At 61.8% G+C, this 87,724-nt stretch carries 57 protein-coding genes and 1 pseudogene; 40 read left to right on the top strand and 18 right to left on the bottom strand.

Annotated features, from left to right (window positions below; translation table 11 throughout):
* Positions 1-383 precede the first annotated feature (383 nt).
* From G9Q84_RS26270 to G9Q84_RS26225, 10 genes are read left to right on the top strand one after another with little or no spacing between them, the layout of a single operon-like run.
* A complete protein-coding gene (locus G9Q84_RS26270; RefSeq protein ID WP_032885396.1) occupies positions 384-977 on the top strand; it encodes a transposase in 594 nt (197 codons plus the stop codon).
* A 59-nt stretch (positions 978-1,036) separates the two neighbouring features.
* Entirely contained in the window at positions 1,037-2,620 is a 1,584-nt protein-coding gene (locus G9Q84_RS26265) for a ShlB/FhaC/HecB family hemolysin secretion/activation protein (RefSeq protein WP_095185993.1), read from the top strand.
* A 24-nt stretch (positions 2,621-2,644) separates the two neighbouring features.
* Entirely contained in the window at positions 2,645-4,444 is a 1,800-nt protein-coding gene (locus G9Q84_RS26260; RefSeq protein WP_099601618.1) for a DUF2341 domain-containing protein, read from the top strand.
* An 11-nt stretch (positions 4,445-4,455) separates the two neighbouring features.
* Positions 4,456-4,881, top strand: a complete 426-nt coding sequence (locus G9Q84_RS26255; protein WP_016980095.1) for an ExbD/TolR family protein — start codon at positions 4,456-4,458, stop codon at positions 4,879-4,881.
* A gap of 3 nt (positions 4,882-4,884) precedes the next feature.
* On the top strand, positions 4,885-5,589 hold the full coding sequence (locus tag G9Q84_RS26250) for an energy transducer TonB family protein (protein ID WP_032885393.1): 705 nt from the start codon (positions 4,885-4,887) through the stop codon (positions 5,587-5,589).
* A gap of 42 nt (positions 5,590-5,631) precedes the next feature.
* Positions 5,632-7,332: a putative porin gene (locus tag G9Q84_RS26245; protein WP_032885392.1), complete on the top strand. Its 1,701-nt coding sequence runs from the start codon at positions 5,632-5,634 to the stop codon at positions 7,330-7,332.
* Positions 7,333-7,350: 18 nt separating this feature from the next.
* Positions 7,351-7,977, top strand: coding sequence for a DNA repair protein (locus G9Q84_RS26240; protein WP_181640167.1), 627 nt, complete (start codon positions 7,351-7,353; stop codon positions 7,975-7,977).
* 20 nt (positions 7,978-7,997) lie between these two features.
* Positions 7,998-8,459, top strand: a complete 462-nt coding sequence (locus G9Q84_RS26235; protein ID WP_181644324.1) for a YbjN domain-containing protein — start codon at positions 7,998-8,000, stop codon at positions 8,457-8,459.
* Positions 8,456-9,397 (top strand): peptidylprolyl isomerase, encoded by a 942-nt coding sequence (locus tag G9Q84_RS26230; RefSeq protein WP_181644323.1) that lies wholly within the window; start codon positions 8,456-8,458, stop codon positions 9,395-9,397. Before G9Q84_RS26235 ends, G9Q84_RS26230 begins: the two co-directional genes overlap by 4 nt.
* Positions 9,398-9,448: 51 nt before the next feature.
* On the top strand, positions 9,449-10,426 hold the full coding sequence (locus G9Q84_RS26225; RefSeq protein ID WP_099601613.1) for a LysR family transcriptional regulator: 978 nt from the start codon (positions 9,449-9,451) through the stop codon (positions 10,424-10,426).
* Between the two features lie 51 nt (positions 10,427-10,477).
* On the opposite strand, the gene G9Q84_RS26220 is transcribed toward G9Q84_RS26225, so the two are convergent.
* Positions 10,478-11,344, bottom strand: coding sequence for a LysR family transcriptional regulator (locus tag G9Q84_RS26220; protein WP_032885387.1), 867 nt, complete (start codon positions 11,342-11,344; stop codon positions 10,478-10,480).
* A 93-nt stretch (positions 11,345-11,437) separates the two neighbouring features.
* On the opposite strand from G9Q84_RS26220, the gene G9Q84_RS26215 reads away from it, so the two are divergent.
* The 4 genes from G9Q84_RS26215 to G9Q84_RS26200 are packed head-to-tail and all read left to right on the top strand — an operon-like array spanning position 11,438 to position 14,121.
* On the top strand, positions 11,438-11,983 hold the full coding sequence (locus G9Q84_RS26215; protein WP_032885386.1) for a DUF4865 family protein: 546 nt from the start codon (positions 11,438-11,440) through the stop codon (positions 11,981-11,983).
* A gap of 51 nt (positions 11,984-12,034) precedes the next feature.
* Positions 12,035-12,625, top strand: a complete 591-nt coding sequence (locus tag G9Q84_RS26210; protein WP_032885417.1) for a histidine phosphatase family protein — start codon at positions 12,035-12,037, stop codon at positions 12,623-12,625.
* 9 nt (positions 12,626-12,634) lie between these two features.
* A complete protein-coding gene (gene cobF / locus G9Q84_RS26205) occupies positions 12,635-13,390 on the top strand; it encodes a precorrin-6A synthase (deacetylating) (RefSeq protein ID WP_122681451.1) in 756 nt (251 codons plus the stop codon).
* Between the two features lie 11 nt (positions 13,391-13,401).
* Positions 13,402-14,121: an alpha/beta hydrolase gene (locus G9Q84_RS26200; protein WP_099601610.1), complete on the top strand. Its 720-nt coding sequence runs from the start codon at positions 13,402-13,404 to the stop codon at positions 14,119-14,121.
* Between the two features lie 147 nt (positions 14,122-14,268).
* Here G9Q84_RS26200 and G9Q84_RS26195 read toward each other — a convergent pair whose 3' ends face one another.
* The 3 genes from G9Q84_RS26195 to G9Q84_RS26185 form a co-directional block, all read right to left on the bottom strand.
* Entirely contained in the window at positions 14,269-14,823 is a 555-nt protein-coding gene (locus tag G9Q84_RS26195) for a DcrB/PsbP domain-containing protein (protein WP_122752791.1), read from the bottom strand.
* A gap of 72 nt (positions 14,824-14,895) precedes the next feature.
* Positions 14,896-16,704, bottom strand: coding sequence for a monovalent cation:proton antiporter-2 (CPA2) family protein (locus tag G9Q84_RS26190; RefSeq protein WP_032885382.1), 1,809 nt, complete (start codon positions 16,702-16,704; stop codon positions 14,896-14,898).
* Positions 16,705-16,811: 107 nt separating this feature from the next.
* Positions 16,812-17,726: an EamA family transporter gene (locus G9Q84_RS26185; protein WP_181644322.1), complete on the bottom strand. Its 915-nt coding sequence runs from the start codon at positions 17,724-17,726 to the stop codon at positions 16,812-16,814.
* 103 nt (positions 17,727-17,829) lie between these two features.
* Here G9Q84_RS26185 and G9Q84_RS26180 point away from each other — a divergent pair, with 103 nt between their 5' ends.
* The 3 genes from G9Q84_RS26180 (at position 17,830) to G9Q84_RS26170 (ending at position 21,620) form a co-directional block, all read left to right on the top strand.
* Positions 17,830-18,612 (top strand): AraC family transcriptional regulator, encoded by a 783-nt coding sequence (locus tag G9Q84_RS26180; protein ID WP_032885362.1) that lies wholly within the window; start codon positions 17,830-17,832, stop codon positions 18,610-18,612.
* A 94-nt stretch (positions 18,613-18,706) separates the two neighbouring features.
* On the top strand, positions 18,707-20,260 hold the full coding sequence (locus tag G9Q84_RS26175) for a DUF726 domain-containing protein (protein ID WP_181644321.1): 1,554 nt from the start codon (positions 18,707-18,709) through the stop codon (positions 20,258-20,260).
* Between the two features lie 40 nt (positions 20,261-20,300).
* Entirely contained in the window at positions 20,301-21,620 is a 1,320-nt protein-coding gene (locus tag G9Q84_RS26170; protein WP_181644320.1) for an Nramp family divalent metal transporter, read from the top strand.
* Position 21,621: 1 nt separating this feature from the next.
* Here G9Q84_RS26170 and G9Q84_RS26165 read toward each other — a convergent pair whose 3' ends face one another.
* Positions 21,622-22,554: a LysR family transcriptional regulator gene (locus G9Q84_RS26165; protein WP_181644319.1), complete on the bottom strand. Its 933-nt coding sequence runs from the start codon at positions 22,552-22,554 to the stop codon at positions 21,622-21,624.
* A 118-nt stretch (positions 22,555-22,672) separates the two neighbouring features.
* Between G9Q84_RS26165 and G9Q84_RS26160 the strand changes: the two genes are divergently transcribed.
* The 3 genes from G9Q84_RS26160 (at position 22,673) to G9Q84_RS26150 (ending at position 23,878) form a co-directional block, all read left to right on the top strand.
* On the top strand, positions 22,673-23,161 hold the full coding sequence (locus tag G9Q84_RS26160; protein WP_032885359.1) for a DMT family transporter: 489 nt from the start codon (positions 22,673-22,675) through the stop codon (positions 23,159-23,161).
* Between the two features lie 4 nt (positions 23,162-23,165).
* The gene (locus G9Q84_RS26155; protein WP_032885358.1) at positions 23,166-23,618 is read left to right on the top strand and encodes a DMT family transporter; all 453 of its coding nucleotides are present in this window, start codon (positions 23,166-23,168) and stop codon (positions 23,616-23,618) included.
* A gap of 89 nt (positions 23,619-23,707) precedes the next feature.
* Positions 23,708-23,878 carry a metallothionein gene (locus tag G9Q84_RS26150; protein ID WP_081797628.1) on the top strand — a complete coding sequence of 57 codons (171 nt, stop codon included), beginning with the start codon at positions 23,708-23,710 and terminating at the stop codon, positions 23,876-23,878.
* A gap of 52 nt (positions 23,879-23,930) precedes the next feature.
* On the opposite strand, the gene G9Q84_RS26145 is transcribed toward G9Q84_RS26150, so the two are convergent.
* Both G9Q84_RS26145 and G9Q84_RS26140 read right to left on the bottom strand, forming a co-directional pair.
* Positions 23,931-24,203: a hypothetical protein gene (locus G9Q84_RS26145; protein WP_032885357.1), complete on the bottom strand. Its 273-nt coding sequence runs from the start codon at positions 24,201-24,203 to the stop codon at positions 23,931-23,933.
* Positions 24,204-24,219: 16 nt separating this feature from the next.
* Positions 24,220-24,462 carry a DUF6555 family protein gene (locus G9Q84_RS26140; protein WP_032885356.1) on the bottom strand — a complete coding sequence of 81 codons (243 nt, stop codon included), beginning with the start codon at positions 24,460-24,462 and terminating at the stop codon, positions 24,220-24,222.
* Positions 24,463-24,578: 116 nt separating this feature from the next.
* On the opposite strand from G9Q84_RS26140, the gene G9Q84_RS26135 reads away from it, so the two are divergent.
* The 3 genes from G9Q84_RS26135 (at position 24,579) to G9Q84_RS26125 (ending at position 26,596) form a co-directional block, all read left to right on the top strand.
* On the top strand, positions 24,579-25,343 hold the full coding sequence (locus tag G9Q84_RS26135) for an AraC family transcriptional regulator (protein ID WP_095185980.1): 765 nt from the start codon (positions 24,579-24,581) through the stop codon (positions 25,341-25,343).
* Between the two features lie 88 nt (positions 25,344-25,431).
* The gene (locus tag G9Q84_RS26130) at positions 25,432-25,605 is read left to right on the top strand and encodes a DUF1427 family protein (RefSeq protein ID WP_081797626.1); all 174 of its coding nucleotides are present in this window, start codon (positions 25,432-25,434) and stop codon (positions 25,603-25,605) included.
* Positions 25,606-25,636: 31 nt separating this feature from the next.
* Entirely contained in the window at positions 25,637-26,596 is a 960-nt protein-coding gene (locus tag G9Q84_RS26125; protein WP_032885354.1) for a quinone oxidoreductase family protein, read from the top strand.
* A gap of 67 nt (positions 26,597-26,663) precedes the next feature.
* Here G9Q84_RS26125 and G9Q84_RS26120 read toward each other — a convergent pair whose 3' ends face one another.
* From G9Q84_RS26120 to G9Q84_RS26110, 3 genes are all read right to left on the bottom strand, one after another.
* Entirely contained in the window at positions 26,664-27,692 is a 1,029-nt protein-coding gene (locus G9Q84_RS26120; RefSeq protein WP_181644318.1) for a purine-nucleoside phosphorylase, read from the bottom strand.
* A 14-nt stretch (positions 27,693-27,706) separates the two neighbouring features.
* Complete coding sequence (locus tag G9Q84_RS26115; RefSeq protein ID WP_032885352.1) at positions 27,707-28,654, bottom strand: nucleoside-specific channel-forming protein Tsx; 948 nt, start codon at positions 28,652-28,654, stop codon at positions 27,707-27,709.
* A 155-nt stretch (positions 28,655-28,809) separates the two neighbouring features.
* Entirely contained in the window at positions 28,810-29,748 is a 939-nt protein-coding gene (locus G9Q84_RS26110) for an AraC family transcriptional regulator (RefSeq protein ID WP_181644317.1), read from the bottom strand.
* 253 nt (positions 29,749-30,001) lie between these two features.
* On the opposite strand from G9Q84_RS26110, the gene G9Q84_RS26105 reads away from it, so the two are divergent.
* Together G9Q84_RS26105 and G9Q84_RS26100 are read left to right on the top strand one after the other, a co-directional pair.
* Positions 30,002-31,267 (top strand): ABC transporter substrate-binding protein, encoded by a 1,266-nt coding sequence (locus G9Q84_RS26105; protein WP_371854025.1) that lies wholly within the window; start codon positions 30,002-30,004, stop codon positions 31,265-31,267.
* A gap of 18 nt (positions 31,268-31,285) precedes the next feature.
* On the top strand, positions 31,286-32,059 hold the full coding sequence (locus tag G9Q84_RS26100) for an L-iditol 2-dehydrogenase (protein WP_032885349.1): 774 nt from the start codon (positions 31,286-31,288) through the stop codon (positions 32,057-32,059).
* A 140-nt stretch (positions 32,060-32,199) separates the two neighbouring features.
* On the opposite strand, the gene G9Q84_RS26095 is transcribed toward G9Q84_RS26100, so the two are convergent.
* Positions 32,200-32,892 (bottom strand): NUDIX hydrolase, encoded by a 693-nt coding sequence (locus G9Q84_RS26095; protein WP_099601598.1) that lies wholly within the window; start codon positions 32,890-32,892, stop codon positions 32,200-32,202.
* Positions 32,893-33,039: 147 nt separating this feature from the next.
* On the opposite strand from G9Q84_RS26095, the gene G9Q84_RS26090 reads away from it, so the two are divergent.
* The 5 genes from G9Q84_RS26090 to G9Q84_RS26070 all read left to right on the top strand — a co-directional run bounded on the left by G9Q84_RS26090 (position 33,040) and on the right by G9Q84_RS26070 (position 38,451).
* Positions 33,040-33,687 (top strand): nicotinamidase, encoded by a 648-nt coding sequence (locus G9Q84_RS26090; RefSeq protein ID WP_181644316.1) that lies wholly within the window; start codon positions 33,040-33,042, stop codon positions 33,685-33,687.
* A gap of 11 nt (positions 33,688-33,698) precedes the next feature.
* The gene (pncB, locus tag G9Q84_RS26085) at positions 33,699-34,916 is read left to right on the top strand and encodes a nicotinate phosphoribosyltransferase (protein WP_032885346.1); all 1,218 of its coding nucleotides are present in this window, start codon (positions 33,699-33,701) and stop codon (positions 34,914-34,916) included.
* Position 34,917: 1 nt separating this feature from the next.
* The gene (gene nadE, locus G9Q84_RS26080) at positions 34,918-35,724 is read left to right on the top strand and encodes an ammonia-dependent NAD(+) synthetase (protein ID WP_181644315.1); all 807 of its coding nucleotides are present in this window, start codon (positions 34,918-34,920) and stop codon (positions 35,722-35,724) included.
* A gap of 158 nt (positions 35,725-35,882) precedes the next feature.
* A complete protein-coding gene (locus G9Q84_RS26075; RefSeq protein WP_032885342.1) occupies positions 35,883-37,238 on the top strand; it encodes an MATE family efflux transporter in 1,356 nt (451 codons plus the stop codon).
* 40 nt (positions 37,239-37,278) lie between these two features.
* The gene (locus G9Q84_RS26070; protein ID WP_032885341.1) at positions 37,279-38,451 is read left to right on the top strand and encodes an MFS transporter; all 1,173 of its coding nucleotides are present in this window, start codon (positions 37,279-37,281) and stop codon (positions 38,449-38,451) included.
* Positions 38,452-38,493: 42 nt separating this feature from the next.
* On the opposite strand, the pseudogene G9Q84_RS26065 reads toward G9Q84_RS26070, so the two are convergent.
* Positions 38,494-38,601 (bottom strand): annotated as a pseudogene (locus G9Q84_RS26065) (type II toxin-antitoxin system HicB family antitoxin); the annotation flags it as partial.
* A 248-nt stretch (positions 38,602-38,849) separates the two neighbouring features.
* Between G9Q84_RS26065 and G9Q84_RS26060 the strand changes: the two are divergent.
* Together G9Q84_RS26060 and G9Q84_RS26055 are read left to right on the top strand one after the other, a co-directional pair.
* Entirely contained in the window at positions 38,850-49,052 is a 10,203-nt protein-coding gene (locus G9Q84_RS26060) for a non-ribosomal peptide synthetase (protein WP_181644314.1), read from the top strand.
* A complete protein-coding gene (locus tag G9Q84_RS26055; protein ID WP_181644313.1) occupies positions 49,049-52,228 on the top strand; it encodes a non-ribosomal peptide synthetase in 3,180 nt (1,059 codons plus the stop codon). Before G9Q84_RS26060 ends, G9Q84_RS26055 begins: the two co-directional genes overlap by 4 nt.
* 62 nt (positions 52,229-52,290) lie before the next feature.
* On the opposite strand, the gene G9Q84_RS26050 is transcribed toward G9Q84_RS26055, so the two are convergent.
* The 3 genes from G9Q84_RS26050 to G9Q84_RS26040 form a co-directional block, all read right to left on the bottom strand.
* Entirely contained in the window at positions 52,291-53,244 is a 954-nt protein-coding gene (locus tag G9Q84_RS26050; RefSeq protein ID WP_181644312.1) for an alpha/beta hydrolase, read from the bottom strand.
* Between the two features lie 60 nt (positions 53,245-53,304).
* On the bottom strand, positions 53,305-68,196 hold the full coding sequence (locus G9Q84_RS26045; protein WP_181644311.1) for a non-ribosomal peptide synthase/polyketide synthase: 14,892 nt from the start codon (positions 68,194-68,196) through the stop codon (positions 53,305-53,307).
* Between the two features lie 131 nt (positions 68,197-68,327).
* On the bottom strand, positions 68,328-69,977 hold the full coding sequence (locus G9Q84_RS26040; protein WP_032885338.1) for a cyclic peptide export ABC transporter: 1,650 nt from the start codon (positions 69,975-69,977) through the stop codon (positions 68,328-68,330).
* A gap of 431 nt (positions 69,978-70,408) precedes the next feature.
* Here G9Q84_RS26040 and G9Q84_RS26035 point away from each other — a divergent pair, with 431 nt between their 5' ends.
* Entirely contained in the window at positions 70,409-72,901 is a 2,493-nt protein-coding gene (locus G9Q84_RS26035) for a TonB-dependent siderophore receptor (RefSeq protein WP_181644310.1), read from the top strand.
* A 99-nt stretch (positions 72,902-73,000) separates the two neighbouring features.
* Here G9Q84_RS26035 and pvdO read toward each other — a convergent pair whose 3' ends face one another.
* The 3 genes from pvdO to pvdM are packed head-to-tail and all read right to left on the bottom strand — an operon-like array spanning position 73,001 to position 76,536.
* Positions 73,001-73,873 carry a dihydropyoverdine dehydrogenase gene (gene pvdO, locus G9Q84_RS26030; RefSeq protein ID WP_181644309.1) on the bottom strand — a complete coding sequence of 291 codons (873 nt, stop codon included), beginning with the start codon at positions 73,871-73,873 and terminating at the stop codon, positions 73,001-73,003.
* Between the two features lie 32 nt (positions 73,874-73,905).
* Positions 73,906-75,174 (bottom strand): pyoverdine-tailoring periplasmic protein PvdN, encoded by a 1,269-nt coding sequence (gene pvdN / locus G9Q84_RS26025; RefSeq protein ID WP_181644308.1) that lies wholly within the window; start codon positions 75,172-75,174, stop codon positions 73,906-73,908.
* A gap of 18 nt (positions 75,175-75,192) precedes the next feature.
* Positions 75,193-76,536 (bottom strand): pyoverdine-tailoring dipeptidase-like protein PvdM, encoded by a 1,344-nt coding sequence (gene pvdM, locus G9Q84_RS26020; RefSeq protein WP_181644307.1) that lies wholly within the window; start codon positions 76,534-76,536, stop codon positions 75,193-75,195.
* A 143-nt stretch (positions 76,537-76,679) separates the two neighbouring features.
* Between pvdM and pvdP the strand changes: the two genes are divergently transcribed.
* From pvdP to G9Q84_RS25985, 7 genes are all read left to right on the top strand, one after another.
* Positions 76,680-78,308: a pyoverdine maturation tyrosinase PvdP gene (pvdP, locus tag G9Q84_RS26015; RefSeq protein WP_181644306.1), complete on the top strand. Its 1,629-nt coding sequence runs from the start codon at positions 76,680-76,682 to the stop codon at positions 78,306-78,308.
* 416 nt (positions 78,309-78,724) lie between these two features.
* A complete protein-coding gene (locus G9Q84_RS26010; protein ID WP_032885332.1) occupies positions 78,725-80,419 on the top strand; it encodes a ShlB/FhaC/HecB family hemolysin secretion/activation protein in 1,695 nt (564 codons plus the stop codon).
* Between the two features lie 18 nt (positions 80,420-80,437).
* A complete protein-coding gene (locus tag G9Q84_RS26005; protein ID WP_181644305.1) occupies positions 80,438-81,979 on the top strand; it encodes a filamentous hemagglutinin N-terminal domain-containing protein in 1,542 nt (513 codons plus the stop codon).
* 39 nt (positions 81,980-82,018) lie between these two features.
* Positions 82,019-86,413 carry a DUF637 domain-containing protein gene (locus G9Q84_RS26000; RefSeq protein ID WP_181644304.1) on the top strand — a complete coding sequence of 1,465 codons (4,395 nt, stop codon included), beginning with the start codon at positions 82,019-82,021 and terminating at the stop codon, positions 86,411-86,413.
* 4 nt (positions 86,414-86,417) lie between these two features.
* Positions 86,418-86,735: a hypothetical protein gene (locus tag G9Q84_RS25995; protein ID WP_181644303.1), complete on the top strand. Its 318-nt coding sequence runs from the start codon at positions 86,418-86,420 to the stop codon at positions 86,733-86,735.
* 202 nt (positions 86,736-86,937) lie between these two features.
* The gene (locus tag G9Q84_RS25990; RefSeq protein ID WP_181644302.1) at positions 86,938-87,177 is read left to right on the top strand and encodes a hypothetical protein; all 240 of its coding nucleotides are present in this window, start codon (positions 86,938-86,940) and stop codon (positions 87,175-87,177) included.
* Positions 87,158-87,433, top strand: coding sequence for a hypothetical protein (locus G9Q84_RS25985; protein ID WP_181644301.1), 276 nt, complete (start codon positions 87,158-87,160; stop codon positions 87,431-87,433). The genes G9Q84_RS25990 and G9Q84_RS25985 overlap by 20 nt, the downstream gene beginning before the upstream one ends.
* Positions 87,434-87,724: the final 291 nt, after the last annotated feature.

The following is an 87,724-nucleotide window of genomic DNA, read 5'->3' as shown; positions in this document are numbered from 1 at the left end:
TCCGTGGGTAACCCGGCAGGACGCCGGGTTAGCCGCGCTGGGCCATGGATGGCCCATCGCGGCGGCCCACGGATTCAAGCCGGAGTGCGGGCACACCGAGCCTAGGCGAGGTGCCGAGTGTTGGGGCGAGAGCCTTTTGCTTACTTTTGGGCTCTTCCAAAAGTGAGTCGCTGTAAGAGCGAAACCCTAAGCGGCCGTTACCCAAATAACGGATATGTACTCCCCCCCCCACTCCCCCAAAAAAACCCAAAAAATGAAGCTTTCATGACAAAAGTTCGGTAGCCAACCCTTGCCCCCGTCTCTCCTGTGTAACGCGCTCAAGAACACCACGAAGGTGTTCTTAAAGCCGCCAGCAGGACGCCAGGAGTGGGGCAATGGGATCTATGGAACGTTATTCAAAAGTCGGCATGCAGGAGCTCGACCAGCGCCTGTCAAAGATCGTCGAAGCCGCGCGCAAGAAGCCGGTGTCGGTCTATCGCTATGGCGCACCCTGGGTATGGATCGTCTCCCAGGACGATTGGCAGGGCGCCGTGAAGGAAGTCTCCAGCTACATCCCCGCAGGCCATTCCCTGGTGCTACTGCGCCCGCAGATCGACGACGTCCTCGACCAGCACCGCGACTGGCTGGTGGCCGAGCCCTCGATGTTGATCGCACCGCAGACCGTGCTGCAGATCCTGCTGCTGCAACTGCTGTACTCGGTGCCCAGCGAACAGCAACTGCACGAACAGCTCAACTACAACCTGCTGTTCCGCTGGTTCGTCGGCCTGGACCTGAACCAGAAGGTCTGGAGCATTCACGTACTCACTCGCGATATCGCCACGCTGCTCAACAACCCTCGGGCGGTACAGCTCATCCAGAAAATCATCGGTGACGTGTTTTGTGGCGCCTTGCTGCACATGCCGGAGTTCTCGCTGAACTTCGCCTTGTTGCACACCTGGCTGGCACGCCACGGCAACACCTCGATCGCCAGCAATTGAGCCGGCCGAACGCCGTGCCAGTGGCGGCGGCGAACACTTATAGAACGTCAGGGGGCGGTGTGGAGCATCTGTTCAAATCAACGCTGGTGCTGTGCTGCTTGGCGCTGGGGGCCATGGCCCAACCCGCGCTGGCGGAGGACGCAGCGCCGGCACGCAAAGTGGACGTCAACGAGTACTTCGTGCGTGGCAATACCGTGCTTGATGCGGCCACCATCGAGGAGGCGGTGTACCCGTTCCTGGGCCCGCAAAAGACCCTCGACGATATCGAAGGCGCCCGGGACGCCTTGCAGAAGATCTACCAGGCGCGCGGTTACCAGTCGGTGTTTGTCGAGTTGCCGGAGCAGAAGGTCGATGACGGCATCGTCTATCTGCAAGTCAGCGAAACCAAGGTCGGCCGGGTGCGTGTGGTCGGCGCCAAGCATTACTCGCCGGTGGAAATCCGCGAGCAAGTGCCGGGCCTGGAGGAGGGCGCGGTGCCGGATTTTTCCACGGTGCAAACCCAGTTGGCCGGGCTCAATCGCAGCGCCGGGCGCCAGGTTACGCCGCTGGTGCGCGAAGGCCAGCGCCCCGGCACCATGGATGTGGATTTGCAGGTGGAAGACCAGAACCCCTGGCACGCCAGTATCGGCCTGAACAACGATTACAGCGCCGACACCGAGAAGCTGCGCTCGGTCGCGACACTGGGTTACGACAACCTGTGGCAACTGGGCCACAGCATCTCCCTGACCTACTTCACCGCACCCCAGGACACCGACAACGCCAAGGTCTGGTCGGGCTCCTACAGCGCGCCGCTGGATGAGCGCTGGACTTTGCAGTTCTCCGGTTACCAGTCCGACAGCAATATCGCCACCATCGGCGGCAGCAACGTACTCGGTAAGGGCCATTCCTATGGGGTGTCGGCGATTTACAACCTGCCGGCCGCCGGCAATTGGGCCAATTCCTTCTCGTTCGGTATCGACTTCAAAGACTTCGACGAGCAGATGAGATTCGGTTCCAGCAGCGATCAGGTGCCGCTCAAGTACGCGCCGTTCACCCTCGGCTACAACGGCTATCGCTACACCGAACAGTCCCAGTTGGGGTTGGGCCTGAACCTGGTGGTCGGCACCCGTGCGTTCTTTGGCTACGGCAGCGACGCCGAAGAGTTCGATTACAAACGCTACAAGGCCAGCGCCAGTTTTGCCGTGCTCAAGGGCGACCTGAATTACAGCTACACCTTCGCCAACGATTGGCAGTCGGCGTCCAAGGCCGGCTTCCAATTGGCCTCGGGGCCGCTGGTGTCCAACGAGCAGTATTCCGCCGGCGGCGCCACTTCGGTGCGCGGCTACCTGGCGGCCGAACGCACCGGCGACGAAGGCTTGCTGCTGTCCCAGGAGCTGCGCACGCCGTCCCTGGCCAAGTTCCTCGGCAGTTATGTGCAGGAGTGGCGCTTTTATGCGTTCGCCGAAGGCGCGCGCCTGCGTCTGCACGACCCGCTGCCCGAGCAAGAAGACGAATACAGCCTGGCCAGTGTCGGCCTGGGCACCCGCGCCAGTTTGAGCAAATGGTTGTCCGGCAGTCTGGATTGGGGCTACCCGCTGCTCGATGGACCGAACACCCAGAAACAGGATTCGCGACTGCACTTCAGTGTGCAGGCGACGTTCTGACTTTTTCTTCCGGAGACTTCACCCATGCAACGCCTATTTCTGAGCCTGATGATCTGCCTGGGCTTCGCGCTCCCGGCCACCGCCCACGCCTGGTGGCAGGACGATTGGCACTACCGCAAACAGATTTCGGTAGACACCACCGCCCAAGGCGCCGCGATCAATCAGGCCTTGGGCCGTACCGCACTGCTGGTGCGCTTGCACACCGGCAATTTCACCTTTGACGGGGTCAAGGACGACGGCGCCGACCTGCGCTTTGTGAGTGCCGATGACAAGACCGTGCTCAATCACCAGATCGAGAGCTTTGATCCGTTGATGGGCATGGCGCTCATTTGGGTCGACGTGCCCAAGGTCGAAGGCGGCCAGCGCCAGGACATTTGGATGTACTACGGCAACCAGAAGGCCCCGGCCACCGCCAACGGCCAGCTGACGTTTGACCCTAATTACACCGCGCTCTATCACTTTGACGGCGCCAATGCCACGCCGCCACGGGACACCACGGCCTATGCCAACACGGCGCTGAACGCCACCGGCGCGAGCATCGACGGCGTAATCGGCCGCGCCTTGCAGTTCGGCGGCCAGCCGCTGTTGCTGCCGGCCAGCCCGTCGCTGCAACACGCCGCCGGTGGGGCGTTCACCGTCAGCGCCTGGTTGCGTCTGGACCAGGCCAGTGGCGAACAAATCGTCCTGGCGCGTCGCGACGGTGCCCACAGCCTGTTGCTGGGCTTGAATCAAGGTATGCCGTTTGTGGAAATCGACGGCCAGCGCGCTGTCTCGACGCAGCCGTTGAACCCCGGCCAATGGCAGCACTTGGCGTTCACCGCCGAGGGTGAAAAAGTCGCGCTGTATGTGAATGGTCGCGAAACCGCCACGCTCGCCGTCGCATTGCCGGCCTTCAATTCCCAATTCGCCATCGGTGCCGACCTGCCGGAAGCGGGCAGTACGCACTTGCCGTTCGCTGGTGCGATGGATGAGCTGCGCTTGTCCAAAGTGGCGCGCCCGGCCGCGCTGTTGCTGGCTGATGCCAGTGCCCAGGGCGCCGAGTCGAAACTGGTGGCTTACGGGGTGGATGAAGAACAGTCGGGCATGGGCTTCGGCAGCCTGGGCTTTTTGCTCAATGCCGTGCCGGTTGATGCCTGGGTCATCATCCTGGTGCTGGTGGCGATGATGTTCCAATCGTGGGTGATCATGCTGCGCAAGAACCGTCAGGTCAGCCGTGTGAGCAGTGCCAACGAGGTGTTCCGCGAGCACTTCGCGCAGATCGGCACCCGCCTGGAAATGTACGCCGACGACGCGCAACTGGGTGAGCGGCTGACCCATTCCTCGCTGTGGCGCCTGTACCTGGTGGCGGTCAAGGAGATCCGCACGCGCCGTGCCCAGGGCGCCGACACCTCATCGGTGTCTGCGGCCACCATCGAAGCCATCCGCTGTTCCATGGACGGCGTGCGCACCCGTGAGAACCAGGCCCTCAGTTCCAAACTCTCGACCTTGTCCAACGCCATTGCCGGCGGCCCGTACATCGGCCTGCTCGGTACGGTGCTGGGGATCATGGTGGTGTTCCTCGGCACGGCCATGGCCGGTGACGTCAACATCAACGCCATCGCCCCCGGTATGGCGGCCGCCTTGCTGGCCACGGCCATGGGCCTGTTCGTCGCGATCCCCGCGCTGTTTGGCTACAACCGCCTGATCACGCGCAACAAGGAAGTCAGCGCCGACATGCGGGTGTTCGTCGACGAGTTCATCACCCGCCTGGCGGAGATGCACGGCGAGAGCCAGCACAGTGAAGCCGCGCACCGTCGCGAACATCACGCATCGGTTCCGGCCTGAGGAGAATCGCCATGGCTTCCGTAAATACCTCCCACGACGATGACGATGATGCCGCTGTCGACAGCATCAACATCACGCCGCTGGTGGACGTGCTGATGGTGGTGTTGGTGATGTTCATCCTCACCGCCACCGCCCAGGTGTCGGGTATCCAGATTCACCTGCCCAAGGCCAGCGCTTCGGTGTCGTTGTCGGAGGCAAAGACCAAGGCCATTTCCGTCAATGACGGCGGCCAGGTGTTCCTCGACGCTTACCCGGTGACCCTCGGCGAGCTGGAAGAGCGCCTGCGCATCGAGAAAGCACTGAACCCGGATTTCCCGGTGATCGTGCGCGGCGACGCCATGGTGCAGTACCAGAAAGTGATCGAAGTGCTCGACCTGCTGCGCCGATTGGAGCTGTCCCAGGTCGGGTTGGTCACCGGCAAACCGAGCCAGGGCTGAGTCATGACTGCACAGATCCCGATCACGCCGTTGCCGGTCAAGAAAACGCCGAAGCTGCGCCCGCTGAAGTGGGGCGCCGGCCTGCTGCTGGCGGCCGTGGCGGCCTGGTTTTTATGGCAATGGGCCAATGACATGAGTGGCGTACGTCGCGAAGCGCCGAAGGTGCCGACGATTATTCCGTTGCCGCCACCGCCGCCGCCACCGCCTGAAAAGCCCAAGGAACCAGAGCCGCAAGTGGAAGAAAAAATCCCTGAGCCGGTCCCTACTCCAGAACCGGAAGAGGTCAAGCCGGCCGAGGAAGCGCCGCCTTCACCGGCCGATGACCTGGCCAACCCGATGCAGATCGATGGCGACGCCCAGTCAGGCAACGACGGTTTCAACATTGGCGCGGGCAAGGGCGGCGGCATGGCGGGTTCCGGTGGTGGTGGACTCGGTGCCGGCACTTATAAGCAGTACTTGGCCGGGGTGTTTCAACGCCTGCTGCGCGAAGACCCAGAGTTACGCAAGAAGGCTTACACGGTGCAAGCGGACTTGTGGCTTGACGCCGAAGGCGCGGTCACCCGTGCGCAGTTGGCCAAGTCCAGCGGCGATGCCGACACCGATGCCCAGGTCCTCGCCGCCTTGCGTGCGCCCCATGCCACGCAACGGGTGCCGGCCTCGGTGACGATGCCGGTACGCCTGTCCCTCAAGGGTCGGCGTCCAGATTGATCGAATGCTTTTTCAATGGTTTTTTACAGGAGTTGCGTACACATGATTTCCCCCGTGAATCGACTGACCCTGGCGGTTGGCATGGTCATCGCGACCCTGGTCGGCCAGGCGGCGGCTGCTCCGGTTGCCCCTTCGGAAAACGTCACCATCAACCTGATCCGCCTGCTGGTGCAGCAGGGCGTGCTGACCCAGGACACCGCCAACGGCCTGATCGCCCAGGCCGAAAAAGAAGCCTTGCAGGCGCGCCAGGCCAATGCGGCGCCGGTGGTTGCCAGCGGCCCGGCCGCAGCGCCTGGGGATGTGCGGGTGCAGTATGTGCCGCAAGCGGTGCGTGATCAGATCCGTGACCAGGTGAAGGCTGAAGTCATGGCCACCGCCAAGCAGGAAAACTGGGCCCAACCCAACACCTTTCCGGATTGGATCTCACGGGTGAGCTTTGATGGCGATATCCGTTTACGCGACGAATCTCGGTATTTTTCGGGCAAGAACGACGACACCATCACCGACTACGCCAAGCTCAACGATTCAGGCCCGTATGACGTCAATCCTGGCACCAATACGCGTTTCCCGCCGTTGCTCAATACCCGCGAGGACCGTGAGAACCTGTTCCGCCTGCGCGCCCGCCTGGGCATGAAAGCGGTGATTTCGCCGGAATGGACCGCCGGCATTCGCCTGGGGACCGGTTCGGACAATAACCCGGTGTCCACCACCCAGACCCTGGGCGGTGGTTTCGGCAAGAAAGACATCTGGCTCGACCAGGGTTACCTGAGCTGGAAAGCCTCCGACGCGGTGACGCTGACCGGCGGGCGTATCGGCAACCCGTTCTATTCCACTGACATGATGTATTCCAACGACCTCAATTTCGACGGCGTGGCGGCGATTTTCAATCACAGCCTCAACAGCGAGTGGGGCCTGTTCGGCACCCTTGGTGCGTTCCCGGTCGAGTACACCTCCGACACTGCCAGCAGCAACGGCGTCGACAAGCAGGACAGCGAGACCAAATGGCTGTTTGGCGGGCAGATCGGCGCGGACTGGAAGATCAGCCGCAGCAACAAACTCAAGCTGGCCGCCGCGTACTACCAATTCCAGGACATCGAAGGCGAACGTTCCAGCCCGTGCTCACCGTGGGCAGGCCAACCCGGTTGCGACACTGATGGCTCGCGGGTGGCGTTTATGCAAAAGGGCAACAGCGTGTTCAACCTGCGCAACATCACGCCTAACCCGGCCACACCCGGCCTCACGCCGGAGCCGCAATACGTCGGCCTGGCGTCCAAGTTCAATGTGCTGGACCTCAACGCGGTCTGGGACAGCGAGTTGCCCAGCGACTTGAAGCTGCGCAGCCAGGGCAACTTCATTCACAACCTGGCCTACGACAAGGGCGAAATGCTCAAGCGCAGCGAAGGCCAGATCGTCAACAACCTCAACAGCGACGGCCAGTTTGAAAGTGGCGGCAATGCCTTGATGGTCTCGTTCACCCTCGGCAGCGCGCTGGAGATGCGCAAGCGTGGCGACTGGAACGTGCTGGCCGGCTACAAATACATCCAACCCGACGCCTTGCCCGACGGCTTCAATGACTCCTCGTTCCACCTGGGCGGCACCAATGCCAAGGGCTATTTCATTGGCGCCAACTACGGCATCGAAAAGAACATCTACGCCAGCGCACGTTGGTTGAGCGCCTCCGAAGTCTACGGCCAGCCATTTGAAGTGGATGTGATGCAACTGGAACTCAACACGCGCTTTTGATGCGCAGGGAGATGCCACATGAACACGCGAATCTGCGGGCTGTTGTTGCTGTTCGTCGCCAGCGGCGCTTGCGCCGAAGGCATGGAGGAACGTCTGCGTACCCAACTGCGCAGCACTACCCAGCAATTGCAGGCGTTGCAAAGCGAGCAGGCCCAGGCCAGTGCCGCGCGCATCGCCGCCGAAACCCAGGCCAAGCAGGCCCAGGCCCAGATCAAGCAGTTGACGGCTGAGCTGGAAAAGACCCGTGGCATGGCCGAGCAACTGGCCGGCCAGCAACAAAGTCTGCACAGCCAGGCGCAAGCCCAGGTGAATGCGAGCAACGAGCAGATTGGCAAGTTCAAGAAGGCCTATGACGAGTTGCTGGTGCTGGCCAAGGGCAAGGAAACCGAGCGTGCGCGGTTGCAAGCGCAATTGAGCGAACGTGACACACAAGTGCAGCAATGTTCAGTCAAGAATCAACAAATGTACGGCGTGGCCCAGCAGTTGCTCGCGGCCTACGAAAAAATCGATGTGGCTGAGGTGATGAGTATTCGCCAGCCGTTCGCCAGCAGCGCGCGGGTCAAGTTCGAGGAACTGGCCCAGGGTTTTGGCGACGATTTGTACAAGAGCCGTTTTGATGCGCCCCAGGCGGGCGTCACCCACTGATCGACAAGGAAGAACAGACCATGAGCGAATTGATCACTAGCGTTAGCGTCCAGAGCCTCACCGAGCTGTTGCAGGAAGCCGGCTACCGGGTCAACCAATCCGAACAGAACGGCATCGTGCAGTTGCTCAGCGCCAGCCAGGGCATCGGCTTTGCCGTGCGTTTCGGCAACCCGGCGGCCGAGCAGGGCAGCTATGTGGACTTCACCTACAGCTGCGCGCTGCGGGTCCAGGGCGAATTGCCCGAAGGCTTGGCCCAGGTGTGGAATGCCTCGCGCCGTTTTGCGCGGTTGTCGGTGCAGGGTGAATTCCTATTGATGGAAATGGACGTGGTGGTGGCCGGCGTTGGCGCCACGCACCTGCGCAGTCAGTTGGAATTGTGGGACCGTCTGTTGCAGGAATTCATTGTCTACCTGCGTGAATACAGCCAGCACGCGGCGCAGTTGCAGGCCGCCGCGGTTGGGGAAGAGGCGCCTGTCCGGTGAAAAAGCCGACACTGATGGTCGGCGCGGGCGCGTTGGCCCTGCTGGTGGTGGCAGTGGCGTTGAGCCTGCGACCGGGCAGCGACCCGGTGGCGGCGCAACAACCGGCGCCGGTGATCAGCCCTGCGTCAACCGGGCCGGCGGTTGCGCGCCTGGGCAACCAGCAGATCGACCTGCCGGAACTGAAAAACGTGCTCGCCAGCCTGCCGGCTGAATCCCGCGAACAATTGCGTGGCAACCGTGGCGCCCTGGAAACCTGGATCCGCTCGCGTCTGGCGCAAAAAGCCGTGCTGGAACAGGCCGACGCCCAAGGCTGGCGCCAGCGCCCGGAGGTGGAGCAACAGACCCGCGCCGCCACCGAGCAGATCGTGTTTCGTGACTACATGTTGTCGGTCAGTAAAGTCCCGGCCGATTACCCCAGCGCCGCTGAATTGCAACAGGCCTACGACAGCGGCAAGGCGCAATGGGTGACGCCGCCGTTGTACCGGGTGAGCCAGATTTTCCTCGCCGTGAATGACCCGCAAACCCTCGATACCGTGCGGCGCCAGGCCCAGGAGTTGAGCCGCAAGGCCCAGGCCGCGCCGGCCGATTTTGCGGCCTTGGCCACGCAGTTTTCCCAGGACCCGGACAGCGCCGCGCGCGGAGGTGATTCGGGGATGCAGCCGTTGCAGCAACTGGTGCCGCAAGTGCGCGAGGCGGTGTCGCGACTCAAGGTCGGCGCGGTGTCGGACGTGGTGCAGAGCCCGGCGGGGTTCCATGTGCTGAAGTTGATCGGCCAACAACCGGCGCGCACCGCCAGCCTCGATGAGCTGCGTGAACGCCTGACCCAGGCCCTGCGTGCCCAGCGTCAAGAGCAAATCGCCAAGGCTTACCTTGAAGGCATGCTCAACACCGCGACCTTGAGCATCGACGGCGCCGAGTTGAACAAAGTATTGGAGTAATACCCGTCCACCCGCATTGGATGCCCAGACCAACAAGACAGGGAGTCTCAAATGGCATTACTGGAACCGTCCGGCCCTCAGGGCACCGCCGCCTATCCCGCGGCCGCCGAGCCGCGCAGCCATTGGCTGGCCCTGGCCCATGAGATTGACCCGGAGGTGGCGCGCTACTTTCTGGTGAGCGCGCGCTGCGGCTGCTTTATGCAGGCGGCGCGCAGCCTGAACATCAAGGCGACGCTGCTGCGCAAGCGCCTGGCGCAACTGGAAGAGCACTTGCGCCACGTGTTGTTCAGTTACCAGGGCAATGGGCTGGTGCTCAGTCGGGACGGCCAGCAATTGCAGGCGCAACTGATCGCTCTGGCCCATGAACGACGCCTGCCGGTGGTGGAACAGCCGCTGATCCGCGTGGCGGTGGCCGAACCGATCCTGCATGACATCCTCGGCCGCGATTTGATCGCCTTACTGCGGCGCAACGCCAGCGTGCGCCTGGAGATCATCTCCATCGACAGCCAACTGTCCCTGCAAGCGGTGGACGTGGATGTGGTGGTGTGGCTGTCGGACAGCGACAGCCCGATGCCCGGCCCGGGCTTTGTCACCGAACCGCCAAGGGCCCTGGCGCGCCTGCAGTACTTGCCGCACATTGCCAAGCGCTACTCGCGGCTGACCACGCGCCCGGACAGCGTGGAAGACCTCGCTGACTACATGCTGGTGCAATGGCAACCCGATGCGCAGGTCGAGGCCTTGCAGCCATGGAACCACGTGGTGGAGCAGCGCCTGGCCGCCGTGGTGCAGGTGCATGCGTATTCGCTGATGCTGGAGATGATCCGCTGCGGCGCCTGCATCGGGTTGCTGCCGCACTACATGAGCAGTTTCGACCGAGGTCTGGTGGCCTTGCCGGGGTTGTTGGCCGAGAGCATGCAGCGCCAGGTGTGGCTGGCGGTGAATGCGCAGGTGGAGGATGCGCAGGCAGTGCGGATGATTGTGGAGTTGATCGTCAGCACCTTCGAAGGCCGCCGCGAGTGGTTTGATTGACTGCACATGTTCAATGAGATGGCCCGTAGCAGAGGAATTGCGGGGCTGGTTTCACCGTTGCAGCACACCACGAAAGGTTGCGCTCAGGGCGCGCAACGTTTCCCTGGAGCGTGCGTCACTGATACGGCTGTAAAGCACCACTTCACTGACGGGCAACGCCGGCAACCCATATTGCTCGCTCACCTCCACCGCGCCAGCGGGTGCCACGCGGTGGGCGAGGGCGGCGACGCCGAGGCCGGCGCTGACTGCCGCACCCACGGCCATCACACCGCCGCCGACGAATACTTCGGTCCAGTCGATGCACGCCGCATCCAGTGCGCGTGTGGCCAAGTGGCGAACGCCGCAGGGCGCGGCCATGGTCGCCATGCGCAGTGGCGTGCCGGCGCTGTGCTGCCAGGTGGGCGCGGCGAACCAGCCAAAGCGTTCCACCACCAAGACTTCGCCGTCCTGGCGGTCGCCCTCGTTGCGCACGATGACCGCGTCCAGCTCGTTGCGATCGAAGGCCGCGACCAGGTCGCGGGAGGAGGCGATGCGCACTTCGAGGATCACCAAAGGGTCATAGGCGGCCAGGCGGCTGAGCCAGGCCGGCAAGTCCGGGCCGGCGACATGGTCGCTGATGCCGATCACCAGGCGACGCGGTGCGTGGGTGCCCATGTCGCCCAGCGCGCGTTCATGGGCGTTGAGCAGCGCACGCGCGGCCACGATGAACTGCTCGCCCTGGGGCGACAGCCGCACATGCCGTGGCGTGCGCTCAAGCAGACGATAGCCGAGGCGCTCTTCAAGGCGCTTGAGCTTAAGGCTGATCGCGGCCTGGGAAGTGTCGAGGGCCTCGGCGGCACGGGTGAAACTGCCGAAATCGGCCACCAGTACGAAGGCGTGCACGGTGTCGATGTCCAGAGGTTTGAGCGCGTCAGTCATATCAAATCCTTATCGCACCTATATTCGGTCATATCTTGTTGAAATCATCGCGGATGCGCAAGCTGATACCTCATCTTGCCTGGGAGCTTCCTGATGTTCGCCAAACAGTATTCACACCGCTTACCCGCCGATTACGACATGAACGTGATTCGCCGACGTGCCACGCAGTTGGGGCCGTTGTGGGATCACGCTGAAGGGTTGCTGTTCAAGGCGTTTATCGCCCAGGAGACTGGCGGCAATGTGTATTCCTCGGTGTACCTGTGGGCCGACCCGTTGCAGGCCGCTGACTTTTTGCTGGGGGAGCGTTTCCAGAAAGTGCTCGACAGCTTCGGTCGTCCGCATATCGAGAGTTGGCTGCCGCTGGATGTACAACGTGGCCCGGCGCAGAACGCGCTGAGTCTGTATCGGGAGGAACGGCCGCTGGCGCCTGGCGTGGACCGCGCGGGCATCTTGGCCGATGAGAAACGACGGAATCAGCAGTTGGCGGATAGCAACGACACGTTCGCGGTGTTCCTCGCGCTGGACGTACAAGCGTGGCGCTTGGTGCGGTTTACGCTGTCGGCCAAAACGTTGGATGCCGAGCACCCAGGCACGGGCTACCAGGTGCTCTATCTGGCACAAGGCGTTGCGCCCCAGTGATAACTGCGCCAGTCTTGGTGGCCTTAATCCTTGTCGTTGAAACAATCCGTGATCCAGGCCACCCGTTTGACACTCATCTGCCATGCCGCCACGCCTCTGCAAAAGCGCGGGCGTTTTCCGGACGACGAGGCGGTGGCGATGGATTGGCATGGCGCGGCGCTGTCCCTCGCCGGGCGTTATAAGAAACCCCGGCGTTTGTTGTGCGGGCCGGAAGTGCGTACACGGCAGACAGCCGGCTTGTTCGGCGATGACGCAGGAATCGAAGACGCCCTGCGTGACGCGGATTTCGGCCAGTGGAAAGGCCAGGCCATCAGCCAACTGAATGGCGATCAGTTAAACACCTGGCTCACTGACAGCACGTGCGCACCCCATGGCGGCGAGTCGGTGGATGACGTTTGCACACGTGTCGCGCAGTGGATGAAATCCCTCGAAACCCAACCCGGCCATGTGGTCGCCATTACGCACCCCTTTGTGATCCGCGCCGCACTGCTGTACGTCATGCAGTTCCCGCTGTCGATGTTCTACCTCATCGACGTCGAAGCGTTGTCGGCCACTGAACTTCGCTTCAACAAGGTCTGGCGCTTGCGCCTGGAAACTCACGCCCAGGCGCGTGAACATGGCAAAATCCACGCCCCGCAATGAGAGCAACCCATGAAACGCATCCTGATCATCGGCATTGGCGCCGGCAACCCTGACTACATCACGATGCAGGCCGTGAAGGCGCTCAACCGCACCGACGTGTTTTTCTTGATGGACAAGGGCCAGAGCAAAGACAAGTTGATCGACCTGCGCCGCGAGATCTGCGAAACCTACATCACCGAGCCTGGCTACCGCTTCGTCGAGGCCGATTGCCCCGAGCGTGTACGCGGTGAGATCGACTACACCACCGCGGTGCAGGACCTCAACCGTGACAAGCAGGCCACCTTCGAGCGCATGATCAATGAGGAAATGGCCGACGGCGAAGTCGGCGCATTCCTGGCCTGGGGCGATCCTGCGCTGTACGACAGCACCATCCGCATTCTGCAGGCGATTTTGGCCAGTGGCCGCTGCACCTTCGAGTTCGACGTGATCCCCGGTATCACCAGCGTGCAGGCCCTGGCCGCCCAGCACAAAGTGCCGTTGAACCGCATCGGCAAGTCCGTTGAGATCACCACCGGGCGACGTTTGGCGGCAGGGCAGGCGAGTGATGCCGACACCCTGGTGGTCATGCTTGACGCCGAAGATTCCTACCGTAGCGTGGCCGATCAGGATATGGACATCTACTGGGGTGCCTACCTCGGCACGCCGGATGAGATCCTCATCAGCGGCAAGGTGAGTGAGGTGGCCGAAGAAATCCAACGGGTGCGCAAGGCCGCGCGCCTGGAAAATGGCTGGATCATGGACACTTATTTGCTACGCAAACCCTGAGGTAACGTCCCATGTTCAAACTGTTTGCCCTGGCGCTGACCCTGCTAGCCGGTGCCGCTCATGCCGACGATACGCTGCACACCGACTTGCCGCTGTCGTACCTGGAGCAAACCCAGGGCGATGCGCGCAACCAACCGCTGGTGATTTTCCTGCACGGCTTTGGCAGTAACGAGGAAGACCTGTTTGGCATCAAGGACGCGCTGCCGTCCACGTGGACTTATTTGTCGGTTCGGGCGCCCATGCCGGTCGATTCGAATGGATTCCGCTGGTTTACCAAGACGCCCGGTGACGGCGATTACGATGGTGTCACGGCCGATCTTCAGCGCAGTGCGGGGCTGATCAAGGACTTCGTCGGCAAAGCCACCGCCAAGTACCACACCCAGAGTGATCGGGTGTTCCTGATTGGTTTCAGCCAGGGCGCGATCATGTCGTATGAGGTGGCGTTGCGTGACCCGCAACTGGTGCGGGGGATTGCGGCGTTGAGTGGCAGCGTGTTGCCGGTGCTCAAGGCTGAGCTGAAACCGGATGAGTCATTGGGCAAGCTGGCGATCTTTATTGGTCACGGCACTTTGGACCAGGCGCTGCCGTATGCGTCGGCGACCCGAGCGAATGAGGTGTTGACGGGCTTGGGGTTGAAGCCGGAGTTTCATGGGTATCCGGGGATGAACCACACCATCAGTGAGGCGGAAGTGCAGGACTTGAAGGTTTGGCTGGAAAAAAGCCTGAGGTAAACGCGGTAAATAAATGTGGGAGCGGGCTTGTCGAATCGTCGCACCGCTGCGATAGCGGGGTGTCAGTCAATAGAGATATCGACGGGTCCACCGTTATCGCAGGCAAGCCAGCTCCCACATTGGTTTTGTGTTGCTTGGGAGATCGGGTTATTTACCGCCGGTAATCTGCTTCACCAACGCTGCATGCCCCTTGGCATCATCCGCCCGTGAAATCGCCTGGATCACCAGCAAGTGATTTCCCGAGCCGCCGAGGAAAGTGGATTGCAGCGTCTTGCCACCACCCTGGGTCGCGGTGCTGTCCACCTGGCGCAAGCCTAGGCCCTTGAAGGTCAGTTTTTTCTCACTTTGCTTTTTGAAGTCGGGCAGGGCGGCGCTCTGGTCCTTGACGAAGCCGGCCACGGCGCCGTCGAGGAATTGTGGGTCGTTGTCCTTGATGCTAACCCCGTCGTTACGCACGGTTTCGGCGACGATCACTACACTTTTCGTGGTCTTGTTGGCGTACATCGTGCCTTGGGTGTCGGCAGTGCCATCTTCAGCCTTACCCGACGGCAGGGTGTCGGCGGTGTAGGCCTTGGGCAGGCTGAAGGTGAACTTGCCGCCCAAGGTGGAGATGGTTTGCACGGTCGGCTTGGCAGCGGCGAATACGCTGCCGGCGGTAAGCGCGAGGGCCAGCAGGGCGGCGGTCTTGGTGAAAGTGGCCATGAAGCGCTCCAGGGATGAACGAAATTGCGCCGTATTCTGTCAGAAAATTCGCAAGATCGTTCATCGCTAGCCTCACACCTTGTCGGACTCTTCCTCAAGTCTGTCCATCTCAAACAGCCGCGCCAGTTCCGTACGGGCTTCCTGGGCGGTCTGCATCACTTTGGCTGCGTCGTCGTACACCGCGTGCTGGGCAGCGAGTACTTGCAGGTCGTGGTTCTTGAACCGGTTGATGCGCGCATCAGCTTGGGCTTGGGTCAACCCCAGGCCTACCAGGGTGCGGCGGCTCATTTCCAGGCTGGAGTAGAACGTCTCGCGAACGGGCGAGGCGTCCAGGTCCACCAGGCGGTGCACATGCTGGCGGTTACGTGCGCGGGCGATGATTTTCATGTGCGGGTAGAGGGTGCGCACCAGCTCGGCGGTCTTGATGTTGATCTCCGGGTCGTCCATGGCGATCACAAAGAACTCGGCCTGGTCGACCTTGGCCGCGTGCAGGATCTCGGGGCGCTGCGGGTCGCCGTAGAACACCGGCATGCCGCCGAAACTGCGGGTCAGTTCGATGGTTTCCACCGAGGTGTCGAGGGCGATGAACGAGATGTTCTGGGCGCGCAGGATCCGCGCCACAATCTGGCCCATACGGCCCATGCCGGCGATGACCACACGCGGCGCATCGCTTTCGATGGCGCGGTACTCCTCGGGCACTTCCACCGGCTTGACCTTGGGCTTGAACAGCTTCGGGCACACCAGCAACAGCAGCGGCGTCACGGCCATGGACAGGGTGATGGTCAGCACCAGGATGTCGTAGAGATGGGGTTCGAACAGGCCCTGGTCGCGGCCGATCTTGAACACCACGAAGGCGAATTCACCGCCGGCAGCCAGTACCACGCCCAGGCGCAGGGCGCTTTCGCGATTGAGGTCGCCCACCATCCGGCCCACGGCGTACAGCAGCGGTAGCTTGAGACCGATCAACAGCAGGGTCAGGCCGATCACTACCAGGGGCGAGCTGAGCAACAGGCTGAGGTTGGCGCCCATGCCCACGCTGATAAAGAACAGTCCCAGCAACAGGCCCTTGAACGGTTCGATCTGGGATTCCAGTTCGTGGCGGTATTCCGAATCCGCCAGCAGCAGGCCGGCGAGGAAGGCGCCGAGGGCCATGGACACGCCCACCAGTTCCATCAGCCAGGCTGTGCCGATCACTACCAGCAGCGCGGTGGCAGTGGACACTTCGCGCAGGCCAGTCTTGGCGACGATGCGAAACACTGGCCGCAGCAGGTAGCGCCCGCCAATGATCACCACAGCGATGCTGCCGAGGATCTGCAGGACGTGTTGCACGCCCTGGGCTTCGGTGGTCGGGTGGTCGCTGCCGGCCAGCAGCGGCACCATGGCGATCAGCGGGATCGCCGCGATGTCCTGGAACAGCAGGATGGCAAACGCCAGCCGGCCGTGGGGCTGGTTGAGCTCCTTGCGCTCGGCCAGGCTTTGCAGGCCAAACGCGGTGGACGACAGCGCCAGGCCCAGGCCCAGCACGATGGCGCTGTTCCAGGCCTGGCCAAATACCCAGAGCGCCACTGCGGCCATGACCAGCCCGGTCAACAGCACCTGGGCGAGGCCGACACCAAACACCGCCTTGCGCATCACCCACAGTCGCTTGGGCGACAGTTCCAGACCAATGATGAACAGCAGCAACACCACTCCCAGCTCCGAAAACTGCGCCACGCTTTGCGGGTTGCCTATCAGGCCCAGCACCGATGGACCAATGATCACACCAGCAAACAGATAGCCCAACACCGCGCCCAATTGCAGGCGCTTGGCCAGGGGCACGGTCAGCACGGCCGCGAGCAGGAACACCACGGCTGCTTGTAACAGGTTGCCTTCATGGGGCATTGCGAACTCCAGGATCTTCAAAACCAGTCATCAGGCGTGTATTAGAGCGCTTTTTACATTTTGAAAATTGTGTTTTTGCTGCGTATCAGGCCGATGTGTCGCGGTTTTTAACGGGCAACGCGCTTCTTGCTGAGGTTTCGCAAGGATAGCCCGGCAGGCGCGAGTGTCGATGGCCGGCGGCACAAGCCCACCGCTAACCCGACGATGATGATTGCAATCGAAATCAGGTTCGGCGTGGAAACGTGCTCACCGATGATCAACATCGAACTGCTGATCCCGAACACGGGAATCAGCAACGACAGCGGCGCCACTGTGGACACGGGGTACAGTTTTAGCAGCGAGTTCCAGCCCCAGTAGGCAAAGTGCGTGGCCAGGTACACCTGGAACAGGATGGACAGTATCGCTGCCAGGTCGAGGCTGGCGTTCAAGCCTTCGAACGGGCTACTGCCGTGCATCCACCAGGCCATGAGGAACAGTGGAATCGGCGGAAACAGGCTGGCCCATACCATGAACGAGAAGACCTCCTTGACCCCGGACTTCTTGATGATGACGTTGCCCACGCTCCAGGCCAGCGCACTCAATACGATCAACATCACCCCAAGGACGGCGTGGTTGCCTTCCTGAGTGGAAATGATGCCCGCCAGGCCGCTGAGCGCCAGCAAGGCGCCGACGATCTGCGCCTTGCGGATGTTCTCCTTGAACAGTAAAAAACCCCAGCCCATGGTGAAGAACACGCTGAGTTGAATGATCAATGAAGCAATACCAGGGCTCACACCGATCTGGATCCCGTAGTTGATTACGCCCCACATGCCCAGCCCGAAGATAAAACCGTAGGCGGCTACGTAGCTGAACTTGACGGCGGGGCGCTTGATGAAGAACACCAGGGGCAGGGCTGCCAAGGCAAAGCGGATGCCGGTGAGCACAAAGGGGTCGACCGAGCGCAGGCCCAATTGGGTGATGGGGAAATTCACTCCCCACACCAGGGTGACGAGCACGGCTAGCGCCAAGTGTTTTTTCAGCATGGAATGTTCCCTAGGTCATGACGCTTCTTTAAGGGCGTTGATGTTAGGGGCAGTTCGATTGGCCCGCTTGCTATGTCAGGTCAACTTTTGACAAGATCGGGCCATGATTCCAGCCTTTGATTTTTCCAGCCCTGACGCCGTGGTGACGCTACGCGAATACCCCAATGGCACTGTTTTCGAGCGGCACACGCATGCGCGTGGGCAGTTCGCCTATGCCTCCACCGGTGCGTTGAAAATGTTCACCGACCTCGGCAATTGGGTGGTGCCGCCGCAGCGGGCGATTTGGGTGCCCGGTGGTGTGCCCCATGAAATGCAGATGCGCGGGGAGGTGGTGATGCTCAATACCTACCTGAACGCCGATGCCGTCCTGCGCGCGGGGTTGCAAGCGCGCTGTCAGGTGTTTGAAGTGTCGCCCTTGCTCAGGCATTTGCTGGAGGCGGCGCTGGCTATCGATCCCTCAATGCCACTCAATGTGAGACATCGCTGCGTGTTGACGCTGTTGATTGATGAGATCGGCGCCATGCCTGAGGTGCCCCTCAGCGCACCATTGCCTGGCGAACCACGGCTGGCGCGGGCCTGTCAGCGTTTCCTGGAGGCGCCCACGCAAAAAATCACCCTCGATGAGATGGCTGAGTGGTCGAACATGAGTCGACGCACGTTCACCCGCCATTTCCAGGAAAGCACGGGGATGACGTTTGTGTCCTGGCGCCAGCAGGTGTGCCTGCTGGAAGCCACTGCGCGGCTCAGCCATGGCGCTTCCATCACCGAGGTGGCGCTCGGGTTGGGTTTCAGCAGCTCCAGTGCGTTCACGTCGGTGTTCCGGCGTAACCTGGGGGATTCTCCGGCGCGCTACCTGGCGAACTCAAAGGCTGGCGCGCAGTTCTGAGGCTTTTGCTGCTGCCACGTCGGTCAGGATTCACCTCCCTTGGGCCTTGCCTTTGTTACTATCGCCCACCCTTGTCACCCGGAGTCACCGCCCAATGCAACACCAGTGGGATGAAATGCACCGCACCCGCAAGCCCACATTCCTACTGTGTGGCGAGCCTCAGGGGGACGTGCTCAATCTCTATGTTCACGGTTATTCGGCGTTTTTCAACCGGCAACAACTGGGCAATTTCAAGGCGCAGTTGGCGGGCATCGAAGGCTCCACCAACCTGATGCTGTTCTGGCCCGCGGGGCACTTCCTGGAAAACCTGTTTGCGCCTTTCAAGGACGTGATCGGCGCGATGCTCGGCGGCGGCAGTGTCGGCGCGGCGACCGTCGGTGTGGGCAAGGCGATTGCCTATTTCCTCGACCACTACAAAAGCGTCGAGGCGCGGGTGGACGAAGTGGCCAAGAGTTTGCTGCCGGAGCTGGCGGGTTACCTGCACGGTGAGTCGCTGAACGTGCGGCGTATCAACCTGATCGGCCATTCCCTGGGCGCGCGGATTCTGGTCAAGAGCCTCCTGGCCAGCCCTGAAACCGCGCGGGAACTGCCGTTGGACAATCTACTGCTGATGGGCGGGGCGATCTGCACGTCGAGCCCGTGGGATGAGGTGTCGGCGCCACTCAAGGGCCGGCTGATCAACTGCCACTCCAGCAAGGATTGGGCGTTGGCCATTAAGCCGGACACCGAGCGCTGCATTGGTCGTTATGCAATCGAGGTGACGCCGGCACTCAAGGCCAAGATCACCAATGTGCACTTGGCTACCTTCGATCACGCCGCCTATTGGCCGCAATTGCAGACGGTGGTGCAGTACACCGACCTGTTGCACGAGCGGCGCGGCATGATCCGCTCCGACCAGCGCAGCAGCGAGGTGCGCTTTGCCGAGGAGGATGTGGAACTGTTCCCAGCCTTGGTGCAGGCGCGGCCGGAGGAGTTGAAATTCCTCGCCGAACTGATGGCGCAAAAGCGCAGTGCATCGATTGATGCCAAGGTGCGCGAGCCGCTCAAACTGGCCATCGAGTTACAGCGCATGGGCGGCGATAGCTTTATGAATCTGGCTCGTGGGCATGGCGTAAGTTATCGCCAGATCGCCGAAGACGTGGCGCAGCGCCTGGGGATCAAGTTTGACGAGTCGCTTGAAACGGTTGCGCTGGCAGAGATCGAAACCCAGGTCGCGCAAAAGCTGATCGAGCAGTACAAGGACAAGCTCAGTAATGCCGACCGGCAGGTCTTCGACGCGGAGCTCAAGGCGGCCGCGCAAAAAGAGCAGGGCCTGTTCAAGCGTTTCGATGTTGGGCGCTCGGCCACCACGGCTTTGAGCGGCACGGCGCTGGCGGGGCTGACCGGGTTTATCCTGCGTCGTGGGGCGGCCTCAGCGATTCCGGTGGTGGGGCAGGCACTGGCGGCCGCGATGCTGCTGGTGAGTGGTGTTCGGGCGTTTTCCGGTCCGGCGTATTCGATTACGACGCTGGCGGTGTTGGTGATCGGTGTGATTCGCCAGCGCATGGAGCGTGAGGCGCTGAACCAGGAGATGGACCTCGTGGTGCAGGTGGTGGAAGCGTTTGACCTGCCACGGGACACGGTGATGCGCACGGTCGCGTCCGACTGATAAGCTGCGCGCTGTCGAGTGTGTTTGCCTGGGATACCGCGTGAAATTCAGCCTGCCTAAAATTGCTACCGCCCCGTTCTGCCCGCCGGAAGTGGCGGGCTCTGTCGCCGTTGATCCCAAGGCGTCGTTCTTCAAGCGTGCCCTCATGTTTGCCGGCCCCGGCCTGTTGATCTCCATTGGCTACATGGACCCGGGCAACTGGGCTACGGCCATCGAGGCCGGTTCGCGCTACGGCTACAGCCTTTTATTTGTGGTGCTGCTGGCCAGCCTGGCGGGGATGGCGGTGCAGTGCCTGTGCTCGCGACTGGGCATCGCCACCGGCAAAGACCTGGCGCAACTATGCCGCGAGCGCTACAGCAAGCGCTCCGCCCGCACCCAATGGGCGTTGGCGGAAATCTCCATCATTGCCACCGACCTGGCCGAAGTGCTCGGCTGCGCCTTGGCGTTTCACCTCCTGCTGGGCGTTTCCCTGACGACCGGTATTGTGATCACGGCCTTTGACACGCTGCTGATCCTTGCCCTGCAAAACCGAGGCTTTCGCCGCTTGGAAGCGATCATGCTGGCGTTGGTGGCGACCATCGGGGTGTGTTTCTTTATCGAGCTGGTGTTGATCAAACCGTATTGGCCGGACGTCTTCAGCGGCTTCACGCCGTCACTGTCGGCCATCAGCGATGCCGCGCCGCTGTACCTGGCCATCGGCATTCTGGGCGCTACGGTGATGCCCCATAATCTCTACCTGCACAGCTCAATCGTGCAGACCCGCCTGATCGGTAAAGACGTGGCCAGCAAACAGGACGCGGTCAAGCTGGCGCGCATTGACACCATCGGCTCCCTGGCCCTGGCCCTGCTGGTCAATGCCGCCATCCTGGTACTCGCCGCCGCCGCATTCCACAAGACCGGCCACACCGACGTGGTGGAAATCCAGGATGCTTACCACCTGCTCGATCCGTTGGTGGGTGGCGCCTTTGCCAGCATCCTGTTCGGCGTTGCCTTGCTGGCGTCCGGGCAAAGCTCGACGTTTACCGGCACCATCGCCGGACAAGTGATCATGGAAGGCTACCTGAACCTGCGCATTCCCTGCTGGCAGCGGCGCCTGATTACCCGGGGGCTGGCGCTGATCCCGGCGTTTCTCGGGGTGTGGCTGATGGGTGACGATGCCATCGGCAAATTGCTGATCCTGAGCCAGGTGGTGCTGAGCCTGCAGCTGCCGTTTGCGCTGTATCCGCTGATTCGCATGACTGGCGACAAGCAACTGATGGGACCGTTTGTGAATAGCCTGCCCACCAGGGTGTTGGTGTGGTTTCTATTTGTGGTGATCAGTGGGGCGAATGCATGGTTGATTGGGCAATGGGTGTTTTGAGTCAGCGATCCCAATAAGGCACCGCCCCAAAACACTCCACAAAGTAATCAATCACGGTCCTCACCTTCAGCGACAAGCGCCGGCTCCCTGGCCACAACGCCGCAATTTGCTGCGGCTCCAGCGTGGTCGCCACTTCGTACTCCGTCAGCACCGCGTGCAACGTGCCGGCGCGCAAGCTTTCGCCGATCAACCAGGATGGAAACACCACCAGCCCCAGGCCTTGTTCGGCGGCGTGGGTGAGGGTGTCGGCGTGGTTGCCAGTGATCGGGCCTTTGACGCTGTAGGGCGTCCAGTCGCCCTGGTCGCGGCGGAAAAACCAGCGTTGTTGGCCGGTGATGCCCTTGTACGCCAGGCATTGGTGGTTGATCAGTTCATCGGGGTGCGAGGGCGTGCCGTGCTTCGTCAGGTAAGCAGGGCTGGCGGCGATGCGAAAGCGCTGGGGCGCGAAGATACGTGCCTGCATGCCGGAGTCGTTGAGCACGCCGATGCGAAATAGCAGGTCGGTGCCATCTTGCAGAGGGTCGACGTAGGTGTCGGTTTGCTGGATATCCAGTTGCAGCTTGGGGTAGCGGCGGCACAACTCGCCCAGCCAGGGCGAGAGGTGACGCTGGCCGAACACCATCGGCGCATTGATACGCACCAGGCCGCTGGGCTCACTTTCCTGTTCCTGCAGGGCCTGGCCGGCGGCTTCCAGTTGTTCGAGCATCAGGCGCGCGTGCCGCCCTAGCAGGCGCCCAGCCTCGGTGGGGCTGACGGCGCGGGTGTGCCGATACAACAACTGTTGCCCCAGGGCCTGCTCCATTAATTGGATCTGCCGCGAGATCGAGGAGGGCGCCAGGCTTTCGCGGCGCGCCACTTCGGAGAAGCTGCCGTGGTCCAGCACTGCGACGAACAGGCGCAGCGCCTTGAAACTCAACTCGTTCAAACCCTGCATCATGGCTCCAGGCTGTGCGTTTTGCGCAAAGGTGTTGTTGGCATGCTCCCATTTATCGCACAGGACGGCCACTGGATAATGCGCGCCATTAATCCATTTGTTGATGCGCAGGTGATGTATGCAGGCCAGTTCTATCGAGGGTGTGGCGAACGCCACGCCGAAAAAAAACCTTCTGCGGTTGCTGTTGTTGCCGCTGGTGATCCTCGCCGGTATGGGCTTGTCGGTGGAGGCCGGTTTGCTCGGCCCATTGGGCGTGCAGGTGGGGCACCTGTGGGCGACGTTGAGCATCTTCGGCGTGGGCTCGGCGATTCTGTATTTGCTGCTGCTGTTCAGCGGTCCGCAAAAAGGCCCGGCGCTCACGGACTTGCCGCGCTGGCAGCTGATCGGCGGTTTTCTGGGGCCGATGTACGTGGTGGTACTGACCCTGGCCACGCCGCACATCGGTATTGCGATGACCATGATCGCGATTCTGTCAGGACAGGTGGGCAAGAGCGTTCTGATCGACCATTTCGGCTGGTTCGGCACGACGCGCAAGCGAGTCAATGGAGAGCGCTGGATCGCGCTGGCGTTGATTGTGGTGGCACTTGTTCTGATCGCACGAGGGTAAGACGATGAATCTGATTCTGTTGTTGGTACTGGTCATCGCGGCCGGTGCGGTATTGAGTGTGCAGGCGGCGATCAACGGTCGCCTGGGCCAGACAGTGGGTGTGTTGCGCAGCAGTTTGCTGACCTTTGCCGTAGGCGCGCTCACCACCGCGCTGTTGATTTTCTTCTTTGAACCGGCACAGGCGTTGAGCCTCTTGGACGTGCCTAAATGGCAGCTGACCGGCGCGCTGTTCGGCGTGGTGTACATGATGGTGATGGTCGGTGCGGTGCCGGTGGTCGGCACGGCGGTGGCCACGGTGGCGGTGATCACCGGGCAGTTGGGCATGGGCATGCTGATCGATAACTTCGGCTGGCTGGGCAACCCGGCCATCGAATTGTCGGGCGGTCGCATGCTGGCGATGGTGTGCCTGGCGCTGGCGCTGGTGTTCATGTATCGCAGCAATACGCGCACCGACTGATGGTTTGAACGATCTGCGTGAGCCGGCAGTCATTGCTTAAGGTGCCGGCGCTCGCCGTACCGAGACGACCATGATGAAGGAGTCTGACCATGCCAGATCAAACCTGTGCCTGCCCACACTGCAAATGTGTATTGGGTGTCGAAGCGGTGATGAAAGACGGAAAGGGCTATTGCTGCCAGGGCTGTGCCGAGCACCATGCCCATGGTGAACCCTGTGCGGCGGCTACGGGCTGCGAGTGTGCCAAGTCGGCCGACGGTTGAATGCGGTGGGAGCGGTCAAAACCGTTCCCACATTTGATCTATCTGTTAGCTGCTATTGGGTTTCCAACTCCAGCCGGAGGCTATGGTCCGACAGGCGCTGCCGACCTCTGACCACCCCGCTGGTCCGCCGTCCCTCCAGGGCAAACACCACCGTTTTCGCTGCATGCAGATCATCCGGGAGCGGCTGGAACACCTTCAGTACCAGTCTGTCGGGTTTGCGCTGCACGCTCACTTGGCATTCCACATGCCTGGCCAGTGGGCCAAACAGGGTGTCCTGGGTGTAATCAATCCGTGCCTTGCCATTGACCTGGCCACATACATTCATGGGTATCTCTCCTTGATCAAGCCTGGGCGCGCGCGTCCGAGCGGCGCCATTGCACGTTGGTGATGCCGAATTTCTCGGCCTGAACCTGGCTGGTCTTCTTAACCTGCTCCCGGGCGAAACGGCCAATACGACCGACGCCGGCATCGCAGCTTGCCCAATGCCAAGCTTCGGCGGCATCGAGTTTTTCCAGGCGGATAATGAATGACTTGGCCTCGCCATGGAGGGTGTAATCGATCACAAACAGTTTTGCGTTATTCATCGGCCCATCAACCCTGGTGGTGTAAGCAAGTGATCGCCACGAGCGCCAAAAATTCACTCGGATTGTCGGGCGGTGGTCATTACCATGGTGGCTCATCCTAGACTGACGTACGTCCCATGGCTCTGGCCGCGCCACCTGACCTCAGTGATCACGCTGTCCCCGTGCAACCTCTGGCGCGTACTTACCCGCGTGGGTGGTATGTGGAACCCCACAGGCACGAGTGGGGCCAATTGCTTTACGCCATGAGCGGCGTGATGTGGGTCGAGACCCCGCGCGAAGCCCTGGTGGTGCCGCCCCAGCGCGCGGTATGGCTGCCGCCGGGTGTCGAGCACGGGATTCGCGTAGTGTCGGATTTGCAGATGCGCAATATCTACCTGCGTCCTGCCTTGGCGGCGACGCTGGACAGCCAGGTGCAGGTGATTGAGGTCGGTGGGTTGCTGCGCGAGTTGATCGTCACGCTGGTGGAGGAGGGCGATAGCGGCGACGGTGCGTATTACGACGCGGTGGTCGGCCTGGCCCTGCTGGAGTTGCAGCGGGCGCGTCGCTCCCGGATCCGCATCGCCATGCCGGTTGAAGCCGACCGTCGACTGATCAGCGCGTGCCAGGCGGTCATGGCTGCGCCTTCCCTGGTGATCCCCTTCGAGCAGCATGCCGAGGTGGCCGGTGCCAGCGTGCGTACCCTGGCGCGGCTGTTCCAGAACCACCTGGGCATGGGGTTCGCCGAATGGCGCCGGCAAGTGCAACTCGCCACGGCGGTGGCGGAGTTGATCCAGGGCCAGTCGGTCAGCGGGATTGCGCGGTCCCTGGGTTATTCGCCGAGCAGCTTCAGCGACATGTTCCGCCGCGAACTCGGTGTGGCCCCTTCGCACTACACCGGCTGAGGTTTGGCCGAAATCCTGAAGCAGTTGGCCGATGCCAGCGGGAGGGGCTCCCTACACTGAGCCCACCAACCCACACGGCGCTGCCCCCATGAATTACTTGATTTCCCTCGCCATTGGCCTGTTTGTCGGCGTGATTTATGGTGCGCTGGATTTTCGCTCACCCGCGCCGCCGGCCATCGCGCTTGTCGGCCTGATGGGCATGTTGATCGGCGAAAAACTGTGGCCCATGGGGCGACAGTTGGTCAGTGCCTGGTTGTCCTGAAGTCTTTTTCTTTTCGATGGATGTACTGCCCATGAAAGCCCTGCAATTTTCCGCTACTGGCGATCTCAATGCCCTCAGCTTTATCGACGTTCCCACACCGGTGCCGGGCGCTGATGAAGTGTTGGTAAAAATCCAGGCTGCGGGCCTCAACCCCAGCGATGTAAAGAACGTGCTCGGTCGCTTTCCTTACACCACGCTGCCACGCATTCCTGGTCGCGATTTTGCTGGCGTGGTGGTTGAAGGCCCGCAGGCATTGGTGGGCCGGGAAGTCTGGGGCACCGGCCGCGATCTTGGTTTTTTTGCCGATGGCTCCCACGCTCAATACCTCACGGTGTCTGCCAAGGGCGTGGCCCATAAGCCGACGCATTTGAGCTTTGCCCAGGCGGCGAGCCTGGGTGTGCCGTACACCACCGCCTGGGATGCGCTGGAGCGCAGCGGTGTGGGCAAAGGCACGCGGTTGATGGTGATCGGCGCCAACGGTGCCGTGGGGAGTGCGGCGTTGGCCCTGGCGAAAATCCGTGGCGCCCGGGTGCTGGCGGCGGTGCGCAGGGTTGAGCAGGTCGAGGTTTTGCAGGCACAAGGTTTCGAGGCGATTACCCTCGCTAAACCGCAAGACTTGGGTTCGCAAGTAAATGCAGTGTTCGCAGGCGGCGCCGACGTAATCTTCGACACCACCGGTTTCTGGCTGCCTGCCGCCGTGGCGGGTCTGGCGGCATTTGGCCGTATCGCCATCATTGCTGCGCCCGTGGACGGTCATGTGCAATTGCCGGCTCTGGCGCTGTACCGCAAGGGAGGTTCGGTGGTGGGGATCAATTCATTGCTCTACAGCTGCGAGCAGTGCGCGGTGATGCTGGAGCAGTTCGGGCGCTTTTTTGATGAGGGGCTGCTGCCGCTGCCGGTCGGCCTGCGCGAAGTGGCGCTGGCCGAAGGGACGCAGTGCTACGAAGACGTGAACCAGGGCAGTGCAGACAAAATCATCTTCCTGCCCTGATACGGTCCCGTAGGCGCCGGCTCACCGGCGATTGGCCCTAAGCACGCCATCGCCGGCACAGGAATCGTCACGCGTCGGGAACACCTTTTTCCCAGGCTGACCAGTTGTTGAGGATTGCCTGCACCAGCGGATTGCCCGTGCGGTACAGGTTTTCCAGCGCCGGCACGAACCCGCCCTGGTCCGCATAGTTGAGCAGGTTATCCACCTCGCTGTAGCCAGGGTAAGGCCGGTCGAAGTCGGAACCTGCTCGCACCACGGCCAGGCGCTGAATATCCACCAAACCCTCGCGACTGGCGCGCAGCAGGGCCTCATAGGTGGAGTTGTCTTCCTGCTGGGTGGTGCAGTATTCGCCTTTGTTATCCGTGAGCAGCTTGGTCCAGACCTCGGCGCGTTCGCTCAGGCGCGTGCCGGAGAACCACGTGTTGCCCGCCAGGGTGTCGCAGCGGGTGACTTGCGGCGGCTGGTTGGCCGGGGCGGCGGGGTAGTGCTTGCGCCAGGCCGTCGACTCTTTGCTTTCCGTCAGCTCGACTTTTTGCGACAGGGCAAACGCCTTGGCTTGCAGCTTGGGGTTGAGCTCAAACACTTCGGTCTTGTAGTCCAGCGGCGGTTTTTCGTTGGGGCCTTTGGTGTTGATGCCGATGTAGCCGGTCGGCCAGTCCTTGGGCGCATCGCGCGAATCCAGTTCCCACTGCGTACCAAACTCCACCAGGTAATGCGCCCAGGCAGCGGTGCCGATGGTGCCGTGCTTGGGGCTGATGCCGGCGATCCCGGCGATCAGGAAGTAGCTCTGGCGCAGGTCGAACTTGGGCGACAACGCCAGGGCCAGGGTGGAGGCGGCAGCGTTGGTCTGGCCCATGCCGGTGACGAGCAGGCACACGTCCTGGGTGTTGCAGCGGATCACCGGGTATTCGGCGGACAGGCCCGGCACGCGCACTTCTTGCTTGAGTTGCAGGCGGTCGATCCAGGTTTGTGCCTCGGGCGCGAACATGGTGATCAGCATCACTTTGGGTTTGATCGGTGGCGGGGTATCTGCCAGCACCAGGTGCGGCAACAGGACCATGCCGATGGCCATCGATAGACGGGTAAACGTGTTCATCTCATGCTCCTTGATCAGAATTGGTAGCCGACACCGGCGTAGTAGCCCCAGCCATCGGAGCGGGCGCGGAAGTTGCCTTCGCCGAAATTCAACTCGCTGCCATCTTCCCAGTTGCCGCCGTTATGGAAGTAGCGCCCGACCAGCGTGAAGCGCAGGTGGGTGAACGAGTACAGCAGCACGTTGGTCGCCACCATTGAATTGGCGGTGCGCGCCGGGTTGTCCTTGTGCAGGTTGGAGCCGAAATCGTAGTTGGTGAAGCCGATGTAGGTCAGCGAAGCGCCGTTGTCGAACTTGCCGATGGGCACGATGTACTTCATCTGGGCGCGATAGCCGTCCCAGGAATACTCATTGCTGGCACCGTAGTTTTCCCACTGGTAGCGCCCATAGAAGTTAGCCGACAGGTTGACCCGCGAGTGGGTGTCGATGTCGGTGCCCAGGCCGCTGTACAGGGTGTTGGCGCGGTTTTCCTTGTTGCTGCCGTGGTCGTAGATCCAGTCGAACGCCACGTACCATTCCTTGAACGGCCCGATGGCCAGGCTGCGACCGGCCAGGTAGTCGATGGAGATGCGCGGCTCATGCTCCATGAACACCGGCGAGCCGTGGTCCCATGCGCCTTTGTCGTTGCTGTTGCCAATGCCGAGGATCTTCGGCACGTCGATGTAGCCATACAGCTCGAAGGGCCCTTTGCGGCCGAAGTACTCGTATTCCAGGTAAATGTCATCGGACGGCTTGGGGCCGAAGCTGATGTCTTTGCTGCCGATCAGCGTCAGGTCCTGGTTGAACCATTGCGACAGGTAAGGGCCTTTATTCGATTGGGTGGCTTCAGGGCTGAGGGTTTCGCCCTGTGCTGAGTCATTGGCAGGTGTTTCCTGCGCCAAAATGGGTGTGCTGAGTACTCCCGTAACGGCGGCCAGTAGCAAGGAAACACCAAAGCAGGCGCGAGGCCTTGAGGTGAGGTGCATTGAAAGTCCCTATTCGTACGCGGTTTGAACCCGATTGCTCAGGTAAGGGGGAACTTGGCGGTCAAGTTCGTACCGCAAACGTTTGCACAGGCTGTACCAACTTTGCCCAATGGCTTGAATGGCCTAGAAAAAAGGCGAATTAGTCGACCTTTTGATCAGAAATGACTGGGTGTCATTTGTTCAATGGGATTGAACAGATGCATCGCGGTGTCGCGGCGATATTCGCTCGGCGTCTGGTTCATCTCGATCCGAAAGTGCCGGTTGAAATTGGACAGGTTGGCGTAGCCCACTTCAAAGCAGATATCCGCCACCGACCGTTCACTGTGCAGCAACAGCCGGCACGCGCGCTGCACGCGAAATTTGCGCATCAGGTCGATAAAACCGTGGCCGGTGTTGCGTTTGAAGAACCGCGAGAATCCCGGTTCGCTCATCTCCAGTTGCTGAGCGATGACCGACAGGCGCACGTCGCCGGTGAGTTCGCGCATCAGGTAGTCGAAGGCCTTGTTGATGCGTTCAGCGCTGCGGGCATCCAGCGTGGGCGCGTAGCAGGGACTGGCCAGTGCCTTGACCTGGATGGGCGGCGCGTTTTTCAAGGTGTCGAGCAATTGCAGGAACAGGATCAGCCGTTGCAGGCCATGGGCACTACCGATGGCTTCCAGCAGGTGCGCAGCCTTTGCGGCGCTGTCACCGGTGAACTCCAGGCCGCGCCGGGCCTGTTCGAACAGCGGCTGCAAATCCCCGAGTTCCGGCAGGGTATTGCGCAAGGCGAGCAGGGCGGCGCCATCGAATTGCAGCACCACATCGCGCCCGCTCAAGTGTTCGCCGGGGGCCAGTTCGCCTATCCAGTCGTGGGGCAGGTCCGGGCCGATCAATGCGACATGGCCGGCGCTGAATGCACCGATATAGTCGCCCGCCACCAGCTTGCCGGTGCCTTGGCGGATCAGGTGGATTTCAAATTCGGGATGGTGGTTCCAGCGCGCCAGATCATAGGGGTAATCGTGTTCGAACCAACGAAAGCAGTGGTCGGGTTCGGGCAAGATCACTTCGAGTTCCGCGGGACGGTGCTCGAACAGTGTGGCGCGGCTGACGGGCATGGTGCTGCCTCTTGTGCGTTGGATTACACCAAAATACGCGGGTTTGCACGGGGCAGGCTACCCCCGCTTTCGCCCGGCACTGATACTTTTTTGATCCTGAGTGTGCGGTTAAAAAAGTATCAGCCGCGCATTCGCCAGGCGTTTGTGAGGGCTTGGCCAAGCTGCTGTAATCGGTGCTCAACAACAAAAACAACAGGTGGAAACCGCCATGTTAACGCTTCCCAAAGCACTGTTACTGCTGTCCGGCCTGGCTATGGCTATACCCGGCCATGCGGCCGACACCGTGACCATCGCCACGGTCAACAACAGCGACATGATCCGCATGCAGCGCCTGTCCAAGGTGTTCGAAGAGCAGCACCCTGGCATCAAACTTAACTGGGTAGTGCTTGAAGAAAACGTTCTGCGCCAACGCCTCACCACCGATATCGCCACCCAGGGCGGGCAGTTCGATGTGCTGACCATCGGCACCTACGAAACCCCGTTGTGGGGCGCCAAACAATGGCTGGAACCGTTGACCGAGCTGCCGGCCGATTACGACGCCGACGATATCTTCCCCTCAGTGCGCCAGGGCCTGTCGGTCAATAACACCCTCTACGCCTTGCCGTTCTACGGCGAAAGCACCGTCACCTACTACCGCACTGACCTGTTCAAGAGCGCCGGCCTGAGCATGCCCGCGCATCCCACCTGGACCCAACTCGGCGAGTTCGCCGCCAAACTCACCGCCAAGGACAAGGGTCAGTACGGCATGTGCCTGCGGGGCAAGGCCGGCTGGGGGGAGAACATCGCGCTGTTGAGTACCATGGCCAACGCCTTTGGTGCGCGCTGGTTCGACGAACAATGGAAGCCCGAGCTGACCAGCCCCGAATGGACCGCCGCCGCCAACTTCTACGTCAATACCCTCAAGCAATACGGCCCGCCAGGCGTGTCGAGCAACGGGTTCAACGAGACCTTGGCGCTGTTCAACAGTGGTAAGTGCGCGATCTGGGTCGACGCCAGCGTCGCCGGTTCCTTCACCACCGATACCAGCCAGAGCAAGGTTGCCGACAGCGTCGGTTTCGCTGCCGCGCCTACTGAGGTGACCGACAAAGGTTCATCCTGGCTCTACGCCTGGTCCCTGGCGATCCCGGCCACTTCCAAGCACAAGGACGCCGCCAAGGCCTTTATCACCTGGGCCACTTCCAAGGACTACATCCAACTGGTCGCCGATAAAGAGGGCATCACCAACGTACCGCCGGGCACGCGCCAATCCACTTACAACGAGGCTTACCTCAAGGCCGCGCCGTTTGCCCAGGTGACGCTGGAGATGATGAAACACGCCGACCCCGCCCATCCTTCAGCCAAACCGGTGCCTTACGTGGGCATCCAATATGTGACCATCCCCGAGTTCCAGGCCATCGGCACCTCGGTCGGCAAGCTGTTTTCAGCGGCGCTTACCGGTGGCATGACGGTTGACCAGGCCTTGTTGCAGGCGCAGTCCACTACCGAGCGCGAAATGAAACGCGCCGGCTATCCCAAGTAACCTTGACGGACAACACCCATGAAACGACTGGAAGGTAAAAGCGCGCTGATCACTGGATCGGCGCGCGGGATTGGCCGCGCGTTTGCCCTGGCCTACATCAATGAAGGCGCGACGGTTGCCATTGCCGACATCAACCTGCAACGCGCCCAGCAAACTGCCGCCGAGCTGGGCCCTCAGGCCTACGCGGTCGCGATGGATGTCACTGACCAAGCCTCCATCGATGGCGCGATTGCCGCCGTGGTGGCCCATGTCGGGAAGCTGGATATCCTGGTCAACAACGCAGCGCTGTTCGACCTGGCGCCCATCGTCGACATCACCCGCGACAGCTTCGAGCGGCTGTTCGCGATCAATGTCGCCGGCACGCTGTTCACCTTGCAGGCCGCGGCCCGGCAGATGATCCGCCAGGGCCACGGCGGCAAAATCATCAACATGGCCAGCCAGGCCGGGCGGCGCGGTGAGGCGTTGGTGGCGGTGTACTGCGCGACCAAGGCAGCGGTGATCAGCCTTACGCAATCGGCGGGGTTGAACCTGATCAAGCAAGGGATCAACGTCAACGCCATTGCCCCCGGTGTGGTGGATGGAGAGCATTGGGACGGGGTAGATGCGCTGTTCGCCAAGCATGAAGGGCTGGCGCCTGGCGAGAAGAAGCGGCGGGTGGGGGCAGAGGTGCCGTTTGGGCGGATGGGTACGGCTGAAGACCTCACCGGAATGGCAATCTTCCTGGCGTCGAAGGAGGCTGATTATGTGGTGGCCCAGACCTACAACGTCGACGGCGGCAATTGGATGAGCTAACGCCATACCCCAATCAAAACTGGGGGAGGGGGCTTGCTCCCGATAGCGGAGGATCAGTCACTTTATTTGCGGACTGTCACACTGCTATCGGGAGCAAGCCCCCTCCCACATTTGAACCTCATCGCGCTTGAAAAGGGTGATTAGTCGGCAAAACTGCGATCAAAGAAGTAAACCGCCCCAGGCTTCAAGTTTTCCACCGTGGCCTGGGGCCTGCCGCCCTCGCCATGCTTCTTGCGCCCCGTCTCGCGCAAATATCCCGCCTCCGTCAGCTTCAACAAACGCTGGCGAATACTGGTCTTGAGCACCGGCCGCTCCAGCACCAGGGAAAAGATCGTGGTCGCCTCCGGCGCGCTGAACTCATTGCCCAGGAACATCAGCGGCAAGCTGCTGTACAGCGACTTGGAGAACAGCCGCTCCTGCACGGCCGCGACGATGCTGTTGTGATCGAACGGCAACTTGATGCTGCCGTCCGCCACCGCCCTCAACCCAAACCAGCCTTGATGCTCCCCCAGTTGCACCTCATCCGCGACGATCGCCAAGTAGTACGTTGATGACGACCAGCAACGCGGGTCGCGAAACGCATCGCCCACCGTGCCCACTTGCTCGCTCCAGGCCAGCTCCAGACCGACCTTGTCGCTGGTTCGCAAGCGTTCCACCGCATCCTGGAGGCTCAGATCTTGCACGCCGCCATTCACCACCACGCCCGGCAACGCCCAATGCCCGGCGAAGGGCTCGGCGTCGCGCTTGTTCAGCAACAGTTTCAGTTCCCCGGTCGCGCGGCAGTAAAAAAGCACGCAGAGGTCGACGGTGTGGAGGTAGGCGCTAAGTGGCATATGAAATCCTTCTGAACGGCGAAGAGGGCTCAGTCTAACGGATCGAAAAGATATGTCATGTGCTTGAAGGCGAATAGATAAATAAATGTTTCTTGCAATGAAAGTACATGACGTGTACTTTTGTTTCCAGGCCACAGGAGAACAGCCATGACCCTTGCGAAAACTGCCCTTGCTTCTTTCGATGTCGATCCTCAGAAGAGCTTCACGCCGCTGTGCCCCAACGAATTGCCTGTGGCCGGTGGTGACCAGATCGGTGCCGAACTCAACTACATGGCCAGCCTCGCCGGCTATCGCGTCGGCAGCAAGGACGCCCACACCCCGCAAGCACCCTGGGTGGTCGCGCAGCCCAGCGAGATGCTGCAACCCACCGGCCTGACCCACGCCGACCTCACATGGGTCAGCCACTGCGTACCGGGCACTGAAGGTTTCACGTTGCTCGACGAACTGCCCACGCCCTATGACTACGACTACTTCATCTGGAAAGGCGTCGAGCCTGACCTGCACCCCTACGGTGCTTGCTACCACGACCTGCACGACAAGCTGTCCACCGGAGTCATCGAGTACCTCAAGGCTCAAGGTGTCACCCGTGTGATCGTTGGCGGCCTGGCCCTGGACTACTGTGTCAAAACCACCGCACTGCAATTGCTCAAGGCCGGCCTGGAAGTCGTGCTGCACCTGCCGGCGTGCCGCGGTATCAGCGAGGAGGGCGGCGTACAGGCTATCAATGAGTTGCTCAAGGCTGGTGCCGGCATCAGCCGCACCCGCGAAGAACTGGCCGCGATGGCCGCGCGTTAAGGAGATTTACCATGGAAAGTGCCTACGACTACGACGCCCCGGTCATCCAGGGCCTGCTCGACACCGACTACTACACCTTCACCATGATGCAGGCGGTGTTGCACCAGTACCCCAACGTCGATGTGGAATACAACTTCATCGTCCGCTCCAAGGAAAAACTCGGCCACTTGATCCCGCAGTTGCGCGCCGAGTTGGACAAACTCGCCAGCCTGCAGGTGCGTGAAGGCGAGCTGCGCTTTCTGTTCAACCCACGCTTTCGCGAGTACCTCACCCCGGACTACGAGCGCTTCCTGGGCCTGTTCCGCTTCAACCTGCGTTATATCCACGTCAGCGAAGTCGATGGCCAATTGAACATCCGCGTGGTCGGCCCGATGCTGCACTGCATCATGTTCGAACAGCCGGTGCTCGCGTTGGTCAGCGAACTGCGCAACCGCGACAAATACCCGGATGTGACCCTGGAAGACGTCACCCGCAAGCTGTACCAGAAGTTCGACTGGCTGGAGAAAAACCTCAGCCGCGACGAGTTGGCCGACCTGCGCGTCTCCGACTTCTCGACCCGTCGCCGTCTGTCCTTCAAGGCCCAGCGCGAAGTGGTGGACATCATGCGCCGCGACTTCCCCGGCCAGTTCGTTGGCACCAGCAACGCGCACCTGGCGTATGAATTCGACTTGCCGCTGATCGGCACCATGGCCCACCAATGGCTGATGGTGCACCAGCAATTGGGGCGCTTGCGCGAAAGCCAGAACGCCGCCCTGGAGAACTGGGTGCATGAATACCGTGGCCGTCTCGGCATCGCCTTGACCGACTGCATCAGCACCGACTTTTTCCTCAAGGACTTCGACCTGTACTTCGCCAAGCTCTACGACGGCCTGCGCCAGGACTCCGGTGACCCCATCGCCTGGGCCGACAAGGTGCTGGCTCGCTACAAACAGCTGGGCATCGACCCGATGACCAAGGACCTGATGTTCTCCGACGGCCTGAACTTCGAAAAATGCCTGCCGATCCTGCGGCACATCCGTGGCAAGGCCAAGTTCGGTTTCGGCATGGGCACCAGCCTTGCTTGCGATGTGGACGGCGTCGAACCGCTGAGCATCGTTATGAAGCTGGTACGGGTGCACGGCGAACCGGTGGTGAAGTTCTCCGATGACCCGGTGAAGAACGTCTGCGAAGACCCCTCGTTTTTGCAGTACGCAGCGAAGGTATTCAATGTCGGCAACGTGGAGGTGTGACATGCAAGACCGTATCGCGCAGGAACTGAATATCAACCGGCAACTGGTGAAGGGCGGTGAGGCCAGGGAAATCCAACGGCGCATCGATTTCATCAAGACCACGTTGCGCCAGTCGGGCTGCAAAGCCCTGGTGCTGGGCATCAGCGGTGGCGTGGATTCCCTGACCGCCGGCCGCCTGTGCCAGTTGGCGGTTGAGCAACTGCGGGCAGAGGATTACGCCGCGCGCTTTATCGCCATGCGCCTGCCCTACAAGACCCAGGCCGATGAGCGCGACGCCCAGGCCTCGCTGGATTTCATCACTCCGGACCACATCGACACCCTGAACATCGCCGCCAGCGTCGACGGCCTGATGGCCAGCCTCACCGCCACCGACGCCAGCGCCGCACAAGTGGACTTCATCAAAGGCAACGTCAAGGCCCGCACCCGCATGATCGCGCAGTATGCCGTGGCCAACTTGCACAATGGCCTGGTGGTCGGCACCGACCATGGCGCCGAAGCTCTGATGGGGTTTTTCACCAAGTTCGGTGACGGCGCCTGCGACCTGGCGCCATTGTCCGGACTGACCAAAACCCAGGTGCGCCTGTTGGCCAGTTCCCTTGGGGCACCGACGAACCTGGTGCACAAGCAGCCCACAGCCGACCTCGAAGAACTGGCACCGGGCAAGCTGGATGAACAGGCTTATGGCTGCACGTACGAAGAGATCGATGCGTACCTGATGGGCGAGCCGGTGAGTGAGCGGGTGAGGGACATCGTTGAATCGGCCTATCTCAAGACCGCACACAAGCGTGCGCTGCCGGTTGCGCCATAGCCTTTGTCGTGAGCGGGGCGAGCTTGCTCACGACAAAAAAACAGTTGCCCATTCAGGTTGCCCACTGTTCGACGGCATGCCTCGATAAACCGCAGGAACATTGGATCCACATGCGGTATAAACCTCGGACGCTTTAGTTCTTCGAGGCCCCGTTTCTCATGCAAAGCCCTTTGCAACGCCCGCTGTGGCAGGTCTATCTGATCTTTCTGGCACCGATGGTGCTGTCCAACTTCCTGCAGAGTTTTTCCGGCACGCTCAACGGCATTTATGTCGGGCAGATGCTCGGCACTCAGGCCCTGGCGGCGGTGTCGGGGATGTTCCCCATCGTGTTTTTCTTCATTGCCCTGGTGATCGGCCTGGGGGCGGGTGCGTCGGTGTTGATCGGGCAGGCCTGGGGTGCCCAGGAAACCGCGATGGTCAAGTCGATTACCGGCGCGACGCTGACCCTTGGCGCGCTGGTGGGCTTGATCGCGGCGGTGTTGGGCAGTCTGTTTGCGCGCCCGGCGTTGCAGGCATTGGGCACGCCGGTTGACGTGCTCGACGACGCAGTCGGCTATGCCCAGATGATGATGCTGATCATGCCGCTGTTGCTGGTCTTCATCCTTTACACCCAATTGCTGCGGGGCGTCAGCGATACGATTTCGCCCTTGCTCGCGTTGATGGTCTCGACCCTGGTCGGCCTGTTGCTGACCCCGGCGTTGATTCGCGGCTGGATCGGCCTGCCGCCCCTGGGCATCCAGAGCGCGGTGTACGCGGGCCTGGTGGGAAATGCCTCGGCGATGCTGTTTCTGGTCCTGCGCCTGCGCCATAAAAACCACGTGATGGCGCCGGATCGCGAACTGCTCGCGGCCTTGCGCCTGGACCGCGTCATCCTCGGTAAAGTCCTGCGTATCGGCCTGCCCACCGGCTTGCAGATGGTGGTGCTGTCGCTCTCGGAGCTGGTCATCCTGGCGTTGGTCAATAGCCATGGTTCCCAGGCCACGGCGGCCTATGGGGCGGTGACGCAGATCGTCAACTACGTGCAATTTCCGGCCCTGTCGATTGCCATCACTGCCTCGATCCTCGGCGCCCAGGCGATTGGCGCCGGGCGCCTGGAGCGCATCGGGCCGATTCTTCGTACCGGGTTGCTGATCAACACCTGCCTGACCGGTGGTCTGATTGTGCTGGGCTACTTGTTATCCCACTGGTTGCTCGGGCTGTTCATCACCGATGACGCCGCACGCGTGAATGCCGAGCACCTGCTGCACATCATGTTGTGGAGCATCCTCGTGTTCGGCTTCCAGGCCGTGATCGGCGGGATCATGCGTGCCAGCGGCGTGGTGCTGATGCCGGTGGCGATCTCGATCTTCTGCGTGCTGTGTGTGGAGCTGCCGATGGCGTACCTGCTCAACGCCCACTTCGGCCTGGAAGGTGTGTGGATGGCGTTTCCGGTGACGTATCTGGCGATGCTGGGGTTGCAGACCGCGTATTACCGGTTGGTGTGGCGGCATAAACAGATCAAGCGGTTGGTGTGATAAAAGGATGCGCAATTTAAGGACAGAAGGCGTTTAAGTCATGGCAAACCCCTACGCCGAGTTATTCCAAGTCCCTGGCGCCCGGGCTTTTGTATTGGCCGGCATGCTGGCGCGTATGCCGGTGTCCATGACCGGTATCGGCATTATCACCATGCTTTCCCAGGTGCATGGCGGCTACGGCCTGGCAGGCTCGGTGGCGGCGGTATTCGCGTTGGCTACGGCGATTTGTGCGCCACAGGTATCACGGCTGGTGGACCGCTACAGCCAGGGCCGGGTGCTGCCGATTGCCGCGTTGATCGGTGGCGGGGCGCTGCTGATGCTGTTGCTGTGCACGCGGTTGCAGGCGCCGACCTGGACGCTGTTCCTGTCTGCCGCCTTGGCCGGTTGCATGCCGAACATGTCGGCGATGGTGCGGGCCCGTTGGACCGAGTTGTACCGAGGCCAGCCCAAGCTGCAAACCGCTTTTGCCCTGGAGTCGGTGCTGGATGAGGTGTGCTTTATCGTCGGCCCGCCGATTTCAGTGGGCTTGAGCGTGGTGCTGTTTCCCGAAGCCGGGCCGCTGGTGGCCGCGTTGTTGCTGGCGGTGGGCGTCACCACGTTCGTCCTGCAACGAGCGACCGAACCCCCGGTGCATGAGCACCACGATCACCATGCCGGCTGGCTGATCGCGTCACCGTCGGTATTGATCCTGATGATCCTCTTGCTGGCCATGGGCGTGATCGTGGGTGTGGTGGATGTGGTCAGCGTGGCCTTTGCCCAACACCAGGGTCAGCCGGCGGCGGCGAGCATCGTGCTCTCGGTGTACGCCATCGGTTCATGCCTGGCGGGACTCGCCTTCGGCACTCTCAAGCTCAAGGCGCCGCTGCCGCGCCAGTTTCTGTTCTGCGGCGTGGCCACGGCGTTGACCACCTTGCCGTTGCTGCTGGTCACCAACATTCCAGGCCTGGCGGTGGCGATCTTTATCTCCGGCCTGTTCTTTGCCCCGACCCTGATCGTGTCCATGGCGCTGGTGGAGCGGATCGTCCCCGCCAGCCGCCTGACCGAAGGCATGACGTGGCTGATCACCGGCCTCAGCATCGGCGTGGCCATTGGTGCCGCCAGTTCCGGTTGGATGATCGACCACTTTGGCGCCGCCAGCGGGTTCTGGGTGGCGTTGGCGGCGGGCGCGGTGGTGTTGGGCTCGGCGGTGTTGGGGTACCGGCGGTTGGGTTGATCAACCCATCGCTGAGCATGCCTCTGTGCTGTGATGTTGCAGGAATGCGTTCAGCGCCTTGATGAACAGGATCTTGCCGAACAGGCAGTTACCTTCAAGGCTGGCCTCTATGGAGCCGATGCAGGCTTTTCGTTTGAGTTGGTTGTTCACGTAATCAGTTCTCCTGAACGCAATGGTTCGATGATTCGGCGCCGAATGCAGTGCTTCAGTGCATTGCCGGGGCAGGGCCTGTGCAACGTGATCATTCTCGCTTTTGCACGGGTTTCCCGGGATTGACGTAACCCTTGATGACCCCTCGCTCCAACCCCTCCACCCGCCGCTAATTTTTCCCTCTCCGGTTCGTTTTATAGGGACGACGTGCCTTTGTGCTTCCTGCCTATTGCTCCGGACTCCAACAAATGAATGCTGAAGACTCCTTGAAACTTGCTCGCCGGTTTATCGGGTTGCCCCTGGAAAAACGCCAGCTGTTCCTGCAAGCACTGCAGAAAGAAGGGGTGGATTTCTCCCGGTTTCCGATTCCAGCCGGGGTGGAGGTGGAGGACCGTCAGGCACTGTCCTACGCACAGCAACGCATGTGGTTCCTGTGGCAATTGGACCCGGCCAGCGGCGCTTACAACCTGCCGGGGGCGGTGAGACTCAAGGGAGCGCTGAGCTTAAGCGCGATGGAGCAGGCATTCGCCAGCCTGGTGGCGCGTCACGAGACCCTGCGTACGGTGTTCCAGCGCCAGGCCGATGAGCGCCTGTTGCAAGTCGCCGTTCAACCCTCATTGGCCGTTGAGCAACTCGACCTGACTGACCTGGCCCCGGCGGAACGCGAGCAGGCAGTGAATGACGCAGCCACCCGCCAGTCGCTGCTGCCATTCGACCTGGAGCACGGCCCGCTGCTGCGTGTGCAATTGCTCAAGCTTGGCGCCCAGGAGCATGTCCTGCTGCTGACCCTGCACCACATCGTCTCCGACGGTTGGTCGATGAATGTGCTGATCGACGAGTTCATCCGCTTTTACGACGCCCATGAGCGCAACGAGGCACCGCAATTGCCGGCGCTGCCGATCCAATACAGCGACTACGCCCTGTGGCAACGCCGCTGGTTGGAAGCGGGGGAGCAGGCCCGTCAATTGGAGTACTGGCAGGCGCGCCTGGGCGATGAGCACCCGGTGCTGGAACTGCCGACGGACCGTCCGCGCCCGGCCATGCCCAGCTATCAGGGCACCCGCCATAACTTCGCGATTGAGCCGGCACTGGCGGCGCAACTGCGCGCCTGTGCGCAAAAGCACAACGTCACGCTGTTCATGCTGTTGCTCGGTGCATTTAATGTGCTGCTGCACCGCTACACCGGCCAGAGCGATATCCGCGTCGGCGTGCCGATTGCCAACCGTAACCGCAGTGAAGTCGAAGGGCTGATCGGGTTTTTCGTCAACACCCAGGTGTTGCGTACCGAGCTGACCGGGCAAACCCGTGTTGCTGAGTTGCTGCAAGGCATCAAAGAGCACGCCCTCGGCGCCCAGGCCCATCAGGAACTGCCGTTCGAGCGTCTGGTGGAAGCCCTGAAAGTCGAGCGCAGCCTCAGCCATACGCCGCTGTTCCAAGTGATGTACAACCACCAGCCGGTGGTGGCCGATATTGCATCGGTCAGTACCGCCTCCGGCCTGGAGCTGGCGTTGGTGGAGTGGCAAGGCCGTACCACCCAGTTCGACCTGACCCTCGACACGTATGAAAAATCCGGCACCCTGCACGCCGCGCTGACGTACGCCAACGACCTGTTTGACGCGCCGTCCATCGCGCGTATGGCCCGGCACTGGATCAGCCTGTTGCAGGCCATGGTTGCTGATGGCGAGCAGCGCGTCGGCGAGTTGCCGATGCTGGCTACCCAGGAGAAGCAGGTGCTGGTTGAGGCCTGGAATCAAACCGCAGAGGCATATCCGACTGAGCGTGGCATTCATCAACTGATCGAAGACCAGGTCCAGGCCACACCCCACGCTCCGGCACTGGTGTTTGGTGCCCAAACGCTGACCTACGCCCAGCTCGATGCCCGTGCCAACCAGTTGGCTCACGCCTTACGCGAACAGGGCGTTGGTCCCGATGCATTGGTGGGGATCTGCGTCGAGCGCTCCGTGGAAATGGTCGTTGGCCTGCTGGCCATTCTCAAGGCTGGCGGCGCTTACGTCCCGCTTGACCCTGAATACCCCCAGGAACGCCTGGCCTACATGATCGAAGACAGCGGCATCCAACTGCTGCTCAGCCAGCACAGCCTGGTACCGTCGCTGCCCACCGAAGGCATCCAGGTGATCACCCTGGACCAGGCGCCTGGCTGGCTTGACGAATACAGCAGCGCATCGCCCGCCGTAGGCATCCACGGGCTGAACCTGGCCTATGTGATCTACACCTCCGGTTCCACCGGCAAGCCCAAGGGTGCCGGTAACAGCCACCGCGCGCTGGTCAACCGTTTGTGCTGGATGCAGCAAGCCTACGGCCTGGACGCCAGCGATGCGGTACTGCAAAAAACTCCGTTCAGCTTTGACGTGTCGGTGTGGGAATTCTTCTGGCCGCTGATGACCGGCGCGCGCCTGGTAGTCGCGGCCCCTGGCGAACACCGCGAGCCGGCGCGTCTGATCGAGACCATCGGCCAGCACGGCATCACCACCTTGCACTTCGTACCGTCCATGCTCCAGGCGTTTATCCATGAGCCGGGCGTACAGGGCTGCACCAGCCTCAAGCGCATCGTGTGCAGCGGCGAAGCCTTGCCACTGGATGCGCAACTGCAAGTCTTCGCCAAGCTTCCCCAGGCAGGGTTGTTCAACCTCTATGGCCCGACCGAAGCGGCCATCGACGTGACCCACTGGACCTGCGTCGACGAAGGCCGTGACGCCGTGCCCATTGGCCGCCCCATCGCCAACCTTGGCACCTACGTGCTCGACGCGCAGCTCAACCCGGTGCCCGCCGGCGTGTCCGGCGAGCTGTACCTGGGCGGCACCGGCCTGGCCCGCAGTTACCACCGTCGCCCGGCGCTGACCGCCGAGCGTTTCGTGCCCAGCCCTTTCGGTGACGGTGCGCGTCTGTACCGTACGGGTGACCGCGTGCGCCAGCGTGAGGATGGCGTGATCGACTACCTTGGTCGGCTCGACCATCAGGTCAAGCTGCGCGGCCTGCGCATCGAGTTGGGAGAAATCGAGACGCGCCTGATGCAACACCCAGGCGTGCGTGAGGCGGTGGTGCTGGTGCAGGGCGGCAAGCAATTGGTGGCCTACCTGGTGCTGGAAGGTGAAGCGCCGACCGACCTCAAGGCCTGGCTGCTCAGCAGCCTGCCGGAATACATGGTGCCCACCCACATGGTGCACCTGGCCAAGCTGCCGGTGACCGCCAACGGCAAGCTCGACCGCAAAGCGCTGCCGCTGCCGGATGCCGCGCCGCAACAAGCCTACATCGCCCCGCAAAACCCACTGCAACAAGCCCTGGCAGCGATTTGGAGCGACGTACTCGGCGTCGAGCAGGTCGGCCTGGAAGACAACTTTTTCGAGTTGGGTGGAGATTCGATCATCTCCATCCAAGTGGTCAGCCGTGCGCGCCAGGCGGGGATTCGCCTCAGCCCGCGCGACCTGTTCCAGTACCAGAGCGTGCGCAGCCTGGCCCTCGTCGCCACCTTTGAGCAGGCCAGCGTTATCGACCAAGGCCCGGTCAGCGGCGAGGTGCTGCTGACGCCGGTACAGCACAGCTTTTTCGCCCAGGCCATCCCGGCACGTCACCACTGGAACCAATCCTTGTTGTTGACCCCGCGCGAGGCCCTGGACCCGGTGCGCCTGGAAGCGGCGCTGACGCAGTTGATTAACCACCACGACGCCCTGCGCCTGCGTTTTGTGCAGCGTCCCGACGGCTGGCAGCAAACCCACGCTGCGCCCGTCGACGAGCCTGCGCTGTGGCACTCCCATGCCACCGACGATACGCAACTGGCCGCGCTATGCGACGAAGCCCAGCGCAGCCTCGACCTGACGCAAGGCCCGCTGCTGCGCGCCGCCCTCGTCTCCATGGCCGATGGCACCCAGCGCTTGCTGTTGGTGGTGCATCACCTGGTGGTGGATGGGGTTTCATGGCGCATCCTGCTGGAAGACCTGCAACAGGCTTACCGCCAGGCATCCTTGCCGGCCAAGACCAGTGCCTACCAAACCTGGGCGAACCAACTGCACACCCACGCGCAAACCCTCAGCGAACAACTGCCTTACTGGCAGGCGCAGTCCGTCGACGCCGAGCTGCCGTGCGACAACCCCCACGGCGGGCTGCAAAACCGCTTGGGCTGCAAGCTTGAATCCCGCCTCAACGTCGAGCAAACCCGCCAGTTGCTGCAAGACGCGCCAGCGGCTTATCGCACTCAGGTCAACGACCTGTTGCTGACGGCGTTGGCGCGGGTAGTCAGCCGGTGGAGCGGGCAGGCTGCGGCGCTGATCCAACTGGAAGGCCACGGTCGCGAAGATCTGTTCGACGCCGTCGACCTCACCCGCACTGTTGGCTGGTTTACCAGCCTGTTCCCTGTACGTCTGCAGGCGGACGGCGAGCTGTCGACCGCGATCAAGTCGGTCAAGGAGCAACTGCGTGCCGTGCCCGACAAGGGGCTGGGCTACGGCCTGCTGCGCTACCTGGCGGCGCCTCAGGTGCGTGAAGCCCTTGCGGGCCTGGTCGCGCCGCGCATCACGTTCAACTACCTCGGCCAGTTCGATCGCCAGTTCGATGAGTCCGCATTGTTCGTGCCCGCCACCCAAGGCAGCGGCCAGGCCCAAGACCCCGAAGCGCCATTGGCCAACTGGCTGACGGTGGAAGGGCAGGTGTATGGCGGCGAACTGGCGCTGCAATGGGGGTTCAGCCGCGAGATGTTCCAGGCGTCGACCATCCAGCGCCTGGCGGATGATTACACCGCCGAACTCAACGCCTTGATCCAGCACTGCTGCGATACACCCGCCGGGCAGGTGACGCCGTCGGACTTTGCGCTGGCAACCCTGACCCAACAGCAATTGGATGATTTGCCCGTGGACGGCCCGGCCATCGCCGATATCTACCCGCTGTCGCCCATGCAGCAAGGCATGCTGTTCCACACCCTGTACGAGCCTGAAGCCCAGGCCTATATCAACCAGCTGCGCCTGGACATTGAAGGCCTCGACCTGCTGAGCTTTGGTCGTGCCTGGCAGGCGGCGCTGGATCGGCATGACATTTTGCGCAGCAGCTTCCACTGGCTCGGCCTGGACAGCGCCCATCAAGTGATCCAGCGCCAGGTCGATTTGCAGCTGCACGTGATCGAAGACCCGCATGCTGACCTCGACGCCTTGGCCGACGCCGAGCGTCAGCGCGGTTTTGAGTTGAACGCGGCGCCCCTGTTTCGCCTGATGTTGGTGCGCGGTGCCGGTACGGGCTGGCACATGATTTTCACCAGCCATCACATCCTCATGGATGGCTGGAGCAATGCCCAGTTGCTCGGCGAAGTCATTGCCGACTACGCAGGCCACGTTTTGCCCGCACCGTTGGGGCAGTTCCGCGATTACTTGGGTTGGCTGCAGCAGCAAGCCTCGGGCGAAAAGTTCTGGCGCGAAGCCCTGGCACCGTTGCAAGCCCCAACCCTGCTGGCTGAAGCACTGCGCGTGCCGGTCGAAGGGGCGGGCATGGCCGACCATCACACCACCCTGGACAGCCAATTCACCCGCGCGCTCGGCGATTGCGCGCGCCAGCACAAAGTCACCCTCAACACCCTGCTGCAAGGCGCCTGGAGCCTCTTGCTGCAACGCTACACCGGCCAGGATTGCGTGGCCTTCGGTGCTACTGTTGCCGGGCGTTCGGCGCCGTTGCCGGGTATCGAGCAGCAACTGGGCCTGTTTATCAACACGTTGCCAATCATCAGCGCGGCCTCGCCGGCCCAGTCCGCCGCCACGTGGCTCGCGGAGCTGCAAGCGCTGAACCTCAGCCTGCGCGACCATGAACACGTACCGCTTTACGACATCCAGGGCTGGGCCGGTCAACAAGGTGCCGCACTGTTCGACACCTTGCTGGTGTTTGAAAACTTCCCGGTAGCCGAAGCGCTCAAGCAAGGCGCGCCAGCGGGCCTGACCTTCGGCAAGATGCACAACCATGAGCGCACCCACTACCCGTTGACCCTGGGCATCGAGCTGGGGACCGGCTTGCGCCTGGAGTTCAGCTACGACCGGGCGCGGTTCACCGAGCAACACGTCGCGCAATTGAGCGCCAACCTGCAGCACCTGCTGGCGCAATGGGTGGCGGATATCCACGCGCCACTCGGTACCCTGCAACTGCTGGACAACAGCACGCAAGCCTCGCTGCTCGCCATCAGCCAATCCCCTGGTACTGCGCCGCGGCCAATGCGTGTGCATGAGCGCATCGCCACCCAAGCCCAAGCCACCCCTGATGCGTTGGCGGTTCAGGCAGGCAGTGAACGCCTGAGTTACGCCCAGCTCAATCAGCGGGCTAACCGTCTGGCTCACCGCCTGCTGGAGCAGGGTGTCGGCCCGGGCCAACGGGTAGGCCTGGTTTCCCGGCGTGGCCCGCAGTTGATCGTCAGCCTGCTGGCCGTCCTCAAAAGTGGCGCGGCCTACGTACCGCTGGACCCCAACTACCCAGCCGAGCGCCTGAGCTACATGTTGGCAGACAGCCGTCTGAACCTGTTGCTCAGCGAGACCGGCTTGCTGGCTGATCTGCCGCTGCCCCATGGGCTCAAACGTGTGGAGTTCAGCGCACAGGGTGAAGAGCTGGCGGGCTACCCGTTGACCAATCCACCGAACCGCGCCACTGCCGCCGACCTCGCTTATGTGATCTACACCTCAGGCTCCACCGGCCAACCCAAGGGTGTGGCCATCGACCATGCTGCACTCGACCAGTTCTGCGACACAGCGGCCGATTACAGTGCGCTGACGCCTGCCGACCGCGTGCTGCAATTTGCGACGTTCAGCTTCGACGGGTTTGTCGAGCAATGCTACCCGCCGCTGTGCATCGGCGCGGCGCTGATCATGCGCGGCGATGAGCTGTGGGACGCCGGGTTGCTGGCGCAGCAAATCGTCGAGCAGGGCGTGACCCTGGCCGACTTACCCGCGGCCTATTGGTACTTGCTGGCCAAGGAGTGCGCCGTCGATGGCCGCGCCCTGGGCAACTTGCGCCAAGTGCATGTCGGCGGCGAAGCCATGGCCGTGGAGGGCGTACGTGCCTGGCACGAGGCTGGGTTGGGCAACGTTCGTCTGGTGAACACCTATGGCCCGACCGAAGCCACCGTGGTCTCCAGCGTGCATGACTGCCAGCTTGCAGATGCCAATGACGCCTTTGGCATGCCCATCGGGCGGGCGATCGACGGGCGCGCGCTGTACGTGCTGGACAGCGGGTTTGAATTGCTGCCGACCTGCGGCGTCGGCGAGCTGTGCATCGGTGCGGCGGCGGGCTTGGCCCAGGGCTACTTCGATCGCCCGGCGCTGACCGCCGAGCGCTTCTTGCCGGACCCGTTCTCCGGCGTGCCGGGGTCGCGGCTCTACCGCAGCGGCGACTTGGCTCGCTACAACGACAACGCGGCCCTGGAGTACGTGGGCCGCATTGACCATCAAGTGAAAATCCGTGGGTTCCGGATCGAGATGGGTGAAATCGAAGCCTGTCTGCAAGCCATGCCTCAGGTGCGCGAGGCGGTGGTGATTGCGCTGGACGGGCCGACCGGCGCGCAGTTGGTCGCCTATGTCGTGCCCCAGTCGGATGCCCTGGAGGCGCACGCCTTGACGGCGGCGTTGCGTCAGTCGTTGCCGGACTACATGGTGCCGAGTTTCCTGATGCTGATCGACGTGTTGCCCCTGAGCCCCAACGGCAAACTGGACCGTAAAGCCTTGCCAAAGCCGGATGTCAGCCAACGGCAAAAACACTATGTGGCACCCCGAACGGCCCTGGACATTCAGGTCGCCGAGGTTTGGCAAAACGTGCTGGGGCTGGAACAGGTCGGGCTGGACGATCACTTCTTTGAGTTGGGTGGGCATTCGCTATTGGCCACCCAAGTGGTCGCACGCTTGAAGGCGCTGTTGGCCTGCGACCTGACCCTGCGTGACCTGTTTGGCGCGCCGCGACTGGCAGACTTTATCGCGGCGATCTCCACCCGCACCGGGCAGGACAAGTCGCTGACGCGCAGCCCGTTAGTGGCCCACGGCGAAAAAACCTGCGCGACACTGTCCCTGGTGCAACGCCGGCTATGGGTAGTGGAGCAGCTGTCGCAGGCCAGGGGCGCCTATGGCATGCCGCTGGCCGTGCGCTTGCGCGGCGAGTTGTCGGTGCCGCTGCTGGTCAGCAGCCTGGCACAGGTGGTTGCCCGCCACGAAACCCTGCGCACGGCCTACATCACCGACGAGGAGGGTGACCCGCAGGCCGTCATCGCCGCGCACGTGGAGGTCGACTTGCCGTTACTGGACCTGTCGTCCCTGGATCCCGCTGAACAGCAGCGCCGGGTCGCGGTCGCCGTTGAGGCGAACACCCGCCAATCCATCAGCCTGCTGCACGCGCCTTTGTTACGTGGACAGGTGCTCAAGCTGGGCCCCACCGAACATGTGTTGCTGTATTCGATGCACCACATCATCTCCGATGGCTGGTCCATGGCGGTGCTGGTCAATGAACTGGTGGGCTTCTATGGCCGGGCGAAGGCGGGGGTCGTTGAGCCGCTGCCGTCGCTGCCGATCCAGTATTCCGATTACGCCCTCTGGCAACAGCAACTGCAACGCACCGGCGTGCTGGCCGCGCAGGCGCGTTACTGGGAACAGGCACTGGCCGGTCACAGCGGCGTGTTGCAACTGCCCACCGACCAACCGCGCCCCCAGGCGCCGACCCATGAAGGTCGCGACCTCGGTTTCACGCTGCCCGTGGCCTTGCATGAAGGGCTTAAGGCGGTGTCGGCGCGTGCCGGTGTCACGCTGTACAGCACGATGCTGGCCGCGTTCCAGATTTTGCTGCATCGCCTCAGCGGCAGCGATGACGTGCTGGTCGGTGCCGACGTTGCCGGGCGCCAGCAGCCTGAGCTGGAAGGTCTGATCGGTTTCTTCGTGAACATTCTGCCGCTGCGCTCGACCTTCGTGGCGCAGCAACCGTTCAGCGCTTTCCTGGCCACCACCCAAGGCACCGCGCTGGACGCTTTCGATCATCAGGACCTGCCCTTCGACATGATTGTGGAGGCCTCGCCGCGCCCGCGCCAACGGGGTTTCAACCCACTGGTGCAGGTGTTGTTCGTGATGAACAACCTGCCGGTGCAGGGTGGCCAGATGGACGGGATCGAGGTTGAGGTACTGCCCACTCGTGGCGGTTACTCCAAGTTCGATATGGCCCTGTTCATCGATGAGGATGCAGGCGGCCTGCACGGTACCTGGCAGTACGCCAGCGACCTGTTTGAACAACAACGCATCGAGTCATTCGTCAACGCCTGGACGGGAATTCTTGAACAGATTGTGTGTGATCCGAACATTCAATTAGGGGATATCACCATGCCTACCAACACCTTGGAACAAACCACGACGCCTGTACCGCCAGCCATCAAGGCCGACAAGCTGGGCAAGTTCCTGAAAAAATCCCAGAGCCGCACCGACAGGCCTGCCGGCGCGTTGATGCGTGAATCGCTGCTGGTACCCGGGCAGGATTTTCCATTGCTGATGGAACCCACTGATCCAGGCCTGGACCTGGTGGCCTGGATCAAGGACAACCGCGCCCTGGTGGAAGAAAAACTGGCTCGCCATGCGGGGATTCTGTTCCGTGGATTTGCCCTGCGCGATATTCATGACTTCGAAGCGTTTGCTGAAGCTGTACAGCCGGGCCTCTATGGCCAATATGGCGACTTGCCGAAAAAAGAGGGCGGTAAGAACACCTACCGGTCCACGCCGTACCCCGAAAAGAAAATGATCCTGTTCCATAACGAAAGCTCCCATCAGGACCGCTGGCCGCGCAAGCAGCTGTTCTTCTGCGAACAGCCATCCCCAATCGGCGGCGCCACACCGGTGGTGGACTGCCGGCAGATGTACCTCAAGTTGCCGGCGGCGATCCGCGAGCGCTTCGAGGACAAGGGGTTGCTGTACGTGCGCACCTTTGCCGACAAGCTCGACGTTTCCTGGCAGCACTTCTTCAAGACCGACGTGCGTGCCGACGTCGAGGCGCGTTGCCGGGCAGCGGGCATCGCGTGGACCTGGCTGGACAACGATGAACTGCAAATCCGCACCCCGTGCCCGGCGATCATCCGGCACCCGGTGACGGGGGAAAAAACCTTCTTCAACCAGGTTCAGTTGCACCACATCTTCTGCCTGGACCCGGATGTGCGCGAAGACTTGCTGGTGCTGTTCGGCGAGCAGCGTATGCCTCGGCACGTGTACTACGGCGATGGCTCGCCGATTGAAGACGAAGTCATGGCCTTGGTGGGCGAGCTGTACGAAGCCTGCGCGGTGCGGTTCGACTGGCACAAGGGCGATGTCATCCTGCTGGACAACATGCTGGCTGCCCACGCACGTGATCCCTTCGAAGGACCGCGCAAGATCGTTGTGGCAATGGGCGAAATGATTGAACGCAGCGCGCTGCACCTAGCGCATAGCGAGACCGAAAAGGAAGAGGCCGGAGCATGAGTACTGCACAACAGGGAACCGTGGACGCGGGACTGGCGTTGCTGGTCGAGCAGCAACAGCATCTGGACGCACGGCAACAAGGGGCGAGCTGGGGGGATCTGACCCACTGCCTGAAACTGGATATTCGTGGCGAGCTGGACCCGGTGCGCCTGCAACACGCGTTGGATAGCCTTGCGGTGCGCCACGAAGCATTGAGTGCGCAGTTTGCGTCCGTCAGTGGTTATCACGGATTGCGCCAGCGGGTCGCGCCGGCTCAAGCGGTGAGCTTGACCCAGTGGCTCGACGTGGCGTCGCCCCAACAGGTGATTGCACGCCAACAGCAGTGGTTGCAGCAGCAACAGCCGCTGATCGGTGCGTTGTTGCAGCGCCTGGAAACGGACCACTGGCAACTGTTGATCGGCGTGGCGCGTTACGCCGCCGACGCCGGGACCTTGGCCCTGATCCAGCAGGAGTTGTTGGCCGCTTATGGGCAGCAAGGGTTTGAAGAGGACGAGCCGGGGCAGTTTTCCCAGTACCTGGAATGGCGCAGCGAGGTGATCTTCGACGAAGACGCAGACACCGCCAAGGCTTACTGGCAGCAGTATCTGCAAGGGTACGAGGGGCTGCTCAGCGGGCCAGACTTGCCCTATCGCCTGACGTGCGCAGAAGTCCTGCCGGCAGAACGCTTGAGTGTGCCACTGGATCAATCGCTATTGGCTCGCCTGCGCACGGCGGGGCTGCCGCTGGACGTGCTGATGCACGCCGCCTGGTGGGTACTGCTGGCACGCATCAGTGGTCGGGAGTCATTCCTGGCGGGATGGCGGCATGATGCGCGCCTGGATTATGAATTTTTCAGCCACAGCCTGGGCCTGTTCGAGAAAACCCTGCCGTTGGCGATTCGCATTGATCCGGCCAGCACCTTCCGTGAGCTGGTGACCACCTTGGCCGCACAGTTGGATCAGCACCGCACCTGGCAGGAATACTGGACACCGTTGTCATTCCCACAACAGGCCGCGCCTGCGGTCGGTTTTGGCAATCGGTTGGTTTCGGAACCGCGTGAAGTGGCCGGGATGGTTTGGGTGGGCAGCGACCTGCCGGCCCGTCTGCCTGAATTCGAGTTGGCCCTTCAGTTGGAAATCGCAGCGTCTGGCGAACCTCAAGGTTTATCACTGGACTTCAATCCCGCACGCTATACGGCGCCCGCCGTCGAGACGCTGTTGGGCCAGCTCCGCGAGTTGCTCCACAGCATCGCCGACAAACCGGATGAAACCCTTGCACGCCTGAACCTGTTGGGTGCCGACGAAAAGAGCCGGTTGCTGGCACTGAACCCGCCGGCGCAAATCATGCAAACGCCGCAGTTGTTGCCGCAACGTATCGCTGCGTGGGCTGATCAGACGCCGGATGCCGTGGCGTTGGTCGCTGCGGGCCAGGCCCTTAGCTACGCTGAACTGGATGCCCGTACTGCGCGCTTGAGTGCCGAATTACTGCGCCAGGGTGTGGGCGCTGGGTCGATCGTGGGCCTGGCGCTGCCGCGTTCGGCGGAACTGGTCGTCGCCATTCTTGCCACCTGGCGTGCGGGCGCAGCCTATCTGCCGCTGGACCCGCAATGGCCAGTGGCGCGCCAGGCTGAAATCGCACGGCACGCCGCCGCGAGCTTGATCCTGGTGACTCACGCGCCAGGCCAGGACGACCCGCTGACCGCGTTCAAACTGCTCAATCCGGGCGCATCAACCCAGGATGCCACGGTGGCCCCGGCGGTGTCCGTGCAGGCCCGTGACGTCGCCTATGTGCTGTTCACCTCCGGCTCCACCGGCCAGCCCAAAGGCGTGGTGATCGAGCATGGCGCGTTACTCAACTACACCGCGAGCAGCAGCCAGCAACTGGGCCTGTCCGCCTGCCGCCACGTTGCCTTTAGTTCCACGGTAGCGGCGGACCTGGGCAACACCGCCTTGTTCGGCGCGCTCTACAACGGCGCGACCTTGCATATAGCTGACGATGCGACCCTGCAAGATCCCCAGCGCTTCGCCGGGTTCCTGCGGGAAAACAGCATCGATTGCCTGAAAATCGTGCCTTCGCACCTGGCCGCCTTGCTTGAGGCTGATACCGCCGTATTGCCTGACACGCTGGTGCTGGGCGGTGAAGCCATCGGCGTGAGCCTGGTGCAGCGCATTCGTCAGCTGCGGCCCGACTGTCGCGTGTTCAACCATTACGGCCCCACCGAAGCGACAGTGGGCGTGATGGTGCATCCGTTACTGCCTGCGGAAGACGTGTCCCATGGCGTGCCGCTGACCCACGTGCTTCCCGGAAACCAAGTCTTCGTACTGGGCGCCGACGCGCAATTGCTGGCAACGGGTGAACTCGGTGAGTTGTTCATCGGTGGCCATCAGTTGTGCCGAGGCTACTTGCAGGGCGAGGCGGATGCAGACGCGTTTATCCATAGCCCGCTGGTGGACGGCGAGCGCCTTTACCGCACGGGAGACCTGGCCCGTTATCGGGTGGAGGGGGGCGTGCAGCTGTATGGCCGTCGCGATCATCAGGTCAAGGTGCGTGGTTTCCGCATTGAGCTGGCCGAGATAGAGGCGCAGTTGCTGCGTTTGCCCGAGGTCAGTGAGGCCGTGGTGGTGCTGGTGCAAGAGGAGCCGCAAGCGTTTGTGGTAATGCGTGCGGCGACGGCAGAGGACGTAGGGCCTCAATTGAAAAACCAACTGGCCCAGCATCTCCCGGCGGCCATGGTGCCGCGCCAGATTGTGAGCCTTGAACGCATGCCGCGCCTGCCAAACGGCAAGGTTGACCGCAAGGCGCTGCAACACGCTCAACCTGTGGCTTCCCAGGCGGTGTACGTCGCGCCACGGGATGCGCTTGAAACCCTGTTGTCCACGCGCATGGCCCAATTGGTCGGGTTGGAACGGCTGAGCATCGAGGAGGACTTTTTCGCCGCAGGCGGGCATTCCTTGTTGGTGATCAAGCTGGTGGCAGGCATCCGCAAACTGCTGCAATGCGAGATTCATCCCGGCGTGGTGTTTGATCACCCAAGCGTGGCGGCATTGGCGCGGGAGCTGCGCGAGCGTGAAACTGTCGCTGGGCAGTTGGAGAGAGTCGCCCAGGCACGTTTGCGCATGGATGCAATGACACCTGAAGAGAAAGCGGCGCTTATGGAAAAGGCCAGGCAGTTGCAGGCGAGCAAGGAGCAGGGGTAGGGATGTAAAACGGGGCTGGCAATCAGCCCCGTTGTTTAATGGCGGGAACGGTCAAGTGTTGCTTAGCGCTGTTCCCCCAACCAACTCAACACGCCTTCATAAATGCCTGCAACCGCGCTGGTAATGCCGTTCATGCGCAGGAAGTCATGGGTCAGCCCCGACTGCACGTGCAGGCTGACCGCTGTGCCGCTCGCGGCCAGCATCTGGGCGTACGCCTGCCCTTCGTCATACAGCGGATCGTACTGGGCCAGGCTGATATAGGCCGGTGCCAGCGCAGTCAGCCCTTCGGCCAGCAACGGCGAGACTCGCCAGTCCAGGCGCTGTTGGGCGTTCGGGCAATAGTGTTGGTAGAACCATTCCAGCGTGGCCGTTTCCAGCAGGTAATCCTCGGCATAGTGGCGATGGGAATCACGCTGCCGCGAGGTATCAGTGACCGGGTAAAACAGCAACTGGGCCCAGGGTTTGAACGCCAGTTGTTGCGGCGCCTTCACTGCGGTGATCGCCAGGACGGTCGCCAGCGTTGCCCCCACACTGTCACCCGCCAGGGTAATCCGGCGGTTGTCCAGTTGCAGGTTGCCGGCCTGTTCGGCCAGCCAATTGGCGGCGTCGAGGCTGTCATTCACTGCGGTCGGGAAGCTCGCCTGTGGCGCCAGACGGTAGCTGGGCGCGAACACCGCGTACTGACCGCTGGCCGCGAGCCTGCGGCAGATGGAGTCGTGGGAGTCCAGGCTGCCCACCACGTAACCGCCGCCGTGGAAGTACGCAATCACCGGCAATTGCGCGGTGCCGGGTGCCCGGTAAAGACGGGCGGGCAGTGCATGGCCATCGCGGGCGGTGACCGTCAGGTGGGTGACCACCACCGACCCCGGCGGGCTGGGGTCGAGAATGGCCGAAGTCTGTTCGAACTCCCGCCGTGCCTGTTCAACACTCAGTGCGTGCATGGGTTGGCTTTTACCGGTCAGGCGACCCATCTGCGCCAATTCCAGAAAACCTTCGAGATCAGGGTCCAGGGGCATTGCATGTTCCTTGTGAAATAGGCTGAAGCGCCGCCCCTGACCATCAGGGGCGGCGACGTTTCAACTGGCTACGGGTTGCAGCGCCAGGTGCTGCAACAGACCCTGAAGCAGGGTCGGGTGGTTAAGCATGTCGTAGTGGCCGGCGGCGATTTGTTCGTTGCTCCGGGCGCTGGCCAGGTTCGATGCCGGCTGGTCGGCAAGCGCCTTGGCCCACCAGCAATGGGCTTGCGCCCGGGTGGGCGGCAAGCCGTCCAGTCCCGTGGACAACGCCTTGAGTTTCATCGCTACCTGGAACGTGTGAGCCAGCTCCTCGGTGCTGATTGCGGCGTACACCGAACGCGCGGCAGCGCCTGACTGGACCTGTGCGATCAGTTGCTCCAGCACCGCGCTGTCCGTCGTCGCCCTGACGTCGAAGGCTGGCAAGGCCTCGGCCGACAGGCCGAACAGTACCGCGAGGAACCCGCGCAAGTCGTCGCTCCAGTCGTCGCTCAAGACGTCTTCGCCAGTGGGCACAAAACTGTCCACCAGGCCGAGAAACTCCACGCGTTGGCCCTGGCTTTCCAGCTCCTGGGCCACCAGCACCGCGAGGGTGCCGCCCAGCGACCAGCCCACCAGGTGGTACGGGCCGCTGGCCTGCTGCTGGCGGATGTACTGGCTGTAATCGATGGCCATGGACGCCAGGGAATCATCGTTCCACTGACGGTCCAGCAGCATGCGGCATTGCAGGCCGTAGACGCTGCGCTGTCCATCCAGGCGACGGGCCAGGGGCTCGTAGTCGAACACCGTGCCAAAACCGGCATGCAGGCAGAACAACGGCGAGCTGTGCGTCGTTTCACTGTTGAGCAGCAGCAGCGGATTAAGGCTGGCATCGTCCTCGGCAAACCCGGACAGCTCAGCGATGGTGGGTTTGCCGATCATGTCCCGCAGTTTCAGTTCGATGCCGATATCCGGCTGGCTGCGCACCTTCGACAGCACCTTGAGAATGCGCAGCGAGTCGCCGCCCAATTCAAAGAAGTTGTCGGTGACGCCTACGCTCTCCAACTCCAGCACCTCCTGCCAGATCGCTGCCAGTTGTGCCTCCAACGCATTGCGCGGTGCAACGAAGGCGCGGCCTTTGAAGTCCGGGTCAGGCAGGACCAGGCGGTCCAACTTGCCGTTGGGGTTGAGCGGGAAGGCCGGAAGCGCGAGGATTTGCGCCGGCACCATGTAGTCGGGCAATTCCACCTGCAAAGCTGCACGCAGGCGTTCGCCCAGCCCGGCCGAAGCGTCGGCCACCACGTAACCGATCAGTTGCTTGCCGCCGGCCGTATCGCGGGCGACCACCACGGCGTCTTGCACGTCGGGGATCTCGCGCAGGCGTGACTCAATTTCTCCCAGTTCGATACGGAAACCGCGGATTTTCACCTGGTTGTCCAGGCGGCCAAGGTAGTCGATCACGCCGTCGGGGCGTTGGCGCACCAGATCTCCGGTGCGATACAGGCGTGTGCCGTTGGCAGCGAACGGGTCAACCACAAACCGTTCGGCGCTCAGGCCGGGCCGCTGGTGATACCCACGGGCAACGCCTTCGCCGCCGATGTACAACTCGCCCGCCACGCCATCGGGCACGGGGTTGAGGTGTTCGTCCAGCACATACAGGGTACGTTCACCGACGCGGGTGCCGATCGGCGCGTACACCGCGTTGCAGCGTTCGTCGGCACTCACTTTCCACAGCAGCGGCGTAACCACGGTTTCGGTGGGGCCGTATCCGTTGGTCAGGTACTGCGGCTTGAGCACGCGTTTGACCAGCTCGAAGTTGGCCTCGGCCACCGCGTCCCCGCCGAAGCAGTAGATGCGCACGGGCGGTGGTGCATCGGTTTGGCTGTCGCCGTACTCGGCCAGCTGTTGCAGATACGCCGGAGGGAAGCAGGCGATGCTGATGCTGTGGGCGTGCAGCGCCTGCCAGGTTTCTTCCGGTGTCCACAGCTGGTTACCCCGCACCACCAGGCACCCGCCGCTTTGCAGCGTCGACAGCCAACGCTCCTGGGCACCGTCGAAGGCGAACGACATGAACAGCAATTCGCGGGTGCCGCTGTCCATCTCGTAACGCTCGGCAATCGCTTGGCAATGCATGCGAATTTGCCCATGGGTCACGGCGACGCCCTTGGGCTTGCCAGTGGAGCCCGAGGTGTAAATCAGATAAGCCAAGTTATCGTCGTGCACCTGCGGCGCCGGGCACGTCGCCGGCCAGTCCGACAGCGGCAGGCGATCCAGGTCGATAAGCGTCGCCTCGCCCAGGCCGTCGAAGCGCGACCGCAGCGAGTGCTGGCTGATCAGTACGCTCATGGCAGAGTCTTCGACGATCCACTGCACGCGGTCCTGCGGGTAGTCAATGTCCAGCGGCACGTAGGCGGCGCCGGTTTTCATGACGCCATAGAACGCGACAATGACGTCCACCGAACGCTCCAGAGCGACGCCAACGAACATCTCCGGCCCGATGCCCTGGGCCATGAGGCAGTGGGCCAGGCGGTTGGCCCGGGCATCCAGTTCGCCGTAGCTCAACTCGATCCCGTCGCACACCACCGCCACTGCGTCAGGGCGCTCCAGTGCGTGTTGACGGATCACCTGTGCCAGGTGGGCGCGTGGTGCCATGGCTGGGCTCAGCACGTTACGTTGCAGCAACAGTTGCTGTTCGGTGCCTGCCAGCATAGTGAGGCTGCCGACGTTGGCCTGGGCGTTGTTGAGCAGTTCCAGCAGCAGGGTTTCAAAGCTGCGCAGGATTTGTGCGGTGGCGGCCTCGGTAAAGCGGTTGCGCAGGTACAGGAACTCGATCTTCAGGGTGTCGCCGAGGTTGATCGCCAGGTCCATGGCAAAGTTGGTCACATCGCGGCTGCTGACGTCGCCAAAGCTCAGGCGTTCTTGCCCGGCTTCCTGCAGGCGTTCGTCCACCGGGTAGTTTTCAAACACCAGAATGCTGTCAAACAGCGGCTGGCCACCTTGGCCCGACCAGCGTTGTACGTCCGCCAGGGACGCGTGCTCGTGGTCGCGCACTTCCAGGTTATAGGCCTGCAACGCTTGCAGCCATTGGGCGACGGGCATGTGCGGTTGCGGGGTCTGGATAATGGGCAAGGTGTTGATAAACAGCCCGAGCATGTCCTCCGAGCCTGGCAGGCTGGCCGGACGACCCGCGACCGTCGCGCCGAAGCACACGGTGTCCTGGCCGGTATAGCGCTGCAACAGCAGTAACCACGTGGCCTGGATCAGCGTGTTCGGGGTGACGCGCAGACGTTGGGCCTGCTCACGCAAGTGTGCGGTTTGCAGCGCATCCCAATTCAGATACAGCGCCGCGTGGCCTTCCAATTCCATGGCCGGTTTGGGCGATAGGCTGTTGGCGAGGGACGAGGTGCCGTTCAAGTCCTGGAGCTTGGTTTTCCAGAACTGCTCCAGTACCGCCTGGGATTGATCTTGCAGCCAGCGGATGTAATCGCGGTAATGCCCGCGTTTGGCCGGTGCGGCCTGGCCGTTGTAGATCGCGAAGACTTCACCCAACAGCCGCGAGTTGGACCAGCCGTCCATGAGGATGTGGTGGCTGGTCCAGATCAGGTAGTGCGTTTGCGGGTCGAGCTGCACCAGGGTCAGGCGTGTGAGCGGCGCACGCAGAAGTTCGAAGCCACGGGCGCAATCCTGGCTCGCGAGTACCTCCAGGTCTTGGGCGGTGACGTCCCGTTGCTGCCAGTCGAGTACGTCGACAGGCATCGTCGCCGCGCGATAGACCACTTGCAGCGGTTCGGCCAGTTGGTTGTCGGCCCAGAACCCGGTACGCAGGATTTCATGGCGCTCAATCACGGCGTTCCAGGCTGCGGTGAACCGCGCAACGTCCAGGCCGGTGACCGAGACGGCCATCTGGTTCACGTACAGAGCGCTTTCCGGTGCTTCCAGTGTGTGGAACAGCATGCCCTGTTGCATCGCCGACAACGGGTAGACGTCTTCGACTTGTGGCAACGGCACCGGCAGGCGATCCAGTTGTGCCTGGCTGATCCGCGCCAGCGGGAAGTCGGACGGCGTGACCCCCACGTTAGCGGTGTCGCAGCAATGCTCGATCAGGGCCAGCAGCTCGCGCTTGAGGTCATCGGCCAGGTGCGCAATGGTCGCTTCGTCGAACATCTCCCGGCTGAATTGCCAGCCGAGGGTCAGTTCATCACCGTATACCTGGCCATTGAGGCTCAGCCAGTTGCCCAGTGGCGCATTCAGCGCCTGCTCACGGCCGCTGCCTTCGGCGGCAGGGGCCAGCAACGAGCCCTGACTGGCATCGAAACTGCCGTCGAACTGGCCAAGGTAGTTGAACGTGATGCGTGGTGCCTGCAAGGCGCCGAGGCTGGCCCGTGCCTGCGGCGTGCCCAGGTAGCGCAGGGCGCCATAGCCAAGGCCTTTGTCGGGGATTGCCCGCAACTGTTCCTTGATCTGCTTGATGGAGTCGCCAAGGTTGGCGGCCGGCACGAGCTTGACCGGGAACAGGCTGGTGAACCAACCCACCGTGCGGGTCAGGTCGATGTCATCGAACAGGTCTTCGCGGCCATGACCTTCCAGCTCGATCAGGCAGTGCGGGGCGCCGGTCCAGCGGCTGATGACACGTGCCAGGGCCGTCAGCAGCAAGTCGTTGATCTGCGTTCGATAGGCCTTGGGCGCCTGCTGCAGCAATTGTTTTGTCTGCCGGGCGTCGAGGTGGGTATGCAGCGTGTGGCTGTGGCGATTGTCCAGGCTGCCATGGGGACGTTCGCATGGCAGGTCGGGCGTGTTGGTGTCGAGTTGCGCCAGCCAGTAGTTCAGCTCGTCCTGGGACGTCTGGTTTTGCGCGCGGCGTTGCAGGCGCTCGGCCCAGGCCTTGACCGAACTGGTGCGGGCCGGCAGCTGCACCGGCTGCTGGTCGCTAACCTGTTGATAGGCGTTTTGCAGGTCTTCAAAAAGAATCCGCCAGGACACGCCATCCACTGCCAGGTGGTGGATCACCAACAACAAGCGCTGGGTACCGTCAGCCAAGTGGATCAACAAGGCGCGGATCAGCGGGCCGTGTTGCAGGTCGAGGCTGCTTTGGGCTTGATCGCACAGGTCCGACAATTGCTCGGCGGTGGCGTCAATCTGTTGCAACTGCCAGTCGACCATTGGCCGGTACTGGGCGCTCCAGCCGCCGGGGTGTTGCGCAAAGCTCAAACGCAGGGCGTCGTGGTGCTCAATCACCGCGTGCAACGCCTGTTGCAGTGCCTCGGCCACCAGCGGTTGCGCAGGTTGGAGCAGTACCGACTGGTTCCAGTGATGGCGCTCAGGGATCGCCGTTTCAAAAAACACCTGGTGAATCGGCAGCAACGTGAGCGGGCCGGTGGCTGGGCCTTGATCGATCACCTGGGCACTTGCGCCGATACGGGCCACGCTGGCCAGGCCTTGCACGGTCTGGTGTTGGAACAGTTCCTTGGGTGTAAAGGCGATGCCTTGCTGGCGGGCGCGGCTGACCACCTGGATGGAGATGATGGAGTCACCGCCCAGTTCGAAGAAATTGTCGTTCAGGCCGACGCGTTCCAGTTTCAGCACGTCTTGCCAGATGTCGGCGATCTGCTGTTCCAGCGGGCTGTGCGGCGCCACGTAGGTTTTTTGCAGCAGGTTTGCATCGGGTTTCGGTAGGGCCTTGCGGTCCAGTTTGCCGTTGGGGCTCAGGGGCAGTTGATCGAGGAAGATCAACTGGGCCGGCACCATGTAGTCGGGCAAGTGTTCGCTCAAACGGTGTTTGATGTCGCTGCGCAGGTCAGCTTCGTCACGGGCCTGAGTGGGCACGGCGTAGGCCACCAGTTGCCCGTCAGCCGCGATCACCACCGCTTCGCGCACGCAGTCCAATTCCATCAGGCGGGTTTCGATTTCCCCCAGTTCAATGCGCAGGCCACGGATTTTTACCTGGTGGTCGATGCGGCCACGGTATTCGATCACGCCGTCGGGCCGGTAGCTGGCCAGGTCGCCGGTGCGGTACAGGCGTTGGCCATCACCGAACGGGCTGGTCATGAAGCGCTCGGCGGTGAGGGCAGGGCGGCGGTGGTAACCCCGGGCCAGGCCTTCGCCGCCCAGGTACAACTCGCCGATGACACCGGCCGGTACCGGTTGCAGCTCGGCATCGAGGATGTAGGTGGTGAGGTTGGCGATCGGCTGGCCAATCGGCACGCTGGCCTTGCCTTCTTCGCGGCAGGTCCAGTGGGTTACGTCGATGGCGGCTTCGGTGGGGCCGTAGAGGTTGAACAACCCGGCGTTCGGCAGCTTGGCGAACACCTGTTGTTGGGCGTCCACCGGCAAGGCTTCGCCGCTGCAGATGATGCGTGTCAGGCCGGTGCACTGGGCGACCTGTTCGTCCAGCAGGAACACCTGCAGCATCGACGGCACGAAGTGCAGGGTCGTGACCTGGTAACGCTGAATCAGGCTGATCAGGATGGCCGGGTCGCGATGATCGCCAGGCCCGGCAACGGCCAAACGGGCGCCGGTCATCAGCGGCCAGAAGAACTCCCACACCGACACGTCGAAGCTGAACGGGGTCTTTTGCAGCACGGTATCGTCGGCGGTCAACCCATAGGCCTGTTGCATCCAGCACAGCCGGTTGGTCAGGGCCGAATGCCGGTTGCCGGCGCCTTTGGGCTTGCCGGTGGAACCTGAGGTGTAGATGACGTAGGCCAGGTTTTCACCGTCAACGGCGACCTCCGGGTTGGTGTCGGCATAAGCGCTGACGTCCAGTTGATCGAGGGCCAGCACCGGCAGCGCAGCCGGAATCGGCAACTGCGTGAGCAGGTGCTGCTGGGTCAACAGCAGGCCAATGCCGCTGTCTTCGATCATGTAGCTGAGGCGGTCCTGCGGGTATTCCGGGTCCAGCGGCACATAGGCGGCGCCGGCCTTGAGCACGGCGAGCAGGCCGATGACCATCTCCAGGCTACGCTCGGTGGCGATACCGACCAGTGCATCGGGGCCGACGCCCAGTTCCATCAGCTTGTGGGCGAGCTGGTTGGCGCGCTGGTTGAGCTGGTGATAGCTCAGCTGTTGATCGCCGAACACCAGCGCCGTGGCATTGGGTGTGGCCGCCACTTGGGCTTCGATCAGTTGCTGGACGCTGTGGTGCAGCGGGTAGTGGGTGGTGGTGGCGTTCCACGCGCTGACAATGTGCTGCTGCTCGGCGTGGTCGAGCATCGCCAAATCTGCAACTCGCTGTTGTGGGTCGGCAATCAGGCTGTGCAGCAGCTGTTGCCAATGCCGCCCAAGGCGCTCGATGGTGGTGGCGTTGAACAGGTCGGTGGCGTAGGTCAGGGTCGCGCTCAAGCCTTCGGCCGATTCGCTGGTGCTGAGGGTCAGGTCAAATTGCGAGGTGCTGCCTTCCCAGTCCAATCCCTCGACCTGCAACGCCGAAGGCAGTGACGGACGTTCGGTGGCGCTGGGTTTGTCGGCACTCTGGTGGTTGAACATCACTTGGAAGAGCGGGTTGTGGCTGAGGCTGCGTTCCGGTTGCAAGGCCTCCACCAATTGTTCGAATGGCAGGTCCTGATGCGCCTGGGCATCCAGTGCATGTTGCTTGACCTGTTGCAGCAGAGCCTCGACCCGCAGGTGCGAGCTGAACTCGGCTTTCATGACTTGGGTGTTCACGAAGAAGCCAATCAGCCCCTCGGTTTCGACCCGGTTGCGGTTAGCAATCGGCACACCGACGCGGATATCGTTTTGGCCGCTGTAGCGGTGCAACAGGGTCTGGAAAGACGCCAGCAACAGCATGAACGGCGTCACGCCAACGCGATGGGCAAAGGCGTGCACGGCATCGCCCAGGCCAGGCGCCAGGGTAATTGACAGGTGGGCACCTCGGTAGCTTTGTTCCGCCGGGCGCGGGCGATCCGTCGGCAACTCCAATACGCTGTGTTCACCGGCCAACTGGCCGGTCCAGTACGCCAGTTGACGTTCGCGCTCGCCGGCTTGCATCCATTGCCGTTGCCAGGCGGCATAGTCGGCGTACTGGATGGGCAACGGTGCCAGTGCGTGAGGCTGTCCAGATTGGGCGGCGCCGTACAGGCTGATCAGTTCCTCCACCATCAACTGCACCGACCAGCCATCGGAAACGATGTGGTGCTGGGTCAGTACCAGTACATGTTCATCGTCCGCCAGACGCAGCAGCCTGACCCGCAGCAGTGGGCCGTTTTGGAGGTCGAACAGTTGCCGGGTTTCGTGCTCCACAAAGGCCTTGATCGTGGCGTCGTCCGGCGTGCCGTTCAGCGTCTCGACCACCAACGCCAGCGGTGCCTGGTCGGCGATGATTTGGCGGGGGTGTTCGTTGTCCACCACGAAGGTGGTGCGCAGTGCTTCGTGACGCGCGATCAGTTGATTGAACGCGTGCTCCAGCGCCGCGACATCCAGCGCGCCCTTGAGGCGCAGGGCGGCCGGCAGGTGGTACGCGGCGCTGTGCGGGTCCAATTGCCAGAGGAACCACTGGCGCTCCTGTGCGTAGGACAGGGGCAGCGATTGAGTGCGTTCGACGGGCACCAATGGCAGCTCATGCTGCCGCGCGCGACCGTCCAGGCCGACGACGAAATCCCCGAGCACGCTGCGTTCGAACAAGCTGCGCAGGGCGACATCCAGCCCCAGGGCCTGACGCACCCTGGAGATGATCTGGGTTGCCAGCAACGAATGGCCGCCCAGTGCGAAGAAGTCATCCGTGAGGCCCACCTGCTCAAGGTTGAGCACGCTTTGCCAGATTCCGGCGACCTGGATTTCCAGGGCCGTTCGCGGCGCCACATAGTGGTTTTGCTGTTGGCTGGCATCCGGCTTGGGCAGCGCTTTACGGTCCAGCTTGCCGTTCGGGCTCAGGGGCAATACATCAAGGAACATCAGGAAGCCCGGGACCATATAGTCCGGCAGCACGGCTGCCAGCGAGGCTTTGATCGACTGGCGCAGCTCTGCGTGCGGCACGGCCGTGGCCTCGGGCACCACATAACCCACCAACTGCAAACCGCTGGCGGCCGGTTGGGCGAGGACGATGGCGTCTCGCACCATGTCGTGCTCGAGCAGTCGGGCTTCGATTTCGCCCAACTCGATACGGAACCCGCGAATCTTCACCTGATGGTCGATCCGGCCGACGTACTCGATCACCCCGTCGGGGGTGTAGCGCGCAAGGTCGCCGGTGCGGTACAAGCGGCCGCCACTTTGGCTGAACGGGTCGGGCATGAAGCGCTCGGCCGTCAGGTCCGGGCGATTGAAATAACCCCGCGCCAGCAACTCGCCGCCGATCACCAGTTCGCCCACCACGCCAATCGGCGCCGGGGCACCGCTGTCGTCCAGCAGGTAAATGCTGCGTCCGGCCAGGACCTTGCCGATGGGCATGGTCAAGGGCGTGGGGCGTGCGCCGGTTACATAGTCGGTGCAATCAAGGGCCGTGACCGTCACCGTGGCTTCAGTCGGGCCGTAGGTGTTGAGTAATTTGACGTGGCCAAGGCCGGCCTGGCTCCACGCGGCGAGGCCTTCTGGCGGCATGGCTTCACCACCGGCGTGCACTTGCTTGAGGCGCCCGTAATCCCGTGGGCCAGCCGCGGCAAAATCCTTGGCCAGCAGGTTCCAGTAGGCCGTGGTGAGGTCGACCACGCTGATCTGGTGCTTGATCAGGGCGTGGTAGAAGGTCTCGGTGTCCCAGATTTCGGTGCCGCGCAGCACCACCGACGCGCCGCAGATCAGGGCCGGGTACAGCTGCTCGACGAAACCGTCGAAGTTGAAGGTGGAAAACTGCAGGATGCGGTCGCCGCCATTGAGATTGAAGAACCCCAACGACACGTAGGCATGGCGAGTCAGCGAGGACTGGTTGATGCCCACGCCTTTTGGCCGGCCAGTGGAGCCGGAGGTGAACATCACATACGCAAGGTTATCGGCATGGGCACGATTGACCAGGTTGCTGTCGTCCAGATCGACCCAGGCTTGGTTCTGGTCCAGGCACAGGTGCGCCACCTCGGCAGGAATCGTCAGGCGTTCGCGCAAGTGGCTCTGGGTCAGCATCAGTTGCGTGCCGCTGTCTTCGATCATGCACAGCAACCGATCCTGCGGGTATTCAGGGTCCAGAGGCACGTAGGCGCCACCGGCCTTGAGCACCGCCAGCAAGCCGATGATCATGTCCAGGCCGCGCTCCACGGCAATCCCCACCAGCACGTCGGGCCCGACGCCCAGGCTCACCAGATGGCGAGCCAGGCGATTGGCCTGGGCGTTGAGTTCGGCGTAACTCAACTGGCGGTCTTCGAAGAGCAAGGCCGGGGCTGATGGTTGCTTCGCCACCTGGGCTTCAAACAGCTGATGAACCCGTTGTTCACTTGGGTAATCGAGGGTGGCACTGCTCCAGTCATGGAGCATCAGGTGCCGCTCTTCATGCCCAAGCATGTCCATTTCACCCAGGCGTTGCTGCGGGTTACGGACGATGGCCTGCAACAGGTTTTGCCAATGCCCGGCCAGGCGCTGGACGGTTGAGGCTTCAAACAGGTCGATCGCATAGGTGAGGGTGGCCAGCAGACCGTCGGCGGACTCGGTGGTGTCCAGCGAGAGGTCAAACTGGGTGCTGGGTAGCGTGCCTTCCAAGACTTCAAGGCTCAGGCCGGGCAGGCTGACGCTGTTTTGCGGCTGCACGCTGGCATGGTTGTACATCACCTGGAACAGCGGGCTGTGGCTGAGGCTGCGCTCCGGTTGCAGGGCTTCCACCAGTTGCTCGAAGGGCAGGTCCTGATGAGCCTGGGCTTGCAAGGCGTGGTGTTTGACCTGTTGCAGCACGTCGACAAACCGCGCCTGGCCGTTGAGCTCTGCGCGCAGCACCTGGGTGTTGACGAAAAACCCGATCAGCCCTTCGGTTTCCACGCGGTTGCGGTTGGCAATCGGCACACCGACACGGATGTCGGTTTGCCCGCTGTAGCGATGCAACAGGGTTTGGAACGAGGCCAGCAACAGCATGAACAACGTCACGCCTTGCTGCTGGGCCAATTGCTTGAGCGACTGATTCAGCTCGTGGCCCAGCGCCAGTTCCAATTGGGCGCCGCGGTAGCTTTGCTCCGACGGCCGGGTGTGGTCGGCGGGCAGTTCCAATACCGTCTGCTCGCCACCCAACTGTTCGGTCCAGTAGGCCAGTTGGCGCTCGCGCTCTCCGGCCTCCATCCACTGGCGCTGCCACACGCCATAGTCGGCGTATTGGACGGGCAGGTCAGGCAGGCTGACGGGTTGCTGCTGGCTGAAACCGGCGTACAGGGCAATCAGCTCCTGGATCATCACGTTGATCGACCAGCCATCGGAGACAATATGGTGCTGGGTGAGGATCAGGACGTGATCGTCATCCGCCAGTTTCAGCAGTTTGACCCGCAGCAGCGGGCCATGCTGCAAGTCGAACAGCTGCTGGATTTCGTGTTCAACACACGCCTGGATCGCCTGCTCCTCTGCGCCCAGCCGTGACTCGACGCTGATCGCCAGCGGAGCGTGGGCGGCGATCTGTTGGACGGTACGCTCGCCGTCCTGGGTGAACGAGGTGCGCAGGCTTTCATGGCGCTCGATCAGGTGGTCAAAGCTGCGCTGCAGTGCCTGGGTGTCCAGATGGCCGCGCAGGCGCAGGGCCGCCGGGATGTGATACGCGGTGCTTTGAGGGTCCAGTTGCCAGAGGAACCACTGGCGTTCCTGGGCGTAAGACAGGCGCAGCGGCTGGTCGCGCGCGACCCGGACCAAGGGCGGCTCGTGGCGGACCGGTTCTTGGGCCAAGGTGGCGACGAACGCCTGCAAGGTGCTGCACTCGAACAGGCTGCGCAGGGGCACATCGGTGTTCAGGGCATGACGCACACGGGAGACGACCTGGGTAGCCAACAGTGAATGTCCGCCCAGCTCAAAGAAGTCATCGTGAAGGCCGACGGCTTCACGCTTGAGCACGTCTTGCCAGATGGCGGCAATCTGCTGTTCCAGCGGGCTCTGCGGCGCCACGTAGGCTTTTTGCAGCAGGTTTGCATCGGGTTTCGGCAGAGCCTTGCGGTCCAGTTTGCCGTTGGGGCTCAGGGGCAGTTGGTCGAGGAAGATCAACTGGGCCGGCACCATGTAGTCGGGCAAGTGTTCGCTCAAACGGTGTTTGATGTCGCTGCGCAGTTCAGCGGCGTCACGGGCTTGAGCGGGCACGGCGTAGGCCACCAGTTGCCCGTCAGCCGCGATCACCACCGCTTCACGCACGCAATCGAGTTCCATCAGGCGGGTTTCGATTTCCCCCAGTTCAATGCGCAGGCCACGGATTTTTACCTGGTGGTCGATACGGCCACGGTATTCGATCACGCCGTCGGGGCGGTAGCTGGCCAGGTCGCCGGTGCGGTACAGGCGTTGGCCATCACCGAACGGGCTGGTCATGAAGCGTTCGGCGGTAAGGGCAGGGCGGCGGTGGTAACCGCGCGCCAGGCCTTCGCCGCCCAGGTACAACTCGCCGATGACACCGGCGGGCACCGGTTGCAGCTCGGCATCGAGGATGTAGGTGGTGAGGTTGGCGATCGGCTGGCCAATCGGCACGCTGGCCTTGCCTTCCTCGCGGCAGGTCCAATGGGTTACGTCGATGGCGGCTTCGGTGGGGCCGTAGAGGTTGAACAACCCGGCGTTCGGCAGCTTGGCGAACACCTGTTGTTGGGCGTCCACCGGCAAGGCTTCGCCGCTGCAGATGATGCGTGTCAGGCCGGTGCACTGGGCGACCTGTTCGTCCAGCAGGAACACCTGCAGCATCGACGGCACGAAGTGCAGGGTCGTGACCTGGTAACGCTGAATCAGGCTGATCAGGATGGCCGGGTCGCGATGATCGCCAGGCCCGGCAACGGCCAAACGGGCGCCGGTCATCAGCGGCCAGAAGAACTCCCACACCGACACGTCGAAGCTGAACGGGGTCTTTTGCAGCACGGTATCGTCGGCGGTCAACCCATAGGCCTGTTGCATCCAGCACAGCCGGTTGGTCAGGGCCGAATGCCGGTTGCCGGCGCCTTTGGGCTTGCCGGTGGAACCTGAGGTGTAGATGACGTAGGCCAGGTTTTCACCGTCAACGGCGACCTCCGGGTTGGTGTCGGCATAAGCGCTGACGTCCAGTTGATCGAGGGCCAGCACCGGCAGCGCAGCCGGAATCGGCAACTGCGTGAGCAGGTGCTGCTGGGTCAACAGCAGGCCAATGCCGCTGTCTTCGATCATGTAGCTGAGGCGGTCCTGCGGGTATTCCGGGTCCAGCGGCACATAGGCGGCGCCGGCCTTGAGCACGGCGAGCAGGCCGATGACCATCTCCAGGCTACGCTCGGTGGCGATACCGACCAGTGCATCGGGGCCGACGCCCAGTTCCATCAGCTTGTGGGCGAGCTGGTTGGCGCGCTGGTTGAGCTGGTGATAGCTCAGCTGTTGATCGCCGAACACCAGCGCCGTGGCATTGGGTGTGGCCGCCACTTGGGCTTCGATCAGTTGCTGGACGCTGTGGTGCAGCGGGTAGTGGGTGGCGGTGGCGTTCCATGCGCTGACCATCTGATGTTGCTCGGCGTGGTCGAGCATCGGCAGTTCGGCCAGTCGCTGTTGCGGCCCGTCAACGAGGCTTTGCAGCAAGCGCAGCCAGTGCTGTCCCAGGCGCTCAATCGTCGCCGCGCCGAACAGTGCCGTGCTGTACTCGATGCTCGCCATGATCTGTTGTGGCGTGTAGTCCACGTCCATCGACAGGTCGAACTTGGCCTCATGTTGCGCCACCGGCAGGAACGCCAGGCTCAGCTCACCCAGCGTCAGAGCGATCGGTTGATCCTGGCTCACCCGCCAGTTGAACAGGGTCTGGAACAACGGGTTGGCCTGGGTGCTGCGTTGCAGCTGCAAGCGCTCGATGATCAGTTCAATCGGGTAGTCGGCATGTTCCATCGCCGCCCGCGATTGCTGGCGCAGCGCTTGGAGAAACTCGCCTGTGGTCAGGTCGTCGGTGAGTTGCGTGCGATAGATCTGGCTGCTGACGAAGAACCCCACCAGGTCCTGGGTCTCGCTCTGATTACGGCTGGCATTCGGCACACCAACGGTGAAATCCTGCTGGCCGCTGTAGCGACTGAGCAGCAGTTGCCAGGTGCCCAGCAGCACGATAAACGGCGTCAGGTCCTGTTGCTGGCAGAAGCCGTGCAACTGTTGGCTCAGGGCTGTGGGCACTGACAGTTGAAGATTGCCGGCACGGTGTTGTTGTTCGGCATTGCGGGGGAACTCGGTAGGCAGGTCCAGCGTGGGAATCTCCCGTCCCAGGTAACCCGCCCAATAGTCGGCGGCCCGCTGTTGTGCCGGCGTGTTCGGGTACTCCTCGCGCTGCCAGCGGGCGTAGTCGGCGTACTGGATGGCAGGTCGCGCCAGCGGCGTGGTATCGCCCTGGCAGGCGCGTTGGTAAGCCTGGATCAGGTCGTGCATCAGGATCGGGTTGGACCAGGCGTCCGAGACGATGTGGTGCATGTTCAACAGCAGGATATGCTCGTCGCGCTCAAGGGTGATCAGGGTGGCGCGAATCAGCGGGGCTTGCCCCAGGTCAAACGGTGCACCGGCCTCGGCGGCCAGGCGCTCAGTCACGGCGGTGCTACGGGCGTGCGGTGCCAGGCCTGAGAGGTTCTCTTCGCGCACGTGGATGCGGGCTTGCGGGTCAAGCACTTGCCGGGGTTCATCATCGACGGTCTGGAACGCGGTTTTCAGCACGTCGTGCCGGTCGATGATCTGCTGCAAGGCCGCGGCGAGCGCCGATGTATCCAGCGGGCCGCGCAGGTGCAGCGCGTTAGGCAGGTTGTAGGCGCTGCTGTCGGGCGAGAGTTGTTGCAGGAACCACAGGCGTTGTTGGGCGAAGGACAGGGGAGTGGGGCCGCGATGGGTGGAAGCCTTGATGGAATGCTCTGAACCGACGTCGTCGGCCATCAACAAAGCCAGCAAGTCGTCGTCGGGGAGTTGATTCAGTGGGTTCATGTTTGGTCTCGTCGCCATCGGCTGCGTAAATATGCGTTGTCAGAAAGACGAAGCGTGGCCGACGAGATTTAGGTGTGACGTGGGACTTGGCAGGCAGCGGCGAGCGGCAGGGCGCTCGCCGGAGGGGGAGGTCAGGCGAAGGCTTTTTCGGTAATGACGCGCCCGGCTTCCATGCGCACCAGTTGGTCGGCGATATCGAAGTAACGATCATCGTGGGAGATCACGATGATGGTCTTGCCCAGGCGCTTGAGGTCCGGCAGCAGCTCTGTGTAGAACACGCGGCGGAAGGTCGGGTCCTGGTCGGCGGCCCACTCGTCGAAGACCAGCACTGGACGCTCGTCGAGCCAGGCGTTGATCAGCGCCAGGCGCTTGCGCTGCCCGGTGGAGAGGTCGGTGGTGGTGAAAGCGCCATCGCGGATGCTGACCTTGTGCGCGATTTCCATGCGCTCCAGGTATTGGTTGGCGTCGTCCGGCAGGGCTTTATCGCTTTGCACCAGTTCGTCGAACAGGTAGTAGTCGGCAAAAATGGTGGTGAACATCTGCCGGTAATCATCCAGGCCATGGGCGTCCACCGTTGTGCCGTTGAGGCGGATCTCACCTTGCTGCGGGGTGTACAGGCCCAGCAGCAGTTTGATCAGGGTGGTCTTGCCGCAGCCGTTTTCGCCGACGATAAACAGGATTTCCCCAGGCTCGATGGTCAGGTTCACCGGGCCCAGCTTGAAGGGCGCGCTGCCTTCCACGGGCGGAAACGCGTATTGCACGTCGCGCAATTCCAGATGCTTCATGGTCGGCGTGCGGCTCTCATCGGCGTCAAGCAGCAAGTGCGGTTCCGGCGACGAGAAGCGTTCGGACAGGTCGGCAATGCGTCGAAAGGCGATCTGCGCGCGGCTGATGATCGGCAGGTTGGCGATCAGGTTTTCCAGCGGGCCTTTCATGTAGAGCAGCACCAGTACAAAGCCGCTCATCATGGCCGGGTTGTTGCTGGGCCAGAACGATTGCAGGGTCAGTGCCAGGCCGATGACCACAAAGAACAGCATCGAACCCAGGCTCTTGGCGATCACGAAAATATTGATCGAGCGCACGTGGGTGTCGCAGATGTGGTCGGCGGTGGCCTGGATGTTGCGGGTCAGCATGGCGTGACGGCGCTTGCGATGGATCCGCAGTTCCTTGGCGCCTTCGGCGATGGCCGAGTAATGTTTTTGCAGGTTGTCTTCAGCTTCCCGCGCGGCGTAGAAGCCTTTGATGCCTTTGCTTTGCGCGATGAACTGGATCGCCGAGCCGATGCCGATGGCCAGCAGGGTCATGATGAAGATCGGCAGCGAGAGGCTCGCCAGGTAGCCCAGGCAGCCGAGGATAACGGTGATGGAAATGGCCAGCGGAGCGAAGGCGAAGGCGAAGTCGCTGATGGTGTCGACGTCGTGGGTCAGTACCGGAATAAGGCGGTGACTGCGGTACCGTTCGATCTGTTCGATTGGCGCTGACAGCACCTTGGCGCCGAGGTCCTTGCGCAGCCTGGCGATGACTTTTTGGCCCACGAAGTTGCTGCCGATGTCGGCGGCAATGCTGCTGAGCAGGGCGAGCAGGCATAGCCCGGCAAAGGCCAGGACCACTGCGGTGGTGAGGCCGGACTCGCTGTGCAGGCCCTGGTTAACCGTGGCAAGCAGAGCCGTGACGCTCACCCCTCCAAGGATGCCGAACAGAATCGACAGAATGACGGTGTAGCGATAGGGCTTGAGCAGGCTCAAGAGTTCGCTGAGGGCGCTACGCGGTTTTGCAGTCATGAAACTACCTCGGTCGCGACGTGGCTACGTGCTAAGGGCGAGTGGAGGCCCGGCGATCCATTTGATCGCTCGCGGGCTTTTGTAGAAGACGTTTCGACTACGGCGCGATTTAGCCTCATTGCGTTGGGCACGGGCCCTAAATTTGTCCGCCAGCCCCACGTTATAGATTGGATGCGGCCATGTTTCATGGCCGGCACCCGTAGGCCGGTGCGCCGTTCCCTTCCCATGGACGCTTTCATTTCTATGAGCAGGCGTGCTCGACCCTCAATGCCCCTGGCGGTTGAGGGTTGAGCGCGTTTAGAGGGGTGGTAAAAAAAAGCAGGTAAATGAGTCTGGTTTTCATTACCTGAACCGTCTTATTAACCAGAGGCGCTCAAAGACGCCACTAATTTCTGCCAAACACACGCCTCATTGTTCAAGGATTGCTGTCGATGCCTTATCTCCTTTGGTTGTCTACGCCCAAGCATTACGCGCTGAAGAAATTGCCGCAGACCGTGCGTCTGATGATGTTGGGCGCCGCGCTGGCTGTGCCAGCTGCCGCCACATTGATGCCGAGCGTCGCACTTGCCCAGAGCGAAGCCGGCAAGGTTGCCTTCGCGATTCCGGCCGGTAAATTATCGGATGCGCTGATGTCATTCGGCTCGGCGGCCGGTGTCTCGATTTCCTACGATCCAGCGATCGCCAGCCAGCGCTCCACTCCAGGGTTGAAAGGGCAGTTTGGCGTGGATGAAGGCCTGTCTCGACTGTTGTCGGGCAGTGGCTTGCAGGCCAGTCGCGAAGCCAGCGGCAGCTATATCGTGATGGCGCCATCCACCGGTTCGGCGCTGAACCTGGGCGCGACCACGATCAGTGCCGAGGGTCTTGGGGAGACGACCGAAAACACCGGTTCGTACACCACGGGAGCAACCAGCACCGCCACCAAGCTTCCCTTGTCCTTGCGCGAAACGCCGCAGTCGGTGAGTGTGATTACCCGTCAACTGATGGACGACCAGCATCTTTCGACGCTTAACGAAGTGATGGCGTTCACGCCGGGTATCAGCATCAACCACCGCGACAGTGAGCGTTATTCTTTCTATTCCCGTGGCTTCTCAATACAGAACTTTCAGTACGATGGCATTCCGTCGCAAGTGGCCAACGAGTCACAGCAGTACACCGGCCCACTGTCGGACATGGCTATCTATGACCGCGTTGAAGTTGTGCGCGGCGCGACCGGCCTGATGAGTGGTGCAGGCACTCCATCCGCCACCGTCAACCTAGTGCGCAAGCGTCCTACCAGCGACTTCCAGGCATACGTTTCCGGAGAGGCGGGGGCGTGGGACCGCTACCGCTCCGAAGTTGACGTCTCGGGTCCGCTGACCGAAACCGGCAATGTGCGTGGACGTTTCGTCGCGGCTTATCAGAAGCAAAATTCGTTCATTGATTGGTACAAGCAAGAAAAGCGTGTGATGTACGGCGCCCTGGACATCGACTTGAGTGATGACACCACGTTACGCACCAGCCTCGATTACCAGAACAACAACGCCGATGGCACGACTTATGGGCATATCCCGTTGTTCTACAACACCGGCAAACAGACTAATTTCTCCCGTTCGTTCAACCCTGCCAGCCGTTGGGCATTCCAGGACAACACCAGCTATAACTTCAGCACCATGCTGGATCACAAGCTGGCTAACGACTGGAGTTGGAAAACTGCTTACAGCCACCAATACAGCTATCGCAAAGGGGAGGGGGCTTCTGCCAGTAATGGCGCGCCAGACCCAGTGACAGGCGTCGGCGCAAATGCCTATATCAGTCGTCTGGACAGCTACCAGACTCAAGACACCCTGGATACCTTTGCCACCGGCCCGTTCACTTTGGGTGGGCGTCAGCATGAGTTGGTAGTGGGTGCCAGCACTTCGCGCACGCACCTGAACTTTCCGGACTACGTCAGCACTGGAGCCGATGGCGACTTCGCGGCGGTGGACAATATTTTCGCCTGGGATGGCCGTCAGTTCGCTCGACCGAAGTTCGTCGAAAATGGCGGAACGGTTACGAGCCTTCAGCAAAGCGGGGTTTACACTGCGGTGCGTCTGAAGCCATTCGATCCGTTAACCGTAATTCTTGGTACTCGTGTCAGCTGGTGGGATCAGGAAGACCGCGTCACGAGCATTTCGAATCAGAGCAAAGCCACTGACAAAACTCGTAAAACCGGAGTTGTCACTCCCTATGCGGGGATTGTCTACGAGTTGAACGACACCTATTCGGCGTATGCCAGCTACACCAACATCTTCTTGCCGCAGACGTTCTACAAGACGGTTGACGACAAGTCCCTGGAGCCGCTGCAGGGTGACAACTACGAGATTGGCTTGAAAGGCGAATTCTTCAACGGTGCGTTGAACGCCAGTATCGCGTTGTTTGATGTAGAGCAGAAGAACAGCCCTGAGGAGGTCTTCAATCCCAACTCCAACAAAACAGCCTATAAGGCTATCAGCGGCACCAGCACTCGTGGTGTCGAGACCGAGATTTCGGGCGAGTTGACCAAGGGTTGGAACATATTCGGTGGCTACACCTATCGTGAGTCTCACGACAAGAATGGTGAGCGTGTCCAGACCAACCAGCCTTCCAACCTCCTCAAGCTCGGCACTACCTACCGCTTGCAGGGCGACCTGGAACGTCTGACCATTGGCGGCAACGTTACCTGGCAGAGCAAGATGTACGCCGAGGGGCAAGTCCCTCAATACACCGGCCCTACCTACAAGGCAACGCAGGATCCGTTTGCAGTAGTGGGGCTGTTGGCGAACTACAAAGTGGATGAGCACCTGACTGTTGGTCTGAATGTGAACAATCTGTTCGATAAGAAGTATTACGACGGTATTGGTACATTCACTTCGGGCTCTTACGGCGAACCTCGCAACGCAATGATCAACGCCAAGTACGCGTTCTGATCCACCGGGAGCCGGCACGCGTGCCGGCTCCCTCCAGACATAAAAAAACCGCCTGGCTCATGCCAGGCGGTTTTTTTTTGCCGGTTTCAGTGTGCGTAATCAGAGATCACGCACAACCCTGAAGCCGATCCAGTCGCCCCGCGTCTGCGGGTAGATAGTGTTGCGGTTGCCCGAGCGCGAAAATACCGGTGCTTCACCCCAGTCATTGCCGCGAATCTGATAGGACTCGCAGTTAGGTTCTACCCAGGCACTGCCGTCGGCAGGGGCGCCGATGTAGTTGGTATGTTCGCAGTCGGCGACGCGCTCGTAGACGTTGCCGTGCATGTCGTACATGCCGAACGCGTTGGGCGGGTAGCTGCCCACTGGCGACGAGTAGCTGTAGCCGTCCGCAGGCCCGTAGGTGTTGGCGTGTTCGGCGATGCTGTAGCCCTTGCCTTCATCGAAGGGGAACGGGAAAGGCCCGGTGGAACCGGCACGGGCGGCGTATTCGCGCTGGGCTTCGCTGACCATTTGGTAGTGTTGGCCGGTCTTTTTCGACAGCCAGGCGACGTAGGCCTTGATGTCGTCCATGTCCATGCACACCGCCGGCTGACGCGGGCCTTGTGGATAGCGCGGCTTGCTGGCGATGCATTCGCGGCCGGGGCGGGTGTCACCATTGGCGATCTTCACGCCGGTCTGGCGCACATAGCTGTCCCATTCACCGGCAGTGATGTGGAAGCGGCTCATGGCGAACGGTTTGGCGAAGGTCACGTCATGCATCGGGCCTTCATCCGGCTCGCGACCGACCTCATCCTCAGGCGTCCCCATGGTGAAGGTGCCGGCGGGCAGCACGACCATTTCCGGGCAGTCCTTACAGTCCTTGAACACTTTGCCTGGCTGTGGCGCGGCGGCCTGGGCCACGCCTGGCAGCAGGGCGCTGCACAGGGCGGTGAGCATCAGGGTGGTCAAGGGTTTGAGTCGGAATGGAATCATGTGGGCATCTCGTTCAAAGGGAAAAGTGAGCGTCACACCCGCTGGCGCAGCAGGGTCATGAACCGCTGGATTTCGTCGGCGTTGTTGAGCAGGCCAGGCGAGGTGCGAATCACGGGGCCGACATCACGGTCCACCGAATCGATCACCACACGGTGTTTCATCATGTGGGCCACCACTGCGTCACTGTCCTGGCCCTTGATTCGGAAGAAGGTGAAACCGGCGGACAGCGCGGGGTTGCGCGGGGTGACCAGCTCGACCTGTGGCTGCGCCAGCAATTGGTCTTTCAGCTCGGTATTCAGTCCATGGATGCGTGTCTGCACCTGGGCCTTGCCCAACTGCAAGTGCAGCTTGAAGGCTTCATCTGCGGCCCAGCGATGCTCGAAGGCGTGGTAGCCGCCAGGCGTCATGCTGGTGGCGAAGTCCTTGTCCTCGGAGAAGGTCGGCACCATCGGCGTGACGTATTTGTTCTCGGGGTCGCGGGCGCACACCAGACCGGTGCCGCGCGGGCCGAACATCCATTTATGGGTGCCGGCGATGAAGAAGTCGCAGTGCATGTCGGGGAAATCGAGGTTTTCCACGCCGAAGCCGTGCACGCCATCCACCACGTAGAGGATGCGGTCTTGCTCATCGCGGTTGCGGTTGTGCTCGTCCACCAGCTTGCCGATCTCGCCGATGGGCAGCTTCACGCCGCTGCCGGACTGCACCCAGGTCATGCCCAACACACGGGTGTTGGGGCGGATGTTGCGCTGGATATTGCCGAGTACTTCATCGACAGAGACTTGGTTGGCGTTGTCGAACAGTGCGATCCGGCGTACCTGTGTGGCTTGCTTGAGCACACGAAAGTCCAGCACGTTCTGGGTGGCGTAGTGCTCGTGAACCGTGGTCAGGATTTCCTGGTCGGGCCGTACCTTGATCCCGCCATAGATCATCGCCAGCCCTTCGGAGGTGCTGCCGGTCAAGGCGATCTGCGGGGGAGAGGCCTTCAGGTAGCGGCCGGCCCATTCGCGCACCTGGCCTTCACGCTTCCAGGTTTCCTGCAAGTCCCAGTCCATGGCCAGCCCTGGGTTGCGGTCGATCTGTGCGCGGTAACGCTCAATGGCTTCGCGTACCGGTTTGGGGTGCGAGGTCACTAGGAAGTTGGAGAAGTGCAGGTAGTCCGGGTCTTGGTTGAACAGTCGCTTGAACCCGGTCCATGGGTCTTGTGTTGCGGCTGCTTGCGCCTGAGGCAGGATGGCAGCGCCCAGCGGCAGGCTGGCGGCAAGTACCCCTGCCTGCTTGAGAAACGTACGGCGGTCGGTCATGGACTGGCTTCTAGAGGGTTAATGGTTGGCCAATGGTTTGGCAGCTTTTTGTACTTGGTCCCAGACCCGCAGGAAGTTGCCTCCCCACAGCTTGGCGATGTCGGCTTCGGAGTAGCCGCGCTGGATCAGCTCGGCGGTGACGTTGCGGATTTCGCCGACGTTGTTCCAGCCGTCGATGCCACCCCCGTCGTTGAAGTCCGAAGACAGGCCGACGTGGTCGATGCCGATCTTGCGCACGGTGTAGTCGATCGCGTTGCCCAGATCTTTGAGGGTGGCCTTGGGTTCCTCGTCGAGGATGCCGTACAGCGCGCTGGCGTACTCGCCGAACCGCTGCTCGGGCCAGGCAGCGATGATGGGATCGCCTGGCATCAGGGCCATGGCCAGGTTCGGCAGGGGCGGCAGGTCAAAACGGGCGCGCAGCGTGTTGAGCTTGTCCTGGGTTGGCTGGCTCAGCGGGCGCAGGTAGGCCGAGAAGGCCACGATCTGCACCACGCCGCCACTGTGCTTGATCAGCTGTAATTCCTTGTCGCTGAGGTTGCGCGGGATATCCACCGCCGCACGCGGCGCCGAGTGGGACGCCACCATTGGTGTGCGGCTCAGCTGCGCCACCTGTTCCAGGGCCTTGGTCGACATCTGCGACACATCGATGATCACACCCAGGTCATTGAGACGGTGCACGGCTTGTTTGCCGATGTCGGACAGCCCGTCGAGCGCATCCACCGAATCATTGAAGAATGGCAGCGGGCGCGATGAGTCCGACCAGGCGTTATTGCCCACATAGCTGAAGCCGAACATGCGCATGCCGCGCGCGGCCCACAGGTCCAACTGGTTCAGATCGTTGCCCAGCGGGTAGGCGTTGAGCATGCTCATAAAGATCGCGAACTTGCCCTCGCCATGCAGGCGCCGGAAGTCGTCCGGGGTGTAGGCGATGGCGACCTGATTGGGGAAGTCGCGCACCATGGCGCTGATGATCTTGTAGCGCACTTCCTGTTCATGGCGTGCCGCTTCGACAAACCCTTCGGTGGGTTTGTGCGGTGCGTTCGGGCCGTTCCAGATTTCCGGCCAGCCGAAGATGGTCACGGCGGCGCCGGACAAGCGGCCCCGACTGGCCTTGACCAGGTCAAATTGATCGCTGCCGTCCTTGTCCGCTTCTTTGCCTGCGGTGCCGAAATCCACCGGCACAGTGATATGGCTGTCGAACGACAACAACCGATCCTGCATCTCGTTGGCCTGCTTGATCACCTCCAGCGAGTAGCCGGCGTTGCCCCTGAACCAGTGATCCCAGACCAGCAAGCCAGCGCCGACGGCCAGGGCCAGCGGCAGGCCGATATACAACGCCTTTTTCGAACGTGATTTTGTCATTGCCATCTCAGTCAGTTGAGGCCTTTGCTATCTGGGAAGAACGAGCGATGAGCGGGGAAATTTAGGCGGGCGAGACGGCGGCGGTAAATTTCCCCTGCCAGCAAACGTTCTAGCTCTGATCAAGCCGTTTCCTAAGGTAAACAATGACCATCTCTCGACGTGGGTTCATCGCAGGCCTCGCGCTCACCGGCGCCGCTGTGCCGGCAGCTTTCTATGCCCATCGCGAGTGGACGCGTGAAGAATTCCCCATCACCCCCGGCGAAGCCACGGTCGATCTGGCCGACACCGCCGGCCAGCAACTGGCCAATACCTTGCGTGGCGTCTGGAGTCTGCGCCTGGAAGGCCGCGACGCTGGCCTCAAGGGCCTGCCGCTGCAAGGCTTGGAACTGCTGCTCGACATCGCCCCCCGTGGCCGAGGCCTGCGCGGCTACCTGGACACCGCCGCCAACCTGCGTGCCGAAGGTGAACCGCGTTACCGGGTATTGGGCGATTTGCTGACGGGCGAGGGCGCCTTGCTCTACTGGCGCTTGATCGACCGCGATTCGGCCGATGGCAGGCCCGCCTATGAATTCAAGATGACCCTCGATGAAGTCTGGGCCGACTTCGGCAACGCCGGCAGCGGCACCCTCAGCGGGCAGATCCTCGACCTGAATCGCCCCCTGGCCCTGACCGAACGCGACAACCGCTTTATCGCCCACAAACAGCTGTTTCCCGAAGCCCGCGAGCGCATCGGCCACAACCCGACCCTGCTCGCCTGGCTCATCGCCCCCGAACACCGCCTGTTCCACCAGCTGTGGCACGCCACTCGCGACCAATGGCACAAACTCTCCGAAGAAAAACGCGATGCCCTGCGCGGCATCGGCTGGCAGCCCGGCCCACGGGGCCAGGAGCGCGACGCCCGTGGCAAGCGCAAAGATCGCAACGGCTCGGGCATCGATTTCTTCTTTATGCATCGGCATATGCTCGGCACTGCACGCGCCATGCAGGACTTACCCTCTTGGCCGGCCTTCCCCGAACCGCAACCGGCGCTGGAGCGTGATCGCCTGGGCTTTGTGCGCTACTTCGACAACCACGATGGCTTCGCCTTGCCGCCCACCTGGTTGGCCCCCGACGACAGCGAATACACCCAGTGGGTCAGCGACATCAAGTCGCTAGAGACGTACCACAGCAACTTCCAGGTCTGGGAGTCCCAATACCGCGACCCGCGTTACCTGGCCAAATACACCTTGGGCCAATTGGGTTCCGAGATGGAACTGGGCCTGCACGACTGGCTGCACATGCGCTGGGCCTCCGTGCCCCGCGATCCCTCCAACGGCGCGCCAGTGCCCTTTGCCCGCGACCCGGCAGACTTTGCCGCGCGGTGGTACGCCGCCGAAAACGACTTCCTGGGCGACCCGTTTTCCTCCCACGTAAACCCGGTGTTCTGGCACTTCCACGGCTGGATCGACGACCGCATCGAAGACTGGTTCCGCGCCCATGAACGCTTCAATCCAGGCGAAGTCAGCCGGCTGGAAGTCAACGGCGTAGCCTGGTTCGCCCCGGGCCGCTGGGTCGAAGTCGGCGACCCGTGGCTCGGCCCGGACACCCACGGCTGCAGCACCACGCCGGGGTTGCAAATGGGCAAGTCGATGGAAATGGACCCGGAGACCATGAAGCTCGCGTTGCGTATTACCTTTGGTGCTGACGACGATGCGCTCACAGGGTTGTTCAAGCGCGTGCCGAAGCGGCCGTGGTATGCGCGGCATTTGAAGGTCAAGGCGCGGGAAGCGTGACCGCTTGTCGATGAAACTACGATTTTTACGATGTAAAACGGTAGCTGCGGGGTATTAATCTGCGGTTTTCGTTTTCAGGTAAGCGCAAAAGCCTGATGGTTAAGCGTCCTGTCTTACCTCTCTGAGAGATTGATCTACCCATCGACTTTCCTTTTTCCACTGCGCTTGTAGGTTTGAAGATTTTGAGTGGGAGAAAAAACCACACTTTTATTTTTTTCATCTTTCTTCCCGCCAAGAGCCTCATCTTTTCCCACACTTTTAGGAAAAAACTGACGGTGTCCTGAGCGCTGTGCGACAGACGTAGGAATACCCTTCGCAATCCTGGGATTTTTGTAACCTTTCCGCTTTTCCTTAACCGATTCAGCCTCGGCAAGCTGCGTGCTCTTTCCATATGAGTCCCAGTGAGGGTGAAAAGGATGTCAGCCGTTTTACGACCCGCGTTACTTGGCGTGGCGCTGCTCTGCGGTCCACTTCTTGCCGCGGCGCAAACCTTACCGGGCGACAGAGAGCTGGCCCGCGAAAGACAACAGCAAGTGCTGGAAGAGCAGCGTCGACGTCTGGACGAACTGCAAAACCTTCCTGGAAAAGCCGCAGTACGCACCGCACCTGCTCTGGTTGAAGACGGCCAGTGCGTGACCCTCACGCGCATCACCGTTGAAGGTGCCACCTTGCTCTCCGAGGCAAAGCGCGAGGCCTTGCTTGCTCCCTGGTCGGGGCGCTGCCTTGGCGTTCCTCAGCTAAACGAGGTGCTCAAAAGCCTCACCGACCATTACCTGCGCCGTGGCTACGTCACCACCCGGGCGTACCTGCCGCAGCAAGACCTGAAAAACGGCGAGCTTAAAATCATCGTGGTGGAAGGGCGCCTCGAAGGCCTCGACAGCTCATCACTGGCCAGTCCCGCCGAGTCAGCCATGACCTTTCCTGGCAGCGTCGGTGACGTGCTGGATCTACGCGAGCTGGAGCAATGGGTCGATCAGCTGGGACGCTTGCCCTCGCGCCAGCCGCAGCTTGAGTTGATGCCGGGCCAAGCGGTGGGCGGTAGCCGTGTCGCACTCAAGGGCGAACGCTTCAAGCCCTGGCGCGTCTCGGCTAACCGCAACAACCACGGAGACGAAAGCACCGGCCGCCAGCAGGCCGGTCTTGGCCTTGAATGGGACAGCCCTTTGGGGCTGGCGGACCAACTGAGCCTGCGCGCCAACCGTGACACGGTCAGCGACCATTGGCGACATTCCGAAAGCCAAAGCCTGTTCTACAGCTTGCCGTATGGCTGGTGGACCTTCAATTTCAGCCACAGCCAAAGCTATTACCGCACCCGAAATGACGCGTCCGGCTTTGCCTTCGCGTTGTCCGGCGACACCTCTACCCAGCAACTTCGCGCCGAACGCGTGCTACACCGCGACAACCTCGGCAAGACCGCGCTCAACATCGGCCTGAGCCACCTACGTACACGTAACTACCTGGAAGACGCGTTGTTGCGCACGTCCAGCCATCGCATCACTGAGCGCCAGTTGGGGTTCAACCATGGGCGTCGCATCGGCAATGCGTTTTTCAACCTTGATGCCGGTTGGCAGCAAGGCATCGGCGCGTTGGACGCCCAGCGCGACCTCTCCACACGCTCCGGCGCCCCCACCTCCCGCTATCAGAAATACAGCCTGACCCTCAGTTACCTGCAGTCCTTTCGCTGGCTGGACCAGCACTGGAGCGTCGACAGCCTGGCCACCGGCCAACGTGCCGAAGACGAACTCTATGGACCACAACGCCTCAGCGTCGGCGGCTTTGGCGCGGTGCGCGGGTTCAGCGAACAGAATCTCTCGGGCAACAGCGGCGGCTACTGGCGCAGCCAACTGCGCTGGCGCCACGCCGTGGGTTGGGACGCCTTGCGCCCGTGGGTGCACGAAGTGGGCGTCGGCTTCGGCTACGACGTTGGGGTTATTCGCCGTGGGCCGCACAACCCCGACGTGGCCGGGCGCCTCACTGGCAATGCCTGGGAACTCAGCGCGCGCGGCCGGCACCTTGCCGCATCGCTGGTATTCGCCCGTGCTCTGGAGCGCCCGGCCGTGATCGAGCACCGCGAGCACCCGATGTACGCCCGAATCGACCTGTTCTTCTAACAACAAGGAACCTTGCCTATGGACGCGCGCAGCCCCTTTAACCAGTGCCTGGCCCTGAGCCTCGCAGGTATTTTGTTTCTCAACCCGATCGTCTCGGCTGCCGCGCAACTGAGCGTCGACCCCGCCAGCCCCGGCACCAGCATCGATCAAGCGCCCAATGGCGTGCCGGTGGTCAATATCGCCGGTCCCAACGGCAGCGGCTTGTCCCATAACCTGTTCACCGACTACAACGTCGGCAGCAACGGGTTGATCCTAAACAACGCCACGAATGCCACGCAAAACACCCAGCTCGGTGGGGTGATCCTCGGCAACCCCGGCTTGCAGGGGCAGGCAGCCAGCGTGATTCTCAATGAAGTCACCGGTGGCAATCGCAGCCACCTGGGGGGCTACACCGAAGTGGCCGGACAGGCTGCGCGCGTGATTGTCGCCAACCCCCTTGGCATCACCTGCAATGGCTGCGGTTTTATCAATACGCCACGGGCGACGCTGACCACTGGCAAACCAGTATTGGACGGCGGGCGTCTGGATCACTTTCGCGTGGACGGCGGTGATATCGCCCTGGAAGGCGCCGGACTCAATGCGCGCAATGTCGGTCAATTCGATCTGATCACTCGCACCGCCAAACTCAATGCGCAGTTGCACGCCGACCAGCTCAACATTATTACCGGCCGCAATGATGTCAGCGCCGACAGCCTGCAGACTCGTGCCCATGCCGATGATGGCCGCGAAAAGCCGCAACTGGCCATCGACGCCAGCGCCCTTGGCGGCATGTATGCCGGGGCGATTCGTCTGATTGGCACGGAACAAGGCGTGGGCGTAAGGCTGGCCGGGGATATGGCGAGTACCGCCGGGGACATAGTCATCAATGCCAACGGTGGCCTGAGCCTGGCCCACACCACCAGCGTCGGCGCGTTGAACGCCACGGCCGCGTCAATTGAGTTGCAAGGCCCAACCTTTGCAGCGGGAGATGTGGACCTGCAGGCGCAGGGCGATCTGGTGGTTCAGCACACCCTCGCCAGTGCAGGCAATGTGCACTTGCAAGCGGCAACCGTGAGCAATCAGGGCAAGGTGGTCAGTGGGATTCAGGAGGACCAGCGTATTGCCGGCAAGCAACTCAGGATCACCGCCGAACGCCTGGACAATCAAGGTGAGCTCAACGCAAGCGGCCATTTGGACATCAAGACCGCTGTTGTCGACAACAGAGGCAACATCGCTGCAGACAGCGCGGAGATCGAAGCCCGCCAACAAATAAACAACAGCGGGCAGATCGTCACCGCCCGCGAACTGAGCCTATCGGCTCAACAGGTCAACAACCAGAGCGGCACGCTCCATACCGAAGGCCACCTGAATCTCATTGCCGATGCTGTCAGCAACAGCGGCAAGACCGTTGCGGCAGGCAACATTACCCTCGCCGCAAACACCTTCGACAACAGCGGCGAACTGCTCAGCGATGGTGACCTGCAACTTACCCTTGACGCAGATCTGCACAACAGTGGCCTGATCGCCGTGAAGGGCGATGCCACTCTCAGCGCCCGCAACCTCATCCAGAACCACGGCTAGATCCTCAGCGGCAACGACATCCAACTGCGCGTACGTGATGTGCTGCACAACCTCGGTGTGCTGAGTGCGGCCCGTCACCTGCAGCTCAACGCAACCCAACTGAATAACGACGGCAGCCTGGGCAGTCAAGGCAACCTGCTGATCAGCGCCAACGTGGCCAATACCGGACTGCTGTTCAGCGGCGGTGACTTGCACATACGCGGCGAGCATTTCAGCAACCTCGAAGGCGACGTCTACAGCGTTGGCGATTTCAGTTTCGCCGCCGCCGACGGCGGCCAGGCGACGAGCTTTCGCAACCTGTCCGGCACCGTGGAAAGCGAAGGCAACCTGCACATCAAGGCGCTTGAATTCGAGAACGCCCGCACGGTGCTTGCTCTTGAGCGCGAACTGGTCGGCGGCAGCATTCAATGGGTTTGTGGCCAGCACTGTGACGGCGATGACAGCTTCAAGCGCGGCACCATCTACATCACCGAAACCTGGCGCGAAACCGCCGCTCCCGGCTCCACCAAGGCTGCCCGCCTGGTGGCCGGTCAACAGTTGTATATCGACGCCGACACCTTGGAAAACCGCTACAGCCTGATGGCCGCCAACGGCGACATGCACCTCAGCGCGCGTCGCTTGCTCAACCAGGGCGCCGCCTCACAAACCGGCCTGTCCAGCACGATCATCGGCACCCCTGGGCGCATCGACAAAGCCCTGTGGGACCAGATGGAGTTTCACGATCTGCCGGCCTTCAACAGCGCGCCTTTTGATCCGTTGCGCTTTGCCGAACTCAAGGCCCGTTCCGAAGGCCCCGGCTTCAGCAATCCCGGCACCCTCACTACCTGGCGTGAAGACGGCCGCGAAGTGTACGCCGCCACCCTGCAAGCGGGCGGCAGCCTCAACCTGAACGCCACGCAATACCTGCAAAATGGCACCCTGCGCGAAAACACCCTGGCGCAGCTGATTGGTGAGGTCGGCCACAACCCCAATGACCTTGAACTGAGCCCCGACCGACTCAGCGATGACCTGACCCGTCCGCCTGAGTTTCACTTGCCCAGCGGCGAGTACGGCCTGTTTATCCCGAGCAAGGATCCCGGCAGCCCGTACCTCATCGAGACCAACCCGCTGTTCACCCACCTGGGCAATTTCCTCAGTTCCCAGTACCTGCTCGATAAGATCGGCTACAACACCGACGAGGCGTGGCGCCGCCTCGGCGACGGCTACTACGAAAGTCGCCTGATCCGTGACGCCGTGCTGGCCAAGACCGGGCAACGCTTTCTCGATGGTCAGAACAGCGATGAAGCGCAGTTTCGTCACCTGATGGACAACGGCCTCAGCGCGCGCGACAGCTTGCAACTGAGCGTCGGCGTCGGCCTCACCGCGCAACAAGTCGCCGCGCTGACCCACGACATCGTATGGATGGAAAAACACCAGGTACAAGGCGAAGACGTGCTGGTACCGGTGTTGTACCTGGCGACGGTTAACCACCAGAACCTGCGTGGCGCCAGCCTGGTACAGGGCCAGGACATCAACCTGGTCAGCGGCGGCGATATCGTCAGTGTCGGCACGCTCAGGGCCACCCAGGACCTGACCGCCATGGCTGATGGCAGCCTGCTCAACGGTGGCTCGATGACTGCAGGCGAACGCCTCAGCCTGCTGGCCACCGACAGCATCCGCAACGCTATGGCCGGCGAAATCCGCGCCAGCCATGTGGACCTCACCAGCCTCACCGGCGACATCGTCAATGAGCGAACCGCCCACGCCCAATACCAGGGTGACGGCACGCTCATCACCCATCTCGATCACGCAAGCCAGATCAGCGCGGGCCAGCAACTGGCTCTCGATGCCGGGCGCGACATTAACAACCGAGGCGCCATCAGCAGCGGCGGCGACGCGAGCCTGACCGCCGCCCGCGATATCAACCTCATCGCTGTCACCGACACCCAGCAAGTGCGCACCACGCAAAACGGCGGGCACCTTGTCACCCAACACAGCCGTACCGAACACCTTGGCGCCAACGTCAACGCCGCCGGCAACCTGAGCCTGCAAGCCGGCGGCGACATCACGCTGTTGGCGAGCCAGGCCAATGCCGGCAAAGACCTCAGCGTGGCCGCCGGCGGAAACATCAACCTACTTGCCGCCGCCAACGAAACCGACCACGAGGTACACAGCAAACGCAACGGTGCCAAGACCCACGAACAAACCACCCAAGTGCGCCAAGTCGGCAGCCAACTCAACGCGGCCGGCAACCTCACGGCAACGGCCGGGCAAGACATCCTGCTGCATGCCAGCCAAGTCACCAGCGGCAAGGATGCTTACCTGATCGCGGGCGGACAACTGGAGTTATTGAGCGCCAATGACAGCGACTACAGCCTGTACGACTACAAGAAAAAGGGCAGTTTTGGCGCGATCAAAACCCAGCGCGATGAAGTCACCGACGTACGCGCTGTCGGCAGCCAGATCAGCACCGGCGGCAGCCTAAACCTCGTCAGTGGCGGCGACCAGTTGTACCAGGGCGCGCGGCTGGAGAGTGGTGCGGATATCACCATTAGCAGCGGTGGTGCAGTGACCTTTGAGGCGGTGAAGGATTTGCGCCAGGAGAGTCACGAGAAGAGCAAGAGTGATCTGGCGTGGATCAGCATGAAGGGGGAGGGGCGTACGGACGAGACGCTGCGTCAGAGCGAAATCCTCGCCCAAGGTCAACTGGCAATCAAAGCAGTGGAAGGCCTGCGGATCGATATCAAGGAAGTCAACCAGTCAACCATCGGCCAAACCATCGATGCGATGGTGCAGGCTGATCCGACGCTTGCGTGGATCAAGGCAGCGCAACAGCGCGGGGATGTTGATTGGCGGCAGGTCAAGGAGTTGCACGACTCTTACAAGTACAGCCATTCCATGCTTGGGCAGGGAGCCATGCTGGCGATCATTATTTTGGTCTCCGCGCTCACTGCAGGTGCCGCGAGTGGCGCCGTTGGCGCGGTCGCAGGGGCAGGTGCCGGATCTGGCTCCGCAATGGCGGCGGCAGGCTCCGCCGCGATGGTGCAGGCGGGGACTGCTGTTGGTACAGCGACGGCGGGCTGGGCGAACGTCATGGCCACCGCAGCACTGACCTCTGCCGCCAGCGGCAGTGCTATCAGTTTTATCAACAATGGCGGCAACCTTGGCGCCACCTTGAAAGATGTTACGTCAAGCGCCGCTTTGAAAGGCTACGCCACCAACGCTCTGACCGCTGGATTCACTGCCGGCGTAATTGACCCCGCATTCGGTGTGACAGGCGATAAGGTCAACGGCATTACCCAAGGCTTGGATCTTGCCTCGGCTTCCGATATTGCCAAGTTTGCAGCGTACTCAGGAGCACAAGGGGCTACCCAGGCAGGCCTCAGTACCTTGCTGCAAGGTGGTGGCCTGAAAGAAAACCTTAATCAGGCCCTTGTTTCGCAACTCCAGAGTACCTTGCAGGCCATCGCTTTTAACGCAGTGGGGGACTTCTCTCAAAGTCAAAACTGGCCCGAGTCCGGCCCTGAAAAAGTAGCGCTCCATGCTTTGGTCGGTGGTTTGGTCAGCGAGGCCGGTGGCGGCAGTTTTGCTACAGGGGCGCTGGCAGCAGGTGCAAATGAAGCGTTGGTCACCAGTCTTGCGCACGCGGTGGAAGGTAACCCGGCGCTCTTGTTGGCAGCTTCGCAACTGGTAGGTATCGCGGCGGCTGGCGCTACGGAAGGCGATGTACAGAAAGGCGCCGAAATCGCCAAGAACGCCACGGCTTACAACTACCTCAATCACCACGAAGTGGATGACCTGGTAAAGGACTTGAAAGGGTGCAGAGGAGCAGAAAATCCTGCTGCCTGTCGAGCAGACCTGACGCTCAAGTACGAAGGCATCAGCGACCAGAAGTCCGGGATGGACCTGATGCACTGCACCGATGTCGCCAGTTGCGACGCTCAACGGTCATTAATTGCCGTGGGAAATGCGGCACTTGATAAATACGAAAGCAGCGGCGCACTCAACTGGGAAGAGCGGCTAATCGTCCGAGGGTTTCTGGATAGCAATCAGGATGACATGCGATTGGCCGTGCAGAAGACCTTGCAGGGAACGCATGCCGAGATAGCTGGTATGCTTCCGGGGGTGGGGCTTGTTGTTGGGAAGGGCGGGACGAGTGCGGTTGGTTCTGTTGGTGCAAAAGGAATGCAATCCATCATTGAGCCAAAAATTGCTCAGCAGATGGGGAAGCGAGGCTGGACAACGGACTCGCTTGAAAGCGTCATCGCGAATCCCAGCAAGACTGTGGTGACTAAAGACACTAGATTCGATCCAGTCTCGGGTACGCGGCTCAATGATCCCGCAACTGGTTATGTAGCCAAAGATGGTTCGTACGTTGTTCGGAATGACCGGACTGGTGCAATCGTGCAGGTATCAGATAAAAATGATAAAAACTGGGTCGCACCATGGGAGTAGAGCAATGAAGGAGTTTGTTTTTTTGGGTTTTGGACCTGAACCAACCAGACTTTGGTGCGGTGTGCCGTTATTTAACTTGAGCGATAGTCATGAGTTGCTGAATTATTGTGATGCACGCGATGCGGCTGTGCTCGGAATTGAAGGGTTTAAAATTGTAGGGGATAAAAGAATCCCTGACTTAGACTGTATTGCGGATTTTTCTGCCTTGGCGGTGGCTGCCGGTGAAGCATTTCCTGCCATGTCTAGAAAGTCGGCTAGGGATTTCATTGAGTTGATTTCAGATCGCGATACTTTTTTGGAGTTTGTCTTAGTCAGGGTTTGATGGTGCAAAAGCAACTGGTGACGCTGCCGGTAAGGTAGATGATCTTGCGTCAACTAAGATCAAGTGGGTTGATGAGAATGCAGGTACGAGTTCGCGTGCCCGTGATTACAATGACTCAGCAACCGGTGCTCGCTCCAATCCTGCAACCCAATCTGGCCAAGCTCCTGCGCTAGAAAGAACAATGCCGGATGGATCAATAAGGTTGGTTAAATTCGATGGTGTGGATGGTGAGGTTTTAGTTGATTGCAAGATTTCGGTTGTAACGACGAACAAATCGAAGGACCAGGCGCTTAGGCAGTCTGACGTGTTAAGTCAGAATGGTTTAACTGCGCGCTGGGAAGTACCTACACTGGCTCAAGCAAATAGAGCTCAGAAAATGCTTGATGAGCTGGGCATAAAAAATATTTCAGTGAAGGTGACTCGTGAGCCAGGAAATCAATAAGCACGTTGCGCGAGCCATTGTTGAGTTTGCTATATTTCTTGAGTTTTCGGGGGGTGATGCATTAAATCCAGATGCTGCAATGCAGGGGCTTGAACGATTAGCTTCGACATTGCAAATGATGGACTTGGAATCTAAATCATCTTTGTGCTCACAGTTTAAAAGCATCGCAATAGAGTATTCAGATGAGCAGGCAGAGTTTGTGGAAAGCTTGGGCGAAGCGCTGGGGTTGATCGAGGAGTATTTTGCTCATCAGTAAAAGCCCCAGATTTTACTGATATGCAATGACTTTGTATCACACTGACACCGGCCTTGCGCCGGTGTTTTTGCACGCTATCTGCATCCTGATTGCGCTCTTTTTGCATCCTTTCTGCAATCAAGTTGCATCCCTTTTGCACCCTCCCTGACGACCTACGGTCTAGCTGTCCTGTTGGTGCAAAAGGAATGAGTCGCCCCGCATCCTCCAGACACCTCGCAAACAGCTCGCCGGATAACGGCAGAAAATTACGGAACCATCTCGGCGTCCCCTTGTCCCCGCTTCCCATGTCAC

Source organism: Pseudomonas sivasensis (assembly GCF_013778505.1).
GTDB classification, from domain to species: Bacteria; Pseudomonadota; Gammaproteobacteria; order Pseudomonadales; family Pseudomonadaceae; genus Aquipseudomonas; species Aquipseudomonas sivasensis.
This window is presented reverse-complemented; position numbering and strand designations above follow the sequence as displayed.

Excerpts from the sequence above, each read along its gene's own strand:
- G9Q84_RS26035 (WP_181644310.1), top strand. The coding sequence starts at position 70,409 with ATGCCTTATCTCCTTTGGTTGTCTACGCCCAAGCATTACGCGCTGAAG.
- G9Q84_RS26130 (WP_081797626.1), top strand. The coding sequence starts at position 25,432 with ATGAATTACTTGATTTCCCTCGCCATTGGCCTGTTTGTCGGCGTGATT.
- G9Q84_RS26235 (WP_181644324.1), top strand. The coding sequence starts at position 7,998 with ATGAGCGAATTGATCACTAGCGTTAGCGTCCAGAGCCTCACCGAGCTG.
- G9Q84_RS26070 (WP_032885341.1), top strand. The coding sequence starts at position 37,279 with ATGGCAAACCCCTACGCCGAGTTATTCCAAGTCCCTGGCGCCCGGGCT.
- G9Q84_RS25995 (WP_181644303.1), top strand. The coding sequence starts at position 86,418 with ATGAAGGAGTTTGTTTTTTTGGGTTTTGGACCTGAACCAACCAGACTT.
- pvdM (WP_181644307.1), bottom strand. The coding sequence starts at position 76,536 with ATGACAAAATCACGTTCGAAAAAGGCGTTGTATATCGGCCTGCCGCTG.
- G9Q84_RS26010 (WP_032885332.1), top strand. The coding sequence starts at position 78,725 with ATGTCAGCCGTTTTACGACCCGCGTTACTTGGCGTGGCGCTGCTCTGC.
- G9Q84_RS26255 (WP_016980095.1), top strand. The coding sequence starts at position 4,456 with ATGGCTTCCGTAAATACCTCCCACGACGATGACGATGATGCCGCTGTC.
- G9Q84_RS26180 (WP_032885362.1), top strand. The coding sequence starts at position 17,830 with ATGATTCCAGCCTTTGATTTTTCCAGCCCTGACGCCGTGGTGACGCTA.
- G9Q84_RS26260 (WP_099601618.1), top strand. The coding sequence starts at position 2,645 with ATGCAACGCCTATTTCTGAGCCTGATGATCTGCCTGGGCTTCGCGCTC.
- G9Q84_RS26150 (WP_081797628.1), top strand. The coding sequence starts at position 23,708 with ATGCCAGATCAAACCTGTGCCTGCCCACACTGCAAATGTGTATTGGGT.
- G9Q84_RS26120 (WP_181644318.1), bottom strand. The coding sequence starts at position 27,692 with ATGAACACGTTTACCCGTCTATCGATGGCCATCGGCATGGTCCTGTTG.
- G9Q84_RS26140 (WP_032885356.1), bottom strand. The coding sequence starts at position 24,462 with ATGAATAACGCAAAACTGTTTGTGATCGATTACACCCTCCATGGCGAG.
- pvdN (WP_181644308.1), bottom strand. The coding sequence starts at position 75,174 with ATGACCGACCGCCGTACGTTTCTCAAGCAGGCAGGGGTACTTGCCGCC.
- G9Q84_RS26240 (WP_181640167.1), top strand. The coding sequence starts at position 7,351 with ATGAACACGCGAATCTGCGGGCTGTTGTTGCTGTTCGTCGCCAGCGGC.
- G9Q84_RS26175 (WP_181644321.1), top strand. The coding sequence starts at position 18,707 with ATGCAACACCAGTGGGATGAAATGCACCGCACCCGCAAGCCCACATTC.
- G9Q84_RS26215 (WP_032885386.1), top strand. The coding sequence starts at position 11,438 with ATGTTCGCCAAACAGTATTCACACCGCTTACCCGCCGATTACGACATG.
- G9Q84_RS26190 (WP_032885382.1), bottom strand. The coding sequence starts at position 16,704 with ATGCCCCATGAAGGCAACCTGTTACAAGCAGCCGTGGTGTTCCTGCTC.
- G9Q84_RS26100 (WP_032885349.1), top strand. The coding sequence starts at position 31,286 with ATGAAACGACTGGAAGGTAAAAGCGCGCTGATCACTGGATCGGCGCGC.
- G9Q84_RS26195 (WP_122752791.1), bottom strand. The coding sequence starts at position 14,823 with ATGGCCACTTTCACCAAGACCGCCGCCCTGCTGGCCCTCGCGCTTACC.
- G9Q84_RS26060 (WP_181644314.1), top strand. The coding sequence starts at position 38,850 with ATGAATGCTGAAGACTCCTTGAAACTTGCTCGCCGGTTTATCGGGTTG.
- G9Q84_RS26155 (WP_032885358.1), top strand. The coding sequence starts at position 23,166 with ATGAATCTGATTCTGTTGTTGGTACTGGTCATCGCGGCCGGTGCGGTA.
- nadE (WP_181644315.1), top strand. The coding sequence starts at position 34,918 with ATGCAAGACCGTATCGCGCAGGAACTGAATATCAACCGGCAACTGGTG.
- G9Q84_RS26105 (WP_371854025.1), top strand. The coding sequence starts at position 30,002 with ATGGCTATACCCGGCCATGCGGCCGACACCGTGACCATCGCCACGGTC.
- G9Q84_RS26115 (WP_032885352.1), bottom strand. The coding sequence starts at position 28,654 with ATGCACCTCACCTCAAGGCCTCGCGCCTGCTTTGGTGTTTCCTTGCTA.
- G9Q84_RS26040 (WP_032885338.1), bottom strand. The coding sequence starts at position 69,977 with ATGACTGCAAAACCGCGTAGCGCCCTCAGCGAACTCTTGAGCCTGCTC.
- G9Q84_RS26220 (WP_032885387.1), bottom strand. The coding sequence starts at position 11,344 with ATGACTGACGCGCTCAAACCTCTGGACATCGACACCGTGCACGCCTTC.
- G9Q84_RS26055 (WP_181644313.1), top strand. The coding sequence starts at position 49,049 with ATGAGTACTGCACAACAGGGAACCGTGGACGCGGGACTGGCGTTGCTG.
- pvdP (WP_181644306.1), top strand. The coding sequence starts at position 76,680 with ATGACCATCTCTCGACGTGGGTTCATCGCAGGCCTCGCGCTCACCGGC.
- pvdO (WP_181644309.1), bottom strand. The coding sequence starts at position 73,873 with ATGATTCCATTCCGACTCAAACCCTTGACCACCCTGATGCTCACCGCC.
- G9Q84_RS26135 (WP_095185980.1), top strand. The coding sequence starts at position 24,579 with ATGGCTCTGGCCGCGCCACCTGACCTCAGTGATCACGCTGTCCCCGTG.
- G9Q84_RS26145 (WP_032885357.1), bottom strand. The coding sequence starts at position 24,203 with ATGAATGTATGTGGCCAGGTCAATGGCAAGGCACGGATTGATTACACC.
- G9Q84_RS26095 (WP_099601598.1), bottom strand. The coding sequence starts at position 32,892 with ATGCCACTTAGCGCCTACCTCCACACCGTCGACCTCTGCGTGCTTTTT.
- G9Q84_RS26005 (WP_181644305.1), top strand. The coding sequence starts at position 80,438 with ATGGACGCGCGCAGCCCCTTTAACCAGTGCCTGGCCCTGAGCCTCGCA.
- G9Q84_RS26165 (WP_181644319.1), bottom strand. The coding sequence starts at position 22,554 with ATGCAGGGTTTGAACGAGTTGAGTTTCAAGGCGCTGCGCCTGTTCGTC.
- G9Q84_RS26245 (WP_032885392.1), top strand. The coding sequence starts at position 5,632 with ATGATTTCCCCCGTGAATCGACTGACCCTGGCGGTTGGCATGGTCATC.
- G9Q84_RS26200 (WP_099601610.1), top strand. The coding sequence starts at position 13,402 with ATGTTCAAACTGTTTGCCCTGGCGCTGACCCTGCTAGCCGGTGCCGCT.
- G9Q84_RS26045 (WP_181644311.1), bottom strand. The coding sequence starts at position 68,196 with ATGAACCCACTGAATCAACTCCCCGACGACGACTTGCTGGCTTTGTTG.
- G9Q84_RS26185 (WP_181644322.1), bottom strand. The coding sequence starts at position 17,726 with ATGCTGAAAAAACACTTGGCGCTAGCCGTGCTCGTCACCCTGGTGTGG.
- G9Q84_RS26125 (WP_032885354.1), top strand. The coding sequence starts at position 25,637 with ATGAAAGCCCTGCAATTTTCCGCTACTGGCGATCTCAATGCCCTCAGC.
- G9Q84_RS26110 (WP_181644317.1), bottom strand. The coding sequence starts at position 29,748 with ATGCCCGTCAGCCGCGCCACACTGTTCGAGCACCGTCCCGCGGAACTC.
- G9Q84_RS26090 (WP_181644316.1), top strand. The coding sequence starts at position 33,040 with ATGACCCTTGCGAAAACTGCCCTTGCTTCTTTCGATGTCGATCCTCAG.
- G9Q84_RS26250 (WP_032885393.1), top strand. The coding sequence starts at position 4,885 with ATGACTGCACAGATCCCGATCACGCCGTTGCCGGTCAAGAAAACGCCG.
- cobF (WP_122681451.1), top strand. The coding sequence starts at position 12,635 with ATGAAACGCATCCTGATCATCGGCATTGGCGCCGGCAACCCTGACTAC.
- G9Q84_RS26160 (WP_032885359.1), top strand. The coding sequence starts at position 22,673 with ATGCAGGCCAGTTCTATCGAGGGTGTGGCGAACGCCACGCCGAAAAAA.
- G9Q84_RS26050 (WP_181644312.1), bottom strand. The coding sequence starts at position 53,244 with ATGCCCCTGGACCCTGATCTCGAAGGTTTTCTGGAATTGGCGCAGATG.
- G9Q84_RS26225 (WP_099601613.1), top strand. The coding sequence starts at position 9,449 with ATGGCATTACTGGAACCGTCCGGCCCTCAGGGCACCGCCGCCTATCCC.
- G9Q84_RS26075 (WP_032885342.1), top strand. The coding sequence starts at position 35,883 with ATGCAAAGCCCTTTGCAACGCCCGCTGTGGCAGGTCTATCTGATCTTT.
- pncB (WP_032885346.1), top strand. The coding sequence starts at position 33,699 with ATGGAAAGTGCCTACGACTACGACGCCCCGGTCATCCAGGGCCTGCTC.
- G9Q84_RS26270 (WP_032885396.1), top strand. The coding sequence starts at position 384 with ATGGAACGTTATTCAAAAGTCGGCATGCAGGAGCTCGACCAGCGCCTG.